This is a genomic window from Legionella qingyii, assembly GCF_003184185.1.
In genome coordinates, this window is the sequence record NZ_QHJG01000021.1 from 57,672 (window position 1) to 173,014 (window position 115,343).

Genomic DNA, 115,343 nt, shown 5'->3' on the forward strand with positions numbered 1-115,343 from the left:
AGATCCTGTAACCAGGAATACAAGATACCCAATTAAGCACATCGCCGTTAACCAGACTGTAATTAACACAACGAACAACATGCATATATTTAACAACAAAGGAAAAACGCTAAGCCCTGCTAATCTTGCTTCAAGGCGAATTAAAGAGCAAACTGTTTTAACAACAGATATTTTTGCAGAAATAAGAGCTTCTAACTGTTTTAAGGCTTCCATTATTTTTTCAGTAATCGAGATAACAAAAAGCCTATTCCTCCAGCAATTAAAATAGAAGTTAATGGATTTTCCTGTACTTTCTTCACTAAATGATCAGAATACTCCTTGACGCTCTCCTCTACGTCATTGACCTTATGTACCCCTTCCTCGTACAATTGATTCGCCTTTCTTTTCCCTTCGTTTAATAATTGGCTTGCAGCTGCCTCAAGATGGTCTTTAGGAGTATACGTTCTATCTTCACCGGAACTTTTCATGTTAATACCCTCCTTAGTAACAACGTTATATAAGAAAATGTAACCCAAAATAATATACTAAATATAGTTATTGAATTAAATAAATCAATAAATTCACCTCTATTTATTATGGCTTATTTTCCAAACTTTTTAAAAAATTATTTTTTTATCAGAACGTTAATTATTGTTCATGGAGTCATCATATTGAACTCAATCAAAAATAATGTACAATAAGTTTTCATTAATAATACTGATAAATAATAACATGATACCCTTAGCCCTTCTCAGCGATTTAGAGCAGTTAGAAGAAACTGCAAAGATTTATTTATATGGTAAAACCCATTATCTGACCGAACCAAAATCCTTTAACTTTTCGTTACTTAAAAGTGTTCAAATTTCAATTCAAGCATTGCCGTTAAACCAAGAAAAAATTAAATTGATGGAACGTTATCAAAAAGTCTTTACACAAATCGCTACTTTTCATCCTAAAATAATTTACTTGTCCGATTTTAATAATGAAATTAACACGTATAAACCCTTGTGTAAGCAACTAGAGTCGCTAGAACAAGAAGCTTTGATTCTTTTTACAAATTACTTTAACGTCGATAAACCCAATTTTGATTGGGAAGGTTTACGCGATATCCGTAGCCAAATTTATAATGTGAAAAATAGCTCAGATAGAACACAACTCATGCACTTATTTGAGCATGGAATATTAACGATAATTTCACAGGTAAGGCCTAAAACTTATTCTGAATTAACTTTTGAATCTGAATTAGAAGAATTGACTCAAATAAGCTCCTCATATCATACAAAATCTCGTTAGTGAATTTTATAGAACTCATGCGAGTTCTATATTTTCTCATCAAGATATGAATAAGCACGCCAAGAATCACATACACAGGACTTAGGAAAACTCCAAGGTCGAGGCAAAAAATGTTTTTAATGAGGGAGTTTAGAATATACTAAATGACCGAAATAAAAACATTTTTTAACGAAGCGATTGGGGTTTTTCGTAAGTCCTGAATAAGTAAATTATTAGCTTGAGGATCGCGATTAATAAACTATATTTTATTTAAGCTATGATTTATTGAAAACATATGAATAAGGAGAGAAGTATGTTGAATCTTGATACTGAAACAATTGGTGACCTTCTTTATAAAACACGGCAATTTCAGGCCAAGGAAGACGTCAGTTTTCCTGATGTCACCGACGAAATGGATTCACTCTATGTGTTAGCTGATTATCAAGATGATCCAGTTTATCAAGAAATAACAGAATTTATCGATAATTTACGACCCGATCAACAGGCAACCTTAGTTGCATTAATGTATTTAGGTCGTGGAGATTACACTCAGGATGAATGGGATGAGGCCTTAAACTTCGCTCAGGATGAATTGACCGATCATACCGGGGAATATCTGCTATCCAGGCCTATGGTCGCTGATGATATCGAACGGGGCTTGAACTTGCTGGGCATTTCCTACCAGGAATAGTACCCAAAAGGGGTTGGTAATGCGATTTATTCATATCGGTACCTCAGGATGGGTATATAAAGGTTGGAAAGAGATTTTCTACCCTAAATCTCTCGCAGAAAAAGATGAATTAGCCTACTATACCAGTATCTTTAATTCAGTAGAGCTAAATAGCAGTTTTTATCGCATACCTACCCCGAAATCCATTACAAAATGGAAAGAAACAACTCCGAATCAATTTATTTTTTCCTGTAAAGCCAGTCGTTATTTAACGCATATAAAAATGCTTAAAGAAGTTCAGGATAGTACTCTTTATTTGTTGCAAGTACTTGCAGGATTAGAAGAAAAACTAGGACCTATTTTGTTTCAACTCCCACCATATTGGCCTCTTAATCTGGAGCGTCTAGAGCAGTTTATTAAAACCCTACCTGAATCATTTCATTACACATTTGAGTTTAGAAATAAAAGTTGGTTATGTCAGGAAGTTTATGATTTACTCGCCAAAAACAATATTGCGCTTTGTTTTTATGATTATAAGGGATATCAGTGTCCAGAAATTATAACCAGTGATTTTATCTATTTACGGTTACATGGACCGCATCTCGAGCCATATACTGGTCATTATGAAGAAAAAGCGCTTTTAAATTATGCTTGTAAATTTGCCAAATGGCACAAACAAGTTAAAAAAATTTTTTGCTATTTAGATAACGATCAGAAAGTGGTCGCCCCTCATGATGCACAAGTATTAGAACGTTTGGTACGATTGACATTTAACAATCCTGAGCAATAATCATAATTTCAATGAGCGCACTCAAAGAATCGAGTCCAAGCGCAAAGATTGTTTTATGTTCCAATAATCTTCCCAAGGATCTTCCTTTAATTTTTCTAATCGTTGAGGTACTGTTTTAATTGTAAATTCACTATCTCGTTTATCTTTACTCAGCTCGTCCCAATGAATAGGTACAGCAACAGGGGCATGAGACCGCGCTCTCGTAGAATAAGGGCTAATTGCCGTTGCTCCTCGTTGATTTCGCAAAAAATCAACGAATATTCTACCGCCTCGCTTAGCCTTACTCATAGTACTAGTATATTGATTTGGATTAATTCGCGCCATAAACTCGGCAAAAACATGTGTAAAATTTTTTACCTCATCCCAATCATATTCGGGCTCAATAGGCACGACCACATGCAATCCTTTGCCCCCTGTTGTTTTTACAAAAGAGGTTAGTTTAAATTCATTCAAGTGCGTTTTAATTTCAAAAGCTGCTTTAACAATTGCTTCCCAAGTTATTGACGGGCCAGGATCTAAGTCAAATACAATAAAATCCGGTTTTTCTATATGGCCAATTAAACTACCCCAAGGATGAATTTCCAAAACATTCATTTGTACTAAACTTAAAAGTCCTTCTATTGTATTTAAATAAACATAGGGTTCTTTCTTATCTTTAGTTTCTATAGGCACCGACTTTAAAACTTTTGGCGTTGAATCAATATAATGACGTTGAAAAAAACAATCATGCCAGTTTTCAGGACAACGAAGTAATGATAACGGCCTATCCTTGATAAATGGCATCATGTAATCACAAACAGATTCGTAATAATTCAATAAGTCCCTTTTGGTAATACCATCTTCGGGATAAACAACTTTATCAGGATGAGTCATTCTTATTTTAAAGGAATGAGCGTTAACTTTTTTCACATTGACCTGTTCCATATTGTTGCTTTTCTTTTCCAATGCGGCCTGGTGTTCACGAAAAACCTCTTCAGGTTTTTTATCCAACCGCAGCCCTTTGAAACTTGGGTGTCGCAAATGCCCCCCTTCAGTCCAATGAGTAAACTCGATCTCTGCCACCAATTTAGGTTGCACCCAAATCACTCCGTGAGATCCAGGAATATCCTCATTAAACGGTTTCTGTTCCACAATAATTTTTTGTAATAAAGAAAAAATTTCCTTAAGCGATGACTCAGTGAAACCAGTTCCCACATTTCCTGTATAAATCAACTCTCCCTGCTCATTATAAACTCCAAGGTACAAGGCACGGAAATAGTTACGAGAACCTGTAGGTATTGAATATCCTCCAATAATAAATTCTTGTCGCAACAAACATTTGATCTTAAGCCATCTTTTACTACGTCCTGATATATAGGGACTATCTATTTGTTTGGAAATTATCCCTTCAAGTCCAAGTTCGCAAGCGCGATGAAAAAGGAAACGCCCTTCACCGATAATATGATCACTAAAGCGCAGTGTTTTATCTTGCCCTTCCAACACATTTTTTAAAATTGCTTTGCGCTTTAATAAAGATAAAGTTCTTAAATCGAATTGATCGTAATACAAAATATCGAATAGATAATAAACAAAAGGAGCGTTAGGGTTTACTTTAATTGTATTTTGTAATAATTGAAAATTCGATTTTCCCTCTTCATCGAGTAAAACGACCTCTCCATCTAAGATAGCTTGAGGCAAAGTCAATTTTTTAAGTGCGTCTACTATGGGTAATAGATCATTGGTCCAATCTTTGTTATTACGTGATTTTAAGCGGATATGTCCATTATGAATCAACGCCATGATTCGATATCCATCAAATTTTATTTCATGAAGCCAATCTGAACCCTCGGGGGCATTATCTATCAATGTAGCTAACTGAGGAGCAACAAAACCAGGGAACGCACTGACGCTTAAGTGCTCGGAACATTCTGGATCACGCTTATTGTGCTGTTTTATTTTATGTCTTTTTTTTTATGCAACGCGCCAGTTTCACTGTAATGATCCCCAATTTCATCAATGGAAAGATTGGTCAGTACACTATCTGGTTCCTCTTCAGTGATGTCATATTCTTCCAATTTTTGGGCAAATTTGTCTTTAAATTTGATTAAAAACCAATGCTCTTCATTCTTAAAACGCACTAAATCCCAGCGTCCCTTTAACTTTTTAGCCTCTAACTCAAAGCGTAAATGTCCAGAGTTAAAAGCTTGTTCAGGATCTGCATCGAGAGGTTTCCAAGTGCCTTTATCCCACAACATAACACTGCCTGCCCCATATTGGCCCTTAGGTATTAGGCCTTCAAAATAACCATACTCGACAGGATGGTCTTCTACATGCATTGCAAGACGTTTTACTGAAGGGTCCAAACATGGGCCTTTGGGAACTGCCCAACTGAGTAAAACCCCATTTAGTTCAAGGCGAAAATCATAGTGGAGATGGCTGGCCGCATGTTTTTGGATTACAAACAAAAGATCGTTTTCAGAAGAAACATTGCCTCTGGGCTCAGGAGTTTTATTAAAGTTTCGTTTTTTACGATAAGACTCAATACTCATGCAACTCTCCTTTTAGCATGATTACTTTAATTTTAAGTAAAATATTAAGAATTTCCACTCGCTTTGCTTGTTCACTTTGAAATGAGCTATCCCTTTAGTACTTTTTACAAATAGTCTACTCTTTAATAAGAAATGTTATTTAAGGATTAAGAGAATGCCTAAATCAATTTGGAAAGGCGAGATTTCTTTTGGCCTTGTTTCGATACCTGTTTCTTTATATTCGATTGAGGAACATGATGAACTTAAATTTCATTTGCTTGATAAGAAGACGAAGTCCAGGGTGCATTATCAACGAATTAGCGAAAAAACCGGCAAGGAAGTGCCTTGGGATCACGTGGTGAAAGGATTTGAGTTTGATAAAGACCGTTATATCATTGTCGATGAAAAGAAATTTGAAAAAGCCAGCCCTGATTTATTTAAAGCGATTAATATCGAAGAATTTGTTGATTTTCAGGAAATTGATAGCCTTTATTTGATGAAGCCTTATTACCTTATACCAGAAAGCAAAAATAAAAAAGCTTATGTCTTATTGAGAGAATCTTTAAAAAAAACAAATAAAGCAGGCGTTGCCAAAGTTATTATTCGCACAAAAGAGTCTATTTGTTTAATCCTCCCCCATCAGTATGCTCTGCTTTTGTATTTAATTCATTTTAAAGATGAACTACGTGACGAAAACGAAATGGAGGTTCCCAAAGAGGATTTTAAAAATTATAAAATTTCTCAGTCAGAAATAAAAATGGCCGTTACGCTGATTGATGAAATGACTGCCAAATGGCAACCTGAAAAATATCATAATGAATATCGAGAGGCATTGCAGAAATGGCTTGATCAACAAATTGCGAAACAACCCGCAATCAAAGCAGAGGAAGAGCCTGAAATTGCAAAGGAAAATTCTGCAGATGTCGTTGATTTTATTTCTCTTTTAAAAGAAAGTATGAAAAAGAGAAAATCAAATGAAAAAGTAAATAAGAAAAAAAGCTCTTAAATCAAGAAAAAATCAGTTTGTTCTATTTCAACTACATACTTGTCAAATTGTGTCACTTCATGCAAAGATAATTCTTGGAACACTTTGAAAAATATTGACAACCGTCCTCTTTTGAAACTCATGCAGAGGGGAAGTGAGAGAATACGAAACACAGCTGATGTACTTGATGTCACTTAAGGATTCGAGCATCGTCCCGATGAGGCTCTGCAGTAGCGTTTCGAAAGAGGTCTATTTTTTTAGTAGCAATCTAGGAGGGACCTAAGATGACGCGATTATTTAAGATTAGTAAAACCATAGGTACAAGAAAGGTAACCCCTATATTTAAAATCTCTCTATCTCAAGCCATACCTTCAGCCTCAAAAAATACATTAACGTCGCTCCATGCCATAAAAAAAAGTGAAGTGACCACTCCTTCTTTGGCGCAGACATCAAACTCATTCTTTTTTACAAAATTAAAAGCAGAGGAGCATAAGCAGTTTACCTCTAAAAAACGGCATCGCTTCGAATACGAAGACAATTACAGTGCTGCACTCAAATTACCTTATTCAAACCACCAATTAGCCACAAAACATCACGATCAAAATGCACTACTTGCTATGTCGAAGGAACATATTATTGAACATGCAAATCGACGTGTTGACTTGTTTTTTTACACGTTAATTGCTTATTATAAAACCGGTATCTTACCAATATTTGGCCATACAACATTGCAGCATGGCAAAGGACGTACTACCCGCAAAAATATAACCATTTCTGAGGCCTGTCATAGCAGCTTTACTCCCTCATTACTTGATAGAACCATTTATCAAAATAATAAAAATGGAGAAAAGCATAAAAGTTTACTGTCTGACACACACCTTATGGAGAATCTGAACTCAACTGTTGAGTTACCCCCATTTGTTAATGATCTGGATGATCTATTAGAATATGCATGTAGAGAACAATGTTTAACTATTCTTCGTGATGTTTCCCTTGCAGCAATAAATCCAATTGAAGGATTAACTGAGTTTCTGCATATGATGAATAAGGTTTTAAACAATCTTAAACAAGACGCTGAAAATAAAAATCAATCGGCTTTATTACAACATTCACTGATGAAGCATAAACCGATTAACCCTAATCTGATTGAACTTGTAATAACTGGAACACTATCAACAACCTATTCCGAGCAAACAAATACTGCTACAGATGCTTACATTCAACTCTTACTGAGAATGACGCCAGAAGAAAAAGCAGCATGCCAAGATGCGGGTAATAAAGAAAAAATATACATCAAAAAAACTATGGAATTACAAAATGAAATTTTACAAACAAAACACAACAAACATCCATCGCCGCAGTAAAGAAAACCATATTTCTTAATCTCTATCAGTGCTTTTAGATATAAATTCAGTTAGCTAAATTTAATAAAGGCACTGGTAATTGCGTATAACTATCACGAAATGATTATAATATTATTTACGAGAGCTATTTTGTCTCACCACTTGCGAGACAATTTATCTCTTATTTATCATCTGATAACAACTGATGCAATTTTTCTTGTAGCAATTTTTTATCAGAAAGTTGAATTTGGTACTCCGCAATCAATGCAGAAGATAAAGTTCTATTTAAGGAAAATTCGATACTTCTTTATCTTTACTCGCGCTCACAGATTTGATGCAATCCCTTTTGCATCTCCTTAATAGTAGGCTTGGTTATCTCGTGAAATTCATTGATTTATCCATTCTCATCCAATTCATAGGCACCATCTAAAAAGAGCATATGGTGAATATTTTTTAGAGACTAATTGTATCATTTTTTATCAATAATTGAATATCGACACTCATTGATTGTACAGAGCAATCAGTTCCAACAATTTAATTCGCTCAATGTACTTTGTGATTTTATTTTTGCATAAATTAAAAATATTTGCTCAGTTAAGATTTTTTTAATATTTATTGTGTAAAGTTCGCCTTTTGGTGAATGAGAGGTTAATCACATGCAAACGAAACTTGAAGACAATAACGTGTTTAAGGAAATATGTTCTACAGAAAATACTTATAATGCATCATTGAAATTTTTGCATTTATCATTGTTGATCCAATTACAATTCGATGAACACACTTTGCTAAGAAAGTTTTACACTCTTATCGAGCAATTAATTGATGTTTCTGATAAGTTAATTCTAAATGTAGAGAATGGTTTAACAAATATAGACAATCCAGAGGCTCGTGAAGTCTTGAAATTGGAGCGTTTAAGTCTATTGAGTCAGTTTTTTGAACTGTATAAATCATACAGTACGCTATTTGATGAATACGCCCTGGCATGTAAATCGAATCCAGAGCAGTTTAAACAGATTAATTTTTATATGACTCAAAATAGCGGTAATAGATTAGGGTTTGAAAGTCATTTAATTATGCCGATTCAACGGGGCCCAAGATATGAATTACTCATTAAAGAAATTCAAAAACATAATATAGGTGATGAATTTAATAAAATTGAGTTTTCTACATTAAAAGATCTGATCAATGATTGCTTAAGTGATTTCAGAAGTAATAAAAAACCAGAGACCAAGAGCGAATCGAAAGATTGTGAAAAGCGTCCATATCGCTTTGGTGATTTACACACGTTATTATCTCTTTGGAAATATAGATTCAACAGCGCTCGGTAAAGATAGTGATTTGTCTCATCTTGAACAAGACAACGAAAGGGTTGAGAAATCAGAAACTTTAAACCGAAAGCACATCGAAGAACACGCTGCTTCTTCTGAGGCGCAAGGTTATAGATTTGGTGATTTAACCCGCAGATTGCTATGGGGAACCAACAATCATTCCCAAGTAGAAAACACCACAGTTGCCCCTGGCCAAGTAGAATCAAATCAAGTTAATACAGAGCAAGAAAAAGATTATGGTTTTGAATTAATTTGATGAATAATTGAATGTGTTGGCAACATAATTACCCCCAAATGGAGTTGGGGTTGGTCACTTTAAACTTCCACATCAATAAATTTAATTTGATATGAGTTTTTTTATTGTCATTACTTTTTTAGCGTCTTTTAAAAGAAGTAATAATTGATTCTCTCTTATCGGAGAAAGTTCAAATCCTAATCGTTTGTAAAAGGTCTCGGCCTTCTCATCTATAGCATGAACTAATAAAGCTCTTACACCGCTTTGTTCTGCAATTTGTAAGGTTTTTAATATTGCATCTTTAAGCATCGCCTTCCCAATACCCTTTCCTTGATATGTATGAAGAACAGCTAATCTTGCTAATATGACAACAGGAATACGATATTTGCCCATTCCCTTTTTTATGCATTCAGATGCCTCATCAACATCTACCTGCCCTACTGTAAGACTATAAAAACCAACCACAAGATTATTATCTCCTAATATGTTATTTTTGGCGCAAGCAACCAATTAAGATTTGATTAAATGGCTTTTCTTAGGTCTAGAAATCAAAGTAATCAGATTTAATGAATTTGAATTTCAAATAACCAATGAAGGTGTAAAGATGTTAGAAAAAAAAGAGAGCACTGACACTGAACAACAAAATAGTAAGATGGATCAACTCCCTGTTGAACTCTTGGTTCACTTATTTAGTTTTTTCAATAATAAGGAAAAAAGAGTAGCTAAGGGTGTTTCTCACTCATTTAATGACGTTATTGAAAAATTTTTCACCCATAAAAATAATATATCTTCTACTTACTATGCCCATAGGGATGGCTATGTTTCTTCATTTATTTTATTACCAGGCCACCGTATTGTTTTTTCGGTTGTACTGGAGAAGACTACATGCTCATCAAGTGCAGGGCTGGTATTTTTTAATTGCGAAGACAATCAGATCAAAGAGGTTTCTTTGATTCAGGACTACGAAAATAATGGAAAACTTGCTCATCTTCATGCTTTACCAAATGGTGATTTGGTTGCGTTGTTAGATCAAGCAAATAAACATGAACCACTTTATATCCTGGTTTTAAATGGAAAAACAGGCGAAGAGAAAAATAGAATTCTATTACCGAAAAAACCTGGCAAAGAATCTCCCAGCTTAGAAGAGCTGCAAGTATTATCTTCAAACGAATGTATTGCTGTATGTTATTCGGGAGACTGTTATTTGATCAATATAGATAAGTCAGTTGCTCAAAAAATAACACTCGAGCATGCCAAAAAGCTGAGTAAACATAAATATAGCTTATTCGAAGGCCGACCCGGGCAGGCATTAAATATTTATGAGTTGCCAGATGGTAATAAGTTATCGATTAGGCAGAGATTACCTCATGATACATTAGGTAGTGGGGGAAACTTATCTATTAGTCTCGCTGAAACTTCAAAAAAACTATTTTCAAATGAAGATGATTTTAAAGATGTTATTTATAAAAAATGAACAAATATACACAAGTAAACATGAATGAGCACCAAGAATACCAATAAATTGATCCATTTCGGCCGAAATACATGTTGAGGGAGGCACTCTACAGCTCCTCCCAAAACCGAACTTTGGTTAATGACTAAAGTTTTCGAACATATTTACTATGGAAATTAGAAATTTCCCGGCTATCTCCCTCGTTCACAAACCCATGGATAGTGAAACACAATAATCTGAAATTTATTACTCTGCCGATACCCCGCGGCATGCCTTCGGGGTCCAGAGTTATAGGGCAGATCTTATTGATGCCACGGACGTTGGAATAGAGTAAACCGGATTTTTAATTTAAGGCTATGGATCATTGCTTTTCTGCATTAGAGAAAACCGAAAACTAAATAAGATGAGTTTCCTCTAGCGAAGCCCGAAGGATTTAACTAGAATGAGGTTTAACTGCTGATAAATATAAACTTTTTGCGCAGGTGTTAATTCATGGATATCCACACTGTTGTTGAAAAACAGAGAGCATTTGCTGCTGGCGGACAGGCTAAAAAGATTGATTTTCGTAAACAGCAACTTCAGAAATTAAAAACCATTCTTAAGCAAAATGAGCAACTTCTCTATGAAGCGCTTTATGCAGATATAAAAAAATCTCAATTTGAAACATACTTAACTGAACTTGCCATGATATATCATGAGCTTGATGAAGCAATTAAACGGGTACATAAATGGGCAAAACCCAGGGCAACCAGAACAGAATTGGTGCTTCAACCGGGAAAAAGCTTTATCTTACCCGAACCTTATGGCACGACTCTAATTATTGGTGCCTGGAATTATCCCTATCAATTAACCTTAATTCCGTTAATCTCAGCTATGGCAGCAGGGAATACCAGCATCATCAAACCAAGTGAGTTGCCACAAAATACTTCAGCAGCCCTGGCAAAAATAATAAATCAAAATTTTGATCCAGCTTATCTGTATGTTGCAGAAGGTGGTACTGAAGTAACTCAGGAGCTCCTTAGTTTTCGTTTTGATAAGCTATTTTTTACTGGCAGCACTGCTGTAGGAAAAATTGTAGCTAAAGCAGCTGCGGAACACTTGACTCCCATCACCCTGGAATTAGGTGGAAAAAGCCCTTGCTTGGTTTTTGCTGATGCAGATCTCAAAATTTCAGCCCAGCGTATTGTCTGGGGTAAATTTTTAAATGCAGGCCAGACCTGTATTGCTCCTGATTATCTTTTAGTTGAACAATCGATTTATCAACCTTTACTGGAAGAGCTTAAAAACCAAATCAACAAAATTATTGGCCCCAATCCTCTTGATAGTGAAAGCTACGTACGGATTATCGATCAAAAGCATGTACAGCGTTTAAAAAAACTCATTGACCCACAAAAAATATACACAGGAGGTCAAGTGATTGAAAAGGAAAAATATATTGAACCAACAATTCTTAAGGATGTAAGTTTTGCAGATGAAATTATGAAGGTAGAAATTTTTGGGCCGATTTTACCTGTTATTCCTTTTACCGATCTGCAATCTGTTTTGCATGAAATAAAAATGCGCCCGCGTCCTTTATCACTTTATATTTTTGGGAAAAATTCAGCCCTGCAAACACGAATCTTGCATGAGGTTTCCTTTGGAGGCGGCTGTATTAATGATGTGATTATGCATATTTGTAACATTCCTCTTCCTTTTGGTGGTGTTGGGGAAAGTGGCATGGGCAATTACCATGGCGAAGCTGGGTTTAACACGTTTAGTCATTTCAAAAGTATATTGAAAAGACCTTTTTGGTTTGAGCTCCCCATTAAATACAAGCCCTATAATCAATTGAAACTAAAAATAATCCGCGCGCTCTTGGGATAAAGCAATATCAATAAACGCTCAAGGCAATGACTTATAAGGATTCATCTGTGCTTATATATTAGAATAAATGTAATTAAATAATTGCATTCCCATATTCTCTTAAGGCAAACAACCTAAGGATTGGGTTTTTCAAATAGTTCGTTATCTGCAAGACGCTGTGCTCGTTTAGCAATTGCTTCTTGTAACTCCAAAAAAAAAGGAGAAGGTCCAGGAGAGTGGCTCAATTCGGTTTCGTGTTTCTTACCCCATGACGCATCCAACTCGGATTGAATGTTTAACTGAATATCCAACATTGAATCTAAAGCATGCGTTTTTTGTTGGTAAGAGATTAAAAACGTTCTGCATACTTTCGCAAAACAAAGATTTTCCTCCAAAATCATTGCAGATGCGCTAAGAAAACCAATTATCCGCTCGTCTTTGTGATTTTTTTGGTGCTGTACGACTAGAAATGAAAATTCTTTTAATAAAGAGTAAATAAGTGAATAATCCCTATCTTCCTTCCCTTCTAACCTATATCCATCCACTAAATTTTGTAATAGTATAATGCATTCTTTACTAACTGGCATTCCTTGCTCCAAGTAAATAAACACTTCTTAATTAAAAACTCTGATAGTTAATTTAGCAAGAAAAAAATTGTAATGCTTTTATAATCATTATCTTGTATGTGGCCGATATAAGGTCTATAACTTTAAGGATAAAAAGAGAACAGCTTATGTCAGAAAAGAAACCTAAAGTGAAAACCAATTATTCCAAGGAGTCATCCACTCCACCTACAGTTGAATCTAATCCTTCTATTCTTGCAAGCATCTTCAAAGGATTACCAGGCAATATTTATTGGAAAGATAAAAATGGAGTTTACTTGGGTTGTAATGACAACATGCTGGAAATGACAGGCATGAAATCCATCATTGGGAAAACAGATTTTGAAATGCCATGGGCCGCATCTGCAGAAACGATTCGTAATAATGATTTAAAAGTTATGGCTCTTAATTCCTCATTAGAGTTGGAGGAGGCTGGAACCATAGCGAATGGACAACAAGTAGTTGTATTAACCAGAAAAACTCCTCTCCGAGATGAAAATGGTAATGTTATTGGTATTGTTGGCGTTTCATTAAACATAACCAAACGTAAAAAACAAGAAGCCGATCTCCGATCAAACCAGGAAAAAACACAATCCACCTTGGAAAATATTCTTGCCCACATGCCAGGCCATGTTTATTGGAAAGACAAAAATGGAGTATATTTAGGCTGTAACAACCGACAGGCTCAGAATTTAGGATTTCAATTTGGTTATGAAATTGTAGGAAAAACTGATTTTGATTTGCCTTGGGGTGAGAATCAAGCTGAATTATTTCGCCAAAATGATCTTCATATCATGCAGACCGGTGAAACTGAAATCATTGAAGAAACAGCCCAAATCGATGGTAAAAAAGCCATTGTTTTAAGTCATAAATCACCAATGCGCAATAAAAAAGGGGAAATTACTGGAGTGTTGGGGATTTCTATTAATATCACCGACAGAAAAAAAATTGAAGCAGAGCTCAATATTGCAAAAGAAAAAGCTGAAGCAGCGAGTCTTGCAAAAACAGAATTTCTTGAAAATATGCGTCACGACATCCGTACCCCCCTTACTGGCATTGTAGGATTTGCAGATCTCATCAAATCTGAAGCTCAAAGCCCTCGAATTAAAGAATATGCAGATAATCTGGTTGCATCAAGCCATGCCCTACTCGATTTTATGGATGATGTGCTTGAAGCCATTCATGTAAGTTCTGGCGAAGTCCCCAAAGTGAGAAAAAAATTCGTCTTGCAAAAGGTGGCTCAGCATATTATTGATCTTAACAAAGCCAAAGCATTTGCAAAGCACTTGGATTTTTCGCTGGATTTTGATCCCAATATACCAAAATACCTCATTGGTGATCCCGTTCGTATCCATCGAATTCTACTTGAATTGATTGCCAATTCGCTGAATTTCACAGACGCTGGTTTTGTGAGATTAACAGCCAAATTAGCAAAACAGGAAAACCGGGAAGTCATCATTAAATTCATTGTAGAAGATAGCGGTATAGGTATTCCCAAGGATAAACAACAGGAAATTTTTCTACAATTTAAACGTTTAACTCCCTCCTACAAAGGAATTTATAAAGGAGCTGGCCTAGGGCTTGCTGTAATCAAACAATTTATTGATGAGTTAGATGGGGAAATATATGTTGAGAGTACAGTTGCAAAAGGAACAATTTTTACCTGTATCATTCCCTTAAAAACAGCACTTCTTGAAGATGAAACAGGAATTGATAAAGATTTTATTGACTCTACTATTCCAAGCTTGGGACAAAAAACCCAAGTCACCGATAAACATCCAGAATCATTGGCAAAACCATTCAAACACCGTATCTTACTTGTTGAAGACAATACTATTGCACAAACCATCGCCAAAGAAATGCTTCATCAATGCGGCTGTCAAGTTGATGTAGCAGCCGATGGACAATCGGCGTTACAGCTCTGGAAGAAAAATAAGTATGATTTGATTTTTATGGATATCGGTTTACCCGATATGGATGGGTATCAAGTAACGCACCACATTCGTGTACAAGAAATCGCCAAAAACCATCATACTCCCATCATTGCGCTCACGGCTCATATAGGTGAAGAAAATAAGCAACGGTGCATTGAATCAGGGATAAATGCAGTACTTAGCAAGCCACTCACTCAAAAAAATTGTTGTGATATTTTGAATTCTTTTATTCCGTCTATAGAAAGAAGCACCTCTCCTGAACATGGGATTTTTGATTTACCAACAAAAGAGGAACAACTTTTTCAGATTGCTGAATTTCCAATACTTGATGTTGAAGAAGGAATTAAAACAACGGGTACAGAAGCCACACTTTGCGGAATGCTCAACCTCATGTTGAGTCACTCTTTTGTTGAAGATGTAATACTGCTAAAAAGGGCGCATGAGCAAGGCGACTGGGAAAAAATCCAAAAACTTGCCCATAAAATAAAGGGTGGTGTCGTATATGTTGGTGCCATTCGTTTAAAAATAGCCTGCCAATACTTTGAGTGTTATTGGAAATCAGGTCAACGCGCTTTATTGGAACAGTTATATCAGCAAATCCTGCGCGTCATTGAGGAAACCACCTCTGAAATTAGAAAATGGATAAAAACAAAAGCAGCTTATTAATCAAACGTGCCCGGGTGCAGCGCAGCAGAACCCAGGATTGAGAAGTTTTATCCATACCCCCAAAATCGAATTCTGCTGCACACAAGGCTACAACAATATGAATGAAGTTCAAAAACTGCCAACTACCGACTCATTTTCTGAAACAACTTCTTGAATCACTTTCAAGTTATCTACTGTTGTTTTCGCAGGATATTTTTTAAATCGAAGTGCAACAGGCCTTAAGTAGTTTGGATAATAAGGCTTTATCAAATACTCGTAAGTAGCAGCCATCGCCTTATTTCTTCCACTGGGATAAACTTCGAAATCATAAGCTTTCTCTGTCCACAGACACATCACAGAGCATTCCTCAATCAAATAATCAAGACAGAGGTTAAATGCTCGTTCATGATCGACATCCGCAGCAGAAAATCGGCTCAAGTATCGAGTTAAAAATTCATCGATGTTGGAATGAATTGCATTACGAAATGATTCATTGGAGTGATATTCCTTTTGCACACGCATATGAGTCTTAATGTAATTTTGACTGTTATACCAATCATCCCAGCGCATAATTTCAAAAGGAATGGTTAATTCATTATAAGCCATTTCATTCCGCTTCAACCATTCCTCCCCTTCTTGTACAGCTAACCGATATAATTCATCTGGTGCTGCATAATTCATGATACCGATAGTATGACGTTGGACACTATCATCAACAAGAATGGTACACTGCTTAAATGAGGCGTTAATTAGTTTAATAACCGCTGCAAATTTTTCACCCTCATGAATTGATTGTCCGACACTAATGGGCATAAGACAAGAAGACCGAGGAAAGAGTTTTCGTTCTTCTACTGGGTTTTCTCTAAAGGAAGCCTTAACAATCCTATTATCAATTAAGCTCATGCTCCTCAACCTCCCTTGAATCGCTTGTTACTATAATTTGCATAAAAATAAACCATATTTTATTTAAAAAAATCATTTTGTCTTCTAATTAGACACCAGCAAGGCATCGATCACATAATAATTACTTAATGTTAATATTGTATAATTTGTGTAATATATGTAAATATAAATCCTAAAAGCGAGTGTAAAATGTCTTATAGAATAGATAATTCCGGTGGCGGTGACTGTGGATTTTATGCTTTTGCAATAGGCTTAATCAACACCATTCAAAACGAATACTCCCTCCACGGAAAAAGCAAGACATATGAACGATGGAATACTGAAGGTCTTCATAACGTTAGTTTGCAAGAAATTCTGGAAGTTGATTTAAATCAGTTATATCACTCACCCAGAACTTATAAAAATCAACTTTTATTCATGTTACAGATGTCGTTAAGAAATATCGCCTTTAATGTGTACAAGAATGAACTGTTTAATAGAATCAAAGGAGAAGAAGTATTACAAGACCATCGAGCTAAAATTGAAGCAACCCCCATATTTGGTAAATTTAGAGAATTGGTAGACTTTTATTTACATAATAAAGGTTCTCTCGCTGAAATAAGACAATTTAATGAATTAGCTTTATCTCCTGAAGTTCTAATCTTAGCAGAAAGAACCGCTCAAACATTACAAGTAAAACTCCAAAAACCATCTGCGGATAGCCCAGAACAAATTGAACTCGAGCATGTAAAAAATGTAGTACTGCATGATGTGATGTCTGCAGGCAAAGAAAATCCTGATTCAGTAATTCTAAAAGGAGTAGAAAAAATTAGGGAACAAGGAAGATGGGCAACACATGATGATTTAAAAGAAATCGCAGCGCATCTTGATGTTAATCTTTATGTCGTAGGTAAAGAAAATGGGGTTACTCTTCCTGATCGCCCCACTATTTGTCTAAATAATGAGGGTAATGCACATTGGACTACCAATGTTGAACAATTAGCACCTAAAGAGGAGCATGTTGCTACACCTCCTGTACCTAAGAAACCCCAAGAACAAATAAAAGAAGAAGAATTTTTCTCTAAAAAAGAAGAACAAGTGATTGTTGCAACGGTAAGTACCCAAGGTGAAGAAGATAAAGTTGATCTTTACCGAAAAAATATAAAAGAACTCATTCAGGCGGCATCGACTCAGGGTTTGTTTTCCCAAGTTAAAAATAAGATTGATGTTGATAAGATTGATACAGCAGAAGCTCTTAAAAATGAATGGGGTGAGCAAATAGAATCCGATGCGGATTTTGCTGCACGCTTACAAGAAGCAGAATTAAGACGTGTTCTAGGCTAAAAGTCACTCTTTTTTACTCATGGATGCTTAATCCTCTACTCTCTATATTTATGATTCAACTTGTCATATTGGTCTATCTTAACTATTTTATAAAAATTACCTATCTTATTAAGGTATTTTCCTGATGAGCAACATTCAACGCTTTATCACAGCCCAACAAGGACAAGATATGTATGTTTCATTCCAGCAAGCTTATACTGAACTCGAAGCTGGAAGCAAACAAAGCCACTGGATATGGCATATCTTTCCTCAGTTGAAACAGCTTGGATTCAGTTCAATTGCGCAACATTTTGGTATTGTTGATTTCAAGGAAGCGTGTGCCTATTTGCAAAATGAAGCGCTTTTCCGCAATTATCATGCAATTGCTCAACTAGTAGAACAACAATTAAAAAAAACGATTTCTGTCTTGACACTCATGCATGGAGAGGTTGATACCAAAAAGCTGGTATCAAGCCTCACCTTATTTCGAGAGGCAGCTTCGTTTCTTTTGCATCAAGGCGATACATCTCAGGACTTTGCAGCACTAGTAAGTTGCTGCGAACAAATTCTTAAAGAAACCACAAAACAAGGTTATGCTCCCTGTGAACTAACGCTTGATTTCGTGCGCAAGCAAAAAAATTAATCCTCATGATCAAGATAAATTAAAAATTTCAAGGCTCATTAGATATCTCTTATCGATTAGTTAACTCTGACGATAAGCATCAATTAATAGGATTCATTTTTCTTTAATCATTCTGGTGTATACTATAAATATTGAATCATAAACAATATTCGAGATATTTCTATGCAAGCGAAGTTAAATGATGAAAAAAAAGCTGCGGAAACGCGATATTATGAACTAGTTGCCGCCTTGGAAGCCATGAATAAAGCACAACAGAATTTATTATTTGACATTCAGCCTAATGAAACTTTATTTAAAAAACTGAATGAGCAGGGTCAAGTTGCTCCTCTTTATGTTGAATTTGTATCCAAAAATTCAGGAGCTAAATTTACGATAGAGAATAAATTTTTCCCCCATAGCTGGGTTGTCACAACACCAGAAAATGCAACCAAAGAAGAATTAGACTATGTAAGGGATCTAACCCTGGAAGCCATTGCACATCCTCAAAATGCACCAGAGGGCTACCAACCTAAACTTTTAGCGTTCTTCCCTGATAACACGCCCCCAGAGCAGATTAGAGAGTTCATTAAATCGGCCGAAGAAAAAGGAATAGAAGTTAATTTATTTATTGGAAAAAAATCAGAGTATGACAAAATCTCTCAGGAGCACTCACAAAAAACAAGAGAAGCTATTGAATCAGGGAATCGGGATAAGCTTCCTGGATGGGATGGGTATATGAAGATGATTAGCCGGAGTGATGGAGGAAAAAAAGGTCAAGAAATGCTAAGGGAACTTCACGCAGAACCGACAAGCTCCTTAAGCAACAATTGACAATTTACTATTTCTTATTTATCAATTTTAGCTGTGGTTCCTGACACAAACACTATAATATGATCAAGAGATTCAACTTTGATTAGTTCAGTACTGCTAGCTGTTATAAAATTGAAGGATTGCCGTTAAACATTTAACATACCTTTTTTATGGATTGGCTTGATTTGATTCCTTATATTCATCGTAGTTCCTACTTAAAATTACCTTCTAATTTTTATGAGGTGATTGAGCCAACGCCGATTACAGATCCCTATTTAGTTAAGTTTAATCATGAATTAGCTTCCTATCTTTGTGCGCCACATTCCTCTTCAGCTCCCGAACAAGACATCATCTCTTTTTATGCAGGAAACACAGTCCCCGCGCACCTTAAAAGCATCGCATTAGCTTATGCAGGACATCAGTTTGGATACTATGTTCCTCTTTTGGGAGATGGTCGCGCCGTATTACTTGGTGAAATACATTGTGAAGATGGAACACGATGGGATATTCAGCTCAAAGGGTCTGGAAAAACAATGTTTTCACGCACAGGTGATGGGAGAGCGCCACTTTCTGCGGTATTAAGAGAATATCTGATCAGTGAAGCAATGCATGGATTAAATATTCCAACCACGCGTTGTTTGGCTGCGATTGCAAGTAAAGAAAAAATCTATCGCCAAAATGGTCCAGTACCCATGGGGGTTGTAACACGGGTTGCATCAAGTAGTTTAAGGGTAGGCTCTTTTGAATATGCTGCGGCTCAAAAAGATGATCAGTTACTTAGATCTTTAGCTAACTATGCTCTTGAACGACACTATCCTGAACTTTTAACCAGTGCAAACCCCTATCTTGAATTATTTAAAAAAGTTGTTGATCGCCAAGCCTATCTTATTGCTGAATGGATGGGAGTAGGTTTTATTCATGGAGTCATGAATACTGATAATATGACTATATCTGGCGAAACAATTGATTATGGTCCCTGTGCTTTTATGGATGAATTTGACTTTGGTACGGTATTTAGCTCTATTGATCTTGCGGGTCGTTATGCATTTGGAAATCAAGCCTCCATAGCAAAATGGAATTTGGCGCAATTTAGTCTAGCTTTACTGCCATTATTTAAAAATGAGAAAGCACTGCAACAAATGCAAGAAGCACTTAACTTATTCACAGAGCGCTTCTCCCTATATTGGAATAAAAAAATAAGAGAAAAGTTAGGTCTTTTCGATGAAAATGTGCAACCGGTGGAACTTATTAAACAGTTCTTCGGTATGTTACAACAATATAAACCCGATTTTACAAATACTTTTCGTCTGCTGAGTCACGCCATTGATTGTGAGCGCTATCAGAACGATTTAATAAAAGCATTAGGGAATCAACCCAACAGCAAACTGTGGGTTTCTGATTGGTTGAATTGTATCAAACAACAAAAAATTGAGATCAATGAAATAAAAAACAAGATGAATCGGGTAAATCCCGCCTATATTCCCAGAAACCACTTAATTGAAAATGCAATCCGCGATTTTGTTGAAAACAACGACAGCACTCTTATGGATAGCCTTTTATCAGTCTTGAAAAATCCATTTCATCAACAAGAAGGGACAGAAAACTTACAATGTTTACCATTGCCTCATGAGCGAGTTCATCAAACCTTCTGCGGCACTTAAGTAGCCCGGGTGCACCCAAGCTACACAAGAACAATTTAAAGTACTTTTTGATAAAGAATTTCTTTTAATAAAGCACCATCCTCGTAAAACTCCTCTAATTTGGTTGAGTTCGTGGCTTCAAAACCCAAAGCATCATAGAATTTTCGCGCTTGAATATTGTCTTCAAATACCCATAAAAGTATTTTTTTATATCCCTGGTTTGCTAGCTCAGAAATTGCCGCCATGCATAATTGGGTACCCAATCCCATACGCCAGTAATCGGGATGCAAATAAATCGCACTGATTTGGCCCATTGAACCATCTGCACTAAAATCACGGAAAGGGCAAATACTCGCAAAACCAATAATTTGATTATGAATTTCCATGACCAATACTTTTACTTCTTGTTCTATCAAGTCATGCCACTGCCGAGTTCGCTCACTTAGAGACAAATTTTGTAATATAATTTCTGGAATGAAATCTCGATACATCTTTTGCCAGGAATAGATATGAATTTGTGCTATAGCCTCGGCATCGTCTAATGTCGCGGTTCTGATATTGGGCGTTACATTTTTAATCATAATAAAAAACCTTAAAGACGCGATTAATTTCTATTAGCCAATAAATTATTCACGTTTTTTAAAATTCAACTTTAGCTAACCTAATATGTGATATGCTATGTTAGAATGGAAAAATTGTCACTAAAAAGGATTTAGTCATGGCCTATAATCAAAAAGAAAGAACAAATTTTCATCGGTGCTTTAGCCTTATTTATCTCATCAATAGCCAATGCAGAAAAAGTCACTAGCGATGTCTCTACCACAAATGGAACATCGATAGGAAAAGTCGTTTTTGAAGATGGCAAGTATGGGTTACTTATCACCCCGCAACTGACTGGACTTCCTGCTGGCATTCACGGTTTTCATATCCATGAACATCCTGATTGTGGTGATCATGCCAAAAATGCTGGTACGCACCTAGATCCAGCGAACACCCAAAAGCATCTTGGCCCATATGGCCAAGGTCATTTAGGTGATTTACCTGTATTGATTGTTGATAGTAATGGAGAAGCTAATGTGCCCACATTAGCACCTCGTTTAACAACTAAAGATATTAAAGGACACTCCATTATGGTTCATGCAGGCGGAGATAATTACAGCGATAATCCTCCTTTAGGAGGTGGTGGTGAGCGTATAGCATGTGGAAAAATCCCTTCTTAGTTACAAGAAAATAACGTTTATCATCCGGATTCAGATATACTCTAATCCGGATTAGCCCCGTCTAGTTAGTTTTTTTAATTAAAGTATTTCCTTTTTTTTTATTAATTGGCATGATACGCGCCAAAATAATAATAAGGAAATGTGATGTCCGTTTTTTTTTCAGAAGTCAAATCAAGTTGGAATGATTATTCTCACCTGAGAACCAAATACACCAATTTAATTCCTATACCGAATCCATCCTATTTTCAACCAATTCATGATATAACTCACTTTACTAACTTACTTGTGCGCCCTATCCACAGCCCCCTTTGGTTAGGTGTCAATGCGTTATTGCTCTTTTTGAAAAGCTTCATTTATTTAGCCGCTACTGCATTATTACTGGTACCTGCTTTATTGCTAGCAGTTTTTGCACCCAAATCAAGGCTTAGCCCAAATACTTGCTCTTCATTTCAAAAAGCTGCGGCAAATACGGTTGTTGATGCAACCATGGGCATTATTGCAACCTGTGCAACCCTCGCCTCTATTGTTTTTAATCCAATCTATCTACTAACTCGATGTCTAAGTACTGTGGTAAAGCACTTAAGTGATGTCACTGAATCGTGTTGTGGATTTCCTATTGCACGGTTTAATTAGGTCAGGACTTACGAAAACCTCCAAGGTCGAGGCAAAATTTAATAGAAATCACTATGAAGCGAACGCGAAATCCGAGTCTAATTGAATATTGGGTTCCCTTTCGCTTCATCGAAACAACAGATTTATTTCCTAAACCAATTGATTGTATTTTCCAATTAATTCAGTCTGCTCAATAATATGATTCTGCATGGCAGTCTCTATTTCTTTTTTTGTCGCATGCTCGCCAAGAGTTAATGAGGTATCTAAGGCATAGAGCTTGAAGAAATAGCGATGAGTACCACTGGGGGGGCAAGGTCCTCCATAGCCTGATTTACCCCAACTATTTCGGGCGCTGATTGCTTTCGATGGAACACCGATTCCCGATTTTAGCTCATGACTATCAGCAGGTAGATTAAATAAAATCCAATGTACCCACAATCCCATTGGAGCATCAGGATCATCCATAATTAAAACAAAAGATTGGGTATTTTTAGGTGCATTGTTCCATACTAGTGGTGGTGAATGACCAGCACCATTACACGTATATTCTCTAGGAATAAATCCATTATGAGCAAATGCAGGGCTTTTAAGTATCATTGCACACTCCTTATGCTGAAACATTTAATTGCAATTTATACCATATTTAAGCAAATCGCAAACTAATTGTCACTTTTCCTTGTCATCCCATTATAAAATTCTCGTGATGATGGTTTGCAAAGGTCACCTTATCAAGCTTTTCCAAAACTTTTGTAAGAGTTCCTTCTAGTTTTAATTTTCCACCATTGGCTGCAACTACTAAGCCAACAGCAGATAATATCGCTGCATATTGCTTCACTGTTTGCTCAGATTGTGCTGCTGAAATTTTAATGATATGTAAATTAGATAATAAACTTATTAGACTGCAACGTTCCCCTAATAGTAAGCTTAGTTGTTCTTCAACTTGAGACTCAAGTTTTTGTTCCTTATCCTCTGCCCTATTTTTATCCAGATCACGAAGAAAAGAATGCGCATTATATTCTTTAAACGACCATCGTTTGGGTTGTTTCGTAGTTACCTCATCATGAGCTTTATCAATCAAGTCTGTAGTAATTGAATTATTGTCATGAGAAGGATGTTGTACAAAGGTAGTTCTATATTGATCCGCATCCCAATCCCACTCTGAACCAGAAGTAATTATAGGTCCTTCATCATAAAAAACAGAGTCTGACTCTTTTAATCTATCCTTGTTTTTAGAAGCACCTTCAAAATCCTGATAAATGAGTGGCTTATCATTACATTGTACTAAAGGAGATTTAATAAACTGCATTTGAACTCTTCGCTGTCTCTGGTTGATATCAGCAGTTTTATATAATTGATCCGGCCTCACTGGCGAATAAATTGTTCCAGTTCGTGCATCAATAGCCAACGATGCTCCAGCAAATGATGATTTTAGAACATCGGCATTTTCAATATGGATATGGTATTTCGTGAGCAACTCTATCAGCTCGATACACATTGAATGAGAATTCGAGTCGCCGCCGGCCAGGTGAGCAATTGAGTTTTCAGAAACAGGTTGCAGTAATTCCGATAAAGATTCAATAGGGGTCATAGTATCAATGTGTGCGAGAATTGCCATTTTATTTGTAGCATCATAGAGTGCTAAGATGAGGCATGTATTAGCACCATATGTACCTAAAATTGGTTGTTCTGATGTTGCTGTTGTAATTGCATACTCATGTTGTAGCACTGTAATTGTTTCAGTTAGTTTGAAATCAACAGGAACAGCTCCTTTTAGTAATCGATGTACTGAATTTAATTTCTTTTCACGTTGATATACAGCCATTATTTCTTGTTGTTCATTTTCACTGAGTGATATTTCCATACCTATTTCTCTTAGTGAATTAACTAAAGGCGAGGAGAGTTCTAATGGAAGCCGCAAAAGAAGAACAGCTAACTCTTTTGGCGAATAATTAGAAGAAATAGACGTGAATCCTTCATCGGTTTTATTATCAAAAGATAAGACTTCCATTTTATCTAAGTTGCCATCATTTAAAATAAATTCCGAAGTAATTGGTTTTCCACTATAACTGATTGCTGGCCCCCTATATCTAAATTCTGGAAAATAAGTCGCTATTTTCGCCACATCAATCTTTAAAGGAGTAGTCAATCGCGCTTCTATAGGATACATTTTAGCTTACCTCCTGATTAACGATTGATAATATAATGCCATCACATTGACCCAAATTTAAACTTGGAGAATTTTTGTTGCTCAAAAGCCATGAGGCGAAATAAAAATTAAGCTTTATTCGCTATATCCTCTGGCTTGTGATTAATTCACATATCAACGTATCAAAAATAGTTTTTACAAGGGGTAAAATTATACTTTAAAAACGCATTTCAATGTTATTATTACAATAAGGATGTTTTTTTCTTAATCAACGCGGTGCCTTATATAAAATGAATGAGATCAATGTAGAACAATTAAAAAATCTACTGAATGAAGCAACAAAGAGTATTAAATCGTCAGAAAGTCTTCTCGATGAATTGCTTAAAGCGCCTGAAGAAGAATCATCCTCCATAGAAGATACAATTTGTTCCATACAATTAGTTCTTCAATATCGCTTAGGTAATCAAGATACTCTGGCTTTACTTCTGAGCATTGATCAGAACTTACTTTATCTTTTAGATATTCAGCCCCGGCACTCATCTAAAATGAACATGGATCGGCTTGCCTATGCTTTAGGTAATGAAGATTTGAAGCAAGTCATTCATATGCTTTCGTTACTCGTTAGCTCTCTATTAAAAATCACAAACCGTTATCAGAAAGATCATTTAAGTTTTGAATTAAAAGCGTATCAACGTAAACACATCAAGCAAAACATTTTAATTAAAGGAATGCAAAAACTGATTCTACAACAAGATCATTTTTTAAGTTTGATGCGTAACCTTCAAGAAAATGTGACGCTTCTTTTAGAGCATCAATCCGTTGGCCCCGTTTTTGATCATATAGCTGCGCTCAGAGGACCAATTTCTCAATTCTATCAAGCAACATTACATGGTCTTGGGGTAGCTAAAGAGCTTTATGAAAAAATTAATAAGAACGAGCTACTGAATCAAAAAGTGGAGCTTCTTTTAAAACAAGCAGAAGAAGTGCTCAAAATCATGCCCTCGATTTATAAGCCGCAGCCGCATTATACCTTGACCCCGCCCAGCAATACGTTAACTCAACCAAGCAACACCCTAACGCAACTAAGGCCCCTATCTGCCGAACAATTAGAGCAACGTGCAGCAGCCAAGCGATTACGCCCCTTTTTCAATTAAAGATTACGTCGTAACCTGGGTGAAGGTGCAAACCGGAATCTGGGACTCTGTGCAATGAAAACCCGGGTTCCGCTGCACTTCTCCCGGGCTATACGCTTAAGTCTATAGTGTGAATGGTTACAAATACATCCCCTCTTTCCTAGAAACACTGTATTAAGTTAGGGAAAAGCTGTCGGCGGGAACTATTTATGGCAAGACGTAGTGCTAATTTAGGAGTAGATTCCCGCCTTCGCGGGAATGACAAAAATCCTTAACTTAATGGCAGTGTCCTCTAGAGAGAGGAAAGGACTGAATCAAAAATAACAACCAACACCATCATACCCAATGATGTGACATGACTTGTAAGCGCTTTGTTCAAGTCGATAACTTACGGAACCATAATAAGCAATAATGTTTCCATTTTTAGTTTGCTTTATATGAGGTTTTTGAAAGTTCTCTACCGCCTCACACGTAGCACGGTTTTGTATCCAAACTCCTCCATCTGAAACAATGCGCTTTTTACTTGGAGTTAGGGTATTCTTTCCACAATCCTTAATTGCCAAATGCTCTACTTTGGGAGCAGAAAAGAGAAGATCATAACCGGCTGCTGCCGCTTTAACAGCATTTTCAGCATCCAAAATACCATGTCCACAAGGTTTTTTACCCACACACGATTTATTCGCATCATCACTGGCTCCAAAATCATGTGTTGTTGTATACAATAATTGTTCTATTTGTTCAGGACTAAGTACTTTCTCACTTGCTGCAAAAATTAATCCGGCAACACCGGCAACATGAGGAGTAGCCATGCTGGTTCCTTGATAAAAATCAAAGCCAGAGCCATTATAACCACCTCCTGGATTCACTGTAGATAAAATTCCTCCCCAAATACCATAACGCTTGTCTCCGCCGGGAGCAGCCAAAGTAACACTTGGACCATAATTCGAAAAATAGGATCTAAGGCCTTCAGGTCCAGTAGAAGCGACTTTAATCGTTCCATTACAAATCGCAGGCGCATTAAAATGCTCCCAAAGGTTATCATTTCCGGCCGCGACAGCCAATACCGCACCTTTTTTGCGGGCAAAAAAGACTGCTTCTTGCAATGCCTGATCACAATAATCTATTTCATCTTTAGGGCCTCTATCTACGCCAAAACTCATATTCAATATTTTTGCAGGGTGAATGTTATGTGGTATTCCAGGAACATCACCACCTACGGCCCAATAAATGGCATTAATGACGTAGCTTTCATAAAACATCCCATTAGCAGCAGGAATTTTTAAAGGAAGAATTTTTAAATCCTCACCCATTCCACTCATGACGCTGCCATACCCCGCAATCGTCCCAGCAACATGAGTTCCATGATAAGATCGCGTTTCATCAATCAAGTTATTGTTGTTTCCAGCAAAATTCCAGCCCCATAAGTTGCCTGAACTGTCCTTGACCAGGTTATTAATTAAACTGTCATTCAAAGCAATTCCAGTATCTAAAACTGCAACGACTATTGGTTTTTTAGAAATACCCGTGGTATAGGCCCAGGCTCCATCTCTGAATCCAGGCTTGGACTCCAACATAATTCCTGCCGGACGCGAGAATTCATCCCACTGACTTTCATGTGATAATATATCGCCCGTACCCAAAATCTCTGGATCAGGAACGGGTTTAAAATAACTAACTCTATCTTTAACTGCATATAAAACTTGAGGATTTTTGCGCAAACGCTCTAAAACGAAGGATGTAGTATCCTCATCATCGCCTTTAACTAATGTGCTGTTTTTTGAGTCTAAAATTAATAAAAAAGCACCATTTGCCATAGGATTTAATTCTTTTATGGGTAATTGGGCTATCTGCTTTATTTGTGACTTTATAGATGAAACACTGGTTATTTGTTCTTTATATTTGATTATCACTCGCACTGTATCTTCACCAGATGAAGCAAAAATACCCTGTGTAATAGATAAAAGACTTAAACCTAAAATCCCTGATTTAAACATGCAACAATCTCCTTATAAAATACATGCAAATTCAGTATGCTATAAGAAACAAGGCAAAACAAGGATTAAACATACCCCAAACTGTTACTCTCCTATACTTAATGTATTAAACTTAAAAATAGATTGTTGAACTTCTTGGTACGCTTTATATACTGCATGTATCCCTTCATTTCTATTATAACAACTGCTCATGTCCCTACGATATTTTTTTATAAAACTGCCATTGGTTGTAAACGAAAAGTGCAATCCTTGCTTGGAATAATAACTAAGGACTTACGAAAAACTCTAAGGTCGAGGCAAAAAATGATTTTAATGAGGGAGTTTAGATAGACTAAATGACCGAAGTAAAAAACATTTTTTAATGAAGAGATTGGGAGTTTTCGTAAGTCCTGTAACTGTTGGTAATAGCCCTTCACCCCCTGTTCATGTTTACTCGAACGATGGGATTTGAGTGCGGGTGGTGAGAACATTTTTGCTAAGCAAGCACAGCATACAGCAATAGCACTAAATTGAAATTATTCTCTCAGAGCCTACGTTCCGCGACGTGTTCGCAGAAACCAAGCAATATAAGCTTCATAGCTGGATCCCGCGAACACGTCGCGGAACCTAGGACAGGAAGAAAATATAGAAAAATATTCTTAACTTAGTGCCATTAATGCATACATCAAGAGTGCCAAATAAATCCGTTCCCAGATAGAGACTAAGTACTTACTAAATCAATACCGATATTGCTCTGGCTTATAAGGACCACTGATCGCCACGCCTAAATAGTCCGCTTGTTCTTTCGTGAGTTGGGTTAATTTCGCTCCGATTCTCCCTAAATGTAAACGAGCTACTTTTTCATCCAATAACTTGGGAAGAACATAAACTTGTCGGTCATATTGAGCAGCATTTTTAAATAATTCAATTTGCGCCAAAATTTGGTTGGAAAAAGAGGCTGACATCACAAAACTTGGATGGCCAGTAGCGCATCCTAAATTAACCAATCGTCCCTGAGCCAAAAGAATCAAGCGTTTTCCATCTGGAAAAATGACATGATCAACTTGTGGCTTGATATTTTCCCATTGATATTTCTTTAAACTCTGGACATCAATTTCAGAGTCAAAATGACCAATATTGCATAAAATAGCCTGATGACGCATACGTTTCATGTGATCGTGAGTCACTACGTGGTAATTACCCGTTGCGGTCACTACAATGTCTACCTGTTCAGCTACATCATCTAGAGTCACAACACGGTATCCTTCCATTGCAGCTTGCAGCGCGCAAATAGGATCAATTTCTGCAATTAAAACAATCGCACCTTGTCCTCGTAATGCTTGAGCACATCCCTTACCTACATCACCATAACCTAAAATTAAAGCGACCTTTCCTGCGATCATTACATCAGTCGCACGTTTTATTCCATCCAATAAGGATTCGCGGCAACCGTACATGTTATCAAATTTGGATTTAGTTACTGAATCATTCACATTAATGGCAGGGATTTTTAAATCACCTTTTCTAGCCATTTCATATAGTCGTGCAACACCTGTGGTTGTTTCTTCAGAAACTCCTTTAATTCCAGGTAAGAGCTCCGGGAATTTTTGGTGGACCATTTGCGTCAAATCACCACCATCATCCAGCAATAAGTTAGGGGTCCAATGATTCGGTCCAGTAAGCGTTTGCTCCACGCACCACCAATATTCTTCTTCAGTTTCACCTTTCCAGGCAAAGACAGGAATACCTTTTGCAGCAATAGCGGCAGCAGCATGGTCCTGGGTAGAAAATATATTACAAGAAGACCAACGAACTTCAGCACCTAACGCAATCAACGTTTCAATCAGCACTGCAGTTTGAATTGTCATATGCAAACAACCTGCAACACGAGCACCTTTTAATGGTTTGGTGGCAGCAAACTCTTCACGCAAAGCCATTAATCCCGGCATTTCTGTCTCGGCAATCGCAATTTCTTTGCGCCCCCAAGAAGCCAGTGACATATCTGCTACTTTATAATCTTTTGTCATATTGCTCCCTGCCTCTACTTTATTGACTAGTTCCATTAGATCTCCTTATAAAGCTTTGCTTAACTCCGCCACCTTATCCAAACGTTCCCAGGGAAAGTTCTCACGTCCATAGTGGCCATAAGTCGCTGTTTGCTTGTAAATCGGACGAAGCAAATCATGATATTCGATGATGCCTTGTGGCGTTAAATCAAAATGAGAATTAATTAATTCAATAATTTCGCCATCAGATAAACGCCCCGTTCCGAACGTTTCAACAAAAATTGACGTGGGTTCGGCAACACCAATTGCGTAAGAAATTTGTAACTCACACTTATCAGCCAATCCAGCCGCTACTATATTTTTTGCAACATGTCGTGCTGCATAAGCTGCAGAACGATCTACTTTAGAGGGATCTTTACCAGAACAGGGGGGGGGGGGGGGGGGGGGGGGGGGGGGGGGGGGGGGGGGGGGGGGGGGGGGGGGGGGGNCAAGATAATCATTCACAGTAACAACATGTACACCATGGCCAGTAATTGCATTTAAATATGCATTTTATGGGTCAGCCATTCGCGAGGTAACGTGGTTTTAATAATTTCCTCACGTACTGCTTCGACTAAATCATTATATTCAATTTCAGCTGCATGTTGTGTTGAAAAAACAACTGTGTCAACCTCAACAGGTATACCCCTTTCATATTTTAAGGTTATTTGACATTTCGCATCAGGTCGCAACCAGGGTAACGTTCCTGATTTACGTAAATGAGCTTGTTTTTCCATCAAACGATGTGCGTAAGCAATTGGAGCTGGCATGTAAACATCGGTTTCACGGCTGGCATAACCAAACATTAAACCCTGATCTCCGGCACCAAGCATTTTCGTTTCTTTATTATCAACCCCCTGAGCAATATCAGGAGATTGTTTACCTATGGCAGAAAGTACTGCACAAGATTCCCAATCGAAACCCATTTGTGAGCTGTTATAACCTATATCTTTAACTACTTGTCGCGTTACGGCTTCCACGTCCACCCATGCTTTAGTAGTAATTTCTCCACCAACTAACACCATACCTGTTTTGACGAATACCTCACAAGCAACACGCGCAGCAGGATCTTGCATTAAAATAGCATCTAAAATTGCATCAGAAATCTGATCTGCTATTTTGTCAGGATGTCCTTCAGAAACCGATTCAGAAGTAAAAACATGACTATCATTCATTAGTTAATCCTCTAATTAATATTGCTATATCCTATTTCATCAATTGTATAAATTCATTAAATATTATTTCTATATCATGCGGTCCTGGACTTGCTTCTGGATGACCTTGAAAGCCCAATGCCGGTTTTTCCTTATGTCTGATGCCCTGAAGGGTATTGTCAAATAAAGAACGATGAGTTATGGAAAGACAATCGGGTAAGCTCTCTTCATCCACTGCAAAACCATGGTTCTGACTGGTTATAAAAACACGTTTTTTCCCTGCAGTTTCAATTACCGGATGATTGGCACCGTGATGACCAAATTTCATTTTCTTGGTTATTCCACCACAAGCTAAAGCCAAGATTTGAAAACCCAGACAAATGCCAAATAAGGGAATATTATGCTCTAAAAACTCTTGGGTTGCCCGAATTGCATAGTCACACGCCTGCGGATCTCCGGGGCCATTAGATAAAAAGACTCCATCAGGATTCATTGCTAAAACTTCTGCAGCCGAAGTTTTTGCCGGAACTAAAGTTAAATGACACCCTTTGTCATGTAAAATACGTAAAATATTATGCTTTACCCCAAAATCATAAGCGACTACGTGGAATTTTTGGGGTTGAGAACCTGTCCCCCACTCACCTTGGCCATCATGCCAACGTTCTATGGTTTTTCTAGAAACTTCCAGAGCCAAATCAACTCCCTGAAGTCCAGAGAAGGATTTTGCTTTTGATAAAACCACTTCAGGATTCCCTACATCAGTACTGATGCAAGCACCCAAAGCCCCGTGTTCTCGTAAACGCAAAGTCAAATCACGAGTATCAATTCCAGCAATTGCAACCACACCATTTTTTTTGAGCCAATCAGGAAGAGATTGTTCAGCACGATAATTACTATGAATTATTGAAGAATTACGGAGTACCAAACCTGCAGCCCAAACTTTATTTGACTCCATATCATCATGAGTGCATCCAGTATTTCCGACATGGGCTGTAGTCAAGGTAATTATTTGCCGAGTATAAGAAGGGTCTGTGAGCATTTCTTGATAACCCGTCATAGAGGTATTAAAAACCAACTCTCCGACACAATCTCCTGTTGCTCCTACCGAAATCCCCTCATAAATAGTTCCATCGGCTAATACTAAAATTGCTGGTTGGTTTATCATGGCTCTTCTCTATTAGTCTGGTTATGCAATGTGTCATTTTTAGTAGCCTTAACGCATCTGTAGCCTGGATGAGCGAAGCGTAACCCGGGCTACGCGTCGCTCACCCAGGCTACAATGACTCTTTTTTATACAGAGTCATGACGTTTATATCCCTTGGTCAGCAAGCTCAAAAAATGCACATTTAGATAAATGTGAGCATTGTAACTTACTTAGTTCAAAATTTCATGTCTTCAAAGAATTTTTTCACACCTGCAAACCAAGAATTTGAGCGGGGAGAATGATTTCCTTTGGCATTTTCCAGTGATTCCTGGAATTTAGTTAGTAATTCTTTTTGTTCTCGTGATAAATTCACAGGAGTTTCTACCACTACTTTACATAATAAATCACCCTGACCATGACCACGTACGGACTTCATCCCCTTACCTCTTAAACGGAACACTTTGCCGGTTTGCGTTTCTTCAGGGATCTTTAAAGTAACTCGTCCTTCAAGGGTTGGTACTTCAATAGAACCACCCATTGCAGCGATTATAAAACTTATAGGTACTTCACAATGTAAATCATTTTCATGACGTTCAAATATAGTATGTTTTTTTACGTTGATTTGTACGTAAAGATCGCCAGGGCCTCCACCATGCATGCCAGCCTCACCTTCTCCGCTTAAACGAACGCGATCACCGTTATCTACGCCAGCGGGAATTTTAACCGTGAGTTTTTTGCTTTCACGTACCCGACCTTGACCATGACAATCTGGGCAAGGATCAGAAATAATTTTTCCTTCACCGTGACAGCTTGGGCAGGTTTGCTGAATAGAGAAAAAGCCTTGTTGAATTCTGACTTGTCCCATGCCATTACAGGTTTCACACGTTTTGGGTTGAGTTCCCTTTTTAGCGCCACTACCGCTACAGGTAGAACAAGCCCCATGTCTTGGAACTGTAATTTGCACTTCTTTACCTAAAGCAGCTTCTTCAAGCGTTAATTGCACATTAAATTGCAAATCAGCGCCGCGTTGACCACGAGATTGTCGTCCAGCACCTCGTCCGCCCGAGAAGATATTTTCAAAAATATCCTCAAAGACATCGCCAAAACCTCCGAAGCCACCAAAACCTCCTTGTCCACCTCGCATGGACGGATCAACACCTGCGTGACCAAATTGGTCATAGGCAGCACGTTTTTGTGGGTCAGAGAGAACGCTGTAAGCATTTTGAATTTCTTTAAATTTCTCTTCTGCAGCAGAATCACCAGCGTTGCGATCTGGGTGATATTTCATTGCCAACCTGCGATATGCTTTTTTAATTTCAGCATCACTTGCAGTTCGACTTACTTCTAAAAGTTCATAATAATCCTGCCGTTCCATAACTACTCACAATATTTAAAAATAAAAAATACGGACCATATAGTCTGAGTATAGCAAAGCGGAACCCGGGATTAAGGCGTACATTTCCAGAATCCCAGGTTCCGCTTTGTTGCACCCAGGCTACAAAGCACCTAGGCTACTAAGTGACGATTACATCAATTATTTCTTATCGTCTTTAACCTCTTCAAACTCAGCATCCACAACTCCTTCATCAGTTTTAGCTGACTCGTGAGATTGCGCATGTTCTTGCTGAGGCGCTTCACCAGATCCTGCTTGCCCTTCAGATGCCTTTTTAGCATAAACCCGTTCAGCCATTTTAGCAGAAGCATCGTTTAACACTTTTAATTTCTCTTCAATTTGTGCTTTGTCAGTGCCCTGAATTGCTTCTTTTAATTCAGCGATTGCTGTTTCTATGCCTTTTTTCTCATCTTCAGAAAGTTCAGCCGCCAAATCTTTCATTGATTTCTCACAGCTATGAATCAAGCTGTCGGCCTGATTACGTAACTCTGCCATTTCCTTAAATTTCTTATCTTCTTCCGCATGCGATTTGGCGTCTTTGATCATTGCCTCCACTTCTTCGTCACTCAAGCCACTAGATGCTTTAATAACAATGGATTGCGCCTTACCAGTAGCTTTATCTTTAGCAGAAACATTAAGGATACCATTCGCATCAATATCAAAAGTTACTTCAATTTGTGGTACACCACGTGGAGCAGGAGGAATATCACCTAAATCGAATCTACCCAGAGATTTGTTAGCTGAAGCTTGCTCTCTTTCTCCTTGCAGCACATGCACAGTAACTGCTGTTTGATTATCATCGGCAGTAGAGAACACCTGATTGGCTTTAGTAGGAATTGTGGTATTTTTATCGATGAGTTTTGTCATCACACCACCCATAGTTTCAATGCCTAAAGATAAAGGAGTTACGTCAAGCAACAGAATATCTTTTACTTCACCAGATAAAACTGCAGCTTGTATAGCAGCACCTACAGCAACGGCTTCATCGGGGTTAACGTCTTTGCGTGGCTCTTTACCAAAAAACTCTTCTACGGTTTTTTGTACTAAAGGCATACGTGTTTGACCACCAACCAAAATGACTTCGTTAATTTGTGACACAGTCAATCCAGCATCTTTCAATGCGATTTTGCAAGGCTCTACTGTACGCTCAACAAGTTTCTCAACCAAAGACTCCAGTTTAGCGCGAGTTAATTTAATGTTCAGGTGTTTTGGTCCAGAAGCATCTGCTGTAATGTAAGGTAGATTAACATCCGTTTGTTGTGCTGAAGAAAGTTCAATTTTTGCTTTTTCAGCAGCATCTTTCAATCGTTGTAATGCCAATGCATCATTGTGTAAATCAATACCTGTATCTTTTTTGAATTCAGAAGCCAGATACTCAATCAAAGCCAAGTCAAAGTCTTCACCTCCCAAGAATGTATCACCATTTGTTGCGAGCACTTCAAACTGATGTTCTCCATCGACTTCTGCAATTTCAATGATCGAGATATCAAAAGTACCACCACCAAGGTCATATACAGCAATGATTGAATCACCGCGCTTTTTGTCCATACCATAAGCAAGAGCTGCAGCGGTAGGTTCGTTAATGATACGTTTTACTTCAAGGCCGGCAATACGGCCAGCATCTTTGGTTGCTTGACGTTGGGAATCATTGAAATAAGCAGGTACAGTAATCACAGCTTCTTTCACTTCTTCACCAAGGTAATCTTCTGCAGTTTTCTTCATTTTACGTAACACTTCAGCAGAAACTTGTGGTGGAGCTTTGTCCTGATCTTTCACACGAACCCAAGCATCTCCATTGTCTGCTTTAACGATCTTGTAAGGAACCATCTTGATGTCTTTTTGAACAACCGCGTCATCAAAACGACGACCGATCAATCGTTTAATCGCAAATAAAGTATTATCTGGGTTAGTTACTGCTTGACGTTTTGCAGCTTGTCCAACCAATACCTCACCATCATCAGTAAAAGCAACGATGGAAGGCGTCGTGCGGTGACCTTCACTATTTTCAATTACCTTAGGCTTATCACCTTCCATAACAGCAACACATGAGTTGGTGGTACCTAAGTCGATTCCTATAATTTTAGCCATTCTATTCTTGCTCCAAAGTAGTAGTTTTCTAATGCAATGATTTTTATATGGGGCATAACTAACCAATTTCAACCCATAAATCTCACATTTTTATTTTTTTGACACAACCACACGTGCCGGTCTAATCACTCGATCACTTAGTTTGTATCCCTTTTGGAATACTGCTAATACCGTGTTGGGTTCCGCATCGGGTACCACTTGCATCGACATCGCTTCATGAATCTGTGGATCAAAAGGCAAACCAATGGGATCAATTTGCTGAATCTCAAATTTTTTCAATACATCCATAAAAAGCTTCAGAGTTAATTCCAAGCCTTCATGCATTGCTGCATCTTCTGCTTTAACAGCCAGTTGTAAGGCTTGCTCTAAACTATCGATTACCGGTAATAAATCAGTAATTATCTTCTCAACACCATAGCGATGAGCATTAGTTACTTCGCGTTCAGCACGGCGACGAACATTTTCCAATTCAGCTTGAGCACGAACCGCTTTTTCCCAATTTTCATGAGATTGCTGTTCTGCAAGAGTCAGCTTTTCACTCAACTCAATGTAACTTGGGTGATCTAAAGATGGCTCCCGATGCTCTGTTTCTTCAGGTAAGTCTACGGCTTCTTCAGAATTTTCAATGTCTTTCGATTCATGCTCTTCTTTAAATTGATGCCAATTTTTATCTTGTTTTCTACTCATGCAATTTCTCCTCTCCACAGCTTAGCAATGTGAAAATCAGAGATGGGGGCACCTAATAAGATTTCAAGGGCTATGAAATTTTTATTGCAGCAAATTAATATAAATCACTGCAACACAAACTAAAAATGTATTTTTCAAAAGACGCACGCGCTAATTTTACTAATAAATAATCAGGGAGCGATTGAATGAATGATTGAGGATTTTGGTATTCAACGAAACAAATTGAATTTGGTTTGGACTAAATTCCAATTATATAGAAGAAACCAAATGCCAAAAGATCCTAAAAAATCGAAAAACTTAAAGCGCGCTATGGCAACAGACGTTGTCAGGCGCTTTCATCATTATAAATATTCTCCTTATAAGCATAGCCCCTTCTTCCCTTTGCCTTCAGTGTCCCTAAAGTTTTATGCATATAAGTAATATGGATAAAAGCTTTATCATTTAAGGCCCAGTTCGCTTGCAGTATGTGTTCATTTATTCCATACTTAGACTCAAAAAAGTTACATAGGTTTTTTTATGCAAAAATGGTCGCCTACCTCTTGGCTCCAGTACTCGTATTTACAAGCTGCAACTTATTCCGATAAAGAACAGTTAAATAAAATTGTAGAACAACTGAGCCTTTTACCTCCTCTGGTTACCAGTAGTGAAGTAAAGAATTTGAAAAAAGAAATTGCACGAGCTGGACGTGGAGAAGCTTTTATTCTCCAAGGTGGAGACTGCGCTGAATCATTTAATGATTGTCGTTCGGAAGTTATTAGCAATAAACTAAAAATCATTTTACAGATGAGCTTGATTTTATTGCATGGCTTACGAAAACCCATTATTCGTGTTGGACGAATTGCTGGGCAATATGCAAAACCCCGTTCTTCAGATTATGAAACGATAGAAGGAGTCACTTTACCCAGCTATCGAGGTGATTTGGTTAACTCCCCTGAGTTTACTCGGGAGGCACGGGAGCCCAACCCTAAATTATTATTGCAAGCGTACAACTGCTCAGCAATCACTTTAAATTTCATTCGTAGCTTACTCGACAGTGGTTTTGCAAGCCTAAATCACCCTCAGCAATGGGATTTGGGTTTTGTTGAACATTCAAAACAAAAAGATGAGTATCAAACTCTGGTTAAATCAATTGCCGATACTTTGGACTTTTTAGATACCGTTAGTGGAATACAAGCCAGTAACTTGGCTAAAGTGGATTTTTATACTTCTCATGAAGCCCTGCATTTGCATTATGAGCAAGCATTGACTCGTCAAATGGAAGATGGTTTATGGTATAACCTCTCTACTCACCTACCCTGGATTGGTATGCGCACAGCACAAGCTGACAGCGCACATTTGGAGTTTTTACGCGGCGTTGAAAATCCCATTGGGATCAAAATTGGACCTTCAGCTACTCCCGAATGGTTAGAAGAAGTATTGCATCGAGCAAACCCTCAGCGTGAAGAGGGACGACTTTTGTTGTTCACTCGACTAGGAGCGCGCCATATAGATAAACTGCTTCCCCCACTTATTGAAGCCGTGAGAAAAACAAAAATTCCAGTGACCTGGTCTTGTGATCCCATGCACGGAAATACAGAGACAACAGTGGATGGCATTAAGACTCGCCACTTTGACAACATACTTTTAGAGCTCAAACAAGCTTTGGAAATTCATCGCACTATGGGCAGTTATCTAGGGGGGGTTCATTTTGAACTTACTGGTGATAACGTTACAGAGTGTATTGGAGGCGCTCGCGGGTTATCAGCAGATGATCTGAAAAAAGCTTATCATAGCCTGGTTGACCCCCGACTCAATTATGAACAATCATTAGAAATGGCCATTCAATTGAGTAGACAGTTTGGAAATGAATAGTTCTTTGTTTGTCATGGGAAGTTTCGTTTTTTCACATCGTTCTTTATAGAAATTAAATAGCAACTGTTTTGGCTCTAAATTCAAGATAGTTGCTCCAGTAATAGTCCAAAGAGCATCTCGAGAGTTACCCTAAGTTAAACTCCTTCAAGAAATATATCGAGATCAAGCGACGAGCGCCTGCCAAGGTCATTCGCATGTTCTGAGAGAAAGGCGTCAGCAGCTCGACGCCCTTCATCACGTAACATGAGCAAAAAGTCCCATTCTGCATTGAGCTTGGATGAATAGCCGAGCTCGATCATGATGTCGCTGCTCACTCGATGTATCCGCATGCCAGCCCATTTTGCTCCTTCGGAATTATCTGGATGCGCCAATTGCCGTAATAAAGCAATCATGCGAAGCTCCTTAAGCAACACAGCATTGAACGAAACTTCATTCAGACGGTTTAGAATGCCTCGTGCAGACTGAGGAATATCTGGCCGTGTTACGGGATTGATTTGAACTAAAATCGTATCATGTGATTTACATTCCCGTACCAGCGGTGTAATTGTGGGATTCCCTGAGTATCCTCCATCCCAGTAATGCTCTCCATTGATTTCGACCGCCTTAAAAAGTGTAGGTAGACATGCGGACGCAAGAAGCACATCCGGAGTGATTTCGTCATTGCGAAATACTCTTCCTCTGCCGCTGCTAACGTTTGTCGCAGTAATAAATAATTTGATTGGACTACGGGACAATCGCTTAAAGTCGATAGTTTCCATTAAAATAGTGTGAAGTGGATTAACTCCGAATGGGTCAAGATCATAGGGTGAAAACAATCGAGATAAGATATCCATGGTGATAAAAAAAGGAGAATAATCAAGCGACCACTGGCCCAGAATAATATCAAGAGGACTGCGTTGTAAGAGACTAAATCGCGCCGCTTCAGAGACGCTCTTCCAGAACAATTCAAGCAAGTCGCGTGCTCCCTGAGGACCATCTTTGGTGTACCCATCGGCAAGGACCGCTGCATTCATAGCACCAGCAGATGTACCCGAAATGCCATCGATTCGTAACTTCTTTTCTTCTAATATACGATCCAACACGCCCCATGTAAATGCACCATGAGCACCACCACCTTGCAGTGCTAAATCGATAAGAACATCATCAATTATTTTTTGAGAATACGTTATGGTGTGTGACATCCGTTTCATTGAATATGTATAGAGAAGAGTCCATATTTTTAACATAGAGGATAAATCAAGAAAATTCAAATCCAAAAAATTAAAAAGAGCCTGGAAGGAGTTTAATTGTGTTGGTAACTTGGCTGCTTGCAGCCGGAAAGAATGAAAGATAATAGTACTTTGCGAGCTACCAGGCTTCCGTCACAGGCTGCATATTCATTAACACTCTTAGTTTGATTTTTTCAAATATCGTGCGACAATCGGCGCATAATTAATTCATTATGAAAAATATGAGGCCGAATTGATAACTAACAAGCAAGACCCAAATTCGCAAGCGCATCCCCCTACAGTTCTTCATGAAGAAAACTTATTAAAAATCGATAACTTATTGCAAACAAATGTAAGAATTGGTAAAGAAAGCCATACTGTTCAAGAATGGTTAAACACGCCAAATTGTTCTTTGCGAGCGGGATTTCAAGCTGCAGCCATTGCTGCGTTTATAGAAGATCAATTGTTTTTTTTGGAACATTTAAATCAGTATCTTACTCATCTAAAAAAATACATGGAATTTAGCAAAACCCAAGAAAAAATACTTGATGCAGATGACGAGCTCCAGAGATTTCTGCAAGAAAAAAATCAACCTCAAGCAGAACAAGCACTCCAACAAGCATTATCTCTTCTTAATGAGATTTGGACAGAATGTATTAATGAACAAGGCAGCTTTCATCTAAATATATCATTGTCCAGTATTTGGAACGCGCACTCGGGATTTGAAAGTGCTGCAAAAGAAGGTAAGAAAATAATTGAACAAATTTCCGTTGAATTGCAATTATTAAATCATCTAAAAGTAAGGAAACGATTAATCGACATACCTAAAATCTACCTTGAATTATTCAACCAGCCAGAGACAACTCCAGATAAATTAATGCTGGATACAATAAACAATGCAAATCTCATTATAGCCAGAATTCTTCCTGGTATCCTCGGCGATGAAGGAATTCAGCAAACCAAGGCAGGAGAGAAAGCGTTCAATGAAGCCTTAACAAAATGGGGGAAAGTAAACTCATTAACACCTCCTGAACCTTGGGGACCAAGGCAGGCACTTTTAGCAAAAAAAATGAAGAATGTTGGTAATCTCATTTGTGCATGGGCCGAAGAACATTCACATGCAGGCAAATCAAAAAAATCACAGGTCAGCAATTCATTCAATGTTGCTCCTCTATTATCACCTCGATATCAAGGTAATCCGATAATATCAAAAGAGCGAGAGGATAACTCTTTATTAACATCATCAGGAACTAAGGCCAATGAATCCATTTCAAACAAATCTAAAAATAGAAAATCATTAAATCTTACTTTTTTAATGTCACATAATCATCAGGATAAATCTAAAAAATTAAAAGAGAATGAGAATAGTTCTTCATCATTGTTTTCACATTATCCTGAAGCAAAATCAGTTTCTGTCCAGTCCCGTCCCTCTTTTTCACTTTTTTCGATTTTCTCTCATAAGTCGGACAACTACACTTTCCCTACTCAAGAAGAATTAGAACATGCTGATCAAATAAGAAAATTAACGCTTCCTCCAACCCAATCAGATATAATTTTATATCATCATCTCATTGAGAAAGTGAATGCTCTTAAAGACAAAAAATATCAGAAACTAAAAAGAGCGGTAGAGGAAGAACACTCTCTTTCGTTCCACAAAGAGCCTCATGTGATGATTGATTTGTCAGAGGATTGTGCTACATCGAGTTTAAGTCAATGTTTAACACAATAATTATATTGCCCTAAGTTCAGGCCAGATCTAAAACTCATTCTGGATTCAATAATCAGGAAATCAAGCACCCTATTAAATTTAATAGGGCGCGATAAACTGGCAGTCAACTTAACAATACACGATTTCAGTCAAACTAATTTATGTAGACAATAGAGATAAATTATCAACAGCCCTAGATTTTTTTCAAAATTTAGTTAAAGGAATTTTTTAATCTGAAATTTGTTCCGTATTAAGATACATTATCATCAAAGGAGTAAAACATGAGGGCAAGGAAGTTGCCAAAACTGTTGCAAGGATTCACATTAGTCATATGCCTATCTCCTCTGACAATTTATGCAGCCCAACAAAAGCTTCTATGGGGGAAAGTGGAAGATCATGCATCATTATTAAAAAATTTTCACCTGAAACATAACGCACCAAGTTCACCGGATCTGCAGTTACCTACAAATTTATCCATTCAAAAAAATACGATTAATACCTTACAATTAATCGGGGGGAACGTTGATACCTCTGAAGTAAGTCATGTACGTTATAATCAGTATTATGATGGTTTACCTGTTTTTGGCGCCCAAGTTATTTATCATATCTCCTCGAACGCTAATACAACTGTAACGGGCCTATTAGTTGATGATATTGTTCAAGATGTTCCTAATATAGATAGTAAAATTTCAATTGCACAAGCTGAAACGATAGCAACTGCCGGAAATTCTGTTGCTACTCGTGTCAATACGAAAAAAATTATTTATTTTGATAAAAATAGTTCAAGCAAAGCGATTCTTGCTTATCATATTTCTTATGTGAAGAAGACCTCCCGGGGGCCGTCAATATCCTCTTACATTATTGATGCGAACAAAGGAACCGTGCTACAGGAATGGGACGCACTACCTAAATCTGCGTTAGGCCAAGGCCCGGGTGGAGTCACATTTAATAATTTACCTTATCGCTCAGGAAGATATCAATTCGGTAACTTAGAGACTGGTACCAATGCCTTAGGTAAATTTGATATTTTGTTCCAAAACAATACATGTTCTATTTCTAATAATCTATTTCGGGTAATCAATTTAAAAAACCAGGAAGCAGCTCAATTGCCTTTTGAGTTGCCAATCTCAACTGCTAGTGAAATTGCCTACCAACTTATACCTTTTGTTTATGCTTGTTCATCACCAAACTATGCCAATTTGACCGATGATGGATTTGCGCCGGTGAATGATGGCTTATCTCCGATTAATGATGTTACCTATTTCGTGAAACAAACCTTCAATATGCTTACAAATCAATATAAGGTTCCATCGCCAATTGGCACGCAGTTACCGTTGCGGGTATATACTCACTTAGCTGATTTTGATAATGCGTTTGCTTGTGGTCCACATTGCATGCAAGAAGGCGGGATTGTCGGACCGCAACAACTGGTATTTGGTAATGGGCAAACGCGGTTTTCACCACTTACAGAAGCAGATGTAGTGGCCCATGAACTTGGCCATTTGGTTACCGATCATTTTTCAACATTGATATATTTTCAGCAATCCGGAGGGATTAACGAAGCATTTTCTGATATCACTGGCATGACTGTTAACAATTATTTACGTACCACTCTTGGCTTTACTTGGTATTGGAACGGTAATGATTGGACTATCGGTGCAAATATTTCTAAAACTGGTAAGCCATTACGCTATATGAATAACCCACCATTGGATGGTCGTTCTATTGATAATGCCGCTAATTTCATCCCAGGTATGAATGTTCACTATTCAAGTGGTGTTTTTAATAAAGCGTTTTATTTATTAAGTACCACGCCTGGTTGGACAATTAGTAAAGCGTACCGAATTATTTTGGATGCCAACATGCATTATTGGATTCCCGGGACTGATTTCGCATATGGGGCCTGTGGCGTTATTCAAGCTGCTTATAATAGAGGCTATCCTTATCAAGATGTTATTATTGCGTTTAGTCGCGTTGGCGTCACCTGCTTAGTCGGTCAAAGTGCCATAATGGCAACAAATAATTAACATTAAGGGATTAGTCATGAAAGCACTACTATTAGGATTGGGTTTAGGGATAGTACCAGCATGCACACTAGCCAATGGTTTAGTTAATAATTCAGATCAATTCAGTGGCTTTTATTTGGGCGGTGCCTTAGGTGGTCTTAGAATATCAAGCGATCAAAGCTTGGAATTCAATCGTAAAAAAGTTGCCAATGTCAGCAAATATAACGCTCATCTGAATACAAGCAATACCAGGTTGCTTGGCCAGATAACTGCAGGGTATGGAAAAGCGTTTCATGTATTTTATATCGGCGGTGAACTGATTGCTGAAATTACGGATGCTGAAGTCAAGAGGCATACACCTAATTTAAAATGGAACATTAAACAAAAAAGTGCATTTGGCGGTCGAGTAAAATCAGGCATCGCATTAGAGAAATGGTTGCTATATGGTTTAGCAGGAATTGAAACGGTTAGAATTGAACACCAAATCGATTTTATCAGAGGTGGAACTTATAGCAGTGGCACCATGTTTTTGGATCCAATTAATACTAATAGAAATACTACTGTCTGGCAATTGGGATTAGGCGTTGATTATAGCTTAAATAGACATTGGGTCGCTCAATTAGAATATGCTCACAATTTATACAGAAATCATACAAATGCTAATATTGATCATCGAGTTATTACCTTTAACAATCCCAAAGGCATATATAGTTCTTCTTTAAGTGGCAATGAAATCACTGTAGGTGTTAAGTATCTCTTCTGTTAAATAAATATTTAAAGAAATAACCATCCAGAGATCTGTCTCTACTTATAGCCTGAGCGCAGCGAAACCCAGGCTACAATTTGATATCACTGTTGATGATAGTAAGGGCTAAACTCATGAACAGCCTCTATCATCACCGCAACATGCTCCGGCGGCACGTCAGGAGTAATGCCGTGGCCAAGATTAAACACATGTCCGGATCCTGCACCGAAAGATGCCAACACCTTCTTTACCTCTTCTCGAATACATTGTTTGGAAGTCAACAATACGCTGGGATCAAGATTGCCCTGCAATGCAACTTGATTACCGACTCTACGGCGTGCATCACCCAAGTCACATGTCCAATCGATTCCCAAAGCATCACACCCCGTTATTAGCATTTTTTCCAACCATTGACCACCGCCTTTGGTAAACAAAATAACCGGTATGTTAGGGTAATTCGCTTTAATTTGATGCACAATCTGCTGCATGTACCCTAAGGAAAATTTTTGATAATTCTCTGGTGTTAAAATTCCACCCCAAGTATCAAACAGCATGACTGAATTAACACCCGCCTTGATTTGTTCCATAAGATAATTTGCGACAGATGCTGCTAACTTTTGCAGCAACATGTGAGCCGCATCACTTTCGGTGTAAATTAAATGCAAAATACGCTTAAAGTCTCTGGTACTTCTGCCTTCAACCATATAACACGCTAAAGTCCATGGGCTTCCTGCAAAACCAATCAAAGGAAGCTCTCTTGGCATTTCTCGCCGGATTAGTCGTACCGCATCCATTACATAGGCTAAAGAATCTGTTTCAGGGACTTCCAAATTGGCAATTGCCTGTGTATCGTGCAAAGGCCGCTGAAAACAAGGTCCCTCACCCTCGGAAAAATACAAACCTAATCCCATCGCATCAGGAATTGTCAAAATATCAGAAAATAAAATAGCAGCATCTAAAGCATAACGACGCAAAGGTTGTAATGTAACCTCACATGCAAGATCGGGATTTTTGCACAGGCTTAAAAAGTCACCCGCCTGTTCTCTAGTCTTTCGATATTCAGGTAAATAACGCCCAGCCTGACGCATCATCCAAACAGGAGTTCGTTCTACGGGTTGTCGTCTTAAAGCACGTAGAAACAAAGATTGATCCAAATCATACATCATGTTATCTCAACATCATCAAAATACCCTAATGCTAACATATTTAAGCAATATCCACTCGTACTAATACAATAATTGTTTATGAATTGACTCTAGAATAAATTTAGAAACATAATCTGCATCAATTTTATAAAATTAGAGTTTATTATGGGATTAATAAAAAATTCATCACAATCAATAGGATCAGGATATCCTAAAAGCACAGGTAGATTAAAAATTGTGCTTGGAAACTCTGAACAATCTCCCAAAAAAGTTGCTTTAATGGGCGACTCCACTTTAGATAATGGATATTGGGTCAATAAAAATAAACCTTATGATCAGAAAACCCAGACAGTAACGCATCAAACAGCAGTTGCTCTCGCTCATAATGATTCATCTGACTCCTACGAGATAGGAAATTTTGCCGTTGATGGTGCTACGACAGAAGATCTAATGAAATATTGTTCCTTAGATAAAGTTCTGCCAAGAGATATGGATCATAATGGCTCTTATGTACATCAATTGAATGCGGTTACCCAATGGAAACCTGACGTTGCGGTATTAAGTGTGGGTGGTAATAATTACCGAGAGGCTCTAGCAATTACCTTGATGAAGGAAATGAATCATCCTCAACTCCTTTTAAGAATTACACCAGAGCAGGCCAAACCAGCCATTAACATAGCGTTTGCTCAAGTAAAAGCAAAGATACTAAAAGATTACAAAAAAATTATTGATGAGCTAATTGAGAATAACCCTCAACTTAGTCGTGTCGTCCTATTATCTCAATATTATCCCTCAATTACAAAATTAACCCCTTATTTTATTTACACTGGATTTTCTCATTTAGCGCGTGCTGAAGGAAAAGGACGCGCTCCTTTCACTGTAGTTGAAGAAACCATGAATGAACTATATCGAGAAATCCTGAATTATGTAGCAACGAAACAAAAAGAGATTGTTTTTGTTGATATGACTTCGTCATTAAACCCTTTAGGTGGAAAGCATGCCTGGCAAATTGAACCTAATGAGCAAGGCTCTGTGATCATGGGACAATTAATTGCCGAGGCAGTTGAATATAGTTTCCCAAAGCATCAAACCGAACAAGATAAAAATCCCATCGCCAGAATTTATATGGACTCTGATGAAAAACAGATTCAATCACAAATTTTAAAGAAAGAAGATATAGAACAATTTAGTGTCAAAAAGATAGGACAATTTATAAGTGAAAGTCGATATCGTCATTTACGTTTATTGTTTTCCCCTTCATCCAGCTTAGCTGTGCGTTTTGAAAGTGCTTATCATGCAATTACAGGCAAACAATTTGATGATGAATATACCGGTTTTCCTGCTTTGGGTTTATTGGACCTGACTTTAGCCCCCGTGATGGCTACTTATTTATGGCGTGTTGCAGTGGATGAAAACGTTCATACTTCATTTAGGGTAATGGCAGGTAGTGTTGCCGGACCTATTTTATTTAGTAAAATGATTCTTGGCTTATCTTTGATGTTAGTACTCGCATTACCTATACTTGGATACGACAAAACAGTGGGCACCCTATTCAATAAATCTGATGCTACTCAAAATCAGGTAGAACATTCTGAAAGTAATGAATTAAAAGTATAAATGATGTGTAGAATTATTCCTGGGAAGCCTCCAGGTTACAGATTCGTTTTCATCCGAGCGACACAACTCTATACATAACAATAACTATTTAGATAAAATCATCAGTAAATTACTTTGGGTAGGCGGAAATAACCTTGGATACCTTAAATATCAAAGCTCTTAATGTAAGTACCAAAATTGGCGTTTATGCATGGGAACAACGCATTAATCAACAATTATTAATTGATATCAGTATTGATACTGATTTCAGTGCGTGTCAGGAAGATTTGACTAAGACCATAGATTATGAAGCTCTTTGTGACAGTGTAACTCATTATGTTGAATCAAAATCATTTCAACTCATTGAATCAGTTGCCAATGAAGTTGCAGATTTAATCAAGAAACAATTTAAAGTCACTCAAATTACTATAGGGGTTAGTAAGCCTCACGCAATCAAGAATGCAGCAAACATTCAGGTAGTTGTGCGTCGTTAAGCAAATTCTAGCTTTAGACTTTACCCTACCCTGGGTTAAATGTTAACAGCGATCTTATCAACCGCTGGTAACCATACCGTTTAGACGTTCATTTTTTGCCAAAGTCATTTGCGCCTGTTGGGCAAGTGCGCGATTAGAATAAGGACCCACTACTACCCGGAACCAATTACCTTTTGTGGGATGACTTACAGGGATGATATAAACACTAAAGCCTTTAAGTATCAATGTACCCTTCATTTGCTCGGCATCTTTGCGCGCCTTAAAAGAAGCCACCTGTACTAAATATTTCCCTTTATCTGAAGTAGCAGGTTTTGCTATGGCTGCATTGTTAGCAGCAACAGGTGCTTTAGAAACATTAGGTTTTATTGGTGCTGCTGCATTGGCAACATTGACTGCTGTTGCCTTAACAGCTGAACTAGCTGTAGTTGGTGCGGTTGGGGTAGCCACAGTTGCTGCAGGTTGAACTGAAGCTGCAGAATTAGCATTTGTTTGGGAGTTTGGAACTTTCTCATTAGTTAGTAGTGTATAAAACTCAAATTTTGGTTTAGGTGGAATCGCGGCATGTTGTGCCCCGGGCTTAGGAGCTTCTTTTTTAATTTCATGATGCGCCAAAACCTGGGAATTTACCCATTGACTTACGGTTTCTATATCAAAAAAAGAAGCGGTCAAATACCCTAATAAAAAAGTAAGCGTAATCACTAAAAACTGATGCGGTCCAGCACTGCGCGACCGCGAAGAACGCCTATTTCCATATTCTTTTGCCATCACATACTCTCAGGAGCTGATACGCCCAATAATTCCAAACCATTCTTTAATATCTGACGTACTGCCTCTAGCAGACAAAGACGAGCACATCGCAATTGCTCTTGCTCACACAAAAGCGGAACAGCATTATAATAGCTATGCAAGCCATTGGCTACTTCACGTAAATAATAAGCCACTTGATGAGGCTCACAATGCTCAGCCGCCAATTCTACAATTTCTGGATACCGGCTAATTAAAGAAATCAAATGAGTTTCATGAGATTGATCTAATAAATCGATATGGTTTAACCCAATTGCCTTGTCCCAAAGCAAGCCTCGTTCCTTTAATTGTCTTAATACAGAGCATATTCTTGCATGAGCATACTGAATATAATAAATCGGATTATCACTGGATTCTGATTTTGCCAAATCCAAATCAAAATCCATATGTTGTTCTGACTTGCGTGCTACATAAAAGAAGCGCGCCGCATCGTTCCCTACCTCGTTGCGTAATTCTCTTAAAGTGACAAAAGAACCACTACGTGTCGACATTTGCACCCGCTCAGAACCACGATATAAAATAGCAAATTGAACGAGTAACACATCTAGTGCACTTTCATCATGCCCCAAAGCTTTAACAACAGCTCGCAATCGAGTGATATAGCCATGATGATCTGCACCAAAAATATCAATTACCCGATCATAACCTCTATCATACTTATTCCAATGATAAGCGACATCCGAAGCAAAATAGGTAGTATGGCCGTTAGCACGCACGAGGACTCGATCCTTTTCATCACCAAAATCAGTCGCCCTAAACCAAAGCGCCCCCTCCTTTTCAAAGGTATGACCACTATCCTTAAGCGCCTGAATACCTTTTTGAATGGACCCATCTTCAAATAAGGATTGTTCGGAGAACCAACTATCGTATTTCACACCAAAATCAGCAAGATCATCTTTGATATCATCAAGCACTGTATTCAATGCGTGTTGATGAAATAGGGTAAAAACATCCAAACTTAAAAGTTGTTTTGCACGAGCAACTAAAGCATCGATATAAAGTTCTTTGTCTCCACCATGAGGCTCATCAAGAGGTAACCCTTCAACTACACTAGCCCATGGATGTACGTATTCTTTACCGTGTTCTGCCCAAAATTCCTGCGCAATTTCGGAAACATAACCACCTTTATAAGCATTGGCAGGAATGATAACAGGCTCACCAGCAAGCTCGAGATAACGTAACCACACACTGGCAGCAAGAATATTCATTTGCCGTCCAGCATCGTTAACATAATATTCCAAAGTTACATCATAGCCAGCCGCCTTTAAAACATTTCCCAAAGTAGCCCCAAAGGCAGCACCTCTTCCATGCCCTACATGCAAAGGACCGGTTGGGTTAGCAGAAACAAATTCGATCAGTACTTTTTGATTTTGACCAATAGTACTCCGGCCAAATTGCTCGCCCTTTTCCAATATTTCACCAATAACTTGGGAGCGAGAACTGCTGCGTATGAAGAAATTAATAAACCCTGCCCCAGCGATTTCCACTTTATCCACAGAAGGATCAGCCGGAATAGCTTGAACTAATAGCTCTGCTATTTTACGAGGTGCCTGACGACATGGTTTAGCTAAAATCAAAGCCAAATTACTGGCATAATCACCATGAGCAGAATCTTTTGAACGGTCTACCTTTATATCAATATCCAAATCAGTAGGTACCTCACCTGCCTTTTGTAATGATATTAAAGCGTGTTTTAAAAGCTGCTCTACAGTATGTTTCATGCTACTTGGTATTCCATCAAAAAATGATGCTATTATGCGCTTTTTTGTACCATATGAAAAGGTTTTATATACCTTATGAATCACAATTTGCTCTCTTAATAAAAAACAGTAAATTGTTCCTGTATGAACTATGAGTTACACTTAAATACCCACTCTTTTCAAATATCATTAATACTGTGTTATCTAACTCGTGTGAATCACTAAGCGGTATCGGACCAACACTTGCGGCAAAACTTGCAAAATGTGGTATCCATTCTGTGCGTGATTTACTGTTCCATTTACCTTATCGCTATCAAGACCGAACTCGAATAACGCCCATTCAAGATTTACGCGTTAATGAGTGGTGTGTGATTGCTGGTCGGGTATGTAAAACAGAAATTAAAGCCGGTAAGCGTGCAATGCTGCATTGTTATGTAGAAGATAAAACCGGAATAATAAGACTACAGTTTTTCCATTTTAATAAAAATCAAATCAATAATCTAAAGAACAGTGCAATGATTCATGCCTTTGGTGAAGTTCGTGAATTCAACAATACCTTGACTATGACTCATCCTGAATATCAGTTGCTCGATGATGAAAATGAATGCCAAGTCAATGAAACACTCACACCTATTTACCCAAGCACGCAAGGCCTAAGTCAATCACGATTAAGACAGCTGGTGAACGTCGCCTTAAACAGTTGCAAGCAAGAGCTTCAACAATTGGAATGGATGAGCGAGGAACAATTACAAGCAAATTCCTTTTTCCCATTAGGAGATGCAATTCAATTATTACATAATCCTCCACCAGATATCTCCGTGCAATCCCTAGAAGAAGGCCATCATCCTGCTCTGAAAAGGTTGGTTTTTGATGAATTGTTAGCACAACGCCTTAGCATGCAATTCGCCAGAGCGGCACGTAATAGGTTACATGCTGTCGCATTACCTACAGATCAAAAATTGATACAACGTTTTTTAGAGTCTCTTCCATTTACACTCACCAAAGCACAGCATCGAGTCGCCCATGAAATTAGCCAGGATCTAATGCAAACGAAACCCATGTTACGCTTGGTACAAGGGGACGTGGGTGCAGGAAAAACAATCATTGCGGCCCTTGCTGCATTACAAGCGATTGCCAATGAACAACAAGTCGCCTTCATGGCCCCTACTGATCTACTAAGCGAGCAACACGCCAATAATTTGATCCGTTGGTTGGAGCCTTTGGGAATCAAAATATTAAGACTTAGTGGGAAAATGAAGCTAAGTGAACGAAGAATGGTATTTGCTGCATTAGCTGATCACAGTTGCCAGCTCATTATTGGCACTCATGCCTTATTTCAAGAAGCGGTGCAATTTGCTCGCTTAGGTCTAGTTATTATTGATGAACAACATCGATTTGGAGTGGAGCAAAGATTACTTTTGCAACAAAAAGGACAACAAGAGGAACTCATTCCTCATCAATTATTAATGACCGCCACACCTATCCCACGAACACTCTCCATGACCCACTTTTCCCACTTGGATATCTCAATTATCGATGAATTGCCTCCAGGACGCATGCCCATTGCAACCGCGGTATTAAGCCAGAACAAGCGGGAAACAGTCATTGAACGATTAGAAGTAGCTATAGCCAATGGTCGGCAAGTTTATTGGGTATGTACGCTCATTGAAGAATCTGAAAAATTACAATGCATGGCTGCTACTGAAACAGCACATGCCTTACAAGAACAACTTCCTGAAGCACGCGTAGGCCTTGTCCATGGACGAATGAAACCTTTGGAAAAAGAAGCAACTATGGCTGCATTTAAAAGTGGTGAAATTAACTTACTGGTTGCTACAACAGTTATTGAAGTCGGAGTAGATGTCCCTAATGCCAGTCTTATGATTATCGAAAACGCTGAACGTTTGGGTTTATCGCAACTCCATCAATTACGCGGCCGAGTAGGACGTGGAAGTACTCAATCTCATTGTATTTTGCTTTATCAAGCACCCCTCTCAGCACAAGGTGCTGAGCGATTAAAAATAATGCGCGCAACCAATGATGGATTTATTATTGCTGAAAAAGATATGGAGTTAAGGGGTACAGGCGAAGTACTAGGAACTCGGCAAAGTGGTTATCGGCAATTTAAAATTGCTGATGTGCAACGGGATCGTAATTTACTTCCACTTTTGCCCGCCATAGCAACAAAACTTTTAGAAGAATCGCCCCAAACTGCCCGCAATATTACCCAACGATGGTTAGGTAATTTTGAACAATTTTTACAGGGATAAAAAAATTTTTAGAAATATCCAAGTCAAGACTGTTTTTTATTTTTTTCTTTGTTAATATGGTTGGGCTAGTTTTCAATTCCCCCAAACATGCATTGTGGATAACTTCATCAAATTACCCTCATCTTTCAAATATAAACTTCTTAGATTGCTCAAAATATCCCTTACTCAACAAGTACTATCAAAGCTTAATTTGATATTTTTCAAAAATCATTTATCCACAAAATCTGTGGATAATCCTGTGAACATGATGTAAAACACCTTGTAAAACCAGCTTGATTTGCAGTTGTCTCAGAACGCTCCGAAGCGCTCTCCGAGCTTTAGGTTAAGAAATCACTCAGGCCTGCTGCGAAGTATGATCAAAGTAAGATCAAAACTATAGCTATCTTAATAAGGAATAAAAATTCCCAATCTTTTGATAAACAAAGTAATAGCCTTTTGAGGACATACGTATTCGTTATTAGCTCATACTGAAAACCTTGAGCAAAACTGTTTTCAGAAGAACTGAATCGAAAACTAAATAAAGGGACAGTATTTATGGAGAACTTTTACCAACATAAAAACTCCTATCCTCATCTACATACTCTTTTTGTACTCTGTTAACAAACTCAGTAATAAGTTTATCGCATGATCCTTTTCGTTCTCCGCCTTCAATGTTGGCATCAAAAAAGCGGCAAGAAGAGCCTTTATCTCTCCCTATATATACTTCATGTGATATCTCTTTAGTAACAGGGTATGTAACTAAAACATGTTTGCTTTGTTCTAATATCGTTTTAAATTTCTCTGCAGTTAAATCTTTTTTACGAATCTCTTCATCGGTATGTGGAATATTATTTTGATGAAATGCGAAATGATCAGCGTCCTTATTCCCGTCATTTTCAGCTTCTAACTCCATGTTTTCTTCTTTAATAGCTTCTGCAAGAAATTTTTTATCATCTTTTAGATAATTGTCTGGACTTTCTCCCCGCAAAATAATGTTCAAGTAGACATTTGACATTGGCCTGCACATACCAACTGTTTTTCCATCATCATTGGTTGCCAAATTATATTTTTTTAAAACATCATGTTGTGTGGTAAATGAAGTTGTATTTTTAGATGAAAATTTAAACATATCCTTCCTAAAATAGGTAAATTACAGAATTAGGATAAAACCAATTATAGCTGATTAATTAGGTTTTATTGCAAAAAAAATTAAAACTTTACTAACATTTCAGGTGTCTCAGACAGATACCATAGGTTTAATGACAGCTATCAAGACTTTCGGATAAATGACATTTGGATGAGCAACAGCCTATAGATCTACCTAAATTTTGATAGTAACTCCATGACGATGAATTAGGAAACAAAGCAGAAATCCAGTAGAATTTTGGTTCTACCGGATTTCTTTTATGATTATCATTTTTTTGAATTTTGTTTTGAACTCAAAAGGTAGTCCGCTGTGGTTCCAATTTCAAAACCCTCTTCATGAGCAAAATACGGATTTCTCGCTGCTTTGGCTCCTCCCAACATAGTGTGTGCCAGCCATCCAGCCTTGGCATAAACAATCTTTCTTTGATCAGCATTAGCTCCTTTTTGTAGTTCCGCCTCGGCTTCTTCATGAAAAGACTGTGCTATTTTAGTTTCATTTTTTAGCGTTTTAAACTCCTTGCGTCCTCTTTCCAGTATATTCTTGGGTTTAAAATCATCTATTTGCGTTCCTCTTTCAAAATGCTCGACATGTTTTTTCTCTAAATCAATACCCTCTTTATCCAGATGTTGGTTAACGGCTTGCACGTGAGATGGGGTTTTTTCATGTAACATTTTTCGCTCTGGAAATTTGTACTCATAGTTTGGATCTGCCTTTCCCACCAAGCCCTCTTTTACAACCTTATAAGTCACATTTAAAAGATTTTCATTGTTGCCTTTTTTCATTTCATAACACCTTAATTTTAACCTTGAAATTTAATTTTAAATCAAATTGATTAAGGTATTATTAAGGTGATTAATTTCAGACCTTATTTTTTGTTTGGCAAGGACTCAGTCAAGTTAAATTTTTGTTCCACAAGCAAGAGCTCTTGTCGAATTTTAGATACAAAGACTCAATGCTGCGGCATCGTGCCAAACTTCTTTAGTGTCCCGAAATTGGGTTCGTTGTTGTGGCGCCCAGTTGGTGTGCCGCCCGACGGTTACAGTGAGGCGGTTTCTTGTTTTTCCCATGAGGGCAAGTACTGTCTGTGGCCCGTTGGTGATTTGAATCGAATGAAGCACTCCTCGAGTGGGGCCCTCCACCCGAATATTGAGTCCATTATGTGACTGATATTTTGTACCCGTGCTCATCTGCTGGATCGACTTGCTTCTTAGAACCAATTGATCCTTGCATACAAATAACCTAACCCATTGAAAATAATGAATTAGCTCATTCTTAACAAAGTGAATAAAGTTTTTCCATATTCTTCAACAGGCCGCACCATATTTTATAGTTTGCTTCACCCTGCCGAGCGCTTAAATTTTAACCAAATTATGTACATTCCTCAAAGTTAAAATTTTTTAAAAAAATACTCAAGTCAAGACTGTTTTTTATTTTTTTCTTTGTTAAGATATCCAAGAAAATTTTCCTATTCCTATAAACACCTCTTGTGGATAACTCACTTCTTCGTTTCATTAAATCAAATAAGCTAACATCTACTGACTTCTCAAAATCCCTTGTTTTATAAGGATTATAACTCATTTTAGTTATTCTGTTCTCTTAAATTATTTATCCACAAAATCTGTGGATAATCCTGTGAACATGATGTAAAACACCTTGTAAAATCAGCTTGATTGGCACTTGTTTCATAACGTTCCAAAGTGCTCTCCGAGATTTAGATTAAGAAATCCTTCCATATTTTTGTAATTTGCTTCACCCTAAAAAATGACTAAATCTTAACCAAGGCAAGTGCGTTACTCACAGTTAAAACTTTTTAAAAAAAATACTTAAGTCAAGACTGTTTTTTATTTTTTTCTTTGTTAAGATATCCAAGAAAATTTTCCCATTTCTACAAACACCTCTTGTGGATAACTCTTCTCTTCATATCAGTAAATAAAAAATCACACTTATATATAAGTTCAAGAAATTCTTATTCTACAAAGCTTATTCAGCATTTATTTATTATTGGACTAAAATCGATTTATCCACAAAATCTGTGGATAATCCTGTGTATAGGATGCGTAATATCTTGTGAAATCAACTTATTTGTGTGCATCTTGGATGCGCAGCAGTAGTTCAGAACAATTCAATTTAATATAACTTTTAATATAAAAAAATTCTTAACCATGTTTAAATAGACCTCAAAAAAGATAGACGAAACTAAATCTGGAATCTGGGTGAACCCCAAGGCCTCATTTTCGTTTTAGTTTGGTTATATTAACTTAAATAAACACCATATGGCTCATAACGATCGATACTTACAAGCAAAAAGAGTAACCCTTTTGGGAGCTATTTCAAACGCCCTGCTTGGTCTCATTAAACTCATTGGCGGATATTTTTTCCACTCTCATGCACTAGTTGCAGATGGGGTTCATTCCTTATCTGATCTCATAACAGATGCAATGGTTTTATTTGCCTCTAAATACGGCAGTCTTGATGCAGATGCCAGTCATCCTTATGGCCATCAACGCATTGAAACAGCTGCGACTTTATTGTTATCTCTTTTACTTATTTTTGCAGGCATTGGCATCGCCTGGGATTCAATATATGACTTACTCCACTCCAACTATATCACGCCCAATTGGTTCACTCTGCCAATAATTTGTATTTCCATCGTAAGCAATGAAATTTTGTTTCACTATACACTGTATATTGGAAGATACATCAATTCCAAATTAATTACAGCAAATGCCTGGCATCATCGCTCAGATGCGGCTTCCTCTCTGGTTGTCTTGGTAGGCTTAATTGGCAGTATTGCCGGTTTTGGTTATCTTGATGCCGTAGCCGCCATTATAGTCGGGATTATGATTGTTAAAATGGGTTGGGATTATGCTTGGAATAGTGTCAAGGAATTGGTTGATACCGCGGTCAGCCCTGAGTTATTGGCACAAATTGAAGAAGTAATTCAAAATGTAGATGGAGTTGAAAAAATTCATCAATTAAGAACTCGCTCAATGGGAGAAGATGTATTAATTGATGTACATATTTTAGTTTCACCTAAAATATCGGTTTCTGAAGGACATTATATAGCGCAACACGTCCACCATGCACTTGCAGATCAAATAGAGAGCGTCAAAGATGTGATTGTCCATGTTGATCCAGAAGATGACGAGCGTTGTTGCCCCTCTTTGCATTTGCCCAGCAGAAAAGTATTGCACGAACTACTACTCAATGAAGTACATATTGATTTCCCTCAAATTCAATTTTGGAATTTACATTATCTGGATGGCAAAATTGGAATAGATATAGTCTGCGATGAAACATTCAACCAGTGGCAAGAATTACATCATCGAGTGATTCTGGCATTAAAACTACAATCTGATATTGTAGAAGTTCGTTTATTTAGCTTGCATGAGGCCATGCATCACTACTAAACTACTGGATTTAATTAAGTCTTGTTGTTTCCCGGGTGAACTACGGCCTGGGTGAAACAGCGAAACCCGGGGTTTAAAAAGGCATATTCCAGTCCAGAAAATTCCGAGTTTCACTTCAATTCACCCAGGCTTCAGTACACCCAGATTACAATTTAAACTATAAAATTCTAGAATAAATAATAGGATAAACGATGGTATCAGCTACCACCTTAAAGATTTTTTTTGCATGTTCCATTTTTATAGTCATTTTAATTGCTGGCTGGTATCCGTTTAGAAAACGTATTAAAGATGATCAGCATATTGATTTTCCTGTAGGAGAAACCCTCGCTACAGGAGTGTTCTTGGGGGCTGGGTTGTTGCATATGCTTCCAGATGCGAATTCATTATTTAAAAAAATGGGATATAACTACCCTTTTGCTTACATCATTACTGGTGCCGTATTTCTGATTTTTCTCTGGTTCGAACATTTAGGGAAAGAGCTTTATCATCATAATAATACAAAACATCCTGCCTTTGCCATTTTAGCCTGGGGTATGCTATCCGTTCATTCAATTATGTTGGGAGCGGCTTTAGGATTATCTCATTATAACTCCATGATAATTATGATCTTTCTTGCTATTATTACCCATAAATGGGCAGAAAGTTTTGCTGTGGCAGTGCAATTAAATAAAAGTTCTATGAGCATGAATACCAGCCTGGTCTTTTTTATTTTATTCAGCTTGATGACTCCCCTCGGTATCTATTTGGGTTGGTACTTTGGACATGGAGTAGAAACCGATTCATTATTTGATCCAATTTTACTTGCGGCTTCATCAGGAACATTTCTCTATCTGGGAACCCTACATGGCTTGGAACGCTGTGTTATGGTAGAACGCTGTTGTAACCTCAAAGATTTCAGTTTCGTGATTATAGGCTTCTCGCTTATGGCATTGGTGGCTGTTTATGTCTAAATTGATACAACAAAAACCGATTATCCTTGCCTCCAGCTCTTCAATAAGATTAAAATTGCTGCAGTCTCTTGGCATTGAATTTTCTGTGGTTCCCTCTCATTGCGATGAAGATGCAATTAAGGCATCCTTCAACTCAGAGAGCACACTAGATTTAGGCTATGCGCTTGCAGCAAGTAAAGCATTGGCAGTCAGCCAGCAATATCCAGACCATTTCATTATTGCCGCAGATCAACTTTGTCTATTTGGACAAACCCTGCTGAACAAACCATTGAACCATCATACTGCTGTGGCGCACTTGCGTTTGTTAAGCGGCAAAGAACATCTGCAAATTGCCTGTCTTTGCATCGCAAAAAATAATGAACTCCTTTGGCAACATCATGAAACAGCGTACTTAACATTGCACCATTTAAGTGAACATTCAATTGAGGCTTATTTACGCAGTGAAAAGCCTTATCATAGTTGTGGTGGTTATCAATATGAAAGCCTGGGTAAATGGTTATTTAAAGAAGTTCAGGGCAATGAAGATACTATTTTAGGTTTACCTTTACTTCCTTTATCCAACGCATTAATGAAGCTTGGTGCGGTCAGTTTCTGATTATTTCATAGAACCCAGGGGATCAAAAGGCATTATATTTCCTGGGTTTCGTTTCACTTCACCCAGGCTGCTTTTTCAAATAAATACTAGAAAAATCATCAGATTAATGAATTATTGTATTTATTAAGATCATTTTGTTATGATTCTTTATCACTTGCTATGGAATTTAGAAAAAAATGGAAGGAAAAATTGAAAATCCTGTTACAGAAACTCCTGCATTAAGTTTGTTTGAATTTAAAACACAACTCGCAAACCATATGAAAGAGTGTGCAATTTTTAAAATAACATCAGAGAAAGAAATTGAGGAATTAGAATTAAGAAATGATCATGATGGTTTGATTGGGCTACATGAACAGATAATTACAACGGTCAAGGAGCAAATTGCGGTTAAAGAACAGCAATTAAAAACCGCTGATTCCTATATAAATTACACTTGGGATTTATTGCCTCGGATTACTAGCCAAATTGCCAGGCAAAACATGTATATAGAAGAATTACAATTACAATTGATTAAAATAAAATCTTTAAAATTTTTATTCTCTTTGAATCCGAGTGAACTGTTTGAGGAAGCATTAAGAAACAAACCCTCTGCTTTACTCATTATTCAGACTCCAAAACTGATTGCAAAAATCCCTAACCATCAATTAACGGATATGACGAGCAAGGACCCAGAGCTCATTAAATCACTGGCCCCTATTTTAGCAGCACGTGAATACTCATTTGAAACATCTAATATTTTTGCCGAACTCAAACAGCAAGTCCAAACTGAGGAAGATAAATCCTTTATTGTCGAAAAAGAGAATGCTGCGATCCGCGATTTGCTAGTCAAAATTAATAAGTATCTCGATAAAAAAATAGAACAAGCCTTGAACGAAAATACTCATCCCTGGGCACTTGGATATTTTGGATCACGCCACAAATTAAATAAAGGCGATAAAAAAGTATCTGTACCCCAGGGTATTTATGAATTAAAAGGGCATTTAGAGCAACTCAATCAAATTGCCCCCAGTGAAATCTTGACCAAGATGCAAAATACACTGCAGATTAAAAACCTAAGAAATCAGAATGAATCCTTGCTTCAGCAGTTTAAACGACTTATTAGTTATCTTTTTGGATATTATCAATCGCAAGATACAGCAGAAGAATATGAATATCTGGATCAAGTCACAGCAGGAAAACGATCTATCTCTTGACAAAGCAAGTACATATCAAAACAATACTTCAATTTGAACACGCAGTAGAAGCCTACTGCTCTCCCAGATTGGACAAATTTTAATCGTAATCAGGACTCAACATGCAAATTACAAAAATTCAGGCCCGTGAAATTCTGGACTCTCGTGGTAACCCTACTGTTGAAGCGGATGTTATTTTAAAAAGTGGAACTCAAGGAAGAGCGAGCGTTCCATCCGGAGCATCAACAGGAAGTCGTGAAGCCTGTGAACTCCGCGATCAGGATCCCAAACGCTATAATGGTAAGGGGGTGCAACAAGCGGTTGCTTATGTTAATCATGAAATCAATCAAGCATTACACCTTTTTTCCATCGAAGATCAAGACGCTTTGGATCAGAAATTATGCCAATTAGACGGCACAGAAAATAAATCACGTCTTGGAGCAAATGCCATTCTTGCTGTTTCTCTTGCAGCCGCAAGAGCCCGAGCAAATGAGCAGAAGTTACCTTTGTATGCTGCACTAAACCAAGGTGAAAAAATGTGCATGCCTGTACCCATGATGAATATATTAAATGGCGGTGCTCATGCGGACAATAATGTTGATATTCAAGAATTTATGATTATGCCCGTCGGTGCTGCTGATTTTCCCACTGCCTTACGAATGGGTACTGAGATTTTTCATGGATTAAAATCTGTTTTAAAAAAACAAGGTTTAAATACTGCAGTAGGAGATGAAGGAGGTTTCGCTCCCAATATTAAATCGAACGACCAAGCCTTAGACCTGCTTTGTGAGGCAATTGAAAAAGCTGGATTTAAATTGGGTGATGAGATAGTACTTGCATTGGATGTCGCTGCTTCTGAGCTATATGACCAAGGCATGTATCATATGACTTCTGAAAATCAAAAATTTAATTCAATGCAACTAATTGATTATTATACTAATCTCGTTGCTAATTATCCTATAGTAAGTATTGAAGATGGCTTGGATGAAAAAGATTGGAGCGGATGGAGTCATTTGACAGCTCAATTGGGCGGAACAATTCAATTGGTAGGTGATGATGTATTTGTTACTAACCCCAAAATTTTACAAGAGGGCATCACTCAAAAGGTAGCCAATGCCATTCTCATTAAAGTCAATCAAATCGGAACTTTGAGTGAAACACGACAAACAATTCAATTAGCCCATCAAAATGGTTATCGTTGTGTGATGTCACATCGCTCAGGTGAAACAGAAGATACTTTTATTGCGGACCTTGCCGTTGCTACAGGCTGTGGTCAAATTAAAACGGGCTCCCTATGCCGTACTGATCGCGTTGCAAAGTACAATCAACTGTTACGCATTAATGAAATTGCTGCATTACCTTATGCAGGAAGATCCATATTGAAAAGATAGATTTTAATTATAACCCGGGTAAAGGCGAAAGCCTTACCCCGGGGTTTCGTGCAGGCATAATACTCATCCCGGATTTCACAGCTCTTTACCAGGCTACACGTTCTTAATCCTCCGAAAAATGAATATTTGTGTGGTACTTAGTGCGATTAAGGCAAAAACTGCTTCGAAATACTTTAATATTTGCTTAATTGGCAAATACTCTGCGTGCAAACTCATCAATGCAATGCACATGAAGAAGGATTTTTAGATCCACAAACGATTATGCCAAGATCAGAGCTTTTTTTGTGCATCCTAACCATGCTCGGCAAGGCCTCGGAAAAATGCTTCTGGAATATTGTGAGCAACAAGCCTTGTTTCAAGGATTTACAAAGGCAACCTTGCCTGGAGTCAAACTATATCAGGTTTGCGGCTATCAAATTATTGGACCAGAATATTTTACCCTCCCCGATGGTGAACAGTTTAAAATGTTAAAAGTGATAAAACACTTTTAAAATTAGGGTCTGCTGACAATTCGCCTCACCGCCTACGTGCCGCGGTTTTTCCCTGTCTCTTAATCAAGAGACAGGTCACTGTATTCGGACTACACTCATAAAACTAATCATTTTTTCTGGAACGATAGTCTGGGATTTCCTTAGGATAGCGGCCTTTTATCGTTTTAAAAAAATCAAGAATCATTGGGAAATCTTTATCGATATCTCCCGATGGTTGGAACTTTTCATGAATTCGCAGTTCCTTTGTTGAATAATCAGGTCCTACCATGACTATAGGCAACCCGGCTTGACACGCGATATGGTAAAATCCCTCTTTCCAACGAGTTACTGCACTACGCGTCCCCTCAGGGGTAATGGCAAGCTTAAACTCATCACGAGAGCGAAATATTTCTACGACTTGCTCGACTGTCTTATTTTTTTTAGAACGATCTACAGGGGCTCCGCCTAAAGCCTTTAACAATAAACCTAAAGGAAAGAAGAACAATTGATCTTTTGCTAAAAAGTTAATTTTAATTCCCATTGAAAAACGAGCAAATAAACCAACAGCAAAATCCCAATTACTGGTGTGAGGAGCCACAACAACCAAATATTTTTTATCTTCTGGTAATTTGCCGACAACTTTCCATCCAAACAGTTTTAAAATAAAACGACCAAAATTTTTCATAATCAAAATCAAAAATTATTTTTTTTTAGTATATACAAATTATCATGTTGATACACCACTATCTCACAATGGAATCTAGTTTGCCAAAGCAAGAACGATAAAAAAATCAATAAACCGCACCACAGAACAATATTTATACTAAAATAATACATATATAGGTGGAGCTATGGAGTGCCAAAATGAATAAGCAAGATCCTGCACTTGAATTTTCCAATCCACGTTTACTGGCAAGTGTTTATTATGGATTACTGTCTGTTGTCGGAACGATACTCATTAATGCTTTTCTCACGACAATCGGTTTCGAGGAACTTGTACCTTTATTTAAGGCTATTATCCTGGGGATGATTGTAGCGTCCATAACTGGAGCTCTATTTGGAGAGCGAATCGTTCATTGCCCTGAACCCTATAAACTCAAAACATTTTTGTTGGGTTTTATCATGGTTCTGCTTTCCTTACCTTTTTTTGATCTTGGCCTGCTGCTCTTTATGGATACCTCAGAAAACCAAGTATTAAGAGTAACTAATTTTAATGATTTTGTTTCCGCTTACTTTATTGTCCTTGGCTACAGTTATATTCTTTTTGGCTTATGGCTCGCCATTGCATCGGGTTTAGCCTCTATCTATTTACGAGGCCATTTTGTCCACCATATTTTGTATACGGACAAGCGACGAAGTCATCGTTTACCTCAATATATAAGTGCAACAAAAAAAACCAAATCAAAGCCAGCACAAAAATCTCGTACTTTGCAGCGCAAAAAAACTTAAGTAAAATCCTTCAATACTCAGCTTTTCATCGCATTGTAGCCTGGGTAAACGCGCAAGCAATAACCTGGAATTCCTATCAGAGAGTTTCCGGATTTTACTTCGCTAACTCCAGCTACAGAGCATCCAGGATATAATTGATTTGGACTTTTATGCCTACATTTACTTTCACTGATAAAGAACATCTATTTCTTCGATTAGCTCAAAAAAACACTGTTCTCACCCCCAATAACCGACTCAGTGAAGCGATACTTCAACAGTATTTCTCCCAATGCAATAAGCAAACCATAGAAAAACCACAATGCATGCCGTTTAGCGTTGCATTAGTTAAGGCCTATGAGCAACTCAATTGCCTTAATCCACATAGTTTCCATCCCACTTTGTTAAACAGCACTCAATGTCAGTATCTATGGCGCAAAATAATTCAATCTGAATCGAATATAACTTACAGTGAAGGTCTGCTCAAATCGATAATCAGCGCTTGGGAACGTTGCCAACTATGGCAAATTAGCATGGAGGATCCTGCTTTTCATTACACAGCGCAAACACAACAATTCCAAAAGTGGTGGCAATTATTTGATAAGCAATTAAAACGACAACATTTAATTACTGAATATCAATTAGTCCCTTATTTACTCGATGTCGATAGTTCTTTTTTTTCTCAAGATATTGTTTGGGTTTGTTTTGATGATTTTACTCCGCAGCAAATACGTCTACAGGAGCATCTGGCGAAAAAGGGATTTGTTCAATACCAATATGATTTAAAAGAAAAATTATCCAACACTAAGGTATTCGCAGCTCAAGACAACAAAGAAGAATATCAACAGCTCATGTTATGGTTGCATTTAAAAATACAAGAAGGAAACCAACGGATAGGTGTCGTGGTCCCCAATTTAGAACAAGAATCGCCTTCATTACAAAGAATGTTGGCACATCATTTTGAGTCATCATACTTTAATATCTCTCTAGGCCAATCTCTAAGCAATTTCCCTTTAGTTTCCCATGCTTTATGCTGGCTTGGTTTAGATGCCACGCATCTAAATTCGCATCAAGCAAGCTTGCTTCTGCAATCACCTTATTTAGGCAGTTCTAAAGAAGAATTCATCGCACGATCTGAGTACTTGCAAGATGGAGTATTATTAGAAAATCGTTCCATTCCATTAAATACTTTGATAAAGGAACTGCATCGTTATGCCCCCAAACTTGCTAAGTTATTAGACAATATTACTCCTTACCCTCATGAAGCTACGGTACAAGAATGGATAGACTTGTTTCAAAAACGCCTAAATACTTTGGGATTTCCTGGGGATTATACCCTTAGCTCCGAGAACTATCAGTGTTTTAATCGTTTTATTACTGTCTTTGATGAGCTGAGGCAATTTGCTTTACTCAAGTCAAGTTTTACAAAATCGGATGCCTTTGAGGCAATAAAAAATCTTACTGACAACACCATTTTCCAAGCGCAAAAAACCAACGCCCCAATTCAAATTTCTGGTCTATTGGAAGCTTCGGGATGTGAGTTTGACAGTTTATGGATCATGGGGTTAACCGATCAATGTTTACCTCAAAAAGTTCAGTTATCTGCGTTTATTCCTCCACCGTTGCAACGTCAGTTATGCATGCCTCATAGCTTGCCTGCTCGTGAACTGCAATTTGCTCGTCAGACCCTGCAACGATTACAAAGAGGTGCCGACTCTGTAGTATTTAGCTATGCCCAATTACAGGCTGATACACCCAATTTACCTTGTTCCTTAATTACCAACATTCCCCATTTTGAACCACTGCCAACACATTATGAAGCACAAAAGTTGTCTGAGTTAATGACTATAGAAGAATGCTTTAACATTCCTGTATTGCCAGAGGAGAACATTTATGGCGGCACAGCAATCCTGTCGAATCAAGCCAAGTGCCCTTTTAAAGCATTTGCTGAACACCGACTCCGAGCAAAAAGCTTTTTACAAACAAGAGATGGTTTAGATAATAAAGAACGAGGTCAAATCATTCATAAGGTAATGGAGCTGCTATGGCAAAAATTGAAGAGCCAGCATCAACTGCTTCATTTAGCCGCTGAGCTGTTGGAACAGTATATTGATGAAGCCATTCATACGGCTTTAGCTTCACTAAAAAATCAACATTGTGACGCCACCAATTCAATTCAGGAGGTGGAATACACGCGTTTAAAACGGCTGGTACGTACATGTCTTGACTGGGAAAAACAGCGAGCTCCTTTTACTGTTGCAGCGATAGAGCAATCTTATAAAATTAATTTAGCCGGTCTTGATTTTCAAGTGCGAGTGGATCGCTTGGATCTGGTTGAAAACAAAAAATGGGTTATTGATTATAAAAGCTCGCTGCCAACCAGCAAACCTTGGAATGAAGAACGGCCTAAAGAATCACAATTATTGCTTTATGCTTTGCTCGATGAACAAATTAACACGCTGCTCCTTCTTCAATTGAAAACCGGCAAAATTAGCTGTTCCGGTTTTAGTGAAGAAAAACAAAATATTAGTGGGATTACTGCCTTAAAGAAAGAAGAAACATGGACAGAATATAGAGATATCTGGCAGAAGCAACTAACTGAGTTAGCTAAAGAATTTCAAGATGGTTTCTGCCCACCGCAACCAGCCCATATAACTATTTGTCAACAATGTGATTTTCAGAATTTATGTCGTTTTCAAGTAGAGGAATAGTATTATCCTTTTGATGTTAATTATGATATAAGACTTTTAGCCTATTCAAACTCCATTGAAGTGGTTTTAATCCCCATGGTTTCCCTACTATTAATAATAACAAAGAGATGAATCATGCCTTTTAATCAAAGAAAATTAGAACTACGTTTAAGCGCCTGTGACAGCAAACTACACGCTTTATTTGCTAAAGCTCAAATCGGCGAAAAATTACAACAACAAGTAAATGCCGTACAAGATTATTATAACCTTTCTTATACCAAAGCAACGACTGCCAAAAAAGTTGAAGAAATTGCAGCCAGTTATGAATTATTTATTGACCAATTATCCAAGCTAAAAAAAGGGGAGCTAACTCCAAAAGCAGCATCAGAACGAATTGCAAGTGCTTGTGAATCCAGAAAAATTGGAGTCCTATTCCATAATCTCGCTAAAGCATGCGAACTCATGTTCTATGCAGCAACCGCTTTTTCACTGTATGCAGGTATCTTCGGTATCGCGCTACCGGTACTCATTGTCCAACCTGTTTTAGGGGTTGCAGTCGGAATAACAATAGTCGGAGCAATGCTTTCGGCAATATACAAAGCGGGTACATGTCTTACAGAATTTAGATCATTAAGTCGCCACGATGCTGAATACACTAATGAGTTAAGTTTGGTTTCATTCTTTAAACCAAAACATCAAGAAAAAGAAAACGTTGACCGGATTGAAGATGAAGAGTTAGAGGGAGCTTGCTGTTATAGTTAATATTCCTACTGAGTTCTGCCGTTTTATATTATATGAGAGTAGTCTGGGGGTAATGCAAGAACGAGATTCGCTTTGCAGTCCCAGGCTATGTTTTTTATAACACTTGCTACAATTGCGAAATTTAACCAGATGTTTAATAATGATAAAATCACGGGACAAGGGAGTGAACATGTCACTCAAATTAGCTAAAGTACGAATTCTATATTGTAGTTTAATCACATGCTTACTGAGTAGTTGTTTTCATCCGCCATATAATAATTTCAAACCAGTACATCCCATGCCCAAAAGAGTTGCTACTGGAGCCGTTGTAGGAACCGCTGTGGGTGCTGCAGCAACAGGAAGCGTAGCTGGCGCACTCGTAGGCACTGTTGCCGGAGGCACTGTTGGTGCTGCTGTAGGATTTTACAAAACCAGTAGACGCAGCATTATTAAAGAATTAAATAAAGAAAATATCGAGTACGTACAATATGGGGATACCATAACCTTGATTGTACCAGTTGATAAATATTTTATGTTTGAAAGTCCTCGCCTCAATGAAATCTGTTATCCAGGTCTGGAAAATATTATTAGATTATTAAAATTTTACCCGAACAGTCCTGTTTATGTCGCAGGGTTCACGGACAATGTGGGCACGAGTCGTCATAAAAAATTACTGTCCCAAGCTCAAGCTGAAACCATGCTTACCTTTTTATGGGCCAATAAAATTCCTGCCCAACTTCTTAAAGCAGAAGGTTATGGGGATAAAAATGATGTAGGTGACAATAAATTGATTCATGGTAGTGCATTTAATCGTCGCATTGAAATTCAGTGGTTCAATAATTATGGTACTAAGACTTGTGCAACATGTCCAATTACAGTACCATCACCAGTAGTCTATTCAATGAAGTAAGGCGGATAATGCGTTCAAGATTTATTGGGGGAATTCTTTTAATTGTTGGTACGTCTATAGGCGGGGGGATGCTCGCCTTGCCAGTTGCCAATGCAGCAACTGGTTTTTGGCAGTCTTCAATTTTTCTGTTCCTTTGCTGGGTATTCATGACATTAGGGGCATTTTTTATCCTTGAAGCCAATCTTTATTTACCCAGAGGAAAGCATATGGTTTCAATGGCGCAAGCCACTTTGGGTAATTATGGCCTGCTTGCTGCTTGGATAAGCTATCTTTTTTTACTTTATACCCTACTCTCTGCTTATATTTCAGGTGGAGCTGATGTATTAAACAGCCTCCTTTTTAAAATAGGATTGCATCTCGCTGATTGGCAAGCAAGTTTGTTATTTACACTTCTATTTGGGCTGGTTGTTTACGGTGGGATTCGTTATGTAGACTATGTCAACCGCGGCCTGATGTTTGGTAAATTGGCTGTTTATTTCTTATTAGTACTGCTTATTGCGCCACACATTGAACTACAGCATTTGCGTCATGGCGACATACAATATATCGGCGGCGCGATTATGATTTTAATTACCTCCTTCGGATTCGCCATCATTGTCCCCAATCTAAGAGACTATTTTGATGATGACGTGAAACAATTGAAAAAAGTTATTTTTATTGGTTCGCTAATTCCTCTATTTTGTTATTTGGCTTGGGATGCTGTTATTATGGGCGCCCTTCCATCTGAAGGAAGTCAAAACCTTGAGAGCTTAATGCATAATCCACATACTACCAGTGCTTTAGCAAGCCTGCTCTCGAATAAAGTGCAAAATACTATGATCAGTGCTTTATTTAACTTCTTCACCTCTATTTGTATGCTCACTGCATTTCTTGGCGTGTCCTTATGCTTATACAGTTTTCTTGCTGATGGCTTAAAGTTGCGTGAACGAGGAAATCATGGCATTGGGTTATTTTTACTCACCTTTGTACCCCCGCTACTTATCGTTATTTATTATCCTGGTGCATACATCCATGCATTAGGTTATGCCGGCATTTTTTGTATCATCCTACTACTACTTTTACCGGCATTAATGTGTTATTTTGGCAGAAAAAATCATCACTCTGTCTTTATTGTTCCAGGAGGTAAATGGACTCAAATCGCTGTAGTTGCTGTTTCTGTCGGGTTATTGATACATGAATTCTGGAATTTGCTATAGATAACTTAAATGAAACACCACAACCCAGGATTTCGAAGAGCCATGGGCAATGATACAATTGACTAAAATTGAACAACAAGGTATCATATTGGATTGTTTTTAAACGATTTTGGATTATGTCTCATGATCAATTCAAAACTAATAGGTGGAATATTACTTATAGTAGGAACTTCTATAGGTGGAGGTATGCTTGCCCTACCTGTCTCGACAGCAGAAGTAGGATTTAGCAATTCGATTTTCTTCCTATTTTTTTGCTGGCTGGTCATGACTGCAGGCGCATTATTAATGCTAGAGGTCAATCTACGCCTTCCAGCAGGAAGCAATATGATTTCCATGGCTAAATCCACATTAGGCTTACCTGGTCAAATCATCGCTTGGATAACGTACTTATTTTTGCTTTACACCCTACTCTCAGCTTATATTTCAGGTGGTAGTGATGTATTCAATAGCTTATTACATAAATTGAATATCAATTTGCCTAATAGTGTCACTGCGATCCTGTTTACAGTTTTATTCAGTTTGATTGTTTATAAAGGTATACGCTCGGTAGATTATGTCAATCGCGGTTTAATGTTTGGTAAATTAGGCATTTATGTTTTATTAGTCGCGATTATTAGCCCCCATGCCTCAACTTTGAGTTTAACTGATGGTTCAGCACGTGCATTTACTGGCACATTAATGATCTTGATTACATCATTTGGCTATGCATCAATAATACCAAGCTTACGCGACTATTTTGGAGATGATATACGCAGCCTAAAACGCGTCATTTTATTAGGCTCACTTATCCCTCTTGCCTGTTATATTGTTTGGGATGCAGTCATTATGGGTGTAGTCTCTCGTGAAGGAGAGAATGGCTTACTGGCGCTGATGAACTCGGAACATGCGACAAGCGGATTAACTGAGGCTTTAAGTCAATCCGTGCAAAATCAATGGATTAGTGGATTCTTTGGCTTTTTTACATCCATCTGCATGCTTACAGCATTTTTAGGAGTTTCCCTGGGGCTATTTGACTTTTTAGCAGATGGATTAAAACTGAAGAAATCAGGTAATCAAGGAAAATATACCTTGGCTTTAACCTTCCTTCCACCACTAGCAGTAGTCTTGTTAAATCCTGGAATTTATCTACACGCTTTAAGCTATGCGGGTATTTGTTGTGTCATTTTATTATTGTTATTGCCCGCGATTATGGCATGGAGAGGACGTAAATCCTGCCTGGTCACAACAGAAACTCACTTGGTACCCGGGGGTAATTCCAGTTTAGCTTTAATCGGCTTCATTGCGGTGGGTTTACTTATCATCGCAATTATAAGCTAATGGCATAAGCGTAAATCGTTGCTTGGACAAAGCAATGATCTTAAGGAAAAATATACCTTAAATTCCTTGCATTATTTGCCCTAATTGACGCGTTGATACAGTAACAACAAGGAATCAAATCTATGAAATTTGGATATACCATTATTTATGTCAACGATGTAAAAGCTTCACTGGCCTTTTTTTCTGAGGCTTTTAATATAAAAACACGCTTCTTTCATGAAGCAGGTTATGGTGAACTTGAAACCGGAGAAACAACGCTTGCTTTTGCATCTCATCACTTAGGTGCGAACAATCTGCCTGATGGTTATGTAGCAGCTGATTCATCGAGCCAGCCTTTAGGTATGGAAATCGCGTTAGTTACCGAATCAGTCCAGCGAGCACATGAACAAGCTGTTGCAGCAGGAGCCCAATCAATTCAAGAGCCCATAAAAAAGCCTTGGGGCCAATTAGTCTCTTATGTTCGTTGTCCTGATGGAACATTAGTGGAGTTATGTTCACCATTATCTTAAATATCATTGTAGCCCGGGAATTTTCAACGTGAATAAAACGTTTTAACCTGGATTACGTGTTCATTCAATTAATCAAAAAGTTTAATTTGAATTTCTTGCGATGAACTTTTCCAAGCTCTTTTCATGATTTCCGTATTAAAAGAAATACCAAAATCACCCGTTTGATTAAGAGCAATTATACCCATTTCTCCATTTAACTTTTTATTACGCTCATGAATTACATAATCGCATGCCTCTTGTAATGGCATATCAAACTCCATCATCATGGATATAGTATGGCCAACCACCCCTCTGATTAAATATTCACCTTCACCAGTTCCAGAGACTGCGCAGGTAGTGTTATTAGCATAACATCCCGCACCAATCACACAACTGTCACCGATTCGTCCTGGAAGACAATTGCTGATTCCACCTGTGGATGTTCCCGCCGCAAGATTTCCTTGTAAATCTAAAGCAACAGCACCTACTGTTCCTTTCATTTTCTTTTTCTGAATTTCTTCCATAGTTTCTATTTTATTAAGCTTTTGATATACCTCATACTGATATGGAGTTATAAAATAAGATTCAGCTTCAAATTCCATACCATATTTCTTTGCTAACTCTAAGGCGCCATACCCAGAAAGGAAGACATGTCGTGTTTTCTCCATCACTAATCGAGCAAGACGAATTGGATTTTTTACCGTACGAACCATAGACACCGCACCAGCTTGCAGATCCTTACCATCCATAAGCGAGGCATCCATCTCCACTTCACCTCGTGCATTTAAGGCTGAACCTCTTCCCGCGTTAAATAAGGGATTATCTTCAAGAATCCCAACTGCCTCTTCAACTGCATCTAAAGCAGCCCCCCCCTTATCAAGCACTGCATAACCCTTTTCCGTAGCATTAGCTAAACCCTGCTCAAACTCTTGTTGATGTTCTTGCAAAAAAGAATAATTTTCACTAGCACCACCATGTACTGCAATTGCAATTTTATTCATAAGGTTTATTCCATCACTTAGATTGTTTGCTTACAGGGATTGCAGGGTTTGCCAGAGTACGATCTGCAATGGAAAACTGACATCCCTTTACTAAAAGATGAACGATCAAATTTTCAACAAATACGGGTTCCCCTTCTTCAACGTCAGTAATGTTCGTTTGATCAATATTTCTTCCATCAATGATAACTACCATACCTGAGCCATAACATTCTGCATCCGATCCATTCCGAATCACCAAAGCAGTATCTTCCCCTAAACCAATACCCAGTTGTTCTGGGTTCATAATAATTGCATGCGCAAGACGACTAAATCGCCCTCTTTTGATGAAATGTGTATCAACAATACAAGACTGTAAGATTCCTAACCCTGAAGAAGTTAATAAATTTCGATATCTTAAAGCCTCAGATAAACCTCCACCAGTAATCATAACCGTCCCCATAACCATAGCCCCGGCACTGGTTCCAGCTATAATAAACTCGCTATCATCCAGATATCTTTCTTTAATAATATCGACAATAGGAGTGCCGCCTAGTATGGTTGATAAGCGAAACTGATCCCCTCCGGTAAAAAAAATAGCTCCAGCATCTTCTGCTCTTTTTAAATATTCGTCCTGACGAGCCTCACTTCTATTTTTTATGGGAAGAAATCCTATATTGTTATAACCCATGTTTTGAAAAACTTTTTGATATATTTTTTTTACTTCATCCTGAATTTCAGAACCGGTAGTAATAATTTCTATTTTCTTATTCGATGGAGGCAATAATTCATTGAGAATTTCATAACGTGTAAATTCCTTTTTTTGATCCAAAAAATCCAGAGGTTCATTATCGCCCTTATCCTCAGCACCGCCAATGATCAATAACTTAGCTTTGGGCGTCATTATAAACCTCATTCACCAGCATCAATTGTTTTTCCTTTTTCTTGAGAAAATTGGTTGTTTCAAATACGTCTTCAACGGCGCAAAAAATAAAAGTATCTGGATCAGCAATTTCCATCATATGTTCAATAGCCTCAAGCTCATCTGAAATGATATTTAAAGACGGTTTAAAATCGGAGCGGAGTATTCCAGCAACAAGAAGACGATTTATTTCATGATGTGAGCGCCCTCTTCCGTCTTTATCATGACGAATAACGATCTCATCAAACATTGAAGCAACGTGATAGCCTAATTTTTCGATATCCTCATCACGCCGATCACCAACTACCCCAATAATTCCAATTTTTTTAGTACAACGAATCGAATCAAGATAATTTTTTAACTCACAAAATGCACCTTCGTTATGAGCATAATCGATCATAACTTGGCAATGAGGGAATTTGAAAAGATTCATTCTACCAGGAAGATTTTCAACAGTAGGATGGAAGATTTGAAGGGCTTCTTTTATTTTCTCTATAGAAAAATGACTGATCACGCCCGCTAGCGTGGCCGCTAAGATATTCATAATCATACCAGTAGCAGCGCCCTGAAAACTTAGTGGTATTGATTTTATATCTGCTAAAACCGTTCGTTCCGAGCCTTTTTGGATTACAATACTGCCTTGAGCAATATACGCGGCCAACCCACCTAAACTGCAATGTCGCCTAATCCTAATACTTTCAACCATACTAAATAAAGCAATATTACACGTTAAATCATTTCTTAAATCATAGGTTAAATCGTCATCCGCATTTAAAATAGCGTAGCCTGATTCTTTCGTACTCCGTGCCACAACGGCTTTCACCTGCGCCAATTCTTCAAGGGTATGAATATCATTTAATCCCAAATGATCTCCAGTAATATTAGTAATTACACTAATATCCGATTCATCAAAACCTAATCCTGAGCGCAAAATTCCGCCCCGAGCACATTCCAAGACGGCATAATCCACTTCAGGATCATACAAAACTACTTGTGCACTAGCAGGACCGCTGCAATCTCCGCTATAGATCAATTTATTATTTATATAAATACCCTCGGTCGTGGTATAGCCTGTGTAATGATTCGCAAAACGTGCAAGATGGGCAATCAAACGGACAACCGATGTTTTTCCATTAGTGCCTGTAACTGCAACTACCGGGATCCTTGAGGTTAAATTAGATGGATAAAGCATATTTAAAATAGGCTCTGCTACATTCCGTGGCGTACCTTCATTGGGGGATAAATGCATTCTTAATCCTGGTCCAGCATTTACCTCAATAATGGCTCCATTATTTTCATTGAGAGGATAAGCAATGTCTTTTGAAATTACATCAATTCCACAAATATCCAAATTCACAAGTCGTGCTACGCGTTCTGCAAGAAAAATATTAAACGGATGAACCTCTTCGGTAACATCTTTGGCGGTGCCGCCTGAGCTCAAATTTGCAGTTTCTTTTAAATATAAAATGTGATCTTTAGGTAAAATACTTTCCAAAGTAAGGTTATTTTGTCTTAAAATTGAAAAAGTCGATTCATCAATCTTGATTGTTGTCAGCATATTCTCATGAGACTCACCCCGATTTGGATCGTCATTCGCCTGATCAATCAATTGACTAATTGTAAGTATTCCATCACCTCTAACTTGAGCGGGGGTACGTTTTGCTACAGCAACTACTTTATAATTTATCACTAAAAATCGATAATCATCTCCGACAATAAAGCGCTCAATTATCAATTCATTAGAAATTTTTTTCGCAAGCTCATAACCAAAAATTGCTTTCTTGAGATCCGTAATATTAGTAGTTACCCCTTTTCCATGATTCCCGTTGTGTGGCTTTATTACTAAAGGGAATCCTAATTGCTCTATTGCATGGTGTAACTCTTCTTCGGCTCGAATAATCAACCCTTGTGGTGTTGGAATAAAATTGGCATTTAGAATCTTTTTGGTAAGTTCTTTATCGGAGGCAATATCCACACCAACAGAACTCGTTTTCGAGGATATAGATGCCCAAATCTTTTTTTGATTTCGACCATACCCAAATGTAATTAAAGAAGTATTTTCATAACGTTTCCAAGGTATTTTTCTTTTTTTCGCTTCTTCAACAAGCGCCTGCGTACTCGGTCCCAAACCCTGTTGTTTAAAAATTGCTTTTAAGCGATTGATAGCCTCATCAAGAGGATACTCTTTACCCTCTGCTATGGATTTGATGAAATTGACTGCAGCCTGTCCTGCATATATGCCTGCTTCCTCAATTTGGTATGCATATATCACTTGATACACACCATACTCATTTGTGCCATAAGTTCTGCCAAAACCACATTCCATTCCTGCAAGGCACTGCAACTCCAACGCAACATGTTCGATAACATGTCCTAGCCAGGTTCCTTCTTCTACTCGTTTTAAAAATCCACCTTCAATCCCCAAAGAACAACGATGCTTGTCTAAACTAGGGAGATTTTGTATCAATCGCTCCTTAAACCCAACCAACAGATTCGTAGGAAACTCCTCGTATGTCCCTAAATCGAGTTTGATAACAATGAGTTCTCTTCTGTAGTTTGACCAATAATTCGGGCCTTTCAAGACTTGGGTTTTTAAAATGTTCATTAGCATTCCTTTGGCATATAATGAATTACCGAAAACTCTTTTTAGCATAGGAAGAATTATTTAATTCTTCAAATCCATTTACAAAATAATTGATTCGTGGTTCAAGGTGAACTAAGGAAAATACTTAATTATTTGAAAGAAAATAATTTTTAGGAAAATTTACTAACTGCATTCCCAATAAAGCAATGCAGGTAAAATAGATTATTTTTTAATAAGGATGTGCGATAAGATATTAGGGTTTACATTACAATTTCCATTACGGTCACAGGATGTCCTTTGAAACTGTCAGTATCTATAATATTCCACCCTAATGATTGGTAATAATTCGGAATTGTTCGATCAAAAGCAAAAAGATAAAGCACTTTATATCCCATTTTTTTTGCTTGTTCTTTAGTCACCTCAATAAGACGTTGGCCAAGTCCTTGTCTTTGATACTCAGGTTTTACCGATAAAGAGCCTAGCCATGGCATTAAATCAGGGCGGATACCATCATTTTCACGTAAACTGCACATGCCTACTGGTTTTTCTTCATCGAATGCCACAAAGGTCATTGGCATCCTTTCATTATTCGCATGCTCAAGAAAACGCCGTTCAACATCGGCAAGCGGTACATCAGGTAGCCAAATTTTTCCAAGTCCTTCTCGCCAAATCAAAGCAAGCTCAGGGATCGCATCAAGATTATTTTGCAGAAGTTCAATTCTTATCATTTTTAATACCCATTAATTTTTTTCATTACCTGGTTAATAAAACTGATCAGGATACATCTTGTGTTTCTCTTTTACCACTGGTACTCCCAATAATTAACATGAAGCAGATATACCGTTAGTTTGGTGATTTCCCATATCTATTTAAAGTATAAAGTCCCATGTTTTTTGCTATTTCACCCTCCGCAAAAAACACTTTTCCCTTTATCTCTTTTTGTAGTAATGTAGCCTCTTCTTCATTATGGGTGCGGATCACAATCTCTATATCTGGATTGAGTTGAGTTGCATATTGAATCATCTTTCTTACATGAACCGTATCTGATATTAAAAGTACAAGCATACTGGCATGAGCAATATGGCTTTGAATGAGTACCGATGGTTTAGATGCATCTCCATAAACTGCTGGGATACCAGAAATTCGTAACTCTTCTATTAGCTCTCGATTATCATCTACCACAACATAAGGAACTGCATTTTCAGAAAGTAACTGAGCAACACGCTTACCCACGAGCCCATACCCCACCAAAACAACTTGCCCAGCAAGGTACTCTTCTTTAGTTGTCATTGGTAATTCAGTTAATGGATCTTTTGAACGCTCAAATACCTCAATTAATTTAGGGTGAGATTTTGCCCAGGAATGTATGGGATTTATCAATCTAAATATAAGAGGATTGATGGCTATTGAGATCAACGCGCCAGCCAAAATAAAACTTTGCCCTTCCACTGGAAGAAGACCAAGGCGTGTCCCAATCTCAGCAAGAATAAAAGAAAACTCACCAATTTGTGCCAAACTTGCTGATACGATTAATGCTGATTGTAAAGGATAGCGAAAAGCAAGAACTAATATAAACGCTGCAATCGATTTTCCAATAACAATGATACCTACAACAGTCAGAACTTGCAGTGGTTGTTTCACTAAGACAGCAGGATTAAATAACATACCTACAGAAACAAAAAACAACACTGAAAATGCGTCTCGCAGTGGCAAAGATTCTTGTGCAGCACGATGACTAAAAGCGGACTCCCTCATAATCATCCCAGCAAAAAAAGCGCCTAAAGCAAAAGACACTCCAAACAATTGAGCGGCCACATAGGCGATACTAATTGCGGCAGTAACAACACATAAAGTAAATAATTCATGAGAACCTGTGCGGGCAACATGCCAAAGCAATTTTGGGAAAAATCGACGCCCAACCAGAAACATCAGTGCAATAAAAGTTGAAACCTTTATCAATGTAAGGCCAAGTACAAACCATAATGGTTTGGGAATACTTTCTGATGCATTAGTACCTAACCATTGAGATAATGGCGGAAGCAATACAAGCACAACGACCATGGCTAGATCTTCTACCAAAAGCCAGCCTACCGCGATATGACCATTAATTGTTTCTAAGGTACCCCTCTCCTCAAGCGCTCTTAATAAAACAATTGTACTTGCAACCGATAATGAAAGCCCAAAAATTAATGCATAGCCATAATTCCAACCCCACATGAGGGCAGTACAACCGCCCAATATTGTTGCAACAATCATTTGCACAAGTGCACCAGGAATTGCAACCTTACGAACGTGCATCAAATCAGATAATGAGAAATGCAAACCCACCCCAAACATAAGCAGCATAACACCGATTTCGGCAAGTTCTTGAGCAATTTCAACATTTGCCATTAACCCGGGAGTAAATGGTCCCATAGCAACACCGGCTAATAAATAGCCTACCAAAGCTGGAATTTTGAATCGTACCGCAATGAACCCCATGATTAATGCCAAAGCAAATCCCATTGCAACGGTAGTTATCAATGGAAGAGCGTGATTCATACTAAAGTATCCTTATCTAATTTATTTTCTTTAGAAACCGTTGCTCGCATGCATATCTATTAATCAAACTGAACTTTGCCTTATTACAAATGACCTATCTGAGGAAAAATAATTCAGTCAGTCCCTCTTTATTTAATATAGTAAGCTTCCTTTAGATATCAACCAAATAATGATACCCTGAGTTGCCTCACCAAAGTTACAACTCCGGAATCATCATCTATACTAAAAGTAGTTTGTGGCATAGAGCAAAGGAATAATAATGAATACTCATTCTGGTAGTGGCCGCGGCGATTTTCATACTCTTTACCAAGGTCAATCTGTAGATGATCTCATCATTGAATATATGGAAGAAAATAACATTCCTGGAATGTCTTTAGCAATTGTTCAAGCGCCTTATATTACACGAGTAGTTGGCTATGGATTCGCAGATACAGAAAAAAAGCTTCTAGTTTCTACTCGCACCCTCTTTCATGTGGGGCAATTAACGCACGCATTTACTGCAGTAGCGATAATGCAACTACTAGAAGAAGGAAAACTACAATTAGATGACTCGATTTCTGCCTCAATATCGTCCTTACCTCAAGCATGGCAAGATGTTACCATCAGACAATTATTAACTCACAGTTCAGGAATACCCGATTACTCAGAGTGTGAAGGTTTTTCTTTCCATAAAAATTATGAACCCGAGGATATTTTTAGTTTAATCAAAGATCCGAATTTATTATTTACTTCAGGCACAAAAATGCAACCCAGTGCCTCAAATTATTACTTACTAGGAATTATTATTGAAAACATCAGTGGCATGAGTTATGAAAATTATGTTACCAAAAATCAAATTGAGCGCGTAGGGTTGAAACGCACACTGTTTGTCAAAAATACTTCCGCCATCGATAATGAAGTACATAATGGCACTACCCCTTTCAAACACAGTGAGTTTTTACATAATCCCTCTTATATCGACCCTGTAGAAGTCGCTGTTGGTTATAAAGTGGATAATAAAGCGGCTCCACAGCTTACTTGGACAACCACTTTTGCACACAGTGGCATAATTGCCTCCGCAGAAGATATCAGCATATGGGATATCAGTCTGGCGGGATCTATTTTAGTCAAAGAAGCCGAAAATAGAGATTTTCTATATCATTGTATTACTTTAAATAATAAAACAGTAATCCCTGGAAATGCGGGCTGGGTATTCCCTGGCCATCCTGGCTTAATGGAGATAAAAGGTAACATTCCTGGCTTTTCAGCCTTTTTAAGCCGTTTTACCGCGCCTAATGAGCTATTATGTGTAACTCTTTTAGCCAATAAAGAGAATTTATATGATTTAGATATTTTAGGCCGTAAAATTGCAGCCGCATTTGATATTAAGCTGGCCGCTCCAGCAGGTTCAGGCTCACAAACGCTGCAAAGTCCATATTCTGTCTCCCAAACAATAGAACGAATCACTAACATGATTACCCAAAAGGGAGGTAAAATATTTGCTCATATTGATCACAGTAGTGAAGCCCAAAAGGTGAATCAATCACTGCTACCTACAGAGGTACTTATCATAGGAAACCCTGAAAAGGGAACACCATTAATGCAAGAAAATGCGGCAGTTGCTCTTGATTTACCCTTGCGGATAATGGCTACGGAAGATCAAAGTGGGCAGGTATGGTTAAGTTTCACCGATCCAATTCAATTAGGTAAAGAATACAATTTACACACTAATGAATTAAAACAAATTGCCACTGCCTTGCGCATGCTTTGTGAAAAAGCCGTATCAGCACAAAGTATCATTTAAGATTATTTATTGACTGAAATTGACTTAAAATGAAAAATAGGGCTTATGTAAGCAGTCATTAATTTTACTAGAATAATCGAATGAAATTCTCAACATTATTAAGAATGATGCGATTTTGGCCACCTTTTTGGGGTGCTGGCATCAGTGTAAAAAGTTTTCATTCTGATGGTACTCAGATTGTCGTCCAAATGAAGATGCGTTTTTGGAATAAAAATTATGTGGGAACGCATTATGGTGGTTCCATGTACTCTATGGCCGATCCGTTTTATATGTTGATGTTAATGAATTTATTAGGGAAGGGATATGTTGTCTGGGATAAATCAGCATCCATCCGTTATAAAATACCTGCTAAAGGGACTCTTTATGCGCAATTCAAATTAACTCCAGAACAGGTTGAGAACATTAGGAATGAAGTCAATAAAGCAAAAAAAATTGACTCAGAATTTATTGTTCCTATAACTGATGAAGAAGGAAAAATCGTTGCCGAAGTGAAAAAGATTCTTTCTATTATCAAAAAGTAAAGATGCAAAAATTCGCAGTTGCTTTACACGATGTTCAGGATACTTAATTAATAAGAGAGAGTACTATGCCAATCCATTTCTTTTCAGAAGAAGAACAAGCTCCCATATTGCATCACTATAATGAAACCCAAACCAAGAAAAATAAAATCCCACATCTGCTACGCAATTACAATTCGGGTTGGCCACTCTTACAGGTAAGTCTGTTTAGTCTCAATGACACCGTTGATCCAATAAAATATGAGCATGTTCTAGGTGGTGGAACGTGTCATTTTTTTTATATTGGTGCTTTTAACTTCGCAAGTCTTTTAACAAAAATTCCAGGCAATATGGAGATCATTATCCCACATCCCATACCCCCTCAAAGAGAGCAGATCAAAGCTGATAATGTACTTTTGTTTTTAAAGGCATTTAGCATTCATCATAAAAAATTGGGTATTAAAATTATTAGTACCTCAGGAGGGTACGGTAAAAATTTAACCATTGAACTTCCTGTGGGCAATGCAGAACAACTACGTAATGCATTGAGCGCTAGTTTTTCATTTGCATTAAAAGAACACGCTTCGATCAAAGCAATTGGGCTATGGGAAGATTCTGACTACACACAAAAACAAATCGAGGATGCAATTAACCCTGAAGTTGCTGTTTTTATCAATGGTCAAATCTTTATTGATTTAGGGATGCTTTTAAAACAAACAGTAAAGGATAAAGAGATCAACTTATTATTTAAGTATCTATTTAAAGTGAACGCTTTTTTGGAACTAACAAAGAACTTTTCTGATTTCAAGCCCAATTCAACTACAATCAGTGGAATATCTCCAGAAACTCCTGCAAAACCTCTCGAGTCAAATCTCAAAAAAACAATATCCTTTTTCCAGGAAGAAAAAAAAGACACAACACCACTTCATGATATGGCAGATTATAGTAAGGCTCCAGCAACAAACCAGAGAAGTGAATTCTCATAATAAGAAGTTAAACATCAACTTCCAAAGGTAAAAGTGTATACTTTAAAACCAGGATCATGAGTAATAATTTGTAAATATCCATCGGTGAATCTTTTTTGCGAAAGTAACTCGTAAATGGAGTATTTATCAACTACCAGCATACGTTCTTGTAATTTTTTTCCTGATATGGAATCCGTTAAGATTACCTTAACCGTAATGGGGTTTGCTGTATTATTTCCCATAACAGCATAAACTTTGCGTGCCATAAAGTGTATTTTTAGACCAGCATTTGCTTCTGCCGATACAATGTTCTCTGCATTGACCTGCCATAATCCATTCAAACTCCATGCATTAGACGGTAATTTATCGGAAAAATGATATTGGGTGGTTTTGTCTTTTATGAGCTCCGGACTGTAATCAGAGTCAGCTTTTGCATACCCCAAATAAGTTTCTGGTGTTTGGGAGAGGTTGAATGAAATTTCCTTTAAAGATTTTAAGGTGCTTAAGTCCTTGATCCCCAATAAAAAGCGAATGTTATTCTCCATAACATCATATTCACCTTCCCCAAAATGCCTGTAAACCACATAGCCCTTTTTGTTAATTAAATAATGAGCAGGCCAGTAATGATTTTGATAATTTCTCCAGGTTACAAATTGATTATCGAGTGCTACAGGATACACAATTCCATATCGCTCCACCGCAGCTTTGACATTATCTAATTTTTTTTCAAAATCAAACTCCGGTGTGTGGATGCCAATAATAACCAAACCTTTATCATGATAACGATGATACCAATCTTTGATGTAAGGTATGGTGCGCAAACAATTGATGCATGAATAAGTCCAGAAATCGATTAAAACTACTTTTCCATGCAAATCGACCAAACCTAAAGCAGGCGAATTAATCCAGGCATCGATACCTTGTATTGGTGGCGCTGGATAAGTAAACCATAAACCATTGATGAGTGAATTTGAAGTTTTAATTCCTGTTTGAGGAGTCACTGAAGATGAAACCACCTCTCCTTCAAAGTAAATCATATAAATCACACTCGCAATAATTACGCCTCCTAAAAACTTACGAAAAATAGTGGCTCGCGTTTTAAAAAAGGTGAATGTATTTATTAGTTTTTTTCCATATAGGGAAATAATTAACATAGGAATTGCTGCTCCAAGGGCAAATGCCATCAAAGAGAAGAAACTAATTATTGTTGTTTTCTGTAATGCTGTTTGCACAATAATCGCAGCCAGTATCGGCCCTGCACAGGGAGTCCAAATAATTGCAATGACTCCCCCCAAAAAAAGCCCATTCCAAAAACCTCCTTCATTCTTATTGGCAGAAGAAAAAAAGTTACCTATTCGGGTAAATCCTTGTGTTATTTTGCCAAATTGTTCTGTTAAATAATTTGAGATCATGACGAGGCCTAAAAGAAGCAAAATGGCATAACCGAACCCTCGAACTAAGTTAAAATCAACATTTAAATAACGCACTAATTGATGAGAAAAGAATACGAATAATGAAAAAAACAAAGTAAAACCAACAATAATTCCCATTGGTCGTTTCTTGGATCCTGAGAGTGAACCTGCCAAAAAAATAGGTAGAATAGGTAAAATACAAGGAGAAATAATTAAACAAAATCCTTCTATAAACCCCAAAATAATATTAATAAAATTCGCTTCCATTTTATTTCCGGAAATCGCAATTGATTTTCAATCCATATCTTGTGCGTTGCGTGGCCACTCTTTGTTTTTTAATTGCAATTGCAGAGATCCATTGCTGCACACAAAAAATAAATTGGCGCGAAAAACATCAAATACAAACTATGACTTGTTATAAACGCACATGAGCTCCACTTTCTTGTAATCGCTTGGCAACAACTAACTGAATATTGTCGCGCGCGCGCGGAGGAAAATATTGATAAACTGCCAAAAAATCCCTTGCGGTAATCGTAAGAAACTGGCACGCAGTTATGGTACTAATACGCGCCGTTCTCCGAATATTACGTAAAATGGCAATTTCCCCGAACACATCGCCTGGACCCAAAGTATTAATGCGTTTCCACCCCATAGATTGGGTTTTTATAGAAACCTGAACAGTACCTCGAATAATAATATATAGCTTATCCCCTATTTCGCCTTGTTCTATGACAATCTCTTCGGGTCTATAGTTCGCTATAACACATTTATCAGCAAGCATTTTTTGCTCAATCAGGCCAATACCTGTAAAAATGGTTGCTCGAGAAAGGATGGGTATAATTTCTGCTTGAGATAAACTATTACTAGGTTCCATATACTTTCTCCCTATTTAAAATGATATCCTGGCAACGAGCTACCTACTGCTTATAGTATAGTTGTATTTTTTAAAATTTTTTAAAATCAGAGTAGTTAAATAGTTGTTTACAAAACAATTGCCCCAAAAATAATAAAACACTGATTAAATCAGCTACGCCCCCTGGACTAATTCCTAACTCAGAAAAATGTTGATGTAATTCCAATGCCTTTGTTTGGCGAGTTTGCACACATCGAATTGCTAATAATTCGGCTGCTTTACATTTTGCATAATCTAAACCTGACTTCCCCTTCCTATGAAGAATATTGGTATCATCCATACGCAGTAAAAGCTCTAAATAAGCAAATAAACAAACTGTATCCAGTGATTTAGTCTCAATAAAAAGTGAAATAAAGGCAGGAAGTAATTGAAAAATCAGTTGATAACCCTGCATCGCCATTTGCTTGGCATCAATAACCTTATATTTTCGACGTACTAATGCACCGTGGCTTTCTGGATTTTCAAGATGGTTTGCCAAATATTTCGGCCAATCTGTCAATATTTGCCGATGAACATCCATAGGAGTGAATTGTCTTTTTTCCTGGGCCAACCTCATCACTGAAATACAGATTATACCCAAGGCAAAAATAGCACCACGATGCGTGTTTATTCCCCTGGTTTTTTCAAACATCCGCCGTTCCGCCTCAATAGCTACTTGTTTTAATTCTTCAAAAGAGTCATGAATTAATCCCATTTTTGTAATTTGATAAAAATAATGACGCAAGGTAAATAGGCTACGATAAAATGTTTCACCATTCATATCATGATGTGCACCAGCATCCACAAAACTGACCAAACCTGGTTTAGGATACGCTTTGACTTCAAAATAAAGCGCTCTAACCGCCATTTTGGCAAGCGCTCTTTCACAACAGCGGATAATGTTCATAAAGTTCCACTCTTGATAATAATGTAACCTTGTCCTGACTCTTACATAACAGTTTTTTTGCAGCTAAATTGAGTAGCTCTTTGAGAGGAATATCGCCAAAACCAGGAAAGCGCACTTCGCCATCAATCGTTCGATTGAATTTTTTTGTTAATGCGTCAACGAATTCACGGAGAATAATCAAAGAATATCCTTGGTAATTGAGGAGTAAATCAACATCTGAATCGGACTCAACAAATGAGTCTCCTGATAAATAGTGAAATAAAAATGAGCCATACACCGCGATATCCGAAATCAAATACAATTCAAGAAGATGATTTAACTCCTTTACTCCATAATAACGGGAAAAAAAATCCTGCATCTCGATGAGTTGAGGAAGTGGCTTTTGTTTTTGTACTAATGATGGCGCAACTCGGATACCAACTCGGTGTTTTTTATTGGAAAACAGAAGGGTTAATCCAAGACTTATTGTTTCTTGAGAAACTAATTGTTTGGCATAAATACAAGGCAAGCCTTTTGCAAGCCAAAGTGTTACCTGTTCTTCAATCATTTGTTTGTCTTCATGTAATGAAGCAATAGCAAAATCAGCATCAGATTGGAGATAAATTAAATGATGTCGTTGTGGACTCATAAATGATTGGCTACTTTATTGATAATCGTGTAAGCAAGCTTTCTGCCATCACGTTCGCTCCCCAGGAGTGCTCGCTCATCTTTAGTATTATTTTTTCGAATTGCCAATGCAATTTTTTCAGCAAGTTCAGATGGACTTACAATCTCATGCAAACCTCCAAGTTCATAAAAATTTTGCACACCAGGTGCAAAAACTGGAAATGTCTTGCTAAGCTCCTGGAGTGTGCTCAATTCTATTTTGGTCACCTTTGCGATGCCTTCCAGCCACATCACAGCCAAAGCTGCATCAGGCAAAGCTAAGATAGTATCTGCCATTAAGCCATAGGCAATAAACGCGCCTCCTAAGGCTTGATTATACACAAGCGATATCAAAGCATTTCCTTGTTGGCGTAAACACTCCAAACATTCAAGCAAATGGCCAAAATATTGGTGCATCCCCAACCATTCGTCACGCATTGTTAACTTTTGCCCCGCAACATCGACTAAAAGCAGAACTGGATCCTTTGATTGACTCTCAAGAATATCGATGATGTGCTGAGCCATAATCAGTGCTTGCTCTACACCCAGGAATGTTGATTCCTTTACTCCAAGAAGATGGATCGGTTGATTATTCAGCTTTGCTTGTCCAGAAATAACCGATTGATGTTCCTGTAGCGTAACATCTTGAGAAAAAATCTGCTTGAGAAGAGCCTTTAATGCAACCATTTCTTATTCCTTCTGTATTATCGCAGCGCAGACTACAATCGATTACGATTCTTTTTTTATATTTTTTGCTGCGTTTAAAAATTCCTGTTCACTCATACCAAAAAGAGTTGCAGCATACTTTGGGGCAACTTTATTAAGATAAGTTCCCTCTTCTTGATATCCATCAGTTTCCTGAAAACGTTTTTTTAACAAAGCATGCTTGTGTTTTATGGAATAGAGATCCAATGGAACGCGCTGATTAAGAGCAGCAATCAGTTTAGTGCGTATTGCTGCAACATCAGAACCCACATAGCTTTGAGCAACATCCTGTAAATAGCGTGTTTTACCTCCATATACACGCCATACCAAAGCTCTATCCTGTGAATTAAACGCTTGAATTCCCGCTACCGCTTGAATCACCTCAGGACCCGATACTCCAATACGCCCTACTTCATTAATTACAAGATAATCCAAACAAGCCGAAATAATTCCCATACCACCAAAAGCACCATTTTTACCACAAACGACACCTATAGTGGTTACCCCTTGATGACGTGCGTCAAAAATAGCGCGAATTATTTCTGAAATTGCTATTTCTCCCGCATTTGCTTCATGCAAACGCACACCGCCACTATCAATAAGAAGAATAACTGCTTTAGCCTGGGTTTTAATTGCTGCTTTAAATAAGCCAGTAAGTTTTGCTCCATGAATTTCACCGACGGCACCACCCATGAAATCTTTTTGCTGGGCAGCAACAAGTACTTTATTCTTTTGTAACAATGCAGATCCGATAACAATGCCGTCATCTGCTTCACCTGGCAAATTTAATGCAGCTAAATAAGGACTGTACTGCTTTTCATCAGCAAGCCACTCCATAAACGAATCCTCATCAAAAACAACCTGGATTCGTTCACGTGCATCAAGCTCTTCATAATTAGTACCTATTTTGCAATTACCCTGAAACTCGTCCAATGCCTGACTTAAACGTAATAAAACAACAGCAGGTGTTGCTCCATTATCATTGAGTGTAAATTGCAAACCAACGGGTTGATGTTGACTCACAAAATCCCCAATTACCATTTTCCAAACTGGTTTATAATGTTCAATTGCAGTCTGGATCGTGAAAATCGTTTCAGAATTGGTATTTTCCTCAATAATGACTTCTAGATTTCCAGAGCCAACAACCCCACAAACCGTTTTTTTGCCTCGCAAACGTTCTCCAGAAAGTGTAAAGCGAAACTCCATCATTTCCATATTTTTTGTCCTACCAATTTCTAAATTTTACAGGCGGTTCATATAGACCCTGTGAACAATCAACAAGATCACGAATTGACTTGGCTGCCAATAAATCTCGAGTTGCATCGGAAATTTTAATTCCTAAATCTTCAGGACGTTTAATCACTCCTCGCTGACGCAATTCATCAACCTTTCTCCTATCACGCATTATTCCAACCTCAGTATATCCTGCGATGCCACGAATCGCTTGCTCACGCTCTTCAAGATTACGGCACATCAAAAGATTTGCAATACCCTCTTCAGTCACTACATGACTTACATCGTCTCCATAAATCATCACTGCGGGTAAATCAGCATTCATCGATTTTTGCAAAGCCCAGGCATCCAGATGCTCCACAAATGTAGGTTGTGTTGAACTCTGGAATGTTTCTACCATTTGAATCACCAATTTTCTTCCTCGCGGCATTTTTGTCGCCAGGGCGTCACTGCGTTCTTGTCCTGCTTTTAACCAAGCATATGAAGAATGACGTCGACCCGGAGCATCACAACCCATATTGGGAGCCCCACCAAAACCTGCGATACGCCCCTCAACTGCTGTAGAACTATTTCCTTCAAGATCCATCTGCAATGTTGCTCCGATAAACACATCACACGCATAATGCCCAGCCAACTGGCCTAACATCCGATTTGAGCGCAAGCATCCTTCTTTACCAGTAAAAAAGATATCTGGACGAGCAGCTGCATAGCGATTCATACCCACTTCGCCCCCAAATGGATAAATTGTTTTCACAAATCCAGCTTCGATAGCAGGTATTAAGGTAGGTAAAGGATTAACAACCCAATGCTGGCATATTTTTCCCTTTAACCCTAATGATGCTGCATAGGTCGGCAAAAGTAATTCAATGGCACATGTATTAAAACCCACGCCATGATTTAATCTATTCACTTGATAAGGTGCGTAGATCCCTTTAATCACCATCATGGCCATTAATATTTTCACTTCATCTATGTGTGCGGGATCCCGGGTAAACAGTGGTTCAATATAAGATGTATCTGGACCTTGAACAATGACATCAACCCAATCTCCAGGAATATCAACTCGCGGTAACTGCTCTACCACTTCATTGACTTGTACAATAACTATGCCATTTTTAAAGTTAGTCGCCTCGATAATTGCTGGCGTTTCTTCGGTATTGGCTCCGGTAAACAAATTACCTTGTTTATCTGCCTTATCCGCCATCAACAAACAAACATTTGGCGTCAAATCAGCAACCAATCGTCCAAATAATTCATTATAAGTATGGATATTTCCTATCTCGATTTTTTTATTTTTTACCATATCTGCAAGACGAATTGATTGTGGGCCTGAATAGGCAAAATCAATCCGGTTCGCTATTCCTTTTTCAAAAATATCGAGATGTTCGGACAAGGCAATAGCGGATTGGATCATATGTAAATGATTTACCCTGCCAGGATTTAACTGAGTCAATGCTGCAGCCAAAAAATTGGCTTGCTTTTGGTTATCTCCTTCGATGCAAACTCGGTCACCTGAGTGAATGAGCAGCGAAAGCACGGCAACTAGGTCAGATGCCTCAACAAATTTGTTGTTTTTAAGAAAAGATTTTATTTTGGACAGGCGCTTTAAATATTCTTTTTTATTCTGGTCCCACATTGTGCTTCCTGCGTTATTATTTTTGAATATATATCCAAGAGACTCCTCAAACCTTGCATTTTGGAGTTTCTTCGGTATAGCTAGTGCAATTTAAGCCGAGGTTTTACTCTGCGACTTAACACATTCGACAGAGAAAGCAAAAAAACTCGCCACCCGCCATATAATGCCATTTGGTGTTGTTTATATAAAGATAAATAGAATAAGCGTGCCAACTTACCTTCTATCATGAATCGTTTAGTAATTTTACCCATTAAATTACCAATCACATGATGACTTAAAGTAACTAAAGAACCATGATCATGATAATGATATACAGGTAAAGGCTTACCCTCCAAATATTTATCCAAATTTTTATATAAAAAACTTGCTTGTTGGTGTGCTGCTTGTGCACGTGGCGGAACCGTTTTATCCGAGTTGGTTTGTGGGCAACTCGCACAATCACCTAGAGCAAAAATAGAATCATCCAGGGTTGTTTGTAAGGTTTGCTTCACTAACAATTGATTGGTGTGATTCACCTCCAAACCATCCAGCTGCCTCAAAAAATCTGGGGCTTTAATGCCAGCAGTCCAGACAACAAGATCGGCAGGAATAAATTGTGTCGATTTTGTATGTAAACCACGTTCTGTGACTTTATCAACTTGTTCATTGACACAGATTGTTACCCCCATGCGAGTTAATTCCGCAGATACTTTTTCAGATAATTCTTCTGGAAGCGCGGTCAATAATCGGCTTGCTGCTTCAATTAGGGTAAACGAAATGATTTCAGGTTGAATACCAATACCATAATTTATAATTTCATGAATTGTGTTATTTAATTCTGCGATTAATTCAATCCCCGTTGCGCCACCTCCCACCACTACGAGATTAAATTGACCTTGCTGTGGTTGCTGGGAAAGACGCATAAAACGGTTTAATAATTCGCGATGAAAATAGGTCGCTTGCTGTATGTTATCTAAAAACAAACAATGTTCACGTACCCCAGGGATACTGAAATCATTAGCGACACTTCCCACCGCAATAATTAAAATATCGTATGAAACAGCTCGTTTTGGCAGAACCTCTTGTTCATGACTGAAAAATGGGGACAAATAAATTTCTTTTTTACTTCGATTTAAACCTTCAAGAGCTCCTAAAACAAAATGAAAATGATGTGTCGCTGCATAAGCAAGATAGTCAATTTCATTTTCATTGGTAAACAAGCTACCTGCAGCCACCTCATGTAATAAGGGTTTCCAAATATGGGTCGGGGAACAATCCACCAAAGTAATGGCTGCTTTACCTCCTTTCCCATATTTATTTCCAAACAGTGCAGCCAGCTCCATTCCTCCTGCACCACCGCCGACAATAACTATGTTGGGTACATGAATTTTATTTGGCATAAAAATTCTTCCACAGAATAAATTGTTATTATAGTAGGTTCTGCTGATAATTTATTTTCATACTAATGAGTTGCTTATCATAAGTAAACATGCCGCTCCCCCATTCATATTAAAGACAGAAGAGGGAAAACTTCAGGACTAATCACTACTGACAGAAACTGTCAACGCTATCATTTAAACTCAAATCTCCGTTCAATTTAGGAGAGTTTTTTATGAACCTTGATCCAAATTTAATAATTTTTTATGTTGATAATCCTCAGGTTAGTGCGCCTTTTTACGAGCGTTTATTCAAGAATCAACCTATTGCATCGTCACCTAATTTTGTCATGTTCTTATTAAAATCAGGCGTACGTTTGGGCTTATGGTCAAAGCACTCTGTTGAGCCACCCGTAAGAGTACTTGGTGGTGGTAATGAGCTTTCACTACAAGTGCATGATAACCATATAGTTGACGAACTTCACGCACTCTGGCAGCAAGAGGGAATTCAGATTGCCCAACCACTTACGATGATGGATTTTGGCTATACTTTTGTCGCACTTGATCCCGATAATCATCGTCTTCGGATTTTCTCATTGAAGGCCCAAAACAGTGCCTCGTAATTCCGGCCTTAAAATAATTAGCTTTTTTACTTACCCTAGGGCTTTATTCGAAATCCAGTCTCCCTTCCCCAAAGGGAGCTCCCACAAGGAGAGCTGCAATGAGGTCATATGGTTCACATCATGGGTATTACTTTGATGCACAGATTCAGGCAGGAGTAAAAATATTTAAATCTCGGTTCTAGGCGTTGAGGCCTCTTTCGCTATTTTAAATACTGGTTTTGCTCAGGTTGGCCAGTGTTTATTAGTCTGATCATTGTTTTTTATCTGATAACCAATAAGCCTGCGGGCTTTTAATTTATCCCCCTATTATGGGTTATAATTTAGATCATCGCTTAAAATAACTCTGAGCAGTATGCTCATTTATAAAATCGATCATTTTTTCGTTTTTATTATGTTCGGCCCAATCCATAGGGGATTGATTTAAACCATCACTAAGTTTTAAATCGGCTCCTTTTTCCACTAAATACTCTAATATTTTTAGATCGTTACGCTTGGCGGCAAGCAAGGCAGGAGTCATCCCATATCTATTTTGGGCATTCACATTTCCACCATACTCATTTAAAATTATCTGAACCTGCTCCAGATCGCCATCTAAAACAGCCTCGCACAAACTTTCATCCATTAAATTAAATTTAGTTTGCATGAATTAATCTCCTATGCTATTAAGTCTAATATGGTCTTTGTACCTGGGTCTATTGAAACCCTTTCTTGGGACTGTTGTAAGATACCATACCATATTGTTCGTCCCAAGCATTCTGAGCCGTCTTAGACTCGTTCTTGATCCCTTCTAGGTTTTCTCGAGATAGCGTTTTGAAAAAATCCAATGCCTGTTGACGTTCTTTCTTAGGTAAACTATCTACTGATTGTGCAATGACCTTCAAGGTTTCCTTGGTCATCAAATGTTCAAATGGTCTTGGAGAAGGAAAGAATGAAAACGGAAACATTCCTGTCAAATTAGGAGCTACTTTTTGCAGAAAACCAGGTGATACCTCAACTTTAAATTTTCTCTGATATCTATGTTCTAGTTCAATCGGTAATAAGGCATTACGTACAGGATTTTCATGCAAGTCTTTTACAATACAACCAAACAATTCGGCACATAATCGATTACCCGCGTCTGTATCGGGAATCAGCCTTGATAATGCTTCCAATGTGTGTTTTCCTGTTTGAAAACGTCCTGCCTCGTACTCTTGTTTCACAGTATTGTAATATCGAGCAAGAATCTCCATACATAATAGAGTATCTTGTTTACTTACGAATATATTTCGGGCATGTTCCGCCATCTTATAAAAATCTTGTGTTTGGTGTACATATTTGTATCTTTCTTCTTCCGCATGCCAACTCGGTATGTTTGTGTATACTCTGAGTAAACTTTTAAAATGATAATATCCATATTTAACGCCATTAATTTCAGCCTCAACAGCTGGCTTGCTCTTGCCATCATCTGAAGTTAACTTCCCAGTTAACTCAAGAACTTCCGGTTTCGGTGGAGGCATACCCACACGCCAACTTTCTCGTTGGCATGCAATAACAAGTGGCATCAATTTATATCGAGAATCATCTAAATTTGCTGGATAAAAATCAAAAGTTTTATCTTTTTTATATTTATCATCTATTCTCACTCTATAGGTAAGACCATACTGGCTCATGCCCTCACAAAAAGCGATATCATATACCCCATTGCAGTTTTCATCTTTATGCCATGGATCAGAATCATATTCAGTACAATAATCAACTAAAGTTTTCGCAAAAATTTCTGGTAACTTACTCTCAGAACCGGTGAATACTAATTTATTATGCGCAGAAACATAAACTTCAGAGCATCTGCTGCTATTAAACGCATCCGTATTGGAGTGAAAAGTTAACTCATACAGTTTATCAAAATTATTATTTGCCCATGTGACATTCGAGTCTGTCTGTAAGCATGGCCTGCCCTGGTTGTCTATAATCGTACGTGTTTTAACAATATCAGCAACACTTCCCATAGCCTTACAATTTCTTAAAAATTTAAGCTCCGCATCACTGACGTTACAGCTGAGAAAATCCTTAATCAAGATGTCATTTCCATAAAATTTTTTGGCATCTTGGATCATCCTTTCTTTTGCCGCTATATAATTTGGTGAATTATAATCTTCTCCCTTTTCCCAATTAGGTATAAGAAACAATGTAATTTCAACCTTAGGTGGTATTTCTTCCCTTTTTTTTGCAGCATTTTCAAGTCCTTCTTTTAAACGAACCACGTCTTGCCTATTTCCCTCACTTAAAATACCCGTGTGATATCCTGGCTCTGAATCGGTTCGCTTTGAATAAAAAGTTATTGCTACGACCGGTGAGTCTTTTTTGGCTATAACTTTTTTACTTGATTCATCAATTCTATTTAGCATATCGCATTCCTAAAATGATGTTGCTCTCGTTTAATAAGTATAGCCAAAAAGATTAAAATTTTTTCGTTTTGTTGATTTGAATTTCAATTAAACAGTACTCAAAGAGATTACAAATGCTTAGCTGCTTTTTAATGAACTGATTCCACGATATTCATGGATCGTTTAGACTTTTTTTTTGGAGGACAAATCAGGGGGGTAAAATAAACATCACTACCGACTATCGAACATATTTGGCATAGAAAATCGAGTATGATGCAATTGGATTATTAAACAATAAACGAACCAACATCTACATTATATTCAGATACATTTTTCAAATGTCTGGATGGAGCGAAACCCCGATCTTGTTCCAAAATCAACAGTCCTAAATTTCACTTTGAGCTCGTTGCTAGTAACTAACTCTAACTTGGGTTAAAAAGTTGAAATAAAATTGTTTGATATTAATTTAGTCAAGCGTGTCGCTACCTCGTTATAAATTCCGGGGCATCCAAGTCCCCGGAATTCACTCGCCAACGCGATAGGTTAAAGGCCGCGAGCGTCCTGCTTCCGGCACGTTTGCTCTGAACGAGTAAAGCGCATGCCTGCACCAATGACTTAACGCCTACAGAAAGATTTACTCCGCATCAGAGAGTTGCAGAATGAAAATGGTTCGTTATAATGCTCTTCTTTCAGCAATATGTTTATTTTTTATAAGATAATTAGGAGAGTTTTAAGTGCGAATCAAAGATGTATTAACATTCGCTTATTCAGAGTTGGTAAAATATTCCAATTATAATCCCACATCGAACACATTCTTTAATGTGGATTCTACCGGGCTACAAGATATAACAAAGCTCAAAGGTTGGTTAGCTACTATCATTTCAAATATAGATGATGAAACAACTCTCAGCCGGCATTATCAAACGCTGGTATCCGATCTGAAAAGAATTGTGGCGAGATCAACTAGAGATATTTCCTTTCTGCAAGCAAAAGAGACTATATCAGCTAAAGCAGAGTCACCTTTAGCTCATAATATGAATTTAACGATTCAATTAATAGAAGACAAATTTCGAGTCGCCGAATTGCATCAACAAAGTGAGTTGGCGATAGCCTTGTGTAATCAAATACAGCTAGAGGAAGATGAGCTTAAATTAAAAATGCAAAAGCAGGAAGAGGAATACAGAAGTAAAGAACTAGCTTTGTTGGACAGAGAAAAAGAATGCCAGCTTAGTGTAGAGAAAGCCACTAGCGACGCGCAAAGAAGTCTTGCTGTGCTTGCAAAAATTTTCAGCGCTATTCCATCAGAGTGGCAACAGAAATTCCAGAGTGATATAAGGGAATTGAATATATCAACCTTTCCAAATGGTACCATGGATATCGCAGTAACTTTTGCAGCGCCGATAGCCTCATCATCCCAGCTTTCTGCTTCTTGCTCCCCTGAGCCATTGAGAGCGATTAAACCCAAATATTTACCTGATAATCAATTAATGCTCAATGAACATATGTTGACTCATACTCCTTATGAAGGTGCAAAATTAGTTTTTTCATATGCAATGTCGCCACTTCATGCTCTGGCAGCTGCGTATTTATATCGTTACTTTTTAAGATTAAATGATTTTTTACCTAGCCTAAAATCTTCCTCTCACCAAACGGAATACAGAGAAGAAAATCATCTGAATAAAGAAAAGAACCTGGATATAGGTGGTTATATCATGGCAGCAATCTTTTATTTATTCATGGAAACAGAAAAAAACTGGGAAAAAATACAAGAGGAAATAGAGAGCGGCGAAATTTCTGTAAGTCCTTTAGCAGCCATAGCCAAACTGGCAAAGGATAATAACCTGACGAGATTAGTCAGAAAAATAGACAAAATCTCTCAGCTTCCTCTTGATATTAGTGATAAAGTGCCTGCGCCTGACTCAGGGAAAACACCACTTAGCTCTATCGGTAAATATGCCGGAATGTTTTTTAACAGTTCAAATTTAAGTGCGCGTCATGCTTCATATTGCCATCAATTGTATAGTAATAAGATACAGCAACATGATAATGATACTTTGAAAAGCTTATATCAACCTGGTTAATATTTTAGGGAAATAGGGAGAACAGTTCAAAATGAGTGAAATTTTAGCAAGACAGGCGACAGATTTATTAAAAAGAATAAGGGACAAGAAGCAAAGAATAATTCTTGAGCACATAACAAAGAAAAGTCCGCCAGATGTGATTGCTGATATTACTAGCTTTGAACCAGCGAAGGTCCTGATCTCCCTTATGGCCTTTTTCCCCGTGAATATTGAAGAAAAAAAAAGCGCTTATATTGATTTCCTTGCTCAATATTTTCCCGAAATTTTATGTAGCACTATGTTTATGTCTCGTGAAAAGGCGGCTAAATGGCCTCCCGTGGTAATTTGGCAAGACATAACAGAGGTGTTACACAATAAATTATCTACTGAACTAGATTTCGCCAATTATTATTTAGATTATTATACTTTGTTAATGATAAAGGATAGTTCGCAACACGTTCCCAACATTGATCTCGGCCAGATCGCGCCTGCTGCGGCAAAAAATTATTGTGAACAGAATAAACTTGATAAAGGTAAATTTTTTAATCAATTTTTAGGGGGCTTTGGTAGAAGCGTTGTCTCTTTTATTTTTGGTTATGGTGTTTTATATCAGTTTCTCTATGGTAGAACCCATGATCAAATAGCTGAGGATTTGCAAGCTGCCTTATCAGAAAATAAGGATAGGCCTAGTGATTTTTCCCCCATAGCTCCAACTTCAGAAGCCGAGTCAGGATTAACCGTTGGAGAAGAGCTTATAGCGGATGCAGAAGTATATATAGATCAGCCCCCTACCCCTACCACCAGCCCAGCCAAAGTATTGGGGCGCTTGGCGTCAGCTAACCTACCAATGCGAATAGAACCTATTTCACCAGACAGTACTTCAGCGAAATTACCCTCTTTAGTATCATCAACCCCGTTAACGTCTCCTTCATCCCCTAGCCCTAGTCAGCTTGGAGGCAGTATGCGGCCAGAAGATAGTCCTGATTTCGCTGATAGTGCATTAGCAACAAAGGACTTTTCAACACCACCAGCAAAGCGTCCCGTCCTTTCACAGAGCGTCCTCGAATTTTCTCCAGTAAAGAGGGGATTTACTTATTCTCCAGTTAAGAAGAGCCTTAGCTTCTCTCCAGTTTCGAAGGATAGCGCTCTTGCATTTTCTCCAGTAAAGGAAGGACGTACCACGTTCTTTTTCCAGGTTTCTGGAAACAATAGCTTCTCCCCCCCTCAGGTGAGACGAAGTGGCGATTTATCGTTGACAACAATACCCCAACCACGATGGAGCGATGCGGAGGAAGTCCCTAGCAACACTATGGACTCTAAATTGGGTTAAAAAGTTGAAATAAAATTGATTGATATTAATTTTGTGATGAGATTGATTGAATTTGTACAAAAAGAATCTTTATTAACCTTATAAATTTTATTTTGGATGATCAGCATCCTGGGGGGCTTCGCCATAAGAAAAAATAAGCAATTTCTGTACCTGCTACGGACTGCAGAAATGGCGCAGCTTGATCATCGTATAGGCAAATGCGACCTTATCCGCTTTGAGGGATTTGTGTCCGTTGCCCCCAAGATTATTGCCCCTTATTTAGCAGACGTCTTTGTTCCGTCGCCATGAGGAATACTTGTATCCAGTAAATTATTCCTGCAACCGACGCTTCAAACATGTGTTCAGCAGTTTTCTCCAATCGGCAATTTATTGAATTTAAATTGATTTTAATAAATTACAAAACGAATAACGAGTTCTAAAAAATAGAAGCGATTTGTTAAAATTCAAGAACTATGAACATGATTATTTGTAATGAATTTTCATGCGAAGAAGAATAAATTTTTCTAAAAAAGTATATGCGTTTTTAAGATTAAGATATTATCAATGAAGGACGATTTCTAATTAAAAAATGGAGCATCTCAATGCAATACCTAACAAAAATCCTGGCCTTAACTTTTGGTTTGACGTGTGCTTTCATAAGTTTTGCAAGTTCATCTGCCGCAGAAACACCTAATTTAGGAAAAACATTAACTCAAGAAAAACAACAGAAAATGACTCCTAAGCAAGCGCTACAACGCTTGAAAGATGGAAACCAACGTTTTTTAAACAACACCCCCATACCGAGGGATTATTTAAAACAAGCACATCAATCTTCTTACGGACAATACCCGTTTGCAGTAATCCTCAATTGTATGGATTCACGCAGTGTTCCCGAGTTATTTTTTGACCAAGGTTTGGCAGATTTATTTACCTTGCGTGTGGCAGGAAATGTACTCAATGATGATATTCTGGGGAGCATGGAATTTGCGACCAAAGTAGCGGGCTCTCGACTTATTGTCGTCTTGGCACATACTTCCTGCGGTGCTGTAAGTGGTGCATGTAGTGGCGTACAACTCGGACATTTGACCGATGTTATTGATAAAATTAAACCTGTAGTGCCGATGAGTATGCAAGAGCAAGGAACAAAAGATTGCTCTGATGCCAAGCTAATTGATGCTATTGCTAAAGCCAATGCCTTAAGAATTGTCAAAGAAATGCAAGAGCGAAGTCCTATACTTAGAGATTTAATTAGTAAAAAACAAGTAGGAATTGTAGCGGGATTACATGATATAAAAACAGGAAAAGTACAATTCTTTGAAGAAGAACGTTCTGTCCCCAATTAATCTAAACCTAGCCTGGTGCAGCAAAACCCGGATTCACAGAATTCCGAGGATTTTGCTGCAATTGCCCCAAACTAAATTTCTACCCTTTAGGCAGTCTTTTTTAATGTATCCATCAAAATGGTTTCAAGTTGCTCCTGATTTACCGTGGTACACACACGCACGGCATTACCATTTTTATCAACTATGGTAGTACCTGATTGGTCTTCCGGGCTTAATACAACCCGCAATTTTTTATTTGTAGATTTAACGATTGAATTATCATGAGCTACAACCGCGGAAAGCACGTCCCAAAAATACCACTTATGCTCAAATATCTCGGCCTCATTGCGATGAAAAAGTTCATAGAAAAATTTATTGCCCAGACTATTTTGATTTTGCTTTAATTTTAGATAAAAATCTTTAGTTACTGGAACCTGATTGGTCACATCCAGACCAATCATAGTGATAGGGATTCCTGAACGAAATACTTTGTCTGCAGCATGAGGGTCAACATAAATATTCCACTCCGCAGTGTTATTTCGAATTGAGCTATCTACCTCAATTAAATTTCCCATACTATCTACTGCCCCACCCATGACATAAATCATTTTTATTTTATTCTTTATTTTTGGCATCTGGGTCACAAGCTCTCCAAGGTTTGTCAACGGACCAATAGCTAAAATCTCAACAGGTTCTTTTGCATTCTTTAAAGTAGTCTCCAGCAATTGAACCGCAGTCTGTGAGGTGGATACTTCAACCTTGGGCAACAAATTTGCAGCTCCTGCTAAACTATCTGCTTGTTTACGTAACCAATTAGGGAATTGATGGGTTCCAGTCATCGGTGCAACGCGTCCGCAAGCTAATGGAATTTTTTCGTGGTGCGTCAACGCTAATAATCCAGCAACATTTCTCAATCCAGCAGGGCAATGTGACTCTCCAGTACCGACTATAGTAATCGCCTTTATGTCGATGTCTTTTTGTGCTAACAAATAGAACATTGCTAATTCATCATCGATTCCTACATCCGTATCAATAATAAAAGGTCTATTAGCATTTGCTAGAGAAAATAATATAGAGAGAATAAGAAAAACAACTGTTTGTTTTGCAAAATTCATAATCAATCTCCCGATTCTTCATATAATTTAAAAAATACTCGAAAAACCCCTACCTGGTGAAAAGAAGTAAGAATAATAATTTTTCGTTCTATAGAACCTAATTTCAACTCATGCACTTGCAAATCCTTGTCTCATAAAACTTTGTAAAATATCATAAGTGTTCATTGCATACCCGGTATATGAATTACATAAATCACTAAATTCTGCCCGTTCATAATATCATTTGGCTTATATTTTGGGCTCTCAGTGCCATTAGAAAATCGACTATAGACCGCATTAAAAATAAGTACATTTTAGTGCGTCTCTGCATAGAGACCGCTCATAAAGCGGTGGAAGTAGGTGGAATTAAATGAAATGTCAACAGACTCTAAATTTTTCTAATAAAAATTCTGTTTTTTTTCTTAAAAATAAGCAATACTTCTTTCTGAATAAATCGTGGTAAAACCTATGGTTAAAATAAGGCCTTTTCTTAAATGGGCAGGGAGTAAATACAATTGTTTGGAAAAGATTATTCCCTTTCTTCCTCCAGGTAAACGCTTAATTGAGCCCTTTGCCGGCTCGGGCGTCGTTTTTATGAATTCAAATTACTCTTCCTATTTGTTGGCTGAAAGTAATTTTGATTTAATTTATCTTTTTACTACGTTGCAACAACAAGGAGACGCATTTATTAAACACTGCGAAACCTATTTTAGCCCGGAGTTCAACCAGAAAGAAAAATATTACCAAATAAGATCTGATTTTAATGCGTCCCTGCATTCACCGCAAAAATCTGCGCTTTTTCTTTACTTAAACCGACATGGTTATAATGGATTATGTCGATATAATTCTAAAGGGATCTATAATGTTCCTTTTGGGCTTTACAGCAAACCTTATTTTCCACGCAAGGAAATGCAGCTTTTTCACTCCAAAAGCCAACAAACAGAATTCATCCATAATGATTTTAGAAAAACTTTTGAGTACGCAGAGCGAGGGGATGTGATTTATTGTGACCCCCCTTACGTACTTCTTTCAGAGAAATCACGTCATTTACCCTATAATAAAAAACTGTTTACAACTGAAGATCAAATCGAATTAACAGAATTGGCTAAGGAAACTGCTGCTCGAGGAATACCAGTGATCCTGTCCAATCATGACACTGAATTTACTCGCTACCACTATCGAAAAGCAGAAATTAGAAGTTTCCCAGTATCACGTTTTATTAATTGCCAAGGATCGCTACGTCGTCCAGTAAACGAGTTAATCGCAATATTTAATTAATGTGGGAGCATTTTAGACTGGCCGAAGCAAAACGGAACCAGGGTTCCACTTCGCTTCATTTGGCTACAATTTTAATTAACTTGATTATCTTTATGATCTTTTATAAAGAATGCAAGAATGGTAACGAGCAATAATGAAAGTGGTAAGATAGATAAAGCAACCTGATAATCCACCATGGTGTAGATATGCTCTCCCTCTACAATGCCACTATCACCAAAAGTATCCAGTAATTTACCAACTAATGGTTGGAAAATAACGCCACCAAGTGTAACTATCATGTTTGTTGCTGCAAATACCGTACCCGATAATTTAGCACCACTGCATTCTTTAGCCATAATAAATACGATAATTTCCGTGGCACTAAATACACCATACAAAAACAATAAAACATTTAAACTAAAGTATGATAGCCCTGGGCAATATAATACAAGGCTAATACAAACCAAAGCCAAAATTGCACCTAAAACCAAAGGTAACAAGCGTCTTCCGGTATGATCCGATAAATAACCCGCTATAGGGGCACCAACAGCCCAACCTAAAAAGACAGCAGAGACTGTCTTGGCGGCCTCAACTTTAGTTAAGTGGTGCGCTTGTTCCAAATACGTTTTTCCCCACAACTCCCCAAATACAGATAAAGAAGTGTACAAACAGGCACCGACAAAACCAATAACCCAAACTTCTGGAGCCATTAATACTTTAAGAACATCTCGGAAGAATTCTGGTAAAGGATGTTTATTCGGTTGATGTCCTTCGGGTCCATCACGAACCACGATGAACATTAATACACTCAATCCAGAGCCTACAATGGCAATAAACAGCAACACCTGTTCCCAACCAATGCTCTGAGACCACTCGGTAATCTTCACTTCACCATAAACAAGACCTAACATTCCTAGAGTAGTCATCAAACCCGCAACTAAAGAAAAGTAGCGTCTGGGCAACCAATGTAGTGCTAGAGATAAAACTCCTACAAATGCAAAAGAAGAACCAAACCCCACTAGAAAACGCCCTGCTCCTACCAAAAACATGGATGAGGTCAAGGTAAACATCCAGGAACCCACGGTACAACAAATGCAGGCAAAAGTTAAAAGCCGTCTGGGACCAAATCGATCCATGAGCATTCCTACGGGCATTTGCATGGGCGAGTATGCAAAATAATATAAGGCAGATATTTGTCCAAAAGTAGTCGCTGAAATATGCCCCAACGCAATACTTAGCTCCGTTTGCAAAACACCTGGAATAATGCGTAAGATAAACTCATAGCAATAAAAAATAGCCCCAACAAAGCAGATAAACATGCCAAAGAGCATTTGTTTTCTTGAAACAATATTATTTAGGTGCATGTGCGTGAGTTTCCTTTAAAAAGAAAGTTAATAAAGCTGCAATAAACATGCTTAGAGGTATGAATGCCAGCGCAATGCGATAATCACTCACGTTATAAAGCTTATTAACGTTTTCAACAACCAGCGCTGAAGAAAGCGATGCACCACTCCGTAAGGAATAACTGAAATCCAGTAAATGTCCTACCAAAGGCTGTAATAACATACCGCCGAGCATAACGATCATGTTGGTAAATGCCATAGCGGTACCAGCTGCTTCCCCCGGACTCAATTCTCTTCCGACGGCAAATACAATTGCTTGCGCGCTATAAAATAAACCCAGGAAAAACATGAGTATTTGTACATTAGTTTCATTTAAACCTGGGAAATACAGAATAACCAGCATGAGAACGGTAGCCATACTAGCGCCTAGAAGCATAGGTAACTTTCTACGTGCTATTCGATCAGAAAAGTAACCCATTAGAGGGGCGCCTACGGTAAAGCCTAGGAAAAGCAATGAGTTTGCTAAACCAGCAGCGTGTGTTGACAAGCCGTGTGCATGTCTTAAATAGGGAATCCCCCATAATTCAGCAAAAACAGTTGTAGGAAGATAAACCATACAACCGTACAGTCCATTAATCCATATCTGTCTATTTCTGAGTATTATATTTAAGTCAATTAAGCCAATTTTAAAATTAGAAACAGTACCACTTTGTCTATATCGTCCTTTTTTATCGTGGATGCCTAACCATAAAACAAAGGTTAATACAATCCCAAAAAATGCGGTCATATTTAGGGTTTTAATCCATCCTAATTTCGTAACGAATAGTTCTAAAAAATTATCACCAAGCATGGCACCGACTGTTCCTAATGCCGAGGTGATACCAGAGACCATAGCGAGTTTATTCTCAGGCAACCAGATTGTAGCAAGCTTTAATACTCCCACAAATGCAAATGCAGAGCCTAATCCAACTAAAAATCGTCCTGAGGCGGCAACCCAAAAAGATGTAGTACTTGTAAATAAGAACGTTCCTAAGACACAAATAAAACAGGCTACAGTTAATAATCTTCGCGGGCCATACCGATCCATCATTATCCCTACAGGCAATTGCATAGGGACATATGCATAATAATATACAGATGAAATGAGTCCAAAACCTGTTGCAGACAAATTAAAATGTTCGCGTAGAGCAGTTTCCATGACACTAGGCGCAATTCGAAGCAAATATTCGTAACTGTAAAATAAAGCTCCAAGACCACAAATAAGCCATCCAATTAATGCGTAATTTCTCCGGTTTTCAGAAAGCAAAGTAATCTCCTTAACTATTTGTTAGGCAAGAACATTCACTGTCTTAAAGTCCAACAGTTAAAAATTCGTACCTACAATTAACCTACTATTATCCCGAGCGCAAACAGGAATATCTCATATGGTATACTCCTACACCTTGAGATCCCTTATTGCTTTCGGGATGCTACTTTTATTCTAAATTACAACTTACTTGATTCGCGCCGCTTGCTATTGCAGCCTGAGCCACAGCAGCAGGGACTCGTTCTCTTAAACGAGGGTCTATAGGCTTGGGAATAATGTAGTTAGGGCCAAAATCCCAATGCGTAACACCTGGGTAATTATCCTTCACTACCTGGGGAACAGGCTCGTGCACCAGTTGACGAATGGCTTCAACTGCCGCAATTTGCATCGATTGATTGATACACTTGGCACGTACATCCAACGCGCCACGAAAAATATATGGAAAACACAACACATTATTGACTTGATTAGGATAGTCGCTACGTCCAGTAGCAATAACCAAATCGTCACGTACTTGAAAAGCTAATTCAGGTCTGATTTCAGGATCAGGGTTAGATAAAGCAAAAATAACAGGTCTAGGGGCCATTAATTTCAATAAATCAGCATCTAATAAATTCGGTTTCGCAACCCCAATAAATACATCAGCATCAACAAGTGCATCAGCTAAAGTTCGGCATTCCGTAGTACGAGCAAAGGCAAATTTATAAGCATTTAGATCTGCACGACCCGAATGGATGACTCCTTTGGTATCCAAAAGTAACATATTCTCTTTATTGGCACCCAACGCAACAAGCAATCGCATAGAAGCAATTCCAGCAGCCCCAGCACCAATACACACAATTTTTGCATCAGATAATTTTTTTTGCTGCAAATCAAGAGCATTAAGCAAACCTGCCGCAACAACAATGGCCGTACCATGCTGATCATCATGAAATACAGGGATATTCAATTGCTCAATTAAAGCCTGCTCAATCTCAAAACATTCAGGAGCTTTAAGATCTTCCAGGTTAATCCCTCCGAAAGTAGGAGCAATTCGTTTTGCTGTAGAAATAAAAGCTTGTGAATCATGAGCATCAATTTCTATATCAAATACATCAATTCCAGCAAAACGCTTAAATAAAACGGCCTTACCTTCCATAACTGGTTTACTGGCGAGAGGTCCAAGATCCCCTAACCCCAGTACCGCAGTGCCATTAGTCATTACTGCGACTAAATTTCCTTTATTCGTATAACGATAAGCATCTTCGGGGTTTTCTGCTATTGCAATCACCGGGGCAGCAACACCAGGTGTATAAGCCAGAGACAAATCACTCTGAGAGTCCGTTGATTTGGTAATATGAACACCGAGTTTTCCAGGGGTTGGAAACTCATGATAATCCAATGCGCACTGCTTTAAAACTTCATTATCCAAAGTACTCACTCTCTTACATTGAAATAAAACTTAAGTAAGGTCTAAAAATCCTACCAACCATTATCAATTCATTGTTCATCCATAGTGCTAGAGGCACACAAACATCAGACTATGAACTCTTAATAAAATATAAGAGAAACAGCCTAAGGATGATGGGATGGAGACAATAATTGGACGTCAAGAACCTGCGACACTGAAATTAGCATTGCAGGAACAATCTGTCAATAAGATATACTTCGAATGAAGTATATACAAATAAGGCGCAAAGTAACGCGCCTTATTTCTTTTCTTCTTTAGAAGCTTGTGTAGAACGCTGGCTATAACGATCGCGGAACTTCTGAACACGACCTCCAGTATCCACCAATTTTTGTTTACCAGTATAAAAAGGATGACATTGTGAGCATACTTCAATGTTCAAATCTTTACATAATGTTGAACGAGTTTCAAATTCCTCGCCACAACTGCATATTACCTTAACTGTTTTATATTCTGGATGAATTGATGCCTTCATAATACTACTCTCTATAGTTTAAATGAGTATCGCCACCTGAACCCAATGCCAGGCACCATACTCGGTATAAATGACGCAAAACAATAGCAGAAAAACGTCTGTAAAGCAATTTTTATCAAAACCAAACCGAGGTTATACCCCTGTTTGTTATATTAAATGAAACATTGATACACAATGAAAACCGATAATTAACAAAAATATGAGTTGTGATATTGAGCTGTTTCATCATCTAATTGTGCTTTAACGGCTTACATTAAAGTTAGTTTTTCTCTAGCTTGCCTCTAATTAAAATAGACTATAATAATCCACGGTTCATCCAGGCAATGATTATGACAATAAAATATAAGCCCTTTGACCAGCTAAAACGTGTCGTCTGATAAGATCTGATGTTGAACCAACATAAATAGTGGCATTTCGTTTGGATGCTAAAATGTAGACATAATACGAATAAACAACTCTTTACTTCATTTCTTCATATCTGGTCATTGAAGTAACAATATTGATTGGCAATTGAACAAAATAGCCACAATTGGTCTACGCTTATAAAAACAAATTAATTTAACAGGAGTTAAAATGAAAAAACTGGAACTGTATAAGCTTGAAACACCAAATGATCTCGATATAAAAGATCGTCGTAAAATTGCCGAAGCGGTTAATCCCCTCTTGGCCGATACCTTTGCTTTATTTGTTAAAACCAAAAACTTCCATTGGCATATGACAGGCCCCCATTCTCGTGATTATCATCTTTTATTGGATGAACAAAGCGAACAAATTTTTGCGATGATTGATGCTTTAGCAGAACGTGTGCGCAAATTAGGAGAAAGAACGATACATTCTATTGGAGAGATCAAGCAATTGCAGACGCTTCGAGACACAAATGAAACTCTTTCTGCAGATGATATGCTCCAAAATCTACTGGAAGACAATAAAAGTTTCTTAAAAAGCTTGAGAAGAGTTCATGAGGTTTGTAGCAAAAAGAACGATTTCGCTACCACGAGTATCTTAGAAGTTTATATTGATGAAACAGAACGGCGAATTTGGTTTTTATTTGAAACCTTGCAAAATCAATGATGGAAACAGAATAACAACAGTAGACCTAATTATAGCCTGGGTACGAAACTGGAACCCGGTATCTGGTGTTTTCCAGATCCCAAGTTCCACTACAACAGACTACATCTAACTCACATTAAGATCCAATTCAACCCATACAGGTGCGTGATCAGAGGGTCTTTCTGATTTGCGCGGCTCTTTATCAATAACAGATTGCCTACACAATCCATTAAGCGTTTTACTCAATAAAATATGATCAATCCGTAAGCCTCGGTTACGCCTGAACGCAGCAGCACGATAATCCCACCAACTGAATATCTGCTCATCCTGCGTAAAATTTCTAAAACTATCATATAATCCGAGTTGTAACAGTTGCATAAAAGCTTCTCGTTCAGCGGGACTAACTAATACAGAGCCCACCCATTCAGCAGGATCATGAACATCACGATCTTCAGGAGCTATATTAAAATCGCCAACTACAGCTAAATTGGGAAAAATGCTCATTTGCTGTTGAATAAAAGCCGTAACTTTTTGCAACCAATTTAATTTGTATTGATATTTATCTGAAGTTAATTCTGACCCATTAGGGACATACAAATTGATTAACCGAATACCTGCAACGGTAACCACCAAAATCCGTCGTTGCGGATCATCAAAATCAGGGATATCAGTTAGAACATCAGAAAAAGGATATCGGCTTATTACAGCAACACCGTTGTAAGTCTTTTGTCCTGAAAATACTACATGATAGCCTTTCTCAATAAACGCATTCATAGGAAAATTTTCATCAAGTAATTTTGTTTCCTGCATGGCAAGAACATCCACATGCTCAGAATCAAACCATTCCAAAACTTGATCCAATCGTATCTTTAAAGAATTCACATTCCAGCTTGCTAATTTAAGCACACCAATCTCCTTTATATTCAATTAACAAAGGAGCGTGGTCAGACAGGCGTGCTTCTCGAAAAATGCAACTGTCAACTACATGCCCTGTGAGTCCAGGGGTAATTACTTGATAATCAATTCTCCATCCTACATTTTTTTCCCATGCACGCCCTCTAAAAGACCACCAGGTATATTGTTCTTCTTCCTGATTATGAACACGAAACGCATCAACAAACCCCATAGCTCCAAACAATTCATCCATCCAGGCCCGTTCCTCAGGTAAAAATCCTGAATTCTTTTGATTACCACGCCAATTTTTCAAATCGATTTTTTTATGAGCAATATTATAATCACCACACAATATCAACTCTCGTCCATCATTTTTTAATCGCATTAAATGCTTGGCAAATTGTTCGAGAAAATCGTACTTCACCATCTGACGTTCATCACCACTTGTACCTGAAGGTAAATAAAGTGAAATGATACTGAACTTGGGATAATCAAATTGAATGTATCGTCCTTCATTATCACAATAATCAAAGCCCATTCCTTTAACTATGCGATTCGGTTTATGACGGGCATAAATTGCCACACCGCTGTATCCTTTTTTTTGAGCTGAATAATACTCACAAAAATAATCGCGTGGATAATACAATTCTTCCGGAATTAATTGTTCAGGCTGAGCCTTCGTTTCTTGAATGCAAACAAAATCAGCATCTTGCATTGTTAGCCACTCATAAAATCCATTACGCGCCGCTGAACGAATACCATTGGCATTAAAACTAATTACTTTCATTTTTTTCACTCAATTTTAGAGCAGCTCGAGCCAAACGCTCGCCTAAGTGCTTGGCTATATTAATTTCATCCTGACTCAGAGGCCAATCATTTGCCACACCAGAAACATGCGTTACACCATAAGGTGTTCCGCCACTAACCGTTTCATTTAAAGAAGGCTCAGAGTAAGGTACTCCCAATAAGAGCATGCCGTGGTGCAATAAAGGCAACATCATACTCAATAAAGTTGTTTCCTGGCCACCATGCATACTCGCAGAAGAGGAAAAAACACAAGCCGGTTTATCTACCAAATCACCCGCCAGCCATAAAGATGAAGTACTATCCAAAAAGTATTTCAAAGGGGCTGCCATATTTCCAAAACGGGTTGGGCTACCTAAAGCAAGTCCCTGACAATGACGTAAATCATCCAAGGTTACATAAGGCGCGCCATTATCCGGAATCGCCTTATCAACTGCTTCACATGTTGCAGAAACAGGCGGAACCGTTCTTAAACGCGCTTCAATTCCCTCAACACGCTCTACACCTCGTGCAATATATTGTGCTAATTGCGCTACAGAACCGGTTCGCGAGTAATATAAAACCAAAATATAAGGATTAGACATCACACAACTCCATTACCTTAAATCTAAAAATACAGTCGAGCCCGAGCGAAGAATACTAAAATTGCCAGTTTCTTTGCTTGCAACAACTCAACTGCTTTTCGGATTAAAATTTAAAATCATACTTTAGTTGGGCTTCCAATTTCATTTCAATAAATTTAATTAGCTGGTACAAAGTTCCTCCTTTTCTAGGTTTTAATTTTTTCAAATCAGAAACAATGTCATCAGCTGAATCATAATAATTATTAACCGACATATTCGCGATAATTTTACTTATTGCACTAACATGATGTCTATTCCAATTTCCTGAAATCATACGGCCGATAAATGAACCAAATAAACAGTCTTCTTTTGTGTAATCTATAAGCAACGCTTTGATTCTTCTGTGATTTGAATCTCCCCTGCATTTATTCCAAATCTTGGTATAATCCGGGAAATCTAAAGTCAATTTTGGATGATTAAAAAATGAATATGCTTTTACACCAATACACGAAAAAGAAGATTGGGACTCATAATTTTCGGAAGAATCATCTGTTCCCTCTTCTATAAACTCAAGATCTTCACTTCTTATTGTAGCAATACTCAGTTGATGTGACATTTTATTCTCCTCCGTGAGAACAACCGTTTTTTAGAACTTGCAGTTTCTTTTATCACATACCAAAATTACAATTGAATCAAGTCCTCCGCAAATTAAACAGGAGGCCGAGTTGTCATAATAATTTTCCTTAATTTATTTTGACTTCCTCATTATAACAAGCAAATAAAAAATATACCTTGGTTTTTAGAAATAAAGATAATCGCATTGAATTTCTGGAGATTTTAAGTCAGGGCGCAGCGCAGAATCCGGGATTGAACAATTCATTTATTTTCATCAAACCCGGATTCACTTATTGCACACAGACCACTTTAGTTTAAAGAATATAACGAGCTAAATCCTCGTCCGCGACGAGCTGCCCGAGGTTTTTTTCAACATATGCTTTATCAACATGAACAGATTCGCCTGATTTATCTGTGGCTTCAAACGAAACGACTTCTAATAACCGCTCCATCACGGTATAGAGCCTACGCGCACCAATATTTTCTGTACGCTCATTCACTTGCCAAGCTACTTCGGCAATACGCCTAATCCCTGACTCATCAAAAGTCAATGTGAGTCCTTCAGTAGCCATCAAAGCACTGTATTGCAATGTTAATGATGCAGTAGGTTCTGTAAGAATACGTACAAAATCATCAACAGAAAGAGCAGATAATTCCACACGTATAGGTAATCTACCTTGCAATTCAGCAATCAAATCAGATGGCTTAGCTACATGGAATGCTCCAGAAGCAATAAATAAAATATGATCCGAACGAATCATACCGTATTTAGTAGTAACTGATGTTCCTTCAACTAGAGGTAATAAATCTCTTTGTACGCCTTCACGAGAAACATCCCCACCGCCCGCATTCTCGGTACGACGTGCTACTTTGTCCAATTCATCAATAAAGACAATTCCATTTTGTTCCACATTTTCTATGGCACGAATCTTAATATCGTCTTCATTAATCAGCTTAGCAGCTTCTTCTTCACGTAAAATCTGCATTGCCTTGGCTATAGTCATCTTACGTGTTTTTGTTCGATGAGTCCCTACTTGCTGAAACATTGATTGCAATTGGCTTGTCATTTCTTCCATGCCCGGAGGAGCCATAATTTCAATGCCTATTGGTGTTGCTGAAACCTCTATTTCAATTTCATTCTCATCAAGAATTCCTTCACGCAATTGCTTACGAAAGACTTGTCTGGCTGTACTGTCTTTTTCACTAGGAGTTAAGCTACCTCGTGCAGGTGGAAGTAATACATCAAGAACTCGTTCTTCAGCTGCATCTTCAGCCAGATGCTCCACCTTTTTCATCGCAAATTCACGTTCTTGCTTTACGGCAATATCCGCCAAATCGCGAAGAATCGAATCTACATCACGTCCGACGTATCCTACCTCGGTAAATTTTGTTGCTTCTACTTTGATGAAGGGGGCACGAGCTAATTTAGCTAAACGTCGAGCAATCTCCGTTTTACCAACACCAGTTGGCCCAATCATGAGAATATTTTTGGGCATGATTTCATTGCGTAAAGCAGGATCTTTAATATTCATGCGCCGCCAACGATTACGTAATGCAATTGCCACCGCCCTTTTTGCATCATCCTGGCCAATAATATATTTATCCAATTCCTGGACAATTTCACGAGGAGTCATCACTTCTCGGACAATCTCACGAGGAGTCGTCTTCTTGCTGTTATTTGTTGCCATTATTTAATTCTTCTATAGTTAAGTTGTTATTGGTATAAATACAGATATCTCCAGCAATGTTTAATGCTTTACGCACTATATCTACAGCAGATAATTTTGTATTTTCCATCAATGCTCGTGCAGCTGCTTGCGCAAAGGGACCGCCTGAACCAATAGCAATTAAGCTATGCTCAGGTTCGATTACATCGCCATTACCTGTAATAATTAGTGAAGATTTGACGTCTGCAACCGCAAGAACTGCTTCAAGTCGGCGTAACATTCTGTCTGTTCGCCAATCTTTAGCAAGCTCAACTGCAGCACGGACCAAATGGCCTTGATGCATTTCCAACTTGCTCTCAAAACGTTCAAAAAGAGTAAACGCATCCGCAGTACCACCAGCAAAGCCAGCGATTACTTGATCTTTGTAGAGGCGTCGCACCTTGCGCGCATTACCCTTCATCACGGTATTACCTAAAGTTACCTGGCCATCCCCACCGATAACCACTTGATTTCCGCGTCGTACTGAAAGTATGGTTGTCCCACGAAATTGTTCCAAAATAAAATCCTCAAATCAAACCGGAACCACATACATGGGGATGATAAACAAAAAAACAAGGGGTGACAAAGTGAATAAATTGTAACTATGGCATCAGAGTGTACTAGGGGTGAAGTAGAGGAAAACTCAGTTTTTCAGTCTTGAATCCCTGGCTACGACTTGCACCTTAAACGATGTTTGTAAGTTGATGCAAGTACGTAAACAGTTAAATTAAAATCTGCAGATTCAGATTAAAAAAGATACTCCATGAGATAAATTCTCTAATTCAAGATGTTGTGCAATACTTTGGCCTACATCAGCAAAGGTATCACGGCGTCCGATAAAACGGCTCTTAAGACTTGGACCATAAGCTAATACGGGGATATGCTCTCTCGTATGATCTGATCCAGGAAAAGTAGGATCACAACCATGATCTGCTGCAATAACAACTAGATCATTCGGCTTTAATAAAGCATCAAGCTCTGGAAGACGTGCATCAAACTCCTCAAGCGCATGCGCATAACCCGTTACATCGCGCCGATGGCCGAATGAGGAATCAAAATCTACAAAATTAGTGAAAACCAAACTACCATCAGGAGCAGTCTTCATTGCGGTCAAAGTAGCATCAAATAAAGCCATATTATCATCAGCCTTAATGACTTGGGTGACTCCTTGATGAGCATAAATATCAGCAATTTTTCCTAGAGCAATCACTTCGCGACCTGCTTCTTTCATATAATCAAGTAAAGTTTTTGCCGGAGGTAAAGTGGCGTAGTCCTTGCGATGAGCAGTGCGTTTGAAGGCTCCTGGTTGACCAATAAAAGGTCGGGCAATTACCCGTCCGATCTGATACTCATCAACTAAAATACGAGCAATTTCACAAATATCATACAAACGCTGCAAACCAAAATGTTCTTCATGAGCGGCAATTTGAAATACACTGTCCGCAGAAGTATAAACTATTGGTTTACCACTTCGCACGTGCTCTTCACCTAATTCTTCAAGAATTGTAGTTCCCGACGCATGTTTCTCACCAAGAACTCCTGGTAATCCGGCTCGTTGAATAAAGGTATCAATTAATTTTTTCGGAAAACAAAACGGTTGTTCAGGGAAATAACCCCATTCGAACGTCACAGGGACTCCTGCTAATTCCCAATGCCCGCTGGGAGTATCCTTACCTAAGCTCTGTTCAACTGCATAACCATAATAGCCCACAGGTTCAGGAAAAGTAGACAATTCAACAAAACGCAATCCACAACTGGCTAGGGCTGCATGATAAAGTCCTAATTTGGCCAGATTGGGCAAAGTTAATGGGCCTTGACGCCCCCCTTCCCGATTGCATTCACCGCGCTCACATGCTTGATGGATATGAACAAAAGTATTGGCACCAGCATCACCATAGCGATGGGCATCTAAACTAGCACCAATGCCGAAAGAATCCATCAGTAATATACAAACTCTCCCTGTCATCTTAACCCTCGATATGTTGGCAGCGTGTTTCTTTTAAACCTATAAGCATGAAGAAAGCAACCAATAATCCTACAGGTAAAATAATTGCAGCATATTGATATGCATCGAGTAGATAAACAGGAGTTCCGTTAACCATTTGCATGCCGCCGTAATTCGTTAATAAATAACTAAACATATTTTGATACACAATATAACCGCCTTGAGTCAATATCGAAATGACGCTTACAGCTGTTGCGGTCATTGCATGTGAACTGCTTTCAGCCACCAATGCGTAACTAATCACTTGAGCTGAAGTAAAAAAACCAAGCAAGAAAAACAAAAATGCCATCATACTATAAGAAACAGGGAGGTAAAGCACTGCAAGCAAAGTCAATAAGGAAGCAATTACGCCTATTCTCATAGGCATAATCCGTAAACCCATTTTATCAGATATCCAACCAACTAAAGGTGAGCCAATAATCGCCCCCAAAAATAACATGCCATTTACCACAGATGCTTGCGAAGAACTAATATCCAGGCGTTGAACCAGATATAAAGTACCCATCATGGCACCAAATACAGCAATGGCCATATTCATTAAACTGGCATAAAATGCTGCTCGCAAATATTGAGTATTTAAATAAGCCTTTTTAGCGGCTGAGAATACATTGATTGGTTTAACAACTTGCTTAATTGCTGTATGCGGTCTTTCCTTTATCCAAAAAAACATAACAATCAGCATGGCAAAACCAAGAATTCCGACATCTTGTACTGCCTGACGCCATCCAACCAAAATAACTAACTTGGTTAAAGGATATTGAGCCAACATTCCTCCAGCCATTGCCATAGTCACTATAGCTCCAGTCACCAAGGCCATACGCTTTGGGGGAAACCAATGAGATGCTAAACGTACCGGCCCCAAGAAACAGAAAGCACTGCCAATGCCGGTGATAAATCGACAAAATAAGGCCATATAAAATGAATGAGAATAAGCCAAAAGAAAGGTACTGGCCACACATAAAAACATAGCAATTAACAATGTATTTTTAATCGAGAAGCGGTCAAGAACCATCCCCGCAACAAAAAGAAACAATACATTAGAAAGATAGTAAATACTTGATAACCAGGCCATCTTATCAGCTTGTATCTGATAATCCTGCATAATATTTGCAGCGATGGATGCAAACATATTTCCCTGAATAAACTCATAAAAAAAGAATAAGGTCGCAGCAAAACACACCATCCAGGGTAATAATGACGATTTAATCTCATTATATCCTTGAAACTCATCCACCACTTGCATTTTTACTCCTCAGCTTTATCGCTTGCAATATGTTTCACGGGTTATTAATACGGCAATTAAAGCCGCAACCGTAGTTATTGGGAACATCCACATGGCGTATTGAAAATCAGCCACAGAATAAGTAGTCACTGCCGCCCCAGCATGATGGGTTATTAACCAACCATAGAGTACTTGTCCTACGCCACCACCGCCCATGATAATTACTGAGGCAATACCTGTCGCAGCCCCGGTGTTTTCAGCAGAATTACTCTCAGCCACTAAAGGATAGGAAATTACTTGTGTACTGGTAAAAAAGCCTAAAGCAAAAAATATAATACTCAGCGCAAATTGCGATAAGACTATATCCAGGAATAAAGGAATTACGGTGATCAGTGTTGCGATAGCTCCCCCGATCATTAAAGGCTTACGACGCCCCTGGGAATCAGACAACCATCCAGCCAATGGGCAACCAATAACACTTCCCATAAAAATCAAACTGACAACATTGCTGGCTACCATTTCGGGTAAATGATGAACCACTTGCAAGTAACTCGCTCCCCATAAAGCACATAAAACCATAATGGGCAAATTAAGAAAGGAAGTGTAAAAACCTGCTAACCAATTTTGTGAATTAGATAATGCCTTGATAAATTCAGAAATGACTTCCCCCTGATTGGAACAAGTTTTCTTTGGTGACTCTGCGGGTTTATCGCTTACCATATAGTAAATCCACAACAGCAACCCAGCACCAACTGCCCCATCAATTAACAAAGCCTTACGCCATCCAAATAATTCATAAAGATAGGCAAAAGGAGTATGGGCCATCATACCACCAACAAATGCCATAGTGACCAAAGAGCCGATAACAAGAGCTTGCCTTCTTGGTGGAAACCAATGCGACACTAAAACGACGCAGGATAAAAAGCAAAATGCATTACCTATTCCAGAAAGAAAATGGCAGAACGATGCCAAAATAAACGAGTGGGTTAATGCAAAACCTACCGTGCCAAGAACACAAATAAACATCGCACTTAAAATAACAGTGCGTGTAGAAAAACGATCCAGAATAATTCCTGCTGGGAGAAGAAATAAAATATCTGCCCACAAATAAGCACTGGACATCCAACTTAATTGAGTTGCATCAATATGAAAATCATCTCGTAAAGGCTGATTAATCACATCAAAAATGTTGAGTTGAAAAAATTCATATAAAAAAAAGAGTCCTGCTGACAGGCACACAACCCAGGCCATGAAATCACCACGGGGTACAAAACTTCTCGAATCCACTACAACAGATTGCGACACAGTTACTCCTTATGGCTTAAAAATTGCGCCTGATTATACCAAAACTCTAAATAAATTGGTATCTTTATTGAACAAACTTAGGTGAGTACGTGTCGTAAATCACCTCCTTGCTCAAGGTAAAAATAGTTCGAGTATCCCACTGCCGCTGTTTTTTTGTTTTTACAAGTTTGTTTTGCCGAAACCGGAATACGCATCAATAAAAACCGTTTATCACCTGAATAAACATGTTGAATTAGGACCATTTTGGAAAACAGTTCAGGTAAGATATCGGTGGTATTATATGGCTTAATTACTAAATAATTTTCTCGTCCATTGTCCAGCAAACGGCAAAGTTCATTATTGCTCGCGGCAGGTTTCACTCGACCTCCTGAGTAAAATTGAGCTGAGAATTCTGTTTTATAACTCCAATAAATAAGATAGCTTCCGGCGGCAGGATGTTGCTTTAACCAGGCAGCAACTACAAATTTTTCTGTTTTGGATATTGCTTCTGGTATTGCATTAAATGCAAGAGTTGCCACAAGAAAAAGCACACCTACAAGTATAGAGAGCCATGTAATAAGTTGCTTTGCTCTTAGGATGGCACCAACACGATTCCAGTACGTCACAAAAAAAACTGAAAAAGCAGGAATGCTGGGAAAAACATAGGTATAAATAATGTTTCTGGAAAAAGTAAAAAAGAAGAGCGGAACTATAGTGCACAGAAAAAAATAGCTCAACCACCCGTCATTGTCGACAAATACTTTGCGTGCATTATGCCTGCATTTAATAAACCATGCACCGCCTAGGGCACACCAAGGTAAAGTTCCAATTACAGAATAGACCCAAATCATTCCCCAAGATTGTTGATGTGCATAACCATATTTATCACCTGCCCATCCAGGCTTTAAAAATCGATTGAAATTCTCGCCAATAATAAAATAATTCAAAAAACCTGGCGTTCTTATTTCCGCCCAAATATACCAAGGAAGCGCAATAGTAAGCATTAGCATCACGCCCTTTAGCCAGGGCAATCGCTCCCATAAATTACGCCATTGCTTGCGTAATAAAACCCAAAAAAATATTGGCATTCCGGATAAAACAACGGCAACAGGGCCTTTTGCTAGTAAACCTAACCCCAAACTAATAAAAAAAACATAAGACCAAACTTTACTTCCATCAACCACCGCACGCCAAAAAGCAACCTCAACCAAAGTAATGCACAGGACTAAAGAGGGGTCGGTCATTACAGTTCCTGCATCAAGGAAAAAATACAATGTTCCTGCAAGAATTAAGGTTGTGATCATGGCAATCACATCGCCACTATGTCGTTTAACCAAATACCAAATAAGCCATATTGTAACCAAAGATAGAAACAAGCCGGGTAGCCGAACAGCAAATTCATTCACACCAAAAAGTTTCATTGAAAAAGCAGACAACCAAGTAGACAAAGGAGGTTTCGCCCAAAAAGGAATACCATAATCATGAAGTGGCGTCACCCAATTCCCGGTTTCTAACATCTTGCGGGCAATTTCTGCATAGCGTGCTTCGGAAACATCATTCAATGGAATAAAACATATAGAAATTATTCGACACACGAGAAGAAAGACTAATGCAAAGTAAGCATTATAAAAAAATTGTTGTTGCAACTGTTTTTCGTTTTCAATATTCAAAACAGATCCTCG

Annotated in this window: 99 protein-coding genes and 2 pseudogenes (1 of these 101 only partly in view); 46 read left to right on the forward strand and 55 right to left on the reverse strand. The window is 38.0% G+C overall.

The features are described 5' to 3' along the window. On the reverse strand, nt 1-213 hold the 5' portion of the coding sequence (locus DGG96_RS13045; RefSeq protein WP_110143095.1) for a hypothetical protein. Its footprint begins 198 nt before the window's first position; the window shows 213 of its 411 coding nt (coding positions 1-213); the start codon lies at nt 211-213; the stop codon falls past the left edge of the window. Beyond that, nucleotides 213-467, reverse strand: a complete 255-nt coding sequence (locus tag DGG96_RS13050; RefSeq protein WP_110143096.1) for an ElaB/YgaM/YqjD family protein — start codon at nt 465-467, stop codon at nt 213-215. Before DGG96_RS13050 ends, DGG96_RS13045 begins: the two co-directional genes overlap by 1 nt. 202 nt (nt 468-669) lie before the next feature. Here DGG96_RS13050 and DGG96_RS13055 point away from each other — a divergent pair, with 202 nt between their 5' ends. From DGG96_RS13055 to DGG96_RS13070, 3 genes are all read left to right on the forward strand, one after another. Further along, nucleotides 670-1,272 carry a hypothetical protein gene (locus DGG96_RS13055; protein ID WP_110143097.1) on the forward strand — a complete coding sequence of 201 codons (603 nt, stop codon included), beginning with the start codon at nt 670-672 and terminating at the stop codon, nt 1,270-1,272. 292 nt (nt 1,273-1,564) lie between these two features. Then, entirely contained in the window at nt 1,565-1,942 is a 378-nt protein-coding gene (locus DGG96_RS13065; RefSeq protein WP_110143098.1) for a DUF3775 domain-containing protein, read from the forward strand. 19 nt (nt 1,943-1,961) lie between these two features. After that, nucleotides 1,962-2,711: a DUF72 domain-containing protein gene (locus tag DGG96_RS13070; RefSeq protein WP_110143099.1), complete on the forward strand. Its 750-nt coding sequence runs from the start codon at nt 1,962-1,964 to the stop codon at nt 2,709-2,711. Between the two features lie 21 nt (nt 2,712-2,732). Here DGG96_RS13070 and ligD read toward each other — a convergent pair whose 3' ends face one another. Both ligD and DGG96_RS21055 read right to left on the reverse strand, forming a co-directional pair. Beyond that, nucleotides 2,733-4,556: a DNA ligase D gene (gene ligD, locus DGG96_RS13075; protein ID WP_199739187.1), complete on the reverse strand. Its 1,824-nt coding sequence runs from the start codon at nt 4,554-4,556 to the stop codon at nt 2,733-2,735. Nucleotides 4,557-4,642: 86 nt separating this feature from the next. Next, nucleotides 4,643-5,239, reverse strand: coding sequence for a DNA polymerase ligase N-terminal domain-containing protein (locus tag DGG96_RS21055; RefSeq protein ID WP_199739188.1), 597 nt, complete (start codon nt 5,237-5,239; stop codon nt 4,643-4,645). Between the two features lie 154 nt (nt 5,240-5,393). Between DGG96_RS21055 and ku the strand changes: the two genes are divergently transcribed. From ku to DGG96_RS13095, 4 genes are all read left to right on the forward strand, one after another. Further along, a complete protein-coding gene (ku, locus tag DGG96_RS13080; RefSeq protein WP_110143100.1) occupies nt 5,394-6,224 on the forward strand; it encodes a non-homologous end joining protein Ku in 831 nt (276 codons plus the stop codon). 263 nt (nt 6,225-6,487) lie between these two features. Beyond that, complete coding sequence (locus tag DGG96_RS13085; protein WP_110143101.1) at nt 6,488-7,567, forward strand: hypothetical protein; 1,080 nt, start codon at nt 6,488-6,490, stop codon at nt 7,565-7,567. 635 nt (nt 7,568-8,202) lie between these two features. Next, nucleotides 8,203-8,874 (forward strand): RhoGEF domain-containing protein, encoded by a 672-nt coding sequence (locus DGG96_RS13090; RefSeq protein WP_110143102.1) that lies wholly within the window; start codon nt 8,203-8,205, stop codon nt 8,872-8,874. A gap of 10 nt (nt 8,875-8,884) precedes the next feature. Continuing rightward, nucleotides 8,885-9,130, forward strand: a complete 246-nt coding sequence (locus tag DGG96_RS13095; protein ID WP_110143103.1) for a hypothetical protein — start codon at nt 8,885-8,887, stop codon at nt 9,128-9,130. Between the two features lie 81 nt (nt 9,131-9,211). Here the strand turns inward: DGG96_RS13095 and DGG96_RS13100 are convergent, their stop codons facing one another. Then, complete coding sequence (locus DGG96_RS13100) at nt 9,212-9,619, reverse strand: GNAT family N-acetyltransferase (RefSeq protein ID WP_110143104.1); 408 nt, start codon at nt 9,617-9,619, stop codon at nt 9,212-9,214. 94 nt (nt 9,620-9,713) lie between these two features. Between DGG96_RS13100 and DGG96_RS13105 the strand changes: the two genes are divergently transcribed. Further along, a complete protein-coding gene (locus DGG96_RS13105) occupies nt 9,714-10,583 on the forward strand; it encodes a hypothetical protein (protein WP_110143105.1) in 870 nt (289 codons plus the stop codon). Between the two features lie 471 nt (nt 10,584-11,054). After that, a complete protein-coding gene (locus DGG96_RS13110; protein ID WP_110143106.1) occupies nt 11,055-12,425 on the forward strand; it encodes an aldehyde dehydrogenase in 1,371 nt (456 codons plus the stop codon). 113 nt (nt 12,426-12,538) lie between these two features. Here the strand turns inward: DGG96_RS13110 and DGG96_RS13115 are convergent, their stop codons facing one another. Next, nucleotides 12,539-12,991, reverse strand: a complete 453-nt coding sequence (locus DGG96_RS13115) for a hypothetical protein (protein WP_110143107.1) — start codon at nt 12,989-12,991, stop codon at nt 12,539-12,541. Nucleotides 12,992-13,137: 146 nt separating this feature from the next. On the opposite strand from DGG96_RS13115, the gene DGG96_RS13120 reads away from it, so the two are divergent. Continuing rightward, on the forward strand, nt 13,138-15,606 hold the full coding sequence (locus DGG96_RS13120; protein WP_110143108.1) for a PAS domain-containing sensor histidine kinase: 2,469 nt from the start codon (nt 13,138-13,140) through the stop codon (nt 15,604-15,606). Between the two features lie 108 nt (nt 15,607-15,714). On the opposite strand, the gene DGG96_RS13125 is transcribed toward DGG96_RS13120, so the two are convergent. Next, entirely contained in the window at nt 15,715-16,488 is a 774-nt protein-coding gene (locus DGG96_RS13125; protein WP_110143109.1) for a tRNA-dependent cyclodipeptide synthase, read from the reverse strand. Nucleotides 16,489-16,677: 189 nt separating this feature from the next. Between DGG96_RS13125 and DGG96_RS13130 the strand changes: the two genes are divergently transcribed. From DGG96_RS13130 to DGG96_RS13145, 4 genes are all read left to right on the forward strand, one after another. Further along, nucleotides 16,678-17,811, forward strand: coding sequence for a hypothetical protein (locus tag DGG96_RS13130; RefSeq protein WP_110143110.1), 1,134 nt, complete (start codon nt 16,678-16,680; stop codon nt 17,809-17,811). 124 nt (nt 17,812-17,935) lie between these two features. Continuing rightward, nucleotides 17,936-18,433, forward strand: a complete 498-nt coding sequence (locus tag DGG96_RS13135; protein WP_110143111.1) for a DUF1810 family protein — start codon at nt 17,936-17,938, stop codon at nt 18,431-18,433. Between the two features lie 162 nt (nt 18,434-18,595). Continuing rightward, the gene (locus DGG96_RS13140; protein WP_110143112.1) at nt 18,596-19,243 is read left to right on the forward strand and encodes a hypothetical protein; all 648 of its coding nucleotides are present in this window, start codon (nt 18,596-18,598) and stop codon (nt 19,241-19,243) included. Between the two features lie 149 nt (nt 19,244-19,392). Next, nucleotides 19,393-20,883: a protein adenylyltransferase SelO gene (locus tag DGG96_RS13145; protein ID WP_110143113.1), complete on the forward strand. Its 1,491-nt coding sequence runs from the start codon at nt 19,393-19,395 to the stop codon at nt 20,881-20,883. Nucleotides 20,884-20,918: 35 nt separating this feature from the next. Here DGG96_RS13145 and DGG96_RS13150 read toward each other — a convergent pair whose 3' ends face one another. Next, entirely contained in the window at nt 20,919-21,443 is a 525-nt protein-coding gene (locus DGG96_RS13150) for a GNAT family N-acetyltransferase (RefSeq protein WP_110143114.1), read from the reverse strand. 147 nt (nt 21,444-21,590) lie between these two features. On the opposite strand from DGG96_RS13150, the gene DGG96_RS13155 reads away from it, so the two are divergent. Both DGG96_RS13155 and DGG96_RS13160 read left to right on the forward strand, forming a co-directional pair. Further along, on the forward strand, nt 21,591-22,082 hold the full coding sequence (locus tag DGG96_RS13155; protein WP_110143115.1) for a superoxide dismutase family protein: 492 nt from the start codon (nt 21,591-21,593) through the stop codon (nt 22,080-22,082). A gap of 144 nt (nt 22,083-22,226) precedes the next feature. After that, nucleotides 22,227-22,715 carry a hypothetical protein gene (locus tag DGG96_RS13160; RefSeq protein ID WP_110143116.1) on the forward strand — a complete coding sequence of 163 codons (489 nt, stop codon included), beginning with the start codon at nt 22,227-22,229 and terminating at the stop codon, nt 22,713-22,715. A 129-nt stretch (nt 22,716-22,844) separates the two neighbouring features. On the opposite strand, the gene DGG96_RS13165 is transcribed toward DGG96_RS13160, so the two are convergent. Together DGG96_RS13165 and DGG96_RS13170 are read right to left on the reverse strand one after the other, a co-directional pair. Then, nucleotides 22,845-23,291: a YbhB/YbcL family Raf kinase inhibitor-like protein gene (locus DGG96_RS13165; protein ID WP_110143117.1), complete on the reverse strand. Its 447-nt coding sequence runs from the start codon at nt 23,289-23,291 to the stop codon at nt 22,845-22,847. A gap of 82 nt (nt 23,292-23,373) precedes the next feature. Then, on the reverse strand, nt 23,374-24,861 hold the full coding sequence (locus tag DGG96_RS13170; RefSeq protein WP_110143118.1) for a hypothetical protein: 1,488 nt from the start codon (nt 24,859-24,861) through the stop codon (nt 23,374-23,376). Between the two features lie 269 nt (nt 24,862-25,130). Between DGG96_RS13170 and DGG96_RS13175 the strand changes: the two genes are divergently transcribed. Then, nucleotides 25,131-25,994 (forward strand): hypothetical protein, encoded by an 864-nt coding sequence (locus DGG96_RS13175; RefSeq protein WP_110143119.1) that lies wholly within the window; start codon nt 25,131-25,133, stop codon nt 25,992-25,994. Between the two features lie 293 nt (nt 25,995-26,287). On the opposite strand, the gene DGG96_RS13180 is transcribed toward DGG96_RS13175, so the two are convergent. From DGG96_RS13180 to grpE, 7 genes and pseudogenes are all read right to left on the reverse strand, one after another. Continuing rightward, nucleotides 26,288-27,967 (reverse strand): S8 family serine peptidase, encoded by a 1,680-nt coding sequence (locus DGG96_RS13180; protein ID WP_110143120.1) that lies wholly within the window; start codon nt 27,965-27,967, stop codon nt 26,288-26,290. 716 nt (nt 27,968-28,683) lie between these two features. After that, complete coding sequence (ahcY, locus tag DGG96_RS13190) at nt 28,684-30,009, reverse strand: adenosylhomocysteinase (protein ID WP_110143122.1); 1,326 nt, start codon at nt 30,007-30,009, stop codon at nt 28,684-28,686. A gap of 9 nt (nt 30,010-30,018) precedes the next feature. Continuing rightward, nucleotides 30,019-31,166: pseudogene (gene metK / locus DGG96_RS21430) on the reverse strand (methionine adenosyltransferase). A 31-nt stretch (nt 31,167-31,197) separates the two neighbouring features. Next, nucleotides 31,198-32,310, reverse strand: a complete 1,113-nt coding sequence (gene carA / locus DGG96_RS13205; protein WP_110143123.1) for a glutamine-hydrolyzing carbamoyl-phosphate synthase small subunit — start codon at nt 32,308-32,310, stop codon at nt 31,198-31,200. A 214-nt stretch (nt 32,311-32,524) separates the two neighbouring features. Continuing rightward, nucleotides 32,525-33,664 carry a molecular chaperone DnaJ gene (gene dnaJ, locus DGG96_RS13210; protein ID WP_110143124.1) on the reverse strand — a complete coding sequence of 380 codons (1,140 nt, stop codon included), beginning with the start codon at nt 33,662-33,664 and terminating at the stop codon, nt 32,525-32,527. Between the two features lie 159 nt (nt 33,665-33,823). Beyond that, nucleotides 33,824-35,770, reverse strand: coding sequence for a molecular chaperone DnaK (gene dnaK / locus DGG96_RS13215; protein ID WP_110143125.1), 1,947 nt, complete (start codon nt 35,768-35,770; stop codon nt 33,824-33,826). A gap of 90 nt (nt 35,771-35,860) precedes the next feature. After that, a complete protein-coding gene (gene grpE / locus DGG96_RS13220; protein WP_110143126.1) occupies nt 35,861-36,457 on the reverse strand; it encodes a nucleotide exchange factor GrpE in 597 nt (198 codons plus the stop codon). Between the two features lie 516 nt (nt 36,458-36,973). On the opposite strand from grpE, the gene DGG96_RS13230 reads away from it, so the two are divergent. Beyond that, nucleotides 36,974-38,308 carry a 3-deoxy-7-phosphoheptulonate synthase class II gene (locus DGG96_RS13230; protein WP_110143128.1) on the forward strand — a complete coding sequence of 445 codons (1,335 nt, stop codon included), beginning with the start codon at nt 36,974-36,976 and terminating at the stop codon, nt 38,306-38,308. Between the two features lie 134 nt (nt 38,309-38,442). Here the strand turns inward: DGG96_RS13230 and DGG96_RS13235 are convergent, their stop codons facing one another. Beyond that, nucleotides 38,443-39,489: a patatin-like phospholipase family protein gene (locus DGG96_RS13235; protein ID WP_110143129.1), complete on the reverse strand. Its 1,047-nt coding sequence runs from the start codon at nt 39,487-39,489 to the stop codon at nt 38,443-38,445. Between the two features lie 280 nt (nt 39,490-39,769). Between DGG96_RS13235 and DGG96_RS13240 the strand changes: the two genes are divergently transcribed. From DGG96_RS13240 to DGG96_RS13250, 3 genes are all read left to right on the forward strand, one after another. Then, a complete protein-coding gene (locus tag DGG96_RS13240) occupies nt 39,770-41,245 on the forward strand; it encodes a hypothetical protein (RefSeq protein ID WP_110143130.1) in 1,476 nt (491 codons plus the stop codon). Between the two features lie 260 nt (nt 41,246-41,505). Then, a complete protein-coding gene (locus tag DGG96_RS13245) occupies nt 41,506-43,251 on the forward strand; it encodes a M4 family metallopeptidase (RefSeq protein ID WP_110143131.1) in 1,746 nt (581 codons plus the stop codon). Between the two features lie 16 nt (nt 43,252-43,267). Beyond that, nucleotides 43,268-43,996, forward strand: a complete 729-nt coding sequence (locus DGG96_RS13250) for an outer membrane protein (protein ID WP_110143132.1) — start codon at nt 43,268-43,270, stop codon at nt 43,994-43,996. An 83-nt stretch (nt 43,997-44,079) separates the two neighbouring features. Here DGG96_RS13250 and hemE read toward each other — a convergent pair whose 3' ends face one another. Next, on the reverse strand, nt 44,080-45,138 hold the full coding sequence (gene hemE, locus DGG96_RS13255) for a uroporphyrinogen decarboxylase (protein WP_165831617.1): 1,059 nt from the start codon (nt 45,136-45,138) through the stop codon (nt 44,080-44,082). A gap of 147 nt (nt 45,139-45,285) precedes the next feature. Here hemE and DGG96_RS13260 point away from each other — a divergent pair, with 147 nt between their 5' ends. Both DGG96_RS13260 and folB read left to right on the forward strand, forming a co-directional pair. Then, nucleotides 45,286-46,737 (forward strand): SGNH/GDSL hydrolase family protein, encoded by a 1,452-nt coding sequence (locus DGG96_RS13260; protein ID WP_110143134.1) that lies wholly within the window; start codon nt 45,286-45,288, stop codon nt 46,735-46,737. Between the two features lie 134 nt (nt 46,738-46,871). Continuing rightward, a complete protein-coding gene (gene folB / locus DGG96_RS13265) occupies nt 46,872-47,210 on the forward strand; it encodes a dihydroneopterin aldolase (RefSeq protein WP_110143135.1) in 339 nt (112 codons plus the stop codon). A 57-nt stretch (nt 47,211-47,267) separates the two neighbouring features. Here folB and DGG96_RS13270 read toward each other — a convergent pair whose 3' ends face one another. Both DGG96_RS13270 and argS read right to left on the reverse strand, forming a co-directional pair. Next, a complete protein-coding gene (locus tag DGG96_RS13270) occupies nt 47,268-47,975 on the reverse strand; it encodes an SPOR domain-containing protein (protein ID WP_110143136.1) in 708 nt (235 codons plus the stop codon). Then, nucleotides 47,975-49,735, reverse strand: a complete 1,761-nt coding sequence (gene argS / locus DGG96_RS13275) for an arginine--tRNA ligase (protein WP_110143239.1) — start codon at nt 49,733-49,735, stop codon at nt 47,975-47,977. Before argS ends, DGG96_RS13270 begins: the two co-directional genes overlap by 1 nt. A 176-nt stretch (nt 49,736-49,911) precedes the next feature. Here argS and recG point away from each other — a divergent pair, with 176 nt between their 5' ends. Further along, entirely contained in the window at nt 49,912-51,984 is a 2,073-nt protein-coding gene (gene recG / locus DGG96_RS13280; RefSeq protein ID WP_110143137.1) for an ATP-dependent DNA helicase RecG, read from the forward strand. A 532-nt stretch (nt 51,985-52,516) separates the two neighbouring features. On the opposite strand, the gene DGG96_RS13285 is transcribed toward recG, so the two are convergent. Both DGG96_RS13285 and DGG96_RS13290 read right to left on the reverse strand, forming a co-directional pair. Further along, nucleotides 52,517-53,092 carry a hypothetical protein gene (locus tag DGG96_RS13285; RefSeq protein ID WP_110143138.1) on the reverse strand — a complete coding sequence of 192 codons (576 nt, stop codon included), beginning with the start codon at nt 53,090-53,092 and terminating at the stop codon, nt 52,517-52,519. Nucleotides 53,093-53,376: 284 nt separating this feature from the next. Beyond that, complete coding sequence (locus DGG96_RS13290) at nt 53,377-53,892, reverse strand: hypothetical protein (RefSeq protein WP_110143139.1); 516 nt, start codon at nt 53,890-53,892, stop codon at nt 53,377-53,379. 1,491 nt (nt 53,893-55,383) lie between these two features. Here DGG96_RS13290 and DGG96_RS13300 point away from each other — a divergent pair. From DGG96_RS13300 to DGG96_RS13330, 6 genes are all read left to right on the forward strand, one after another. After that, complete coding sequence (locus DGG96_RS13300; protein WP_110143141.1) at nt 55,384-56,520, forward strand: cation diffusion facilitator family transporter; 1,137 nt, start codon at nt 55,384-55,386, stop codon at nt 56,518-56,520. Between the two features lie 191 nt (nt 56,521-56,711). Continuing rightward, nucleotides 56,712-57,470, forward strand: coding sequence for a ZIP family metal transporter (locus DGG96_RS13305; protein WP_110143142.1), 759 nt, complete (start codon nt 56,712-56,714; stop codon nt 57,468-57,470). Further along, nucleotides 57,463-58,065, forward strand: a complete 603-nt coding sequence (locus DGG96_RS13310; RefSeq protein ID WP_110143143.1) for a Maf family protein — start codon at nt 57,463-57,465, stop codon at nt 58,063-58,065. Before DGG96_RS13305 ends, DGG96_RS13310 begins: the two co-directional genes overlap by 8 nt. Before the next feature lie 176 nt (nt 58,066-58,241). Then, the gene (locus DGG96_RS13315; RefSeq protein ID WP_110143144.1) at nt 58,242-59,258 is read left to right on the forward strand and encodes a hypothetical protein; all 1,017 of its coding nucleotides are present in this window, start codon (nt 58,242-58,244) and stop codon (nt 59,256-59,258) included. Nucleotides 59,259-59,359: 101 nt separating this feature from the next. Then, nucleotides 59,360-60,628 (forward strand): phosphopyruvate hydratase, encoded by a 1,269-nt coding sequence (gene eno, locus DGG96_RS13320; protein WP_110143145.1) that lies wholly within the window; start codon nt 59,360-59,362, stop codon nt 60,626-60,628. 284 nt (nt 60,629-60,912) lie between these two features. After that, entirely contained in the window at nt 60,913-61,119 is a 207-nt protein-coding gene (locus tag DGG96_RS13330; RefSeq protein ID WP_233590477.1) for a GNAT family N-acetyltransferase, read from the forward strand. Nucleotides 61,120-61,222: 103 nt separating this feature from the next. Here DGG96_RS13330 and DGG96_RS13335 read toward each other — a convergent pair whose 3' ends face one another. After that, the gene (locus DGG96_RS13335; RefSeq protein ID WP_110143147.1) at nt 61,223-61,783 is read right to left on the reverse strand and encodes a 1-acyl-sn-glycerol-3-phosphate acyltransferase; all 561 of its coding nucleotides are present in this window, start codon (nt 61,781-61,783) and stop codon (nt 61,223-61,225) included. Between the two features lie 179 nt (nt 61,784-61,962). On the opposite strand from DGG96_RS13335, the gene DGG96_RS13340 reads away from it, so the two are divergent. The 7 genes from DGG96_RS13340 (at nt 61,963) to DGG96_RS13370 (ending at nt 69,886) form a co-directional block, all read left to right on the forward strand. After that, nucleotides 61,963-62,547: a hypothetical protein gene (locus tag DGG96_RS13340; RefSeq protein ID WP_110143148.1), complete on the forward strand. Its 585-nt coding sequence runs from the start codon at nt 61,963-61,965 to the stop codon at nt 62,545-62,547. Between the two features lie 149 nt (nt 62,548-62,696). Further along, the gene (locus DGG96_RS13345; RefSeq protein WP_110143149.1) at nt 62,697-65,234 is read left to right on the forward strand and encodes a PD-(D/E)XK nuclease family protein; all 2,538 of its coding nucleotides are present in this window, start codon (nt 62,697-62,699) and stop codon (nt 65,232-65,234) included. A gap of 114 nt (nt 65,235-65,348) precedes the next feature. Beyond that, nucleotides 65,349-65,975: a DUF5638 domain-containing protein gene (locus DGG96_RS13350; protein WP_110143150.1), complete on the forward strand. Its 627-nt coding sequence runs from the start codon at nt 65,349-65,351 to the stop codon at nt 65,973-65,975. Nucleotides 65,976-66,144: 169 nt separating this feature from the next. Further along, a complete protein-coding gene (gene cmpA / locus DGG96_RS13355; protein ID WP_110143151.1) occupies nt 66,145-66,864 on the forward strand; it encodes a C-OmpA-like family protein CmpA in 720 nt (239 codons plus the stop codon). An 8-nt stretch (nt 66,865-66,872) separates the two neighbouring features. Continuing rightward, complete coding sequence (locus DGG96_RS13360) at nt 66,873-68,060, forward strand: amino acid permease (protein WP_110143152.1); 1,188 nt, start codon at nt 66,873-66,875, stop codon at nt 68,058-68,060. Nucleotides 68,061-68,183: 123 nt separating this feature from the next. Beyond that, nucleotides 68,184-69,377 carry an amino acid permease gene (locus DGG96_RS13365; RefSeq protein WP_165831614.1) on the forward strand — a complete coding sequence of 398 codons (1,194 nt, stop codon included), beginning with the start codon at nt 68,184-68,186 and terminating at the stop codon, nt 69,375-69,377. 122 nt (nt 69,378-69,499) lie between these two features. Next, nucleotides 69,500-69,886, forward strand: a complete 387-nt coding sequence (locus tag DGG96_RS13370) for a VOC family protein (RefSeq protein ID WP_110143154.1) — start codon at nt 69,500-69,502, stop codon at nt 69,884-69,886. A gap of 68 nt (nt 69,887-69,954) precedes the next feature. Here the strand turns inward: DGG96_RS13370 and DGG96_RS13375 are convergent, their stop codons facing one another. The 5 genes from DGG96_RS13375 to DGG96_RS13395 form a co-directional block, all read right to left on the reverse strand. Beyond that, the gene (locus DGG96_RS13375) at nt 69,955-70,866 is read right to left on the reverse strand and encodes an isoaspartyl peptidase/L-asparaginase family protein (RefSeq protein WP_110143155.1); all 912 of its coding nucleotides are present in this window, start codon (nt 70,864-70,866) and stop codon (nt 69,955-69,957) included. 13 nt (nt 70,867-70,879) lie between these two features. Next, nucleotides 70,880-71,746, reverse strand: a complete 867-nt coding sequence (locus DGG96_RS13380; RefSeq protein ID WP_110143156.1) for a cyanophycinase — start codon at nt 71,744-71,746, stop codon at nt 70,880-70,882. Further along, nucleotides 71,730-74,369, reverse strand: coding sequence for a cyanophycin synthetase (gene cphA, locus DGG96_RS13385; RefSeq protein ID WP_110143157.1), 2,640 nt, complete (start codon nt 74,367-74,369; stop codon nt 71,730-71,732). Before cphA ends, DGG96_RS13380 begins: the two co-directional genes overlap by 17 nt. Before the next feature lie 239 nt (nt 74,370-74,608). Next, nucleotides 74,609-75,076, reverse strand: a complete 468-nt coding sequence (locus tag DGG96_RS13390; RefSeq protein WP_110143158.1) for a GNAT family N-acetyltransferase — start codon at nt 75,074-75,076, stop codon at nt 74,609-74,611. 115 nt (nt 75,077-75,191) lie between these two features. Beyond that, nucleotides 75,192-76,889, reverse strand: coding sequence for a cation:proton antiporter (locus tag DGG96_RS13395; protein WP_110143159.1), 1,698 nt, complete (start codon nt 76,887-76,889; stop codon nt 75,192-75,194). A 259-nt stretch (nt 76,890-77,148) separates the two neighbouring features. Between DGG96_RS13395 and DGG96_RS13400 the strand changes: the two genes are divergently transcribed. From DGG96_RS13400 to DGG96_RS13410, 3 genes are all read left to right on the forward strand, one after another. After that, on the forward strand, nt 77,149-78,672 hold the full coding sequence (locus DGG96_RS13400; protein WP_110143160.1) for a serine hydrolase: 1,524 nt from the start codon (nt 77,149-77,151) through the stop codon (nt 78,670-78,672). Nucleotides 78,673-78,752: 80 nt separating this feature from the next. Further along, nucleotides 78,753-79,193 (forward strand): DUF4442 domain-containing protein, encoded by a 441-nt coding sequence (locus tag DGG96_RS13405; protein WP_110143161.1) that lies wholly within the window; start codon nt 78,753-78,755, stop codon nt 79,191-79,193. A gap of 65 nt (nt 79,194-79,258) precedes the next feature. After that, complete coding sequence (locus DGG96_RS13410) at nt 79,259-80,155, forward strand: hypothetical protein (protein WP_110143162.1); 897 nt, start codon at nt 79,259-79,261, stop codon at nt 80,153-80,155. A 14-nt stretch (nt 80,156-80,169) separates the two neighbouring features. Here the strand turns inward: DGG96_RS13410 and DGG96_RS13415 are convergent, their stop codons facing one another. The 8 genes from DGG96_RS13415 to DGG96_RS13450 all read right to left on the reverse strand — a co-directional run bounded on the left by DGG96_RS13415 (nt 80,170) and on the right by DGG96_RS13450 (nt 88,943). After that, nucleotides 80,170-81,813 (reverse strand): cytochrome c biogenesis protein DipZ, encoded by a 1,644-nt coding sequence (locus DGG96_RS13415; RefSeq protein ID WP_110143163.1) that lies wholly within the window; start codon nt 81,811-81,813, stop codon nt 80,170-80,172. 148 nt (nt 81,814-81,961) lie between these two features. Continuing rightward, a complete protein-coding gene (locus DGG96_RS13420) occupies nt 81,962-82,420 on the reverse strand; it encodes a cyclic nucleotide-binding domain-containing protein (RefSeq protein ID WP_110143164.1) in 459 nt (152 codons plus the stop codon). A 70-nt stretch (nt 82,421-82,490) separates the two neighbouring features. Beyond that, complete coding sequence (locus DGG96_RS13425) at nt 82,491-83,345, reverse strand: triphosphoribosyl-dephospho-CoA synthase MdcB (protein WP_110143165.1); 855 nt, start codon at nt 83,343-83,345, stop codon at nt 82,491-82,493. Then, on the reverse strand, nt 83,323-83,973 hold the full coding sequence (locus DGG96_RS13430; RefSeq protein ID WP_110143166.1) for a phosphoribosyl-dephospho-CoA transferase MdcG domain-containing protein: 651 nt from the start codon (nt 83,971-83,973) through the stop codon (nt 83,323-83,325). The genes DGG96_RS13425 and DGG96_RS13430 overlap by 23 nt, the downstream gene beginning before the upstream one ends. Further along, entirely contained in the window at nt 83,970-84,677 is a 708-nt protein-coding gene (locus DGG96_RS13435; protein ID WP_110143167.1) for a biotin-independent malonate decarboxylase subunit gamma, read from the reverse strand. Before DGG96_RS13435 ends, DGG96_RS13430 begins: the two co-directional genes overlap by 4 nt. A 42-nt stretch (nt 84,678-84,719) precedes the next feature. Continuing rightward, entirely contained in the window at nt 84,720-85,910 is a 1,191-nt protein-coding gene (locus tag DGG96_RS13440) for a biotin-independent malonate decarboxylase subunit beta (protein WP_110143168.1), read from the reverse strand. A 10-nt stretch (nt 85,911-85,920) separates the two neighbouring features. Then, nucleotides 85,921-87,564 (reverse strand): malonate decarboxylase subunit alpha, encoded by a 1,644-nt coding sequence (gene mdcA / locus DGG96_RS13445; protein WP_110143169.1) that lies wholly within the window; start codon nt 87,562-87,564, stop codon nt 85,921-85,923. Nucleotides 87,565-87,644: 80 nt separating this feature from the next. Further along, nucleotides 87,645-88,943 (reverse strand): NAD(P)/FAD-dependent oxidoreductase, encoded by a 1,299-nt coding sequence (locus tag DGG96_RS13450; protein ID WP_110143170.1) that lies wholly within the window; start codon nt 88,941-88,943, stop codon nt 87,645-87,647. Nucleotides 88,944-89,155: 212 nt separating this feature from the next. Here DGG96_RS13450 and DGG96_RS13455 point away from each other — a divergent pair, with 212 nt between their 5' ends. Continuing rightward, on the forward strand, nt 89,156-89,542 hold the full coding sequence (locus tag DGG96_RS13455; RefSeq protein ID WP_110143171.1) for a VOC family protein: 387 nt from the start codon (nt 89,156-89,158) through the stop codon (nt 89,540-89,542). A 325-nt stretch (nt 89,543-89,867) separates the two neighbouring features. Here DGG96_RS13455 and DGG96_RS13465 read toward each other — a convergent pair whose 3' ends face one another. Together DGG96_RS13465 and DGG96_RS13470 are read right to left on the reverse strand one after the other, a co-directional pair. Continuing rightward, complete coding sequence (locus DGG96_RS13465; protein WP_110143172.1) at nt 89,868-90,185, reverse strand: ankyrin repeat domain-containing protein; 318 nt, start codon at nt 90,183-90,185, stop codon at nt 89,868-89,870. 49 nt (nt 90,186-90,234) lie between these two features. Further along, nucleotides 90,235-91,926, reverse strand: coding sequence for a hypothetical protein (locus DGG96_RS13470; protein ID WP_110143173.1), 1,692 nt, complete (start codon nt 91,924-91,926; stop codon nt 90,235-90,237). A gap of 713 nt (nt 91,927-92,639) precedes the next feature. Here DGG96_RS13470 and DGG96_RS13475 point away from each other — a divergent pair. The 3 genes from DGG96_RS13475 (at nt 92,640) to DGG96_RS13490 (ending at nt 96,617) form a co-directional block, all read left to right on the forward strand. Further along, nucleotides 92,640-93,986, forward strand: coding sequence for a hypothetical protein (locus DGG96_RS13475; protein WP_110143174.1), 1,347 nt, complete (start codon nt 92,640-92,642; stop codon nt 93,984-93,986). Between the two features lie 31 nt (nt 93,987-94,017). Then, on the forward strand, nt 94,018-95,295 hold the full coding sequence (locus DGG96_RS13480) for a hypothetical protein (RefSeq protein WP_110143175.1): 1,278 nt from the start codon (nt 94,018-94,020) through the stop codon (nt 95,293-95,295). A 581-nt stretch (nt 95,296-95,876) separates the two neighbouring features. Then, nucleotides 95,877-96,617 (forward strand): carbonic anhydrase family protein, encoded by a 741-nt coding sequence (locus tag DGG96_RS13490; protein ID WP_110143177.1) that lies wholly within the window; start codon nt 95,877-95,879, stop codon nt 96,615-96,617. Between the two features lie 86 nt (nt 96,618-96,703). On the opposite strand, the gene DGG96_RS13495 is transcribed toward DGG96_RS13490, so the two are convergent. Then, complete coding sequence (locus tag DGG96_RS13495) at nt 96,704-97,711, reverse strand: nucleoside hydrolase (RefSeq protein WP_110143178.1); 1,008 nt, start codon at nt 97,709-97,711, stop codon at nt 96,704-96,706. 447 nt (nt 97,712-98,158) lie between these two features. Between DGG96_RS13495 and DGG96_RS13500 the strand changes: the two genes are divergently transcribed. Then, nucleotides 98,159-98,968, forward strand: a complete 810-nt coding sequence (locus tag DGG96_RS13500; RefSeq protein WP_110143179.1) for a DNA adenine methylase — start codon at nt 98,159-98,161, stop codon at nt 98,966-98,968. A gap of 71 nt (nt 98,969-99,039) precedes the next feature. On the opposite strand, the gene DGG96_RS13505 is transcribed toward DGG96_RS13500, so the two are convergent. The 5 genes and pseudogenes from DGG96_RS13505 to DGG96_RS21435 all read right to left on the reverse strand — a co-directional run. After that, nucleotides 99,040-100,311, reverse strand: a complete 1,272-nt coding sequence (locus DGG96_RS13505; RefSeq protein ID WP_110143180.1) for an MFS transporter — start codon at nt 100,309-100,311, stop codon at nt 99,040-99,042. Continuing rightward, entirely contained in the window at nt 100,298-101,596 is a 1,299-nt protein-coding gene (locus tag DGG96_RS13510; protein ID WP_110143181.1) for an MFS transporter, read from the reverse strand. The genes DGG96_RS13505 and DGG96_RS13510 overlap by 14 nt, the downstream gene beginning before the upstream one ends. Before the next feature lie 169 nt (nt 101,597-101,765). Further along, nucleotides 101,766-103,007, reverse strand: coding sequence for a malic enzyme-like NAD(P)-binding protein (locus DGG96_RS13515; protein WP_110143182.1), 1,242 nt, complete (start codon nt 103,005-103,007; stop codon nt 101,766-101,768). A gap of 277 nt (nt 103,008-103,284) precedes the next feature. Then, the gene (gene rpmE / locus DGG96_RS13520) at nt 103,285-103,518 is read right to left on the reverse strand and encodes a 50S ribosomal protein L31 (RefSeq protein WP_058467126.1); all 234 of its coding nucleotides are present in this window, start codon (nt 103,516-103,518) and stop codon (nt 103,285-103,287) included. 327 nt (nt 103,519-103,845) lie between these two features. Continuing rightward, nucleotides 103,846-103,953 (reverse strand): annotated as a pseudogene (locus tag DGG96_RS21435) (hypothetical protein); the annotation flags it as partial. 138 nt (nt 103,954-104,091) lie between these two features. Here DGG96_RS21435 and DGG96_RS13530 point away from each other — a divergent pair. Then, nucleotides 104,092-104,589, forward strand: coding sequence for a Dps family protein (locus DGG96_RS13530; RefSeq protein WP_110143183.1), 498 nt, complete (start codon nt 104,092-104,094; stop codon nt 104,587-104,589). Nucleotides 104,590-104,694: 105 nt separating this feature from the next. Here the strand turns inward: DGG96_RS13530 and xth are convergent, their stop codons facing one another. The 10 genes from xth to DGG96_RS13580 all read right to left on the reverse strand — a co-directional run bounded on the left by xth (nt 104,695) and on the right by DGG96_RS13580 (nt 115,331). Further along, nucleotides 104,695-105,474, reverse strand: a complete 780-nt coding sequence (gene xth / locus DGG96_RS13535; protein ID WP_165831615.1) for an exodeoxyribonuclease III — start codon at nt 105,472-105,474, stop codon at nt 104,695-104,697. Further along, nucleotides 105,467-106,249, reverse strand: a complete 783-nt coding sequence (locus DGG96_RS13540) for an exodeoxyribonuclease III (RefSeq protein ID WP_110143185.1) — start codon at nt 106,247-106,249, stop codon at nt 105,467-105,469. Before DGG96_RS13540 ends, xth begins: the two co-directional genes overlap by 8 nt. Then, nucleotides 106,236-106,850 carry an NAD(P)H:quinone oxidoreductase gene (gene wrbA, locus DGG96_RS13545; protein WP_110143186.1) on the reverse strand — a complete coding sequence of 205 codons (615 nt, stop codon included), beginning with the start codon at nt 106,848-106,850 and terminating at the stop codon, nt 106,236-106,238. Before wrbA ends, DGG96_RS13540 begins: the two co-directional genes overlap by 14 nt. Nucleotides 106,851-106,953: 103 nt before the next feature. Next, nucleotides 106,954-107,445, reverse strand: coding sequence for a DUF5617 domain-containing protein (locus tag DGG96_RS13550; protein ID WP_110143187.1), 492 nt, complete (start codon nt 107,443-107,445; stop codon nt 106,954-106,956). A gap of 313 nt (nt 107,446-107,758) precedes the next feature. Beyond that, nucleotides 107,759-109,132, reverse strand: coding sequence for an ATP-dependent protease ATPase subunit HslU (gene hslU / locus DGG96_RS13555; RefSeq protein ID WP_199739189.1), 1,374 nt, complete (start codon nt 109,130-109,132; stop codon nt 107,759-107,761). Then, nucleotides 109,119-109,667 carry an ATP-dependent protease subunit HslV gene (gene hslV, locus DGG96_RS13560; RefSeq protein ID WP_110143188.1) on the reverse strand — a complete coding sequence of 183 codons (549 nt, stop codon included), beginning with the start codon at nt 109,665-109,667 and terminating at the stop codon, nt 109,119-109,121. The genes hslU and hslV overlap by 14 nt, the downstream gene beginning before the upstream one ends. Nucleotides 109,668-109,892: 225 nt before the next feature. Then, entirely contained in the window at nt 109,893-111,116 is a 1,224-nt protein-coding gene (locus tag DGG96_RS13565) for a phosphopentomutase (protein WP_110143189.1), read from the reverse strand. A gap of 1 nt (nt 111,117) precedes the next feature. Next, nucleotides 111,118-112,398 carry an MFS transporter gene (locus DGG96_RS13570; protein ID WP_110143190.1) on the reverse strand — a complete coding sequence of 427 codons (1,281 nt, stop codon included), beginning with the start codon at nt 112,396-112,398 and terminating at the stop codon, nt 111,118-111,120. 15 nt (nt 112,399-112,413) lie between these two features. After that, nucleotides 112,414-113,682, reverse strand: coding sequence for an MFS transporter (locus DGG96_RS13575; RefSeq protein WP_110143191.1), 1,269 nt, complete (start codon nt 113,680-113,682; stop codon nt 112,414-112,416). A 77-nt stretch (nt 113,683-113,759) separates the two neighbouring features. After that, nucleotides 113,760-115,331: an ArnT family glycosyltransferase gene (locus DGG96_RS13580; RefSeq protein WP_110143192.1), complete on the reverse strand. Its 1,572-nt coding sequence runs from the start codon at nt 115,329-115,331 to the stop codon at nt 113,760-113,762. Nucleotides 115,332-115,343: the final 12 nt, after the last annotated feature.

Bases quoted from the DNA above. Each gene is read 5' to 3' on its own strand.
- DGG96_RS13230 (WP_110143128.1), top strand. From the start codon at position 36,974: ATGCAAAAATGGTCGCCTACCTCTTGGCTCCAGTACTCGTATTTACAA.
- wrbA (WP_110143186.1), bottom strand. From the start codon at position 106,850: ATGTCTAATCCTTATATTTTGGTTTTATATTACTCGCGAACCGGTTCT.
- DGG96_RS13090 (WP_110143102.1), top strand. From the start codon at position 8,203: ATGCAAACGAAACTTGAAGACAATAACGTGTTTAAGGAAATATGTTCT.
- DGG96_RS13490 (WP_110143177.1), top strand. From the start codon at position 95,877: ATGCAATACCTAACAAAAATCCTGGCCTTAACTTTTGGTTTGACGTGT.
- rpmE (WP_058467126.1), bottom strand. From the start codon at position 103,518: ATGAAGGCATCAATTCATCCAGAATATAAAACAGTTAAGGTAATATGC.
- DGG96_RS13500 (WP_110143179.1), top strand. From the start codon at position 98,159: ATGGTTAAAATAAGGCCTTTTCTTAAATGGGCAGGGAGTAAATACAAT.
- DGG96_RS13340 (WP_110143148.1), top strand. From the start codon at position 61,963: ATGAATAAGCAAGATCCTGCACTTGAATTTTCCAATCCACGTTTACTG.
- DGG96_RS13425 (WP_110143165.1), bottom strand. From the start codon at position 83,345: ATGAACATTATCCGCTGTTGTGAAAGAGCGCTTGCCAAAATGGCGGTT.
- DGG96_RS13480 (WP_110143175.1), top strand. From the start codon at position 94,018: ATGAGTGAAATTTTAGCAAGACAGGCGACAGATTTATTAAAAAGAATA.
- DGG96_RS13430 (WP_110143166.1), bottom strand. From the start codon at position 83,973: ATGAGTCCACAACGACATCATTTAATTTATCTCCAATCTGATGCTGAT.
- DGG96_RS13115 (WP_110143107.1), bottom strand. From the start codon at position 12,991: ATGCCAGTTAGTAAAGAATGCATTATACTATTACAAAATTTAGTGGAT.
- DGG96_RS13505 (WP_110143180.1), bottom strand. From the start codon at position 100,311: ATGCACCTAAATAATATTGTTTCAAGAAAACAAATGCTCTTTGGCATG.
- DGG96_RS13065 (WP_110143098.1), top strand. From the start codon at position 1,565: ATGTTGAATCTTGATACTGAAACAATTGGTGACCTTCTTTATAAAACA.
- DGG96_RS13170 (WP_110143118.1), bottom strand. From the start codon at position 24,861: ATGTATCCTATAGAAGCGCGATTGACTACTCCTTTAAAGATTGATGTG.
- DGG96_RS13405 (WP_110143161.1), top strand. From the start codon at position 78,753: ATGAAATTCTCAACATTATTAAGAATGATGCGATTTTGGCCACCTTTT.
- DGG96_RS13150 (WP_110143114.1), bottom strand. From the start codon at position 21,443: ATGATTAAAAATGTAACGCCCAATATCAGAACCGCGACATTAGACGAT.
- DGG96_RS13085 (WP_110143101.1), top strand. From the start codon at position 6,488: ATGACGCGATTATTTAAGATTAGTAAAACCATAGGTACAAGAAAGGTA.
- DGG96_RS13235 (WP_110143129.1), bottom strand. From the start codon at position 39,489: ATGTCACACACCATAACGTATTCTCAAAAAATAATTGATGATGTTCTT.
- DGG96_RS13160 (WP_110143116.1), top strand. From the start codon at position 22,227: ATGTCCGTTTTTTTTTCAGAAGTCAAATCAAGTTGGAATGATTATTCT.
- DGG96_RS13495 (WP_110143178.1), bottom strand. From the start codon at position 97,711: ATGAATTTTGCAAAACAAACAGTTGTTTTTCTTATTCTCTCTATATTA.
- hemE (WP_165831617.1), bottom strand. From the start codon at position 45,138: ATGTATGATTTGGATCAATCTTTGTTTCTACGTGCTTTAAGACGACAA.
- hslU (WP_199739189.1), bottom strand. From the start codon at position 109,132: ATGGCAACAAATAACAGCAAGAAGACGACTCCTCGTGAGATTGTCCGA.
- DGG96_RS13550 (WP_110143187.1), bottom strand. From the start codon at position 107,445: ATGTCACATCAACTGAGTATTGCTACAATAAGAAGTGAAGATCTTGAG.
- DGG96_RS13290 (WP_110143139.1), bottom strand. From the start codon at position 53,892: ATGAAAAAAGGCAACAATGAAAATCTTTTAAATGTGACTTATAAGGTT.
- DGG96_RS13300 (WP_110143141.1), top strand. From the start codon at position 55,384: ATGGCTCATAACGATCGATACTTACAAGCAAAAAGAGTAACCCTTTTG.
- argS (WP_110143239.1), bottom strand. From the start codon at position 49,735: ATGAAACATACTGTAGAGCAGCTTTTAAAACACGCTTTAATATCATTA.
- DGG96_RS13350 (WP_110143150.1), top strand. From the start codon at position 65,349: ATGCCTTTTAATCAAAGAAAATTAGAACTACGTTTAAGCGCCTGTGAC.
- DGG96_RS13540 (WP_110143185.1), bottom strand. From the start codon at position 106,249: ATGAAAGTAATTAGTTTTAATGCCAATGGTATTCGTTCAGCGGCGCGT.
- DGG96_RS13055 (WP_110143097.1), top strand. From the start codon at position 670: ATGTACAATAAGTTTTCATTAATAATACTGATAAATAATAACATGATA.
- DGG96_RS13440 (WP_110143168.1), bottom strand. From the start codon at position 85,910: ATGGAAATGATGGAGTTTCGCTTTACACTTTCTGGAGAACGTTTGCGA.
- DGG96_RS13125 (WP_110143109.1), bottom strand. From the start codon at position 16,488: ATGAGCTTAATTGATAATAGGATTGTTAAGGCTTCCTTTAGAGAAAAC.
- DGG96_RS13530 (WP_110143183.1), top strand. From the start codon at position 104,092: ATGAAAAAACTGGAACTGTATAAGCTTGAAACACCAAATGATCTCGAT.
- mdcA (WP_110143169.1), bottom strand. From the start codon at position 87,564: ATGTGGGACCAGAATAAAAAAGAATATTTAAAGCGCCTGTCCAAAATA.
- grpE (WP_110143126.1), bottom strand. From the start codon at position 36,457: ATGAGTAGAAAACAAGATAAAAATTGGCATCAATTTAAAGAAGAGCAT.
- DGG96_RS13380 (WP_110143156.1), bottom strand. From the start codon at position 71,746: ATGACGCCCAAAGCTAAGTTATTGATCATTGGCGGTGCTGAGGATAAG.
- DGG96_RS13180 (WP_110143120.1), bottom strand. From the start codon at position 27,967: ATGTTTAAATCAGGGATTTTAGGTTTAAGTCTTTTATCTATTACACAG.
- DGG96_RS13335 (WP_110143147.1), bottom strand. From the start codon at position 61,783: ATGAAAAATTTTGGTCGTTTTATTTTAAAACTGTTTGGATGGAAAGTT.
- DGG96_RS13050 (WP_110143096.1), bottom strand. From the start codon at position 467: ATGAAAAGTTCCGGTGAAGATAGAACGTATACTCCTAAAGACCATCTT.
- DGG96_RS13135 (WP_110143111.1), top strand. From the start codon at position 17,936: ATGAGCAACATTCAACGCTTTATCACAGCCCAACAAGGACAAGATATG.
- DGG96_RS13365 (WP_165831614.1), top strand. From the start codon at position 68,184: ATGATCAATTCAAAACTAATAGGTGGAATATTACTTATAGTAGGAACT.
- DGG96_RS13110 (WP_110143106.1), top strand. From the start codon at position 11,055: ATGGATATCCACACTGTTGTTGAAAAACAGAGAGCATTTGCTGCTGGC.
- DGG96_RS13105 (WP_110143105.1), top strand. From the start codon at position 9,714: ATGTTAGAAAAAAAAGAGAGCACTGACACTGAACAACAAAATAGTAAG.
- DGG96_RS13435 (WP_110143167.1), bottom strand. From the start codon at position 84,677: ATGGTTGCATTAAAGGCTCTTCTCAAGCAGATTTTTTCTCAAGATGTT.
- DGG96_RS13455 (WP_110143171.1), top strand. From the start codon at position 89,156: ATGAACCTTGATCCAAATTTAATAATTTTTTATGTTGATAATCCTCAG.
- DGG96_RS13315 (WP_110143144.1), top strand. From the start codon at position 58,242: ATGGAAGGAAAAATTGAAAATCCTGTTACAGAAACTCCTGCATTAAGT.
- DGG96_RS13565 (WP_110143189.1), bottom strand. From the start codon at position 111,116: ATGACAGGGAGAGTTTGTATATTACTGATGGATTCTTTCGGCATTGGT.
- dnaK (WP_110143125.1), bottom strand. From the start codon at position 35,770: ATGGCTAAAATTATAGGAATCGACTTAGGTACCACCAACTCATGTGTT.
- DGG96_RS13120 (WP_110143108.1), top strand. From the start codon at position 13,138: ATGTCAGAAAAGAAACCTAAAGTGAAAACCAATTATTCCAAGGAGTCA.
- DGG96_RS13145 (WP_110143113.1), top strand. From the start codon at position 19,393: ATGGATTGGCTTGATTTGATTCCTTATATTCATCGTAGTTCCTACTTA.
- DGG96_RS13410 (WP_110143162.1), top strand. From the start codon at position 79,259: ATGCCAATCCATTTCTTTTCAGAAGAAGAACAAGCTCCCATATTGCAT.
- DGG96_RS13390 (WP_110143158.1), bottom strand. From the start codon at position 75,076: ATGATAAGAATTGAACTTCTGCAAAATAATCTTGATGCGATCCCTGAG.
- cphA (WP_110143157.1), bottom strand. From the start codon at position 74,369: ATGAACATTTTAAAAACCCAAGTCTTGAAAGGCCCGAATTATTGGTCA.
- DGG96_RS13370 (WP_110143154.1), top strand. From the start codon at position 69,500: ATGAAATTTGGATATACCATTATTTATGTCAACGATGTAAAAGCTTCA.
- DGG96_RS13270 (WP_110143136.1), bottom strand. From the start codon at position 47,975: ATGGCAAAAGAATATGGAAATAGGCGTTCTTCGCGGTCGCGCAGTGCT.
- DGG96_RS13245 (WP_110143131.1), top strand. From the start codon at position 41,506: ATGAGGGCAAGGAAGTTGCCAAAACTGTTGCAAGGATTCACATTAGTC.
- DGG96_RS13395 (WP_110143159.1), bottom strand. From the start codon at position 76,889: ATGAATCACGCTCTTCCATTGATAACTACCGTTGCAATGGGATTTGCT.
- eno (WP_110143145.1), top strand. From the start codon at position 59,360: ATGCAAATTACAAAAATTCAGGCCCGTGAAATTCTGGACTCTCGTGGT.
- dnaJ (WP_110143124.1), bottom strand. From the start codon at position 33,664: ATGGAACGGCAGGATTATTATGAACTTTTAGAAGTAAGTCGAACTGCA.
- DGG96_RS21055 (WP_199739188.1), bottom strand. From the start codon at position 5,239: ATGAGTATTGAGTCTTATCGTAAAAAACGAAACTTTAATAAAACTCCT.
- DGG96_RS13570 (WP_110143190.1), bottom strand. From the start codon at position 112,398: ATGCAAGTGGTGGATGAGTTTCAAGGATATAATGAGATTAAATCGTCA.
- DGG96_RS13165 (WP_110143117.1), bottom strand. From the start codon at position 23,291: ATGATACTTAAAAGCCCTGCATTTGCTCATAATGGATTTATTCCTAGA.
- DGG96_RS13400 (WP_110143160.1), top strand. From the start codon at position 77,149: ATGAATACTCATTCTGGTAGTGGCCGCGGCGATTTTCATACTCTTTAC.
- ku (WP_110143100.1), top strand. From the start codon at position 5,394: ATGCCTAAATCAATTTGGAAAGGCGAGATTTCTTTTGGCCTTGTTTCG.
- DGG96_RS13285 (WP_110143138.1), bottom strand. From the start codon at position 53,092: ATGTTTAAATTTTCATCTAAAAATACAACTTCATTTACCACACAACAT.
- DGG96_RS13175 (WP_110143119.1), top strand. From the start codon at position 25,131: ATGAATGAGATCAATGTAGAACAATTAAAAAATCTACTGAATGAAGCA.
- DGG96_RS13130 (WP_110143110.1), top strand. From the start codon at position 16,678: ATGTCTTATAGAATAGATAATTCCGGTGGCGGTGACTGTGGATTTTAT.
- DGG96_RS13420 (WP_110143164.1), bottom strand. From the start codon at position 82,420: ATGGAACCTAGTAATAGTTTATCTCAAGCAGAAATTATACCCATCCTT.
- DGG96_RS13360 (WP_110143152.1), top strand. From the start codon at position 66,873: ATGCGTTCAAGATTTATTGGGGGAATTCTTTTAATTGTTGGTACGTCT.
- DGG96_RS13070 (WP_110143099.1), top strand. From the start codon at position 1,962: ATGCGATTTATTCATATCGGTACCTCAGGATGGGTATATAAAGGTTGG.
- ahcY (WP_110143122.1), bottom strand. From the start codon at position 30,009: ATGGAACTAGTCAATAAAGTAGAGGCAGGGAGCAATATGACAAAAGAT.
- DGG96_RS13345 (WP_110143149.1), top strand. From the start codon at position 62,697: ATGCCTACATTTACTTTCACTGATAAAGAACATCTATTTCTTCGATTA.
- DGG96_RS13415 (WP_110143163.1), bottom strand. From the start codon at position 81,813: ATGGAAGCGAATTTTATTAATATTATTTTGGGGTTTATAGAAGGATTT.
- DGG96_RS13140 (WP_110143112.1), top strand. From the start codon at position 18,596: ATGCAAGCGAAGTTAAATGATGAAAAAAAAGCTGCGGAAACGCGATAT.
- DGG96_RS13310 (WP_110143143.1), top strand. From the start codon at position 57,463: ATGTCTAAATTGATACAACAAAAACCGATTATCCTTGCCTCCAGCTCT.
- DGG96_RS13305 (WP_110143142.1), top strand. From the start codon at position 56,712: ATGGTATCAGCTACCACCTTAAAGATTTTTTTTGCATGTTCCATTTTT.
- carA (WP_110143123.1), bottom strand. From the start codon at position 32,310: ATGATAAACCAACCAGCAATTTTAGTATTAGCCGATGGAACTATTTAT.
- DGG96_RS13250 (WP_110143132.1), top strand. From the start codon at position 43,268: ATGAAAGCACTACTATTAGGATTGGGTTTAGGGATAGTACCAGCATGC.
- DGG96_RS13465 (WP_110143172.1), bottom strand. From the start codon at position 90,185: ATGCAAACTAAATTTAATTTAATGGATGAAAGTTTGTGCGAGGCTGTT.
- DGG96_RS13375 (WP_110143155.1), bottom strand. From the start codon at position 70,866: ATGAATAAAATTGCAATTGCAGTACATGGTGGTGCTAGTGAAAATTAT.
- DGG96_RS13450 (WP_110143170.1), bottom strand. From the start codon at position 88,943: ATGCCAAATAAAATTCATGTACCCAACATAGTTATTGTCGGCGGTGGT.
- DGG96_RS13470 (WP_110143173.1), bottom strand. From the start codon at position 91,926: ATGCTAAATAGAATTGATGAATCAAGTAAAAAAGTTATAGCCAAAAAA.
- cmpA (WP_110143151.1), top strand. From the start codon at position 66,145: ATGTCACTCAAATTAGCTAAAGTACGAATTCTATATTGTAGTTTAATC.
- DGG96_RS13260 (WP_110143134.1), top strand. From the start codon at position 45,286: ATGGGATTAATAAAAAATTCATCACAATCAATAGGATCAGGATATCCT.